107 protein-coding genes and 1 pseudogene (1 of these 108 running past the window's edge) are annotated in these 115,343 nt (G+C 54.7%); 34 read left to right on the top strand and 74 right to left on the bottom strand.

The genetic code is table 11. The features are described 5' to 3' along the window. The 10 genes from ACQY5R_RS10380 to ACQY5R_RS10335 all read right to left on the bottom strand — a co-directional run. Positions 1-499 carry the 5' portion of a DUF3581 family protein gene (locus ACQY5R_RS10380; protein ID WP_428607869.1) on the bottom strand. Its footprint begins 209 nt before the window's first position, so the window shows 499 of its 708 coding nt (coding positions 1-499); its start codon is at positions 497-499; its stop codon lies beyond the left edge, outside the window. A gap of 200 nt (positions 500-699) precedes the next feature. Then, positions 700-1,278, bottom strand: coding sequence for a chalcone isomerase family protein (locus tag ACQY5R_RS10375; RefSeq protein ID WP_428607866.1), 579 nt, complete (start codon positions 1,276-1,278; stop codon positions 700-702). Positions 1,279-1,357: 79 nt separating this feature from the next. Continuing rightward, a complete protein-coding gene (locus tag ACQY5R_RS10370; RefSeq protein ID WP_428607864.1) occupies positions 1,358-2,284 on the bottom strand; it encodes an electron transfer flavoprotein subunit alpha/FixB family protein in 927 nt (308 codons plus the stop codon). After that, positions 2,281-3,033, bottom strand: coding sequence for an electron transfer flavoprotein subunit beta/FixA family protein (locus ACQY5R_RS10365; protein WP_428607861.1), 753 nt, complete (start codon positions 3,031-3,033; stop codon positions 2,281-2,283). Before ACQY5R_RS10365 ends, ACQY5R_RS10370 begins: the two co-directional genes overlap by 4 nt. Positions 3,034-3,111: 78 nt before the next feature. After that, positions 3,112-3,909 (bottom strand): enoyl-CoA hydratase-related protein, encoded by a 798-nt coding sequence (locus tag ACQY5R_RS10360; protein ID WP_428607858.1) that lies wholly within the window; start codon positions 3,907-3,909, stop codon positions 3,112-3,114. A gap of 120 nt (positions 3,910-4,029) precedes the next feature. After that, positions 4,030-4,560, bottom strand: coding sequence for a thioesterase family protein (locus tag ACQY5R_RS10355; RefSeq protein ID WP_428607855.1), 531 nt, complete (start codon positions 4,558-4,560; stop codon positions 4,030-4,032). Between the two features lie 36 nt (positions 4,561-4,596). Then, positions 4,597-6,378 (bottom strand): acyl-CoA dehydrogenase C-terminal domain-containing protein, encoded by a 1,782-nt coding sequence (locus ACQY5R_RS10350; protein WP_428607852.1) that lies wholly within the window; start codon positions 6,376-6,378, stop codon positions 4,597-4,599. A gap of 4 nt (positions 6,379-6,382) precedes the next feature. Further along, a complete protein-coding gene (locus ACQY5R_RS10345; protein WP_428607850.1) occupies positions 6,383-8,707 on the bottom strand; it encodes a 3-hydroxyacyl-CoA dehydrogenase NAD-binding domain-containing protein in 2,325 nt (774 codons plus the stop codon). Then, entirely contained in the window at positions 8,707-9,831 is a 1,125-nt protein-coding gene (locus tag ACQY5R_RS10340) for a thiolase family protein (RefSeq protein WP_428607847.1), read from the bottom strand. Before ACQY5R_RS10340 ends, ACQY5R_RS10345 begins: the two co-directional genes overlap by 1 nt. Before the next feature lie 79 nt (positions 9,832-9,910). Then, a complete protein-coding gene (locus ACQY5R_RS10335) occupies positions 9,911-10,306 on the bottom strand; it encodes a MerR family transcriptional regulator (protein ID WP_428607844.1) in 396 nt (131 codons plus the stop codon). A gap of 201 nt (positions 10,307-10,507) precedes the next feature. Here ACQY5R_RS10335 and thrH point away from each other — a divergent pair, with 201 nt between their 5' ends. The 5 genes from thrH (at position 10,508) to ACQY5R_RS10310 (ending at position 15,946) form a co-directional block, all read left to right on the top strand. Continuing rightward, positions 10,508-11,113, top strand: a complete 606-nt coding sequence (gene thrH, locus ACQY5R_RS10330; RefSeq protein WP_428607907.1) for a bifunctional phosphoserine phosphatase/homoserine phosphotransferase ThrH — start codon at positions 10,508-10,510, stop codon at positions 11,111-11,113. Between the two features lie 154 nt (positions 11,114-11,267). Further along, the gene (locus ACQY5R_RS10325; RefSeq protein ID WP_428607841.1) at positions 11,268-12,065 is read left to right on the top strand and encodes a response regulator; all 798 of its coding nucleotides are present in this window, start codon (positions 11,268-11,270) and stop codon (positions 12,063-12,065) included. 158 nt (positions 12,066-12,223) lie between these two features. After that, positions 12,224-13,282: an HD domain-containing phosphohydrolase gene (locus ACQY5R_RS10320; RefSeq protein ID WP_428607838.1), complete on the top strand. Its 1,059-nt coding sequence runs from the start codon at positions 12,224-12,226 to the stop codon at positions 13,280-13,282. A gap of 9 nt (positions 13,283-13,291) precedes the next feature. Continuing rightward, on the top strand, positions 13,292-14,869 hold the full coding sequence (locus ACQY5R_RS10315) for a response regulator (RefSeq protein ID WP_428607836.1): 1,578 nt from the start codon (positions 13,292-13,294) through the stop codon (positions 14,867-14,869). Positions 14,870-14,887: 18 nt separating this feature from the next. Beyond that, on the top strand, positions 14,888-15,946 hold the full coding sequence (locus ACQY5R_RS10310; protein WP_428607833.1) for an SAM-dependent methyltransferase: 1,059 nt from the start codon (positions 14,888-14,890) through the stop codon (positions 15,944-15,946). Between the two features lie 19 nt (positions 15,947-15,965). Here the strand turns inward: ACQY5R_RS10310 and ACQY5R_RS10305 are convergent, their stop codons facing one another. Both ACQY5R_RS10305 and ACQY5R_RS10300 read right to left on the bottom strand, forming a co-directional pair. Continuing rightward, entirely contained in the window at positions 15,966-17,171 is a 1,206-nt protein-coding gene (locus ACQY5R_RS10305) for a beta-ketoacyl-[acyl-carrier-protein] synthase family protein (protein WP_428607830.1), read from the bottom strand. After that, positions 17,168-17,419, bottom strand: a complete 252-nt coding sequence (locus ACQY5R_RS10300; RefSeq protein ID WP_428607827.1) for an acyl carrier protein — start codon at positions 17,417-17,419, stop codon at positions 17,168-17,170. Before ACQY5R_RS10300 ends, ACQY5R_RS10305 begins: the two co-directional genes overlap by 4 nt. Before the next feature lie 81 nt (positions 17,420-17,500). Here ACQY5R_RS10300 and ACQY5R_RS10295 point away from each other — a divergent pair, with 81 nt between their 5' ends. Then, positions 17,501-20,068 (top strand): ATP-binding protein, encoded by a 2,568-nt coding sequence (locus tag ACQY5R_RS10295; RefSeq protein ID WP_428607824.1) that lies wholly within the window; start codon positions 17,501-17,503, stop codon positions 20,066-20,068. A 49-nt stretch (positions 20,069-20,117) separates the two neighbouring features. Here ACQY5R_RS10295 and ACQY5R_RS10290 read toward each other — a convergent pair whose 3' ends face one another. Together ACQY5R_RS10290 and hrpB are read right to left on the bottom strand one after the other, a co-directional pair. After that, positions 20,118-21,026 carry a crotonase/enoyl-CoA hydratase family protein gene (locus tag ACQY5R_RS10290; RefSeq protein WP_428607821.1) on the bottom strand — a complete coding sequence of 303 codons (909 nt, stop codon included), beginning with the start codon at positions 21,024-21,026 and terminating at the stop codon, positions 20,118-20,120. Positions 21,027-21,669: 643 nt separating this feature from the next. Continuing rightward, a complete protein-coding gene (hrpB, locus tag ACQY5R_RS10285) occupies positions 21,670-24,186 on the bottom strand; it encodes an ATP-dependent helicase HrpB (RefSeq protein ID WP_428607819.1) in 2,517 nt (838 codons plus the stop codon). A 104-nt stretch (positions 24,187-24,290) separates the two neighbouring features. Between hrpB and ybaK the strand changes: the two genes are divergently transcribed. Further along, positions 24,291-24,773, top strand: a complete 483-nt coding sequence (gene ybaK, locus ACQY5R_RS10280) for a Cys-tRNA(Pro) deacylase (protein WP_428607817.1) — start codon at positions 24,291-24,293, stop codon at positions 24,771-24,773. Between the two features lie 18 nt (positions 24,774-24,791). On the opposite strand, the gene ACQY5R_RS10275 is transcribed toward ybaK, so the two are convergent. The 4 genes from ACQY5R_RS10275 to ACQY5R_RS10260 form a co-directional block, all read right to left on the bottom strand. Further along, positions 24,792-24,986, bottom strand: a complete 195-nt coding sequence (locus ACQY5R_RS10275; protein WP_428607815.1) for a hypothetical protein — start codon at positions 24,984-24,986, stop codon at positions 24,792-24,794. Between the two features lie 2 nt (positions 24,987-24,988). Beyond that, positions 24,989-26,803: an AAA family ATPase gene (locus ACQY5R_RS10270; RefSeq protein WP_428607813.1), complete on the bottom strand. Its 1,815-nt coding sequence runs from the start codon at positions 26,801-26,803 to the stop codon at positions 24,989-24,991. Then, positions 26,800-26,997 (bottom strand): nodulation protein E, encoded by a 198-nt coding sequence (locus ACQY5R_RS10265; RefSeq protein ID WP_428607810.1) that lies wholly within the window; start codon positions 26,995-26,997, stop codon positions 26,800-26,802. The genes ACQY5R_RS10270 and ACQY5R_RS10265 overlap by 4 nt, the downstream gene beginning before the upstream one ends. Positions 26,998-27,130: 133 nt before the next feature. Beyond that, positions 27,131-28,951, bottom strand: coding sequence for an RNB domain-containing ribonuclease (locus tag ACQY5R_RS10260; RefSeq protein ID WP_428607809.1), 1,821 nt, complete (start codon positions 28,949-28,951; stop codon positions 27,131-27,133). 243 nt (positions 28,952-29,194) lie between these two features. Between ACQY5R_RS10260 and ACQY5R_RS10255 the strand changes: the two genes are divergently transcribed. Together ACQY5R_RS10255 and ACQY5R_RS10250 are read left to right on the top strand one after the other, a co-directional pair. Next, a complete protein-coding gene (locus tag ACQY5R_RS10255) occupies positions 29,195-30,226 on the top strand; it encodes a YgfZ/GcvT domain-containing protein (protein WP_428607807.1) in 1,032 nt (343 codons plus the stop codon). Between the two features lie 131 nt (positions 30,227-30,357). Continuing rightward, positions 30,358-31,200, top strand: coding sequence for an HDOD domain-containing protein (locus ACQY5R_RS10250; protein WP_428607805.1), 843 nt, complete (start codon positions 30,358-30,360; stop codon positions 31,198-31,200). A 408-nt stretch (positions 31,201-31,608) separates the two neighbouring features. Here ACQY5R_RS10250 and ACQY5R_RS10245 read toward each other — a convergent pair whose 3' ends face one another. The 3 genes from ACQY5R_RS10245 to prfB form a co-directional block, all read right to left on the bottom strand. Further along, complete coding sequence (locus tag ACQY5R_RS10245) at positions 31,609-31,893, bottom strand: GxxExxY protein (protein ID WP_428607802.1); 285 nt, start codon at positions 31,891-31,893, stop codon at positions 31,609-31,611. 165 nt (positions 31,894-32,058) lie between these two features. After that, on the bottom strand, positions 32,059-33,555 hold the full coding sequence (lysS, locus tag ACQY5R_RS10240; RefSeq protein WP_428607799.1) for a lysine--tRNA ligase: 1,497 nt from the start codon (positions 33,553-33,555) through the stop codon (positions 32,059-32,061). A gap of 74 nt (positions 33,556-33,629) precedes the next feature. Beyond that, positions 33,630-34,728, bottom strand: a protein-coding gene (prfB, locus tag ACQY5R_RS10235) for a peptide chain release factor 2 (RefSeq protein WP_428607797.1) whose coding sequence is annotated in 2 segments (ribosomal slippage) — positions 33,630-34,652 and positions 34,654-34,728 — 1,098 coding nt in all. Because the reading frame shifts where the segments join, the coding sequence is not laid out codon by codon here. Positions 34,729-34,882: 154 nt separating this feature from the next. Between prfB and ACQY5R_RS10230 the strand changes: the two genes are divergently transcribed. Beyond that, the gene (locus ACQY5R_RS10230; RefSeq protein ID WP_428607795.1) at positions 34,883-35,929 is read left to right on the top strand and encodes a cyclic nucleotide-binding domain-containing protein; all 1,047 of its coding nucleotides are present in this window, start codon (positions 34,883-34,885) and stop codon (positions 35,927-35,929) included. Positions 35,930-35,957: 28 nt separating this feature from the next. On the opposite strand, the gene ACQY5R_RS10225 is transcribed toward ACQY5R_RS10230, so the two are convergent. The 24 genes from ACQY5R_RS10225 to rpsB form a co-directional block, all read right to left on the bottom strand. Next, the gene (locus ACQY5R_RS10225) at positions 35,958-40,238 is read right to left on the bottom strand and encodes a DUF6701 domain-containing protein (protein WP_428607793.1); all 4,281 of its coding nucleotides are present in this window, start codon (positions 40,236-40,238) and stop codon (positions 35,958-35,960) included. Between the two features lie 3 nt (positions 40,239-40,241). Continuing rightward, positions 40,242-40,661, bottom strand: a complete 420-nt coding sequence (locus tag ACQY5R_RS10220) for a hypothetical protein (protein WP_428607791.1) — start codon at positions 40,659-40,661, stop codon at positions 40,242-40,244. Beyond that, positions 40,658-41,560 (bottom strand): prepilin-type N-terminal cleavage/methylation domain-containing protein, encoded by a 903-nt coding sequence (locus ACQY5R_RS10215; RefSeq protein ID WP_428607790.1) that lies wholly within the window; start codon positions 41,558-41,560, stop codon positions 40,658-40,660. Before ACQY5R_RS10215 ends, ACQY5R_RS10220 begins: the two co-directional genes overlap by 4 nt. Before the next feature lies 1 nt (position 41,561). Continuing rightward, positions 41,562-42,044, bottom strand: coding sequence for a type IV pilus modification PilV family protein (locus tag ACQY5R_RS10210; RefSeq protein WP_428607788.1), 483 nt, complete (start codon positions 42,042-42,044; stop codon positions 41,562-41,564). Continuing rightward, the gene (locus ACQY5R_RS10205) at positions 42,041-42,523 is read right to left on the bottom strand and encodes a prepilin-type N-terminal cleavage/methylation domain-containing protein (RefSeq protein ID WP_428607786.1); all 483 of its coding nucleotides are present in this window, start codon (positions 42,521-42,523) and stop codon (positions 42,041-42,043) included. Before ACQY5R_RS10205 ends, ACQY5R_RS10210 begins: the two co-directional genes overlap by 4 nt. Positions 42,524-42,655: 132 nt before the next feature. Continuing rightward, entirely contained in the window at positions 42,656-43,147 is a 492-nt protein-coding gene (locus tag ACQY5R_RS10200) for a type II secretion system protein (RefSeq protein WP_428607784.1), read from the bottom strand. A 133-nt stretch (positions 43,148-43,280) separates the two neighbouring features. Then, positions 43,281-44,639: a tRNA lysidine(34) synthetase TilS gene (tilS, locus tag ACQY5R_RS10195; protein ID WP_428607783.1), complete on the bottom strand. Its 1,359-nt coding sequence runs from the start codon at positions 44,637-44,639 to the stop codon at positions 43,281-43,283. A gap of 193 nt (positions 44,640-44,832) precedes the next feature. Further along, positions 44,833-45,789 (bottom strand): acetyl-CoA carboxylase carboxyl transferase subunit alpha, encoded by a 957-nt coding sequence (gene accA / locus ACQY5R_RS10190; RefSeq protein ID WP_428607781.1) that lies wholly within the window; start codon positions 45,787-45,789, stop codon positions 44,833-44,835. A 112-nt stretch (positions 45,790-45,901) separates the two neighbouring features. Continuing rightward, complete coding sequence (gene dnaE, locus ACQY5R_RS10185) at positions 45,902-49,471, bottom strand: DNA polymerase III subunit alpha (protein WP_428607779.1); 3,570 nt, start codon at positions 49,469-49,471, stop codon at positions 45,902-45,904. 313 nt (positions 49,472-49,784) lie between these two features. After that, positions 49,785-50,393: a ribonuclease HII gene (gene rnhB, locus ACQY5R_RS10180; RefSeq protein WP_428607777.1), complete on the bottom strand. Its 609-nt coding sequence runs from the start codon at positions 50,391-50,393 to the stop codon at positions 49,785-49,787. A gap of 5 nt (positions 50,394-50,398) precedes the next feature. Next, the gene (lpxB, locus tag ACQY5R_RS10175; protein WP_428607775.1) at positions 50,399-51,550 is read right to left on the bottom strand and encodes a lipid-A-disaccharide synthase; all 1,152 of its coding nucleotides are present in this window, start codon (positions 51,548-51,550) and stop codon (positions 50,399-50,401) included. Between the two features lie 157 nt (positions 51,551-51,707). Continuing rightward, a complete protein-coding gene (gene lpxA, locus ACQY5R_RS10170; protein WP_428607773.1) occupies positions 51,708-52,478 on the bottom strand; it encodes an acyl-ACP--UDP-N-acetylglucosamine O-acyltransferase in 771 nt (256 codons plus the stop codon). Beyond that, the gene (gene fabZ, locus ACQY5R_RS10165) at positions 52,475-52,951 is read right to left on the bottom strand and encodes a 3-hydroxyacyl-ACP dehydratase FabZ (protein WP_428607771.1); all 477 of its coding nucleotides are present in this window, start codon (positions 52,949-52,951) and stop codon (positions 52,475-52,477) included. Before fabZ ends, lpxA begins: the two co-directional genes overlap by 4 nt. A 41-nt stretch (positions 52,952-52,992) precedes the next feature. Continuing rightward, positions 52,993-54,051 carry a UDP-3-O-(3-hydroxymyristoyl)glucosamine N-acyltransferase gene (gene lpxD, locus ACQY5R_RS10160; RefSeq protein WP_428607768.1) on the bottom strand — a complete coding sequence of 353 codons (1,059 nt, stop codon included), beginning with the start codon at positions 54,049-54,051 and terminating at the stop codon, positions 52,993-52,995. Positions 54,052-54,060: 9 nt separating this feature from the next. Continuing rightward, a complete protein-coding gene (locus tag ACQY5R_RS10155; protein WP_428607766.1) occupies positions 54,061-54,579 on the bottom strand; it encodes an OmpH family outer membrane protein in 519 nt (172 codons plus the stop codon). 16 nt (positions 54,580-54,595) lie between these two features. Further along, positions 54,596-56,890 (bottom strand): outer membrane protein assembly factor BamA, encoded by a 2,295-nt coding sequence (gene bamA, locus ACQY5R_RS10150; RefSeq protein WP_428607763.1) that lies wholly within the window; start codon positions 56,888-56,890, stop codon positions 54,596-54,598. Between the two features lie 277 nt (positions 56,891-57,167). Further along, a complete protein-coding gene (rseP, locus tag ACQY5R_RS10145; RefSeq protein WP_428607760.1) occupies positions 57,168-58,580 on the bottom strand; it encodes an RIP metalloprotease RseP in 1,413 nt (470 codons plus the stop codon). A gap of 10 nt (positions 58,581-58,590) precedes the next feature. Then, complete coding sequence (ispC, locus tag ACQY5R_RS10140; RefSeq protein WP_428607757.1) at positions 58,591-59,769, bottom strand: 1-deoxy-D-xylulose-5-phosphate reductoisomerase; 1,179 nt, start codon at positions 59,767-59,769, stop codon at positions 58,591-58,593. Beyond that, positions 59,770-60,588, bottom strand: a complete 819-nt coding sequence (locus ACQY5R_RS10135; RefSeq protein WP_428607754.1) for a phosphatidate cytidylyltransferase — start codon at positions 60,586-60,588, stop codon at positions 59,770-59,772. A gap of 2 nt (positions 60,589-60,590) precedes the next feature. Further along, on the bottom strand, positions 60,591-61,349 hold the full coding sequence (locus tag ACQY5R_RS10130) for an isoprenyl transferase (protein WP_428607751.1): 759 nt from the start codon (positions 61,347-61,349) through the stop codon (positions 60,591-60,593). Positions 61,350-61,429: 80 nt separating this feature from the next. Continuing rightward, positions 61,430-61,987: a ribosome recycling factor gene (gene frr, locus ACQY5R_RS10125; RefSeq protein ID WP_029133035.1), complete on the bottom strand. Its 558-nt coding sequence runs from the start codon at positions 61,985-61,987 to the stop codon at positions 61,430-61,432. Then, a complete protein-coding gene (gene pyrH, locus ACQY5R_RS10120) occupies positions 61,977-62,705 on the bottom strand; it encodes a UMP kinase (protein WP_428607749.1) in 729 nt (242 codons plus the stop codon). Before pyrH ends, frr begins: the two co-directional genes overlap by 11 nt. Before the next feature lie 192 nt (positions 62,706-62,897). After that, positions 62,898-63,785, bottom strand: a complete 888-nt coding sequence (gene tsf / locus ACQY5R_RS10115; protein ID WP_428607746.1) for a translation elongation factor Ts — start codon at positions 63,783-63,785, stop codon at positions 62,898-62,900. 215 nt (positions 63,786-64,000) lie between these two features. Next, complete coding sequence (rpsB, locus tag ACQY5R_RS10110; RefSeq protein ID WP_428607904.1) at positions 64,001-64,747, bottom strand: 30S ribosomal protein S2; 747 nt, start codon at positions 64,745-64,747, stop codon at positions 64,001-64,003. Positions 64,748-65,137: 390 nt separating this feature from the next. Here rpsB and map point away from each other — a divergent pair. Beyond that, positions 65,138-65,938, top strand: a pseudogene (gene map, locus ACQY5R_RS10105) (type I methionyl aminopeptidase); the annotation flags it as partial. Between the two features lie 27 nt (positions 65,939-65,965). After that, a complete protein-coding gene (glnD, locus tag ACQY5R_RS10100; RefSeq protein WP_428607743.1) occupies positions 65,966-68,593 on the top strand; it encodes a [protein-PII] uridylyltransferase in 2,628 nt (875 codons plus the stop codon). Between the two features lie 194 nt (positions 68,594-68,787). Here glnD and ACQY5R_RS10095 read toward each other — a convergent pair whose 3' ends face one another. After that, the gene (locus tag ACQY5R_RS10095) at positions 68,788-70,197 is read right to left on the bottom strand and encodes a mannose-1-phosphate guanylyltransferase/mannose-6-phosphate isomerase (protein ID WP_428607742.1); all 1,410 of its coding nucleotides are present in this window, start codon (positions 70,195-70,197) and stop codon (positions 68,788-68,790) included. Between the two features lie 321 nt (positions 70,198-70,518). Here ACQY5R_RS10095 and ACQY5R_RS10090 point away from each other — a divergent pair, with 321 nt between their 5' ends. After that, positions 70,519-71,319 carry an undecaprenyl-diphosphate phosphatase gene (locus ACQY5R_RS10090; RefSeq protein WP_428607739.1) on the top strand — a complete coding sequence of 267 codons (801 nt, stop codon included), beginning with the start codon at positions 70,519-70,521 and terminating at the stop codon, positions 71,317-71,319. A 59-nt stretch (positions 71,320-71,378) separates the two neighbouring features. Here ACQY5R_RS10090 and lysA read toward each other — a convergent pair whose 3' ends face one another. The 3 genes from lysA to ACQY5R_RS10075 form a co-directional block, all read right to left on the bottom strand. Next, positions 71,379-72,641, bottom strand: coding sequence for a diaminopimelate decarboxylase (lysA, locus tag ACQY5R_RS10085; protein WP_428607736.1), 1,263 nt, complete (start codon positions 72,639-72,641; stop codon positions 71,379-71,381). Positions 72,642-72,763: 122 nt separating this feature from the next. After that, positions 72,764-73,990 carry an LL-diaminopimelate aminotransferase gene (locus tag ACQY5R_RS10080; RefSeq protein WP_428607733.1) on the bottom strand — a complete coding sequence of 409 codons (1,227 nt, stop codon included), beginning with the start codon at positions 73,988-73,990 and terminating at the stop codon, positions 72,764-72,766. 337 nt (positions 73,991-74,327) lie between these two features. Beyond that, complete coding sequence (locus tag ACQY5R_RS10075; protein ID WP_428607730.1) at positions 74,328-75,131, bottom strand: DUF2189 domain-containing protein; 804 nt, start codon at positions 75,129-75,131, stop codon at positions 74,328-74,330. A 604-nt stretch (positions 75,132-75,735) separates the two neighbouring features. Here ACQY5R_RS10075 and coxB point away from each other — a divergent pair. Genes coxB through ACQY5R_RS10050 form a run of 5 tightly spaced genes read left to right on the top strand, consistent with a single transcriptional unit; the run spans position 75,736 to position 80,133 of the window. Then, positions 75,736-76,887: a cytochrome c oxidase subunit II gene (coxB, locus tag ACQY5R_RS10070; RefSeq protein WP_428607727.1), complete on the top strand. Its 1,152-nt coding sequence runs from the start codon at positions 75,736-75,738 to the stop codon at positions 76,885-76,887. A 14-nt stretch (positions 76,888-76,901) separates the two neighbouring features. After that, positions 76,902-78,509: a cytochrome c oxidase subunit I gene (gene ctaD, locus ACQY5R_RS10065; protein WP_428607724.1), complete on the top strand. Its 1,608-nt coding sequence runs from the start codon at positions 76,902-76,904 to the stop codon at positions 78,507-78,509. After that, entirely contained in the window at positions 78,506-78,646 is a 141-nt protein-coding gene (locus ACQY5R_RS10060; protein WP_428607721.1) for a hypothetical protein, read from the top strand. The genes ctaD and ACQY5R_RS10060 overlap by 4 nt, the downstream gene beginning before the upstream one ends. After that, positions 78,643-79,230, top strand: coding sequence for a cytochrome c oxidase assembly protein (locus ACQY5R_RS10055; RefSeq protein ID WP_428607718.1), 588 nt, complete (start codon positions 78,643-78,645; stop codon positions 79,228-79,230). Before ACQY5R_RS10060 ends, ACQY5R_RS10055 begins: the two co-directional genes overlap by 4 nt. Before the next feature lie 30 nt (positions 79,231-79,260). Next, on the top strand, positions 79,261-80,133 hold the full coding sequence (locus ACQY5R_RS10050; protein ID WP_428607715.1) for a cytochrome c oxidase subunit 3: 873 nt from the start codon (positions 79,261-79,263) through the stop codon (positions 80,131-80,133). 9 nt (positions 80,134-80,142) lie between these two features. Here ACQY5R_RS10050 and ACQY5R_RS10045 read toward each other — a convergent pair whose 3' ends face one another. After that, complete coding sequence (locus ACQY5R_RS10045; RefSeq protein WP_428607712.1) at positions 80,143-80,358, bottom strand: twin transmembrane helix small protein; 216 nt, start codon at positions 80,356-80,358, stop codon at positions 80,143-80,145. Between the two features lie 142 nt (positions 80,359-80,500). Here ACQY5R_RS10045 and ACQY5R_RS10040 point away from each other — a divergent pair, with 142 nt between their 5' ends. The 3 genes from ACQY5R_RS10040 to cyoE are packed head-to-tail and all read left to right on the top strand — an operon-like array spanning position 80,501 to position 82,705. Further along, the gene (locus ACQY5R_RS10040; RefSeq protein WP_428607709.1) at positions 80,501-81,169 is read left to right on the top strand and encodes an SURF1 family protein; all 669 of its coding nucleotides are present in this window, start codon (positions 80,501-80,503) and stop codon (positions 81,167-81,169) included. Then, positions 81,169-81,798 carry an SCO family protein gene (locus ACQY5R_RS10035; protein ID WP_428607706.1) on the top strand — a complete coding sequence of 210 codons (630 nt, stop codon included), beginning with the start codon at positions 81,169-81,171 and terminating at the stop codon, positions 81,796-81,798. The genes ACQY5R_RS10040 and ACQY5R_RS10035 overlap by 1 nt, the downstream gene beginning before the upstream one ends. Then, on the top strand, positions 81,785-82,705 hold the full coding sequence (cyoE, locus tag ACQY5R_RS10030; protein WP_428607703.1) for a heme o synthase: 921 nt from the start codon (positions 81,785-81,787) through the stop codon (positions 82,703-82,705). The genes ACQY5R_RS10035 and cyoE overlap by 14 nt, the downstream gene beginning before the upstream one ends. On the opposite strand, the gene ACQY5R_RS10025 is transcribed toward cyoE, so the two are convergent. Further along, entirely contained in the window at positions 82,706-84,046 is a 1,341-nt protein-coding gene (locus ACQY5R_RS10025; protein ID WP_428607700.1) for a cbb3-type cytochrome c oxidase subunit I, read from the bottom strand. It abuts the gene before it with no gap. 241 nt (positions 84,047-84,287) lie between these two features. On the opposite strand from ACQY5R_RS10025, the gene ACQY5R_RS10020 reads away from it, so the two are divergent. The 3 genes from ACQY5R_RS10020 to ACQY5R_RS10010 all read left to right on the top strand — a co-directional run bounded on the left by ACQY5R_RS10020 (position 84,288) and on the right by ACQY5R_RS10010 (position 86,694). After that, entirely contained in the window at positions 84,288-85,310 is a 1,023-nt protein-coding gene (locus ACQY5R_RS10020) for a COX15/CtaA family protein (protein WP_428607697.1), read from the top strand. A 62-nt stretch (positions 85,311-85,372) separates the two neighbouring features. Then, positions 85,373-85,978, top strand: a complete 606-nt coding sequence (locus ACQY5R_RS10015) for an SCO family protein (protein WP_428607694.1) — start codon at positions 85,373-85,375, stop codon at positions 85,976-85,978. 32 nt (positions 85,979-86,010) lie between these two features. Continuing rightward, positions 86,011-86,694, top strand: a complete 684-nt coding sequence (locus tag ACQY5R_RS10010) for a sulfite exporter TauE/SafE family protein (protein WP_428607691.1) — start codon at positions 86,011-86,013, stop codon at positions 86,692-86,694. 51 nt (positions 86,695-86,745) lie between these two features. Here the strand turns inward: ACQY5R_RS10010 and ACQY5R_RS10005 are convergent, their stop codons facing one another. Both ACQY5R_RS10005 and ACQY5R_RS10000 read right to left on the bottom strand, forming a co-directional pair. Further along, positions 86,746-87,258 carry a hypothetical protein gene (locus tag ACQY5R_RS10005; protein ID WP_428607688.1) on the bottom strand — a complete coding sequence of 171 codons (513 nt, stop codon included), beginning with the start codon at positions 87,256-87,258 and terminating at the stop codon, positions 86,746-86,748. 117 nt (positions 87,259-87,375) lie between these two features. Next, positions 87,376-87,537 carry a hypothetical protein gene (locus tag ACQY5R_RS10000; protein WP_428607686.1) on the bottom strand — a complete coding sequence of 54 codons (162 nt, stop codon included), beginning with the start codon at positions 87,535-87,537 and terminating at the stop codon, positions 87,376-87,378. A 128-nt stretch (positions 87,538-87,665) separates the two neighbouring features. Between ACQY5R_RS10000 and ACQY5R_RS09995 the strand changes: the two genes are divergently transcribed. Further along, the gene (locus ACQY5R_RS09995; protein WP_428607684.1) at positions 87,666-88,325 is read left to right on the top strand and encodes a hypothetical protein; all 660 of its coding nucleotides are present in this window, start codon (positions 87,666-87,668) and stop codon (positions 88,323-88,325) included. A 23-nt stretch (positions 88,326-88,348) separates the two neighbouring features. Here ACQY5R_RS09995 and ACQY5R_RS09990 read toward each other — a convergent pair whose 3' ends face one another. The 12 genes from ACQY5R_RS09990 to ACQY5R_RS09935 all read right to left on the bottom strand — a co-directional run bounded on the left by ACQY5R_RS09990 (position 88,349) and on the right by ACQY5R_RS09935 (position 99,524). Continuing rightward, the gene (locus ACQY5R_RS09990; protein ID WP_428607682.1) at positions 88,349-88,666 is read right to left on the bottom strand and encodes a hypothetical protein; all 318 of its coding nucleotides are present in this window, start codon (positions 88,664-88,666) and stop codon (positions 88,349-88,351) included. 45 nt (positions 88,667-88,711) lie between these two features. Beyond that, positions 88,712-88,936, bottom strand: a complete 225-nt coding sequence (ccoS, locus tag ACQY5R_RS09985; RefSeq protein WP_428607680.1) for a cbb3-type cytochrome oxidase assembly protein CcoS — start codon at positions 88,934-88,936, stop codon at positions 88,712-88,714. Between the two features lie 31 nt (positions 88,937-88,967). Beyond that, entirely contained in the window at positions 88,968-91,451 is a 2,484-nt protein-coding gene (locus ACQY5R_RS09980) for a heavy metal translocating P-type ATPase (RefSeq protein WP_428607677.1), read from the bottom strand. A gap of 181 nt (positions 91,452-91,632) precedes the next feature. Beyond that, positions 91,633-92,127 carry a FixH family protein gene (locus ACQY5R_RS09975; RefSeq protein ID WP_428607675.1) on the bottom strand — a complete coding sequence of 165 codons (495 nt, stop codon included), beginning with the start codon at positions 92,125-92,127 and terminating at the stop codon, positions 91,633-91,635. Positions 92,128-92,227: 100 nt separating this feature from the next. Next, positions 92,228-93,658, bottom strand: coding sequence for a cytochrome c oxidase accessory protein CcoG (ccoG, locus tag ACQY5R_RS09970; protein ID WP_428607672.1), 1,431 nt, complete (start codon positions 93,656-93,658; stop codon positions 92,228-92,230). Positions 93,659-94,073: 415 nt separating this feature from the next. Further along, the gene (ccoP, locus tag ACQY5R_RS09965; protein WP_428607669.1) at positions 94,074-94,916 is read right to left on the bottom strand and encodes a cytochrome-c oxidase, cbb3-type subunit III; all 843 of its coding nucleotides are present in this window, start codon (positions 94,914-94,916) and stop codon (positions 94,074-94,076) included. Further along, on the bottom strand, positions 94,906-95,118 hold the full coding sequence (locus tag ACQY5R_RS09960; protein ID WP_428607667.1) for a cbb3-type cytochrome c oxidase subunit 3: 213 nt from the start codon (positions 95,116-95,118) through the stop codon (positions 94,906-94,908). The genes ccoP and ACQY5R_RS09960 overlap by 11 nt, the downstream gene beginning before the upstream one ends. Beyond that, on the bottom strand, positions 95,111-95,803 hold the full coding sequence (ccoO, locus tag ACQY5R_RS09955) for a cytochrome-c oxidase, cbb3-type subunit II (RefSeq protein WP_428607664.1): 693 nt from the start codon (positions 95,801-95,803) through the stop codon (positions 95,111-95,113). The genes ACQY5R_RS09960 and ccoO overlap by 8 nt, the downstream gene beginning before the upstream one ends. Before the next feature lie 15 nt (positions 95,804-95,818). Then, a complete protein-coding gene (ccoN, locus tag ACQY5R_RS09950) occupies positions 95,819-97,258 on the bottom strand; it encodes a cytochrome-c oxidase, cbb3-type subunit I (protein ID WP_428607661.1) in 1,440 nt (479 codons plus the stop codon). Positions 97,259-97,519: 261 nt separating this feature from the next. Further along, entirely contained in the window at positions 97,520-98,236 is a 717-nt protein-coding gene (sfsA, locus tag ACQY5R_RS09945; RefSeq protein ID WP_428607659.1) for a DNA/RNA nuclease SfsA, read from the bottom strand. Between the two features lie 220 nt (positions 98,237-98,456). Further along, positions 98,457-99,053 (bottom strand): peroxiredoxin, encoded by a 597-nt coding sequence (locus tag ACQY5R_RS09940; RefSeq protein ID WP_428607656.1) that lies wholly within the window; start codon positions 99,051-99,053, stop codon positions 98,457-98,459. 81 nt (positions 99,054-99,134) lie between these two features. Further along, positions 99,135-99,524 (bottom strand): class II SORL domain-containing protein, encoded by a 390-nt coding sequence (locus ACQY5R_RS09935; RefSeq protein WP_428607654.1) that lies wholly within the window; start codon positions 99,522-99,524, stop codon positions 99,135-99,137. Between the two features lie 174 nt (positions 99,525-99,698). Here ACQY5R_RS09935 and ACQY5R_RS09930 point away from each other — a divergent pair, with 174 nt between their 5' ends. Then, a complete protein-coding gene (locus ACQY5R_RS09930; protein ID WP_428607651.1) occupies positions 99,699-100,259 on the top strand; it encodes a helix-turn-helix domain-containing protein in 561 nt (186 codons plus the stop codon). A gap of 81 nt (positions 100,260-100,340) precedes the next feature. Here the strand turns inward: ACQY5R_RS09930 and ACQY5R_RS09925 are convergent, their stop codons facing one another. After that, the gene (locus ACQY5R_RS09925) at positions 100,341-100,931 is read right to left on the bottom strand and encodes a TMEM165/GDT1 family protein (RefSeq protein ID WP_428607648.1); all 591 of its coding nucleotides are present in this window, start codon (positions 100,929-100,931) and stop codon (positions 100,341-100,343) included. A gap of 344 nt (positions 100,932-101,275) precedes the next feature. On the opposite strand from ACQY5R_RS09925, the gene pdhA reads away from it, so the two are divergent. From pdhA to ACQY5R_RS09910, 3 genes are all read left to right on the top strand, one after another. Beyond that, positions 101,276-102,352 (top strand): pyruvate dehydrogenase (acetyl-transferring) E1 component subunit alpha, encoded by a 1,077-nt coding sequence (pdhA, locus tag ACQY5R_RS09920; protein ID WP_428607646.1) that lies wholly within the window; start codon positions 101,276-101,278, stop codon positions 102,350-102,352. After that, the gene (locus tag ACQY5R_RS09915) at positions 102,345-103,325 is read left to right on the top strand and encodes an alpha-ketoacid dehydrogenase subunit beta (protein ID WP_428607644.1); all 981 of its coding nucleotides are present in this window, start codon (positions 102,345-102,347) and stop codon (positions 103,323-103,325) included. Before pdhA ends, ACQY5R_RS09915 begins: the two co-directional genes overlap by 8 nt. Before the next feature lie 70 nt (positions 103,326-103,395). Next, complete coding sequence (locus ACQY5R_RS09910) at positions 103,396-104,523, top strand: dihydrolipoamide acetyltransferase family protein (protein ID WP_428607641.1); 1,128 nt, start codon at positions 103,396-103,398, stop codon at positions 104,521-104,523. Positions 104,524-104,823: 300 nt separating this feature from the next. On the opposite strand, the gene ACQY5R_RS09905 is transcribed toward ACQY5R_RS09910, so the two are convergent. Together ACQY5R_RS09905 and boxA are read right to left on the bottom strand one after the other, a co-directional pair. Beyond that, complete coding sequence (locus ACQY5R_RS09905) at positions 104,824-105,360, bottom strand: PEP-CTERM sorting domain-containing protein (protein WP_428607639.1); 537 nt, start codon at positions 105,358-105,360, stop codon at positions 104,824-104,826. Between the two features lie 380 nt (positions 105,361-105,740). Next, positions 105,741-106,958, bottom strand: a complete 1,218-nt coding sequence (gene boxA / locus ACQY5R_RS09900) for a benzoyl-CoA 2,3-epoxidase subunit BoxA (RefSeq protein WP_428607637.1) — start codon at positions 106,956-106,958, stop codon at positions 105,741-105,743. A 309-nt stretch (positions 106,959-107,267) separates the two neighbouring features. Here boxA and ACQY5R_RS09895 point away from each other — a divergent pair, with 309 nt between their 5' ends. The 3 genes from ACQY5R_RS09895 (at position 107,268) to ACQY5R_RS09885 (ending at position 108,900) form a co-directional block, all read left to right on the top strand. Further along, entirely contained in the window at positions 107,268-107,645 is a 378-nt protein-coding gene (locus ACQY5R_RS09895) for a hypothetical protein (protein WP_428607635.1), read from the top strand. A gap of 154 nt (positions 107,646-107,799) precedes the next feature. Continuing rightward, the gene (locus ACQY5R_RS09890) at positions 107,800-108,402 is read left to right on the top strand and encodes a hypothetical protein (RefSeq protein ID WP_428607632.1); all 603 of its coding nucleotides are present in this window, start codon (positions 107,800-107,802) and stop codon (positions 108,400-108,402) included. A 60-nt stretch (positions 108,403-108,462) separates the two neighbouring features. After that, positions 108,463-108,900 (top strand): hypothetical protein, encoded by a 438-nt coding sequence (locus tag ACQY5R_RS09885; protein WP_428607630.1) that lies wholly within the window; start codon positions 108,463-108,465, stop codon positions 108,898-108,900. Between the two features lie 38 nt (positions 108,901-108,938). Here ACQY5R_RS09885 and ypfJ read toward each other — a convergent pair whose 3' ends face one another. Continuing rightward, on the bottom strand, positions 108,939-109,856 hold the full coding sequence (gene ypfJ / locus ACQY5R_RS09880) for a KPN_02809 family neutral zinc metallopeptidase (RefSeq protein ID WP_428607628.1): 918 nt from the start codon (positions 109,854-109,856) through the stop codon (positions 108,939-108,941). A gap of 396 nt (positions 109,857-110,252) precedes the next feature. Here ypfJ and ACQY5R_RS09875 point away from each other — a divergent pair, with 396 nt between their 5' ends. Together ACQY5R_RS09875 and ACQY5R_RS09870 are read left to right on the top strand one after the other, a co-directional pair. Continuing rightward, positions 110,253-110,975 carry an AzlC family ABC transporter permease gene (locus tag ACQY5R_RS09875; protein WP_428607626.1) on the top strand — a complete coding sequence of 241 codons (723 nt, stop codon included), beginning with the start codon at positions 110,253-110,255 and terminating at the stop codon, positions 110,973-110,975. Further along, positions 110,972-111,301: an AzlD domain-containing protein gene (locus tag ACQY5R_RS09870; RefSeq protein WP_428607623.1), complete on the top strand. Its 330-nt coding sequence runs from the start codon at positions 110,972-110,974 to the stop codon at positions 111,299-111,301. Before ACQY5R_RS09875 ends, ACQY5R_RS09870 begins: the two co-directional genes overlap by 4 nt. Before the next feature lie 56 nt (positions 111,302-111,357). Here the strand turns inward: ACQY5R_RS09870 and ACQY5R_RS09865 are convergent, their stop codons facing one another. The 5 genes from ACQY5R_RS09865 to ACQY5R_RS09845 form a co-directional block, all read right to left on the bottom strand. Continuing rightward, positions 111,358-112,080 carry a hypothetical protein gene (locus tag ACQY5R_RS09865; RefSeq protein WP_428607620.1) on the bottom strand — a complete coding sequence of 241 codons (723 nt, stop codon included), beginning with the start codon at positions 112,078-112,080 and terminating at the stop codon, positions 111,358-111,360. 180 nt (positions 112,081-112,260) lie between these two features. After that, on the bottom strand, positions 112,261-112,914 hold the full coding sequence (locus ACQY5R_RS09860; RefSeq protein ID WP_428607617.1) for a HEAT repeat domain-containing protein: 654 nt from the start codon (positions 112,912-112,914) through the stop codon (positions 112,261-112,263). 278 nt (positions 112,915-113,192) lie between these two features. After that, a complete protein-coding gene (locus tag ACQY5R_RS09855) occupies positions 113,193-113,651 on the bottom strand; it encodes an SRPBCC family protein (RefSeq protein WP_428607614.1) in 459 nt (152 codons plus the stop codon). Positions 113,652-113,793: 142 nt separating this feature from the next. After that, positions 113,794-114,336: a DUF1697 domain-containing protein gene (locus ACQY5R_RS09850; RefSeq protein ID WP_428607611.1), complete on the bottom strand. Its 543-nt coding sequence runs from the start codon at positions 114,334-114,336 to the stop codon at positions 113,794-113,796. A 427-nt stretch (positions 114,337-114,763) separates the two neighbouring features. Next, complete coding sequence (locus ACQY5R_RS09845; protein WP_428607609.1) at positions 114,764-115,015, bottom strand: DUF1289 domain-containing protein; 252 nt, start codon at positions 115,013-115,015, stop codon at positions 114,764-114,766. Positions 115,016-115,343 lie beyond the last annotated feature (328 nt).

The raw sequence follows: 115,343 nt of genomic DNA, 5'->3' as shown, positions 1-115,343 counted from the left end.
GTTCAATATCCAGACGCTGTAGGTCGATGGACATCTGCTGATAGATAACCAGCGGTCTGTCCGGGTTGATCATGACTCCCTCCTGGGACATCAGCGGCACCAATACTTGCAGGAAGTTCTTACCTGAGAACTCGACATAGCGGCGAGTGAAATCCTTAATCAACGTGGAATCATGGGAAATCTGACCGTGTCGCTCTATCTGCAGGCAGTTTTTCTCCTGCCCGTCTACCAAACGCAGCTCATGCTCGGTTTGTTCTTGATATTGCAGAGGCGTCCCGTCACCAACCATCCCTGAGAAGGTAAAGCACATCTTCTGACTTAAACCGTATTTGGCCAGGGTCACTGCAAACAGCAGATCCCCGGGTACGCAAAACAGCTTGGCATCCTGATTGTGCAGGGGGTTAAAGTCGCCTGCGATCTCTTTGGCAAATAGGCTGGCCTGCTGTCGGGTAAACCGGAGACCGGCTTCGTCTTCCGTATAATAATCCGTTAAAACCATATTTCTTGCCTGGTATTCTATTGGCTTCGTGCCGCATCATATCAGGTGTTGGAAAGAAAGCAGTAATTTCATCCGTACTGACTACAGCCGCAACCCACAACCACCCTGAAAAATGGGGACCGGATCAAATAATGCAGAGAAAAATCCCCCTGGGTGGGGGGATTGGTTGACATCTTATCCAGCGTTAACGTACCCGCCTTTTACTGTTCCTGCCCCAGCATGGAGCGCTTCAGGGCGGTGGTTACCGGTTCGCTACCTATCCAGATACGTAGCAGGGCCGGATAGAAATCATCGCCTGGAATAGTGCCCCGGAGTTCACCGTTTACAGATACCCGGGTACCCATCCCGGGAATATTGTCCAACCAGACTTCATCGCCCTCTACGAGATCAGAGAACAGCGCCGAGAAGCGCTGAATCCGATCTTCCAGTTGGCGCATGATCTGCTCATCATGGTTGGCGGCAAAACCCTCACGCCAAGCCTTGTCCAGATCCTGCTTGGTCACCCTATCATATAGAAAATGCATCAGGATGCGTTTGGGTTGGCTGGAAGCCACGATCTCCTCGGCCGAATTCTGTTTCTCCGGCAGATAAAGTGCCCCGATATAGATCTTGAAAATAAACTTGTAGCGAATGCCGGCCCCGTTAAGCTGCAGGACCTGATCGATCCCATCCGGCTTCACCTGATCAGGTAGATTTACCTTGGCAATCTCGGTGGCCCCCAAATGCGTTGCCAATAGCAAACAGCCGAGTGCAAACAGGTTTCGCACGCTTGTTATCATTCTCCCCTCCATCCAGTCACTCGTGGTATTGTCAGTTCGGGCCGATCAACACCCCGCTTCCCGTGCCGCCTTACCGCCGTTACAACTGTTCGGCCAACTCCGGCAGGGCCTGGAACAGATCCGCCACCAAGCCGTAATCGGCCACCTGGAAGATCGGCGCCTCTTCGTCTTTGTTGATCGCCACAATCACCTTGCTCTCTTTCATCCCCGCCAGGTGTTGGATCGCCCCAGAGATGCCCACCGCGATGTACAAATCCGGCGCCACGATCTTGCCGGTCTGTCCCACCTGGTAGTCATTCGGTACATAGCCCGCATCCACCGCCGCCCGCGATGCACCGATCGCCGCGTTCAGCTTGTCCGCCACCGCCTCGATCAGTTTGAAGTTCTCACCACTGCCCATACCCCGGCCGCCCGAGACCACAATCTTGGCGCTGGTCAGCTCCGGCCGTTCCGAGACCGTCAGCTCCGCCCCCAGGTAGCGCGATTTGGTATAGCCTTCTCCGGCCGCTATTGGCTCGATCGTGGCACTGCCGCCACTTTCCGCCGCATCAAACGCCGTACCCCGCACGGTGATCAGTTTGATCCGGTCACTGCTCTGGACCGTCGCCAGGGCATTGCCCGCATAGATCGGCCGTACAAAGGTGTCTTCGCTCTCGATACCGGTGATGTCCGACAGCATCGCCACATCCAGCCGTGCCGCGACCCGCGGCATGAAGTTCTTGCCAAAGGTGGTCGCCGGCGCCAGCACGTGGCTGTAGCCTTCCGCCAGTTGGGTGACCAGCCGTGACAGCCCTTCCGCCAGCGGGTGTTCGTACACCCCGTCATCCGCTACCAGGACTTTACTCACGCCCTGGATCCCGGCCGCCGCTTCGGCCACCGCGCCGCAACCGGATCCGGCTACCAGCAGGTGGATCTCGGCGCCCAGTTGGCGCGCCGCCGTTACTGTGTGCAACGTCGCCCCTTTCAGTTCGGCGTTGTCGTGTTCCGCTATGACCAGAATACTCATGCTATCACCTTCGCTTCGTTACGCAGCTTTTCCACCAACTCCGCTACCGTCTCTACTTTGATTCCCGCCTGGCGCTGGCCCGGCTCGCTCACTTTCAGCACCGTGAGCCGTGGCGCCACATCCACACCCAGGTCTCCTACCGGAATCACTTCCAGCGGTTTCTTTTTTGCCTTCATGATGTTCGGCAATTTGGCATAGCGCGGTTCATTCAGCCGCAGGTCGGTGCTCACCACCGCCGGCAGTTGTAGTTGTACCGTCTCCAGTCCGCCGTCGATCTCCCGGGTCACCGCCAGCTCACCCCCTTCCAGCACGACCTTGGAGGCAAAGGTGCCTTGCGGCCAATCCAGCAGCGCCGCCAGCATCTGCCCCACTTGGTTGCTGTCGTCGTCGATCGCCTGTTTGCCCAGGATCACCAGCTCCGGCTGTTCCCGCTCCACCACCGCTTTGAGCAGTTTCGCCACCGCCAGCGGCTGTAGCTCTTCCTCACTCTCCACCAGTATCCCCCGGTCGGCACCCAGCGCCAGCGCATTGCGGATCGTCTCCTGGCTCTGCTTCGCACCCAACGAGACCACCACGATCTCTTCCGCCTTGCCCGCCTCTTTCAGTCGCACCGACTCTTCCACCGCAATCTCGTCAAACGGGTTCATCGACATCTTGACGTTGGCCAACTCCACCCCCGTCTCGTCCGCCTTCACCCGCACCTTTACGTTGTAATCCACAACCCGCTTTACTGCCACCAGTACTTTCATACATCACCTTCGGTTGATTTGGCTGCCGCCAGTGATTGATTAAAGAGATAAAAATTACCTATCTGAATACGCCGACAACTATTTTCCGGCAAACTCAGGACGCCGTTTTTCCATGAAAGCCGTAACACCTTCGGCAAAATCATCCGATAAGGCACAGCGGGTAAAGCTCTCCTGCTCTGCTAGCAGTTGCTGCGCCAAACTATTGCCCATACTGCTGTTGATCAACTGCTTGGTCTGGGCAAAGGCCTGGGAGGGACCCCTGGCCAAACGCTGTGCAAGTTTCAGCGTAGCCTCCTCCAGCAAGCTATCCTCCACAACTCGGTTCACCAGACCTATGGCCAATGCCTCGTGGGCATCGATCGGTTCATTTAACAGCGTCAAACCCATCGCCCGCTTACTGCCGATGGCGCGTGGAATGAAGTAGGTATTGCCGCCATCCGGAGTGGTTCCGATCTGGGTGTAGGCTTGGGTAAATCTAGCGCAGTCCGATGCAACAGCCAGATCGGCGGCGGCCACCAGACTCATGCCAAAACCGGCCACACTGCCGCGTACACTGGCAATCACCGGCTGCGGCATCTCCCTGAGGATGGTGACGAATTGATGAACAACCTCGATCAATCCGGCTACCTTCGCTTCCCGTTCCTCGGGCAATAGCGCCAAACTTTTTTTGAAAAAGGCGATATCGCCGCCGGCCATGAAATGATCGCCCGCACCACGCAGGATAACGACACGGACAGCTTGATCGGCGGCGAGTTGTTTAAAACCATCCCGCAGTTGGTATGACATGTCGCTATCAAGCGCATTCAGCGATGCCGGTCGGTCCAGTGTAACCACCGCCACCGCGTCGGCTCGTTCGATCCGAACTACCTCATCCATCTCATACCTCTTCGCGATACCCGTTTTTGAATAAAAAGTGGGAGCGGCAGCTTTTGATACCACGATACGGTTGCCCCCTGCACGCAGCGGCCAGTCCGCTCCCACGTAAACTTTTAATACTTACTCCAGCGGACTGAATTCTCTCAAGTGCCGCTCAAAATGATCCAATCCGGCTAAGAACGCCGGCTGTTCCATGACGCCGTCATGATCGGCCAACGCAACCAACTGTTGGGTCGGTATGTTGCCTGAAGGCCCTCTAAACAGACCTTTAACGATACCGACCGCGGCCACTCCCCGTTTCGTTTCGAACCGCTGTTCCATATAGAACCACTTCTCATCCCAACCCAGCAGACGGGTATGCAGGGTAAAACGTTGAAACGGATTGATCTCCCGGCGAAATCGCACATTGGAAAACGCTACAACCGGCAACCAACGTCGTTTCAACGCCTTTCGCATCAAACCGGTGCGCAACATCAACTCTATGCGTCCCAGGTCCATCAATGCCAGATAACGGGAGTTGGTCAGGTGCAGATTAATATCTAGATCGGTCGGCAATACCCGCATCCGCAAACTGGCCACCGCCATCAGCGACTGCTGTGGCCGGAATCGGGAGGTGATCAACTGAACGATCAGACGAAAGATCAGGTTCATCGATTAGCGCCCAATTCACGACACACCGATACCGCTTTAGAACGCCTCATCATTAAACTGCATCATGCCCTTGGAGCCCGCCATGATATTGGCAAACAGGGCACCACTCTGCGGAAGGATACGTTCAAAGTAGAAACGTGCTGTATCCAGTTTGGCCTGATAAAAGAGTGGATCCTGATCCAACTGCTGCTTAGCCACATCCGCCATACGCATCCAGAGATAACCGAGGGTTACCACGGCAAAAAGCCGCAGGTAATCGGCCGCTGCCGCCCCCGCCTCATCGGGATTACCCATACCTTTTTGCGCTATAAAGGCCGTCGCCTTCTGCAGCCGGCCAAACGCTTTGGCCAGTGGCATCAAAAAGCGGTGTTGGGAAAAATCGTGTTCCTTGGATTCCAAATAATCTCTGACCGGATGGAAGAAACGACGCAGGTAGCGGCCCATGTGCGCCGGCAGTTTACGTCCCACCAGATCCATCGCCTGGATACCGTTGGTGCCTTCATAGATCTGGGCAATCCGCGCATCCCGCACATACTGCTCCATACCGTGCTCACGGATATAGCCGTGCCCGCCTAATACCTGCATGCCCAGGTTGGCCACTTCAGAGCCGGTATCGGTCATGAACGCCTTAACGATCGGGGTCATCAGCGCGACAAAGTCCTCCGCCTGCTGACGCCGTTTCCTGTCCGGATTGCGTTTGGCATGATCCAGTTCACTGGCCACCCAAACGGCCAATGCCCGGTTGCCCTCCACATAGGCGCGCTGTGTCAACAACATGCGCCGCACATCCGGATGCACCAGCAGCGAGTCCGCCATCTTGTCGGGGGATTTGACACCGGTCAGCGCACGCCCCTGGAGACGCTCACGGGCATAGGCAACTGCCCCCTGGTAAGAGGCTTCACCGATACCGAGCCCCTGGATACCCACCGCCAGACGCTCGGTGTTCATCATAATGAACATCGCCTCCATGCCCTTGTTCAAGCGACCAACCAGGAAGCCCTCCGCCTCATCGAAATTCATCACACAGGTGGCCGAGGCGTTGATACCCATTTTGTGTTCGATAGAGCCACAACTGACGCCGTTCCGCTCGCCCAACGAGCCATCACTGTTGACACGGACTTTTGGCACCAGGAACAGACTGATACCCTTGATACCTTTTGGCGCGTCCGGCGTACGAGCCAGCACCAGATGGATGATGTTCTCCGTCAGATCGTGTTCACCGGCGGTAATAAACATCTTGGTACCGGTGATACGATAACTGCCGTCTTCCTGCGCTTCGGCCTTGGTGCGCACCAATCCCAGATCGGTGCCGCACTGGGGTTCGGTCAGGCACATCGAGCCGCTCCAGCGACCGGTAACCATATTGGGCAGGAACTTCTCCTTCAACTCATCACTGGCACGTGCCGCCAGGGCGTTATAGGCACCATGGGTTAACCCAGGGTAGAGACCGAAAGCAAAGTTGGTACTGCACATGATCTCTTCAACCAGCATACTGATGGCATTGGGCAGACCCTGTCCGCCGTATTCCGGATCGGCCGCCAGCGCCCCCCAACCCATCTCATTGAAATCGTGATACGCCTCTTTCAAACCGGCAGGCGTCGTCACCTCACCGTTATCAAAGTGGCAACCCTCTTCATCGCCGGAACGATTGAGCGGGAACAGCCGCTCTTCACAAAAACGCCCCGCCTCTTCCAAGATGGCGTCCACCAGATCAGGTGTGACCTCTTCACAGCCCGGTAGTGCCTGTATCGCCTCGGCATCAAACAGTTCGTTATACACAAAGTGCATATCGCGCAGCGGTGTCTTATAGCTAGCCATTCTCTTAGTTCCTCAGCGGTTTACCGGTTTCGAGCATATGTTCCATACGATCGAGGGTATCGGGATGTCGAATCAGTGACATAAACACTTCACGTTCCAGTGCCAGCAGATCATCCTCAGTCATCGGTTCGGTGATATCGGTATCACCACCGCTGAGCATTTCAGCCAGTTTCATTGAGACCACCACATCATGCGCCGTTGCCTTGCCCGCCAGACGAACCCCGTTGACGGCCATCTCCATCGCCGCCTTGGCGGTGGGTCCCGGCAGTCTGATCTCTATCGGCTTTGGTGGCTGATAGCCGTCCACCATTGAAAGGGCGCGCGCCTTGGCATCGGCCAGCAGGCGATCACGATTCATGGTGATGCCGTCGTCAGGACGGAAGAAGAGGAAATCCTTCGCCTCGGCGGCCGACTTGGCCACGGTGGCAGTACTGATGGTTTCAAAACATTTGATGACGGCCGGCATCGGCCCGCCCGGACGCCGCTTGTTGCTGATCCAGCGCTGCAACATCTCCTTGCAGCCACCCCAACCGGGGATCAGACCGACCCCCACCTCGACCAGGCCGATATAGGTCTCGGCATGGGCCTGTACGGCATCACAGTGCAACAGCGATTCACAGCCACCACCCAACGCCATGCCGGAGGGCGCCCCGACTACCGGGAAGGGGGCGTACTTGAGCGCCCGGTAGGTCTCCTGTCCACCTTCGACCATCTCTTCGATCTGATCCCAGGTACCGAGATTGGCGGCAAATAGCAGCAGACCAAGATTGGCGCCTACCGAGTAGTTGTCGCCTTCGTTATGCAATACGAGCGCTTTATAGCCCTTGGAAACGATCGCAATCGATTCACGCATCAGGGCCAGAATATCCGGATCCATGGCGTTCATCTTGCTGGTGTATTCAAGACAGACCACGCCGTCACCGATATCCCAGAGTGCGGCCGAGCCATTCTTGGCCAACGGTTCACTACGCCGTTTGATATCCGACAGCAGCAACACCCCGGCGGGACGCTGCAGATCCTGGTAGATACCGGAAGTATCCAGGTACTGCAGTTGCCCATCCTGAACCCGATAGAAGCTTTGTTCAGCGGCAAGCTGAATCAGCGGCGGCAGAGCCACCCCTTCACGCTCCAGCAACTCACCGAAAGCCTTGGTACCGAGACGGTCGATCAATTCAAACGGACCGTATTTCCAGGCATAGCCCAGCTTCATTGCTTCATCCACGGCCAGGATATCGTCGGCAATCTCGGGTACCAGACTGGCGGCATAACCGAGCACCTGGGCCAGTACTCTTCTTGCGTATCGGCCACCTCTGTCCGGGTGCGAGACCAACGTCTTGAGCCCACCCGTTCGCGCCTGGGCAAGCGACTCCAGATGAGCCTTTTGTGAGGGACGGTATTCACCACTGGCCAGATCAATGCTCTCCTTGACCTTATTGCCGGACGATTTGTTAATGCGATAGAACCCGCCTTTGCCTTTGCGTCCGGTATAACCGTCCGCAATCATTCGGCTCACCAGCTCGGGAATCGTGCTCTTTTCCAGAAACGGGTCACCCTTTGGCAGGGTACGCTCCATGCTTTCCATAAGGTGCGGCATCAGGTCGATCCCTACCAGATCGGAGAGTCCGAACACGCCGGTCTTGGGAATCCCCAGCGGACGCCCCATCACGGCGTCGGCCTCCTCCACCGTCAGACCCAGCGCCATCGCTTCCAGAATCGCCACCTGTATCCAGAAGATACCGATACGGTTGGCGATAAATCCCGGTTTATCCTTGCAGTCGACGACACCCTTACCCAAGGCGCGATCAGAAAAATCCCGGATCGCAGCTACCGCCTCTGCACGGGTTTTATCGCCCGAGGTAATCTCCAGCAGACGCATATAGCGCGGAGGATTGAAAAAGTGGGTAATAAGGAAATCTGCCGCAAAGACATCGCTCTGTCCCGCTACCAAATCATGCAGCGGGATGGTGGAGGTGTTGGACGAGACAATCGACCCCGGCCTGCGGACAGCATCGATCTTGCTATAGAGATCCTGTTTGATATCCAGGCGTTCGATCACCGCCTCGATGATCCAGTCACACTCTGCCAACAGTTCCAGGTGGTCTTCGATATTACCGGTGGTAATCAGGCGTGCATTGCGCTTGTGCATAAAGGGCGCCGGTTGCACCTTGAGCATTTTCTGCACCGCCCCTTCAGCGATGGCATTTCGGTTATCGACCCCCTTAGGGACGATATCCAACAGCACTACGGGAATGCCGGCATTACTGATGTGTGCGGCGATACCGGCCCCCATCACACCGGCACCGATAACAGCAACCTTTTTAATCTCCATTAGATCGCCTCCAGAATGGTGGCAATACCCTGGCCGCCTCCGATACATTGGGTGGCCAGCGCAAACTGTTTACCCTCGCGCTTGAGCAGCGACGCCGCCTTGCCGGTAATACGCGCACCGGTCGCACCGAGCGGATGGCCCAAGGCGATGGCCCCGCCATCCAGATTGGTCTTGGCCAGATCCACATCCAGGTCTCTTACGCAGGCCAGCGACTGGGAGGCGAAGGCCTCATTCAGTTCGATGACATCGATATCGGCCATCGTCAGGCCGGCCCGTTCCAGCGCTTTGCGGGTGGAGATAACCGGCCCGATGCCCATAATCTCTGGGGCACAACCGGAGACCGCAAAACTGCGGATTTTGGCCAGGATATTCAGACCGTGGGCACGCGCATAATCTTCACTGCAGACCAGTACGGCGGAGGCGCCGTCCGTCAACGGGGATGAAGTGCCGGCGGTGACACTGCCGTTCTCGTCAAAAGCCAGCCTGAGCCCGGCGAGACTCTCCAGGGTGGTTTCGGGTCGAATGCAGCCATCCTGCTCCACACCATTGATCGCCACAATTTCGTCGCTTAAGCGGCCATCGGCCTGGGCGGCGGCCGCCTTCTCATGACTGTGCACGGCGAATGCTTCCTGGTCTGCTCGCGAAATGGCGTACTGCTTGGCCAGATTCTCGGCCGTCTCCCCCATGCTCATGTAAGCCCCCGGCATCGCTGCAGCCAACTGCGGATTGGGCATGGGATTGAATCCGGCCATGGGTACCCGGGTCATCGACTCGACGCCGGCGCAGATATAGACCTCACCCGCACCCAGGGTGATTGCTCCCGCTGCCTGATGAATCGCCTGCATGGAGGAACCACAGAAACGATTCACTGTCGCCCCACCGATAGAGACCGGCAGACCGCTGAGGAATACGACCAATCGGGCCATATTGAAGCCCTGCTCCCCCTCCGGGAAGGCGCAACCAAGCATCAGATCCTCAATATCCTCAACAGCCACTCCGGTCCGCTCCACTAACCCCCGCACGGCCGCCGCCGCTAGATCATCGGGCCGTGTCTTGGCCAATGCGCCTTTATTCGAGAGGGTAAATGGGGTGCGGGCATAGCCTGCGATTACGATGTTTTTCATTGCATTCTCCGCCAGTATGGATACCAATTTTCAGTGCAATTCATGCTTTACAGCCGGCTGGCAAACCCAGTTCAACCTGTTATTTCGATGACTCTGCGGCAGCCCGCCTTTTTATATTCGACAATGCCTGTTGTTCTATGTCTCTCAACTCGTCGAGGGTCGCTATCAGATCTTCCTGCTGTTGTTCCAGCTCCTCGATACGACGGCTGATTTTTGTGAGGAGGAGTTGCTGCTGTTCAATCTGCTCAGGATCCACGTTGTACAGGTTCAGATATTCACGAATATCCGTGAGCGAGAAGCCAAGACGCTTGGCGCGCAGAATCAATTTCAGACGGGCACGGTCACGATAAGTGTAGACCCTCGTCGATCCCACACGTTGGGGGCTGATCAACCCCTTGGTCTCATAAAACCGAACTGTTCTGGGAGTAACATTGAACTCCTCGGCCAATTCGGTAACTGTCAGTAACTTATCCATCCTCTACTCCTCGGGAACGCAATATAGACAAGGGTAACGTATACGTCAACCTTTTTACGTAAACGATATTTATATAACCATTAGAATAGTAGGAAGATCCGCACTGCCCATCCACCGGGGCATGGTGTATCCTAGCGGCGTTTTTTATGGGGGAATAACGTCCCCCAATGCTTCCGACAACAGGAGAAATGACGCGTGGAAATGGCCTGTCTCGACCTCGAAGGGGTGCTGATACCTGAAATCTGGATCAATTTTGCCGAAAGAACTGGCATCGACGAGCTTAAGGCGACCACCCGCGACATCCCCGATTACGATGTACTGATGCGGCAGCGCCTGCAGATTCTAAAACAGCATAACCTGGGATTGGCCGACATCCAGGAAGTGATAGCGGGCATGTCACCACTGGAGGGGGCACGCGAGTTTCTGGACTGGCTGAGGGAGCGCTTTCAAGTCGTCATTCTGTCCGATACGTTCTATGAATTTGCCGCCCCTATGATGCGCCAACTGGGCTACCCCACACTGCTCTGTCATAAACTCGGCGTAGATTCAGACGGCATGGTTGAGGCCTATCACCTGCGACAAAAAGACCCCAAACGTCAAGCCGTTAAGGCGTTCCACGGACTCAATTTCCGGGTAATTGCGGCAGGCGACTCCTACAATGACACCACCATGCTAGCCGAAGCCGATAAGGGAATTTTATTCCGCCCCCCTCAGAATGTGATTGATGAGTTCCCTCAATTTCCGGTGGTGACCGACTACTCCGCCTTCCGGGATGCCTTTATGCAAGCCAGTAATCGCGCCCTGTAAGATTACATCCAGAGGGGCCGTCGTCACACTAGGGTGGCGACAATGTCCAGCCAATGAAAAAAACCATCTAATACAACCCTGTAGCATTAGATAGGTTATAAAGAAATGACCCAGATGGCCGCTATCGGTTTACCAACTCTAACCGAGCGGAAAGATGTCCCTAACACTTGCTGACCTCATGGTCATACTGGTTGAGCCTTCTGTCACTCAACAGAAGATAGTCACCAAGTACCTGAATAACTTGAATATTCATCGAATCACCGCGGTCTCTTCCGGAGGTGAAGCCCTGGCTATGATGAATGAATTTGTACCTGACCTGGTGATCAGCACGCTCTATCTCCCGGACATGACAGGTACCGATCTTGTCCACAGTATGCGGGAGTCGGAGCAAAGCAAGGATACCGCTTTCATGTTGATCTCCAGTGAAACCCGCTTTCGCTACCTGGATCCCATCCGTCAAGCGGGCGCCATCGCCATTTTGCCAAAACCCTTTTCGCAAGACTCTCTGCGTATCGCCCTGGGAACAACGCTGGAATACCTGGATCCACAATCACTCAATTTAGGCGATTACGACCCTGAAAGCCTGCATGTCTTGCTCGTGGATGACAGTGGATTTGCCCGCAAGCATTTGCGAAAAACCCTGACAGACATGGGTCTGGAGCTCTTCACCGAGGCGTGTAATGGAAAGGAAGCCATCGAACTGATCGATAATAATTTTTTCGACCTTATCGTCACCGATTACAACATGCCGGAAATGGATGGCGAAGCGTTGGTCAACCACGTTCGGGCCAATAGCAGCCAATCGTCGATTCCGATTGTCATGGTCACCAGCGAAGAAAATGAGAACCGCTTGGCGGCCATACAACAAGCTGGCGTATCCGCCATCTGCGACAAACCTTTCGAAGCGGGCAATATCAGGACCCTGCTGCAGCAACTTTTCACCGAGAATTAGCTGGATGCCAACGACATGTCCACTGCTATCTTTTTGTTTTTAATTAACATAGTATGTTTTTACTTCATACTGACCATAAGCGATAGGCATCCGCATTCATCCCGGATTGAGCATGCTATTCAGATTGCTCTGCCTATCGGATGCCCGAGGACTGGGTTATGCCAACCGTACTGATTCTTGATGACCAGACTATCAGTCTGATGATCCTTGAAGAGTTGATCCACTCCATAGATGAGCACATACAGGTGGAGTGTTTCTCTGACCCGGTCAAGGCACTGGAATGGGCGAAACACAATAACCATGACTTGGTTATTACCGACTATAAAATGCCTAACATGGATGGCGTCGAATTCACCCATTGGTTTCGCAAGATCCCATCCTGTACTGATATCCCACTGGTGATCATCACCTGCATAGATGACAAATCAATTCGCTATCAAGCCCTGGAAGCCGGCGCAACGGACTTCTTATCAAAACCGATCGATCACTACGAGTGTCGAGCCAGGTGTCGCAACCTGCTTCAGTTACGAAAACAGCAAGTCATCATTAAAGATCGGGCACGCTGGCTCGAACAGGAGATATCCAGAAAGACCGAAGAGCTACAGCTTCGTGAAAAAGAGACGCTTTTGAGGCTCGCAAAGGCCGGTGAGTTTCGTGATGAAGAGACAGGTGATCACGTCGTGCGTATGTCCGATTTTGCCTGCCTCATCGCCCGCTCACTCAATCTGGATGACAGGCTTTGCGAAATTATTCGCCTGGCCGCTCCCATGCATGACATTGGTAAGATTGGCATACCGGATCACATTTTGTTAAAGCCAGGCAAGCTAACCAGCGAAGAGTGGAGCATCATGCAGACTCATACACGGATTGGGTATGATATTCTGCGTGACAGTACCTCATGCTACATACAGGCGGGGGCGATCATCGCGTATGGCCATCACGAACGGTTTGACGGCAAGGGCTATCCGCAAGGATTGGCCGGCAACGATATCCCTATTGAGGCCAGAGTGGTTGCCGTTGCCGATGTATTTGACGCCTTACGATCAGAGCGCCCCTATAAAAACGCTTGGTCGTTGGACCGGACCCTTGCCTATCTGGAAGAGCAAAGAGGTCGACATTTTGATCCGGATTGCGTGGATGTCTTCCTGGCCAACCTGGACAAGGTCCTGGAAATTCACGAAAACCTACCCACTCACAGCGAAACGCTCAGTCAATAAGTCACTGCCATGGATAGCAAATATACAGAACGACAAACATTCAACATAAAACCGGGTATACCGGCTTACCGCATCACTGCCGGTATCGTTAGCCTGAACCTATTGATGTTTTTTGGCGGACTCCCGCTGGGGCTGATCTCGATCGCCATACTGATCAGCGCAGTCGTTCTCTATAGCCTCTTCTCCGGACAAGCAGGCCGCTCCAAGCCGGTACTGGAGATACAAAACACTCCCAGACCATCAGAAGAACCCGATGAGTCTCTTGGACAGGAAGGCCAACCCCTCCCCGATACAGCAGAAAAAAGCACGCCTTTGAAAGCATCCGATTCTCTGCAAAACATGCGAGTCCTCTTGCTATCGGATGACAAAAATGAGCATCACGATATTACCAACCACTTGAAAAGCTGGGGTGTGGATTTTACTGTCGTTACAGGCAGTGCCCGAGCTTTCGCCAAATTAATCGAATCGGCAGATTCCGATAATTCTTTTCAAACTGTGCTGGTGGACCAATCCAGCCTGGACATGGAAGAGTGTCAATTTGCCGTTGCCCTGAGAGCAGAACCTTTACTGCAGACACTCTACTTGATCCATTTTGGTAGCAGTGCCCTGCCATCGCGGATGGAGCAGCTTTATCAAGCCGGTTATTCGGGCATCCTTACCGCCCCGCTGGACAAAACCCTGTTATTCAAAGCACTCCACAGCGCACGTGAAACCGCCTTGTACCACCACAACGTGGTGCACCTGCTTGACCACTACGAAACAGATAACAAGCACCCTCCACTGGATATTCTGCTCTCATGCAGCAACAACAATGAAAGCAGAAAAATACGAAAAATCCTTACCAATGCCGGTCATCAGACCTTCCTGATTGATGATAGTACACAGGTACTCGACGCTCTCGACAATCACCATTTTGACTTGGCTATCTTGGATGCAGAGATGTCGGATCTAACCGGCATCGATGCCGTCAAACTTTACCGGTTTGCCCATATTAATCAGCCCTGGACGCCCTTCATATTATTACTGAACTCACCAAAACCTCAGACGATACAGGCATGTGAAGAGGCGGATATCAATCACCTGGTGGTCAAACCGGTATCCAGTCAACGACTGCTGGAGACAGTTTCCCGGGCCACTGATCTGACAGGACATAGACATAACGACGAGATTTTTGACTACCCTACGGCTTCCGGATTGGTTCACTATCATGACAACAGCCTGACATTGGATACACACCAACTAGACGAGTTGAAGCGGCTGGGAAAAGACAAAGGCTTTCTACTGGAGCTCATCAACCAGTTTGATAAAGAGAGCGACAAATTAATTCAGGGACTACAGCAGGCCGTTTTTGAGCGAAACCTGAAATCTATTCAGGACTTCGGTCATAAACTAAAGGATACCGCCGGTAATCTGGGCGCCATGAACCTCTATCGCATGGCGGTGCGAATCACGCGCATCAAGGAGCTGGAGTCAGACTTTGAACTGGGCAATTTGATGACAGAAATGAGAAATTGCCGGATAGCCACCTTAGGAGCCTTGCTTGATCACCTCTCTCAAGGTAATAATTCAGCCTACAGAAAGGAATAAATTTCTCAGGGCTGAATCATGCTTCCAGTTAGTCAAAAACTCCAGAAATGCGGTATCCATCCATACGGTTCGCCTGAACTGCAACGCTATGAAGAAAGATTAACCCGCTACTTTGAACGAGAGTATCGCCGCGAAGAGGAAAAAAAACACACACTTGAAGCTTTTGGCATCACCACCGACCAAGGACCGACCTGGGAAGAGACCGATGAACTCATGTCAGTCCACTACGATCAACCACTGACATTTTTCCAATCCTTTCTCGACCACGATTATATGGCCTACTCCATGGCCTTTTATGGAGACACACCTGAGCAGGTTATGCAAAGCCCTTTCAGCCTGGAACAGGCGCAGAGAGAGAAGTTCAGATTGATCTGCGAGCGGGCACAGATATGCGGAAACGAACGCATACTCAACATCGGTTGTGGCTTCGGTTCCTTCGAAGCTTACCTGTTCCAACACTACCCCGATGTTGAGGTAGTCTCCATTACCGCCAGTAAAACACAAGCCGACTACATTCGCCGTCAGCAACAGGATAGCGAACACCTGTTCAGTCGGGCCAACTTGACCCTGATCCAAAATGATATCAGTAACATTCCCGCCGAGGATCTGGGACTTGCATCCTATGACCTGGTCATTTCAATCGCTGTATTTGAGCAGGTCAATAACCTGGATGCCATATTCAAACTCATGGCTTCACTGCTGAAACCGGAGGGCCGTGTTTTTCTGCATCTGATCGTTTCACAACCGGTTTTTCCCCAATACTTCAATGCCCGGGAGACACCGGTCGGCGCTTATTTTCCCGGTGGCCGGGTCTGGCCACACCAAGAGATGTTGAATCAGGATCGGCATCTCAGCCCGGAATTGGGTGTCTATATCAATGGGATGAACTACTGGCGAACGATCGACGAGTGGCACCGCCGCTTCTGGGACAAAATCGAGTATCTACACGAAACCATTTTGTCGGAAGAGGATATCCGCTATTGGAACAACTATTTCAGCGTCTGCAAAGTGGTACTCTTTGCCCCCCAATCCGGTGAATTTTTCGGGAATGGGCATTATCTCTACCGCAAAGCGTAAACGCCACATAGTGGACCGCCTATACCGCTTGAATCACCTGTACCGCATTAAGTCCGCCAAACGCAAAAGAGTTTGAAATCGCCACGCGGATTACTTTCTCGCGCGCCACATTTGGCACATAGTCCAGATCACAACCTTCGCCCGGCCCGGTGAAATTAATGGTAGGCGGGATGATGCCCTCTTGAAGCGCCTTCACGGTTGCAATAAATTCCAATCCGCCAGACGCACCCAATGCATGACCATGCATCGATTTGGTCGACGAAACCATCAGACTCTTTGCATGAGACCCAAACACGCTATGCAGCGCCTCTGTCTCCGTTCGGTCATTGGCCAGGGTGCCGGTACCATGGGCATTCACATAGTCCACATCCTGACAACCTATTTTGGCATCCCGCAACGCCGCCTGGATGGCACGTGCCGCCCCGTCCGCGGACGGATCGGTAATGTGACCGGCATCGGCAGACATACCGGAACCAGCAAGTCTGGCGAGGATAGCGGCGCCACGGTCTCTCGCATGCCGATCAGATTCAAGCACGACCATCCCGGCGCCCTCACCCAATATCAGACCGCTCCGATCTACTGAAAAGGGTCGGCAATTATCCACTGAAACCACACGCAGCGCTTCCCACGCCTTCAGTAAACCATAGGTAAAAGGTGCATCTGTACCGCCGGCAATGGCAACATCTACCACTCCCGCGCGTATCAGCAGTGCCGCCTGTGCAATGGCATGATTGGCTGATGAACAGGCGCTGGAGACGGTAAACACCGGTCCCGCAATGGACAATTGCATGCTAACCTGGCTTGCCGCCGCACTGGGCATGCCCTTGGGAATGGTAAATGGATGGGCGCGGGATTTTTGCTGTTTATAGAGATGGGCGTATGTAATCTCATCCGTCTCTTTGCCGCCGCATCCGGTACCTATTACTGCTGCAGCCTGCCACAAACTGTCACGCTCCAGGCCGGACTGTACCACCGCCTCGCGACACGCCATCAGTGCGAATTGGCTATATCGATCAAGTAACGGGAGATCTTTGTTAGAGAAGTAATCAGCCGGGTTAAAATCCTTTACCTGCGCTGCCAGGTTGATCTTCAGCCCGGCTTCATCAAATCCCTGTATCGCGGAAATACCGCTTTCTCCCTCTTTCACCGCAGACCAGAAATCATCGGTATTGAGGCCCAGCGCAGATACCGACCCAAGGCCGGTAATCACCACCTCGCCATTCATGCCTGTGCTTTCTTATCCAATAGTGACTGAACGCCAGCCACAATATCCTTAACGGTACGAAGGCTTTCCAATTCGTCGTTCGGCACCTCTATATCGCAGACCTCTTCAACTTCGTAGACGATCGTTATGGCATCCAGCGACGTAACCCCTAAATCCTGGAGCGAGGTCTCCAATGTGATCGAGTCCACATCAATCATTTTCTGATTGGCAATCGCCGTTTTAACGACGGTTTCAATGTCCATGGTCATAATATATGCTTCCGTTTATATTTCTAGATAGACTGGATTTGCTGGCGGTGGCACCTTGGGTCACTGTATCATCTCCCAATTATGAATAGCAATCCCACTTCCATCTATGGCGCCATTGAAGCAGGCATTCACAAACTCGCGCTTCGCCTGAACAACCGCCCGGATAGCGAACACGAGCAGGCAGCGGTGCGAATCGTTATCCAAGTCGTGCTGTTGGTCTACATTTTGGCTTCGGGGCCATTCACAAATGAAGCGCTGCAGGAGTGGTATTTTGTTCTGGCATTTATCTCTTGCTTCATTCTTCTCGCCTCAACTCTATTCATCTCCATTCTGGTCTGGCCGGAAAAATCACCCCTACGACGTGTTATCGGAATTTTTGCAGATATATCGGCCTTCAGCATCGGCATGGCGCTCACCGGTGAATTGGGGGCACCCTGGTATGCCGTCTATCTCTGGGTGACTTTCGGTAACGGCTTTCGTTATGGCGAAAAATACCTCTATCTGTCCGGAACACTTTCAGTTATCGGCTTTAGCATCGTCATCGCATCCACCCCCTACTGGCAAGAAAATCTGCCACTGGGTATAGGCTTACTTGTTTCGCTGATCGTACTGCCTGGCTACGCCGCAAAATTGACCAAACGGATTCACCAGGAACGGCGGCGGGCGGAGGCGGCAAATCAGGCAAAGAGTGAGTTCCTAGCCCGCATGAGTCATGAGATCAGGACACCTCTGAATGGCATTATCGGCACCGGTGAACTGCTCAAAAGCTGCAACTTGAATCAGATAGAACGGGAGTATGTGGATACCGTATATACCTCTGGCCATACGCTGTTGCGACTGATAGAGGACATCCTGGATATCTCCAAGATCGAAGCGGGTAAACTGGAGATAGAACGCACCCCATTTGATCTCTACGCCCTGATCAACAGCACGGTAAAAATGCTTGCACCGCAGGTTAACAAAAGAAAGGTGCAGCTATTCTCCCATATCGATCCCGCCATTCCGTTTCGCCTGATTGGCGATCCGCTGCACCTGCGACAAGTACTGATAAACCTAATCGGTAATGCCATCAAATTCACCGAAGAGGGGCAGGTGGAGCTGCGTTGTATCCTGACCCATGAAGCCGGCGAATCAAGACGTGTGCGATTTGAAGTTATCGATAGCGGCATTGGCATTCCCGAAGCGATACAGGACAAGATATTTGAAAAGTTTACCCAAGCCGATGGCAGCACCACGCGCCGCTTTGGCGGTACCGGCCTGGGAACCACCATTGCCAAGCAACTGGTTGAGCTGATGGATGGCGAAATCGGACTGACAAGCACTCCCGGCAGCGGTAGCACATTCTGGTTTGATATCGGCTTTCAGACTCAGGAAAAGATCGTCTCCGATAACGAGATGGCACTCATCCAGACATGCCGGGTACTACGTATATCGACACTGGACGATACCGTAGAAACCGCAGCCACACACTGCCTGCGTGGCTGGGGCGTGCAAATTACCAATTGCCATAATGCGACCGATGCAACCACCGAGTTAAAACGCGCAAACCATGAATCCCATCCGTACCACCTGCTCCTATTTGAAGCAATCGCATTCGATCAGCACACCGTTGACTACATCGAACATATGTTGCGTGGCCGGGATTTTCATGAATCATCGATACTGCTGCTGCACGATATCGAAAAAGAGCCCCTGAACCTGATACGCGACACGCTTAAAAAACGGCTGTATATTCTGCAGGAACCATTGGAGAAAGTGCACCTTTTCAACATACTGCACGCCTCACAGGTTTCGGATTTTGACGGCAGCCATATCGACACTTTCGAACCGGCCCATGTAGACACAGCATCTTTACAACATCCTTTGGAGATCCTCATCGCCGAGGATAACGCCATCAATAGGCTGGTGATCGGCCGTATGCTCAAACAGGTAGGCCACCACTTTCAGCAAGTAGAGGATGGACAAGAGTTACTGGATGCGTTGGAGACCCGCCGCTATGATTTGGTTATTGTCGATATGCAGATGCCGAATCTGGGTGGACTCGATGCCTTCAAGATTTTTCGCTTTGCCCATCCGGACAACACCACCCCATTCATTATTCTCACTGCCAACGCCACTATTGAGAGCCGCAAACAGTGCGAAGAAGCCGGGATAAAATGGTTCCTGACCAAGCCGGTTTCCGCACAACGCCTCTACCAAACCATCCAATCGGCAGTCGCCGATAGAGAGGCAAGCCAGTCAGAACTACTTTCAGAGGATTCACTCGAAACTACGGACGACGACGCCATCCTGGATCTTCGCACCGTCAAGGAACTCTATATGCTGGCACCGGATCAAGCCTTTCTGGAACGTTTGCTGAACAAGTTAAAGCAGGACGGTGAACAGTTGATCGATAACATGTCCGACGCGGTTATCGCCAATAATTCAGTTCAATTCAGCAGCTACGCACACGCCCTCAAGGGGTCTGCCGCCAATCTTGGATTAAGCCAACTGCAAGCCCAGGCACTCTTTGCGGAGCGTATCCCACAAGATGAACTCTCCGAGCACGGACCGAATCAGATCACCCACCTGCGCTCAGCGCTCAAACAGGGGGTCAGTGAACTTTCAAAACTGATTGAAAGTCCGCGACCCCCGTTCAGCTCATCCTGAGCAGCGATCGTTTAGCAAACATGGCAACACCCACTTCAGCTTAGTTGCTTCAAATTGATCCGGTCCGTTTCAAACTGGCCGCGGCCTTTTCATCCGTCATCCAGCGTTTATTCTGGGCATTGACCAAATACTCCATGAGCCGGATATTTTTCTCGGACAATTTCATCGCCGTATCCACCCAGATGTTCACTACGTCCATCAGCTCTTTGTAAGAGAGTGGATTGAACTGCTCCACCACCCGTTCAAGCCCCTCAAAACCGGTGCTGCGCACCTGCTGATGACGAATGAACTCATGGACGGCATCCACGCCTTTCCCATCGTTGACCACCTGATCCACAACACCCAATTCAAACAACTCATCCGCCGTATAGACTTTGCCGCTGGAAATGATGCGTTTGGCAATGGCCGGGGCGATACGTCGAGCCAGGAAACTGAAGGCCCCCATCCCCGGGAACATGCCAAATACGGTCTCTGGAAAACCGAATTTTGCACTCCTTTCAGCGATCAGCACATTCGCAGCCAGCGCCGCCTCAAAACCGCCACCCAGCGTCTCCCCCTGCACTAGCGCGATGGAGGTAAAGGGTAAGTCGTAGCCGATATTGGACGCATAGAGAATATCGATGCAATCCTTGGCGTAATCCGACAGCCTGGACCGATCCTTTTCCCGAATCAAACGGATAAACAGCTCCAGATCGCCACCCAGGCAAAACACACCGGGAACGCTCGAACAGAGTATTTGATAGCGTAGTCGATGGGGGTCTCCTGACTCGTGTCCTTTTTTTGCAATAGAGGAGATGAGCGTCTGCGCCTGCTGCAGATCACTGATCAGTCCGTTACTGATACAAGGACGGCCGGGATACCGCAATCTCGCCCAAACCGCATGGAAAGCCGGATCAAAATCCAGTTCCACATGTGTCAGTCCACGGGTATTCGCCATTTTGATATTTTGCTGCTTCATTGCTCCCTCTCCTAATCGATGGAAAGTTAAATTGAGGATTCATCAAGCACAATCCCGCTCTCCTCCGGCTTTGCTCTGCTCGGCACATTAACCCTCCGAGCGGGATTGGCTTTTAAACATAATCCAACGCTTACCTGCAATTCCTATGCCTTAGCATAGAATTCAGTCACCATACCGACACGACAAGTGATCCTGTATTATTTGAAAACCGGCTCAATAACAATGCTCGCCTCCATCAAATTCCTGTTATTGCACCTCGTTCACTAAAATATGGGGTATTGATCACTAAAACCGTTGTCACACCGGCAATCAGGCCAAGGACAAGGATATAGAAACAGCTAGGCGTCCTTGCTGCAGCACAGCCACCTGGCCCGGTGTGCACGTAATGGGTTACAGTGGAACAATCGACCCATTAGTCCTTTATACAAAACCTTCCTGTCGTGCACGGCACCGCCTCACAGGTCAACACTGCTATCATCCACGCCGTCTGTCCAGCGTAACAATTCTGACCCATTCACTCAGTATTCAACCGCTTGACGAACAAAAGGACGCTGACCTACGGCAAACAATTGCCGCCTTACACCGGCAATTAGACGTAGTAAAGGGAAGGAACACCCAGAAATAATCGAATAAGAATAATAAGTTAGCTCTTCTTCACCGGCCTGACCCGGGATGTGGCAACTGCGGTAAAAGGATCTTCCGGCCAGTAGTGCTTCGGATAACGGCCTTTAAGTTCCCTACGCACTTCGTCATAGGTTCGCGCCCAGAAGCCAGCGAGATCCTGGGTCACCTGGATCGGACGTTGCGCCGGCGACAACAGGTGCAATATGACGCTGACCTTACCGTTGCAGACCGTCGGTGTCTGCTGCAGTCCGAACAGCTCCTGCAGTTTAACCGCCAGCACCGGGGGAGCATCTGTCTGATAAAGCAGTGGGCGACGACTGCCGCTGGGCATCGTCAAGAAAGCCGGTGCCAATTGATCAAGCTGCTGATGTTGCTCCCAAGAGAGAAGAGCGCTCAGGATTACGCCCAACTCCAGTTTTTTCAGATGATCTTTACGAGTAATGCCTGCCAACCAAGGTGCCAGCCAGGTTTCCAGCGTATCCAGCAGCGTCTGATCCGAGAGGTCGGGCCAGGCTGACTGCCCGAGCCATCCACCTAGTGAAGCCACCCGCTGACGCCACTGATTCAGATCCTCACTCCATGGCAGAGCGGACAATCCCATTTGGCGTATACCGACTATCATTGCGCGGCGGGCCTCCTCCATGTCGAAACGGCTGAGTGGCTGGGTAAAGAGGCTGACGCGTCCCAGAGTGGTCGCTGCTTGCGCCACCACCGCCTGTACCGCCGGATCCCACGACACGCTATCGTGCCTTTCTATATGCCGCGCCTGCGTGGAGCGGATTTCATCCAGGCTAATAGGCGCCGCCAGATAAGCACGCCCCTCACGCCGGCCGGCATCCAATGCGGCAATAACCAGATACTCATGACGAGACAGAGGGTCTCCCTCCGGCAGTCGCACCGCCCGCCCCGAAACCAACCGATAATAGCCATCCGTTCCGGGACGACCCTGGGCAATACGATCCGGAAAAGCCAGAGACAGCAAACCGCCGACCGTCAGGTTGCATCCCCCCTCCTCCAACGCGACCGGTTTCAACAACCGTCGCCACTGTTTGACGGAGCGCTCGATCTGTTGGCAGACTGACCGCTCCAGCACGCCCTCTCCACCGCTATCCCGGCCACTTTCCCGCCATGCCCGCAAGCGCTGTATACGCTCTTCAATATCAATGGAAAGCGGCTCTCCCTGGCGTCGCTTAAGCAGATCCCGCTCATTCAACAGCGCCGCAAGATCCAGCGCCAACGTCTCTTGTCCCGGCGCATTCAACAGGAGGTGAGCCAACCTTGGGTGCAGCCCAAGACCGGCCATACGACGTCCCACAGTCGTGATATGCCACTGATCATCCAGAGCATCAAGCCGCTGCAACAAATCCCGCGCCTGGGCATAGGCCCCGGCAGGAGGGCTATCCAGCCAGGACAATGCCGCCGGGTCAGAAACACCCCACAAAGCCAGTTCCAATACCAGGGGAGCGAGATCCGCCTCCAGCAGTTCCGGGGCTTGAAAGGGCATCAACCGAGCCTGTTCGGCAGGTGTCCAGAGACGGAAACAGATACCCGGCCCCAACCGCCCTGCCCGCCCGGCACGCTGATCGGCGGAGGCGGCCGAGACCCGCAGGGTTTGAAGACGTGACAAGCCGCTGTTGGGATCAAATTGGGGACGCCTCGCCCATCCGCTGTCCACCACAACCTGAATCCCCTCTATGGTCAGACTGGTTTCGGCAATAGCCGTCGCCAGCACTACCCGGCGCCCTTTCAGGGATGGGGACAAAGCGGCATCCTGATCGGCCCGACTCAATTCACCATAAAGCGGAAACAGGGCCACATCGGGCGGTAACTGCTGCTTGAGAATGGCTTCGGCACGACGAATTTCTCCACTACCGGGTAGAAACGCGAGCACATCACCGCTGGTCTCCGCCAGGGCACGCAAAACCCCTTTGGCCAACGAGTGGCTGATATCAGCCTCATCCGCCCGTTCCAGATAACGTAGCGTCACCGGAAAACTGCGCCCGTCGCCCACCAGTACCGGGGCACCGCCCAGCAAATCCGCCACTGCCTCGGTATCCAGGGTGGCGGACATGACCAGTAGACGCAGATCCTCCCGCAGGCTATCCATTACATCCAGGGAGAGTGCCAGTGCCAGATCGGCATGCAGACTGCGTTCATGGAACTCGTCAAAAATAATCAATCCGACATCCTTGAGTTCCGGATCCTGCTGCAGACGGCGGGTGAGGATACCTTCGGTAACCACCTCTATCCGGGTACGGGAAGAGACCTCCCGTTCAAACCTGACCTGATAACCCACCCGCTCACCGACGCGCTCCGACAGCAGTTGCGCCATACGGCGGGCGGCGGCACGGGTGGCCAGCCGGCGCGGCTCCAGCATCAAGATCTTTTTTCCGGCCAGCCAGGGCTGCTGGAGCAGATGCAGGGGGATAAGGGTGGTTTTGCCTGATCCTGGAGGCGCTGCCACAACGGCACGTCGGGATTCGGCCAGCGCCTCACAAAGCTCGGGTAACAGTTGGGTAACCGGTAGTTGCAACATGGAGCCAGGAATTCAAATCAGATCGGGGCGATAGCGGCGTTCCAGGACCGCCAATGATCCACTATCATAGCCCCATTCGACAGGCCAACAACAGCACACCTTTCATGGCAAAAAACAAAACCAGCGTGACAGCCGCTATCCGGCTGCTGCGACAGCACCAGGTCGACTTTTCCGATCACCCCTATCGCTATGAGGCAAACGGCGGCACACGGGTCTCCGCCCGGGAGTTGGGAGTGGACGAGCACCAAGTGATAAAAACCCTGATCATGGAAGATGAAAAAGGCCGGCCACTGGTGGTCCTGATGCACGGAGATCGTGAAGTTTCCACCAAATCCCTGGCCCGCGTTATCGGTGTGAAAACCGTTACTCCTTGTAAACCGGTAGTGGCAGACCGTCACTCCGGTTATCAAGTGGGGGGCACCTCACCCTTCGGCACCCGTCATCCGATGCCGGTTTACTGCGAGGCGAGTATTCTTAAGTTGGATAGGATTTACATCAATGGGGGGAAGCGGGGCTACCTGATCGCCCTGTCACCCAAGGATTTGCAACGGGTGCTTGAACCAACGCTGGTGTCGGTCTCGCAGTAACCGCTACCACAAGCGTATTCAACGGCCATTATTGGATTTCCGGCTGGTCAACACCACCAATCCCAAAGCCCCGAAAAAGGCCGCAATAATGGCATTGCTTTGGCTCAACCCAAGACCCAGCGCCGTATAACCGGCCACCCCTCCGCCAATGGCACTGAAGGCGAGACTGCGCATAAAGCGGCAGACGGCACAGGATGGACCGTTAGAGGCCATCGTCAAGCCACCAGCTCCGCCCGCAGGCGATCACAAGCCAGGGAGCGATCAAAGGCTTCGCCAACCGGAAAATCCTGGGCCACAATCCAAATCTGGCTGATTTGCTCATCCAGCCGGGGCAATGCACGCAGGGTATTTCGGGTCCGTTCCTGATCAAAAAAGGCAAAGGGCTCATCCAGAAATACAAATTGGCGCCCCCCTTCTGTTCTCTGATTGAGGGCCTGGGCGAGGGCCAACCTGAGCGCCAGCATAATTTGGCGCTGGGTGCCGCTGGAGATCTCCACCAGATCCATAAAATCCCGCTTTTGGCTGGAGAACACCCTGACGCTAAGGTCATCCTCGATCTGCAGATGCTGATAACGGTTGTCGGTGAAGATCGGCAACGTGCGGCCGACCGATGCACCCAGGTCGCGATTGAAACGCAACGAAAGATTTTGGGTAGCACCGGATAACAGCTCGAGCGCCTTGTGCCCAATGCTGATACGCCGCTCGTGCTCAGCACGCTGTTCCATCAACCCTTGGCGCGCAATTTTGATCTGTTCGCCCTGTTCGACACGCTCCTGCTCCTTTTGCAAAGCCATGCCTAGCCGAATACCCTGCTGCTGCAGTGTGTCCCGTTTCTCGCCCATCGCCTCGATGAGCTGTTCCACCGCCGGTTCAAGCTCGCTGATGGAGAGGGTCTCGTCCAGAATACGCTGTGACAAGCTCTGTTGATCCGATGCCGCTTCATCTTCCGTCCGGGGCATCGCCCAATCCGTCGCCGGGCTCAGCTGGGCGCTCTCCAACGCCGCTGCCAGATCCTCAGCCGCGGCCGTGAGTCGGTTCACTTTCATCTGCTTGGTCACCACCCGGATCCACAGCAGCACAAACAACAAGGTCAGCCCTACCGCAGCATAGAGCAGTCCGGTCAGATACTGGGCCTCCCATTGCGGTATATAGGTTTTAAATAGAGACGCCAAACGTACGCTGTAGGGGTGATCCGGCAGTCGCGCCAACAAGCCCCAACCCACGGCGGCGGCAAGCGCCCCCAACAGGCACAACAAACGATAAAAGCGTGCCCGACGTCCCGCACGACGTGCGGCAAAACGTTTCGGCAACATTTGGCAATAGCGCCCGAAAGCCTCTTCAAGGGTCTGACGCTTCTCCTGCAGCAGGGTTTGATTGGCCTGCAGCGCATGCTGTTCCGATTCGAGCGAACTGATCGCCGTCGGATCCAGCTCCAGTGCCGTCAACTCCTCATCCAACTGTTCGATCTGCTTCTGCAGCCGGTCGATGGACGCCTTTTCCCTATCGATCTCTTGCTCATGCTCATAGGCCACGTATTCGAGAGGCGAGAGACCCGCCATGCTCTTTACTGCCTGGCTTTGCGGCTGGGGCGCGATAATCTCGCGTTGCGCCAGATAGTAGGACTCGATAAATTCATCATAACCGTAACCTAGCAGGTCATAGACCGCCGCATCCACCTCGTCATGACCACGTGCAATCGGATTATCCGCATCATCCACTCTGGAGAGCAGGACCCCATGATTGCCAGAGCGGTCCAGCATGCGGGTAATTTGGTAATGGGTCTGGTCGTTGGCCAGGAAACGCAGTGTGATACTGCAGGCCGGTTCGCCCCAACGGATCAGCTTCTGCAGATTTCCGTCATCCAGGGAAAAAGTTCGGCCGAACAGGGCAAAGCAGATCACTTCCCCGATGGAACTCTTGCCTGACTCGTTGGCGCCATCAATGGCGATGACCCCCTGGGCAGGCAGATCGGTCAACTCGAGTCGGGCATACTTGAGAAAGTTCTGCGCGATGATATCGGTCAGGATCATGCGTAACCCTCCTCTTCCAGTTGCCGGATCTTTTGCAGGGTGAGCTGCATCGCCTCACGGTAAGCGGCTTCATCAAACGCTTCGCCGCTATTGCGTCTGCGATCAAACTCGGCATTGCAGTAGGCGCTAAACGCCTCAGAGGGTCGCGGTACCCGGACGGGGCCCGACTGGTCGCGCTGTTCTTCTCCCGACATGCTGGCTCTCCGACTTCAGCCTGATATTGTTATTTTATGTTACGGGTCGTAACCAATCGGACAGGAATCCCCCCGACGCTGGACAGACCGGCATCCAGTATAGGGATTAGCGGTTAAAAATGCGACAGGCGGACTACCCCAGCGCCCGAAACCAGACGGTCTGGTCCGCCACGTCCACCTCTCGTACGGCAATGCGGATGTGCGAATCCAGCGCCACCTCCTGGCGTAGCCGCAGTTTGGTCTCCATCGCCAACTCGGGTATCAGCAGCGTCACCTTGTTTTCCGCCACCTCTACCACCACCCCCTCACCTTGCCAGTTCGGGGTCCGTTTCAGGTGGATCAGTTTCCAATGTTGATTGGATAGCCGCTCGGCACGCCGTATCGCCCCATTTACCGGTTCCACGACGGCAATGCGCTCACTAATCTGCTGTGGCGACAGCGTCTCCCGACCCTCCAGATGAGCCCGAAGCTGCTGGTGAACCACCAGGTCCAGGTAGCGTCGCAGCGGACTGGTGGTACGGGTATAGCGGACGAGTCCCAATCCGGCGTGCGCCCCCTCCTGCGCCCGGGACTGGGAGGGCTTCATTTTGCGACGATAGGCATACATCGCGGCCATACCGACCGGTGATTCCAGCGTATCGGGAGCAGGCTGGGTGGCGAAGGGTACGGGTATACCCTGTTCCAAGGCGTAGCCGGCAATCGCCTCACCGGCCATCACCATCGCCTCGGTCACCATGTCACGACTGTCCAGGCGATTGAGCGGCCGGATGTGAATGATGCCGTCACGCACCCGCACACTGGCCTCCGGCAAGTCGATGCTTGCCGCCCCATCTGCCAGACGGCGCGCCTGAAAACGGTCCGTCAGTGCCTTGATCGCGGCAAAGGGGGCACGATCCATCTGTTTATCGACAGCATCATAAGTAAGACGGTTAACTTGAACCAGGCTCTTGCAGATCTCGATATCGGTAATCCTGGCCGCTTCATCCAACCGCATACCGATCGACAGCGCCGGTGAGACCGGCTGCAGACCGAGGGCCAACTGATGCGTGAGGTCAGGCGGCAGCATATGCACAATCCTTTCCGGCAGATAGAGATTGGCGGCACGACTGCGCGCTTCCCGATCCAGTGCCGAATCCGCGCTTACCAGCGCCGCCACATCCGCTACATGGACCCAGAGACGATCCCCATCCAGAGAGATCGCATCATCCGGATCTTCACTCCCCTCATCGTCGATCGCATAAGCGGGCAACCCCGTCATGTCCACCCGGGTCTCTTGCGGCAGATCGGGCAGATCCAACTGCGGATCTTCGCAAGGTAACTGCTGTCGACGCGGAAACGGATTGTGGTCGTCCGGCCAATACCCGACACTCACCAACATGCGATGGGCATTTACCGGTGACTCCTGATGGCCCAGTAGCTGCAGAATACGGCTGTTTTCGGTCATCCCAAGCGCCAGCTTCTCCACCTCCACCAGTTGCTCCCGGTCTTGCGGCTCGATGCTCCCCCGCTCCAGCCGTGCCATAAACGCCGCCCACGCCTCTTCTGCTGCGGCCTTGGCCGCCCTGGCTTCTCGGTCGGCCGACACCTGTTCCGAGCTACGCACGACGATCTGCTCCGGAGTCCCTTCAAAATAGAGGCCTTCCGCCACCAGCCGCCAGGTCGCCCAGGCGCTGGCCGGGTTGAAATCGCCATAAATCAGGGAAGCAAGCTCTTCCAGATGGGTCTCTTCACCAGCCAACAGTTCCCAGGCCTCGGTCAGTTCGCCACTCAGATCCACCAGATCCTCAAGCCGATTCAACGGACCGGGATGCAGCACCAAAATATCCTTGGGGCGGACCCGCTTGCCCTTGCCGGCCCCCAGATCGATATCGATTTTGTCGCTAACCTGGGTAACCCGTGCCGGACGGGCTTTGTAAAGTGCCAAACTGCCTGCTACGGCTCTGAAAACTGACATGGGAGTCCTATCTGAGTCTCTCGGCCGCTGAGTATAAATCCATATAGCCAGAGTGGCGACCCGGTGCGGACGGTATGTTACCCTTTGACGCCGTAGATCCTGCCAGGCAGGATAGATATTCGGCCGCTGAACCAGCCTGTCAACAGGCGAATAAGGCCGGTTCGGCAACGGTCCGTTCAGCTATAGAATGGCCGTTTTCGGATAAGCAACCCCATCACCAGGTGTACCCGAGGATCCAGCAACATGAATAGCCAGTGGAAAAGCTTTCTTGAATCCCAATCGGCACAGGTCTCGTCGGACAATGAAGTCCGCTTCATCAGCGAAGCCCCCTTCCCTCCCTGCGCCCTATTCGATCTCTCACATCTGGGACTGATACGGGTATCGGGCGAAGATGCGCAAAGCTTTCTGCAGGGACAGTTCACCAACGATACGCGTGAAGTAACGGACCGCTGGAGCCAGTTAAGCGCCTACTGTTCTCCCAAGGGACGCATGCTGGCCAACTTCAGAATCTTCCAACACCAGGGCGATTATTTTCTGCAGATGCCAAAAGAGACCCATGCAGCGGTGCTGAAACGGCTACCGATGTTTGTGCTGATGTCGAAAGCAACGGTAACCGATGCCAGTGAGGAAATTGTCGCCATCGGCCTGGCCGGCGACTGCGCTGAAGCACTGCTGCAAAAACATTTCTCCTCACTCCCCGGGAAGCCAGGTGCCGTCGTTCAGCATGATGCCATCACCCTGATCCGCCTACCCGGCGTACCTGCCCGTTACCAGCTCATTGGCGCAGTGGAAACGGTCTCTACGCTCTGGAGCGAGCTGTCAACAACCGCCCAACCGGCGAATAGGGATTACTGGTCGCTGCTGGATATCCGGGCCGGTATACCGACCATCTATCAAGCGACCAGCGACGCCTTCGTACCACAGATGACCAATATGCAGCAGGTCGATGGCGTCAGCTTCACCAAGGGTTGCTACACCGGACAAGAGGTAGTCGCGCGCATGAAATATCTCGGCAAATTGAAGCGGCGCATGTACCTCGCCTCGGTGGACACCGATACACAACCCATGCCGGGAGATGAACTCTTTGCGCCCGGCAGTGAGTCCGGCCAGGGAGCGGGGCGAGTGGTGGAAGCCAGCCCCTCGCCTAAGGGCGGGTATGAGCTGCTGATCGTCACAGAGATTAAGAACTTTGAAGCGGATAATCTGCACCTGCAGGGAGACAATGGGCCAAAGCTGAAGCCGGGCTCTCTACCCTACGGTTTTGATGAGCGCTGATAACAATATCCGGTTCAAGTATCCTGGCTATGTTCCGATACAGTGATAACATCAGCACTTTGGATTCCGCAGGTCTGTCCGGATAGGCACACTTCGGCAGGCCATTTAAAGCACCCGTAAAATGGGATTGAATGACCGATATGATTGGCAAAGCTGAATTTCTCGAATCACTCCAGACCGCCATCAAAGAGAACAAGATCACTCTGCCCACCCTTCCGGAAGTAGCCTTGAAGGTGCGGGATGCCGTGGAACAGGAGAATGTCACCGCGCATCAGATTGCAGATATGGTCGCCACCGATGCGGCCCTGTCGGCGCGCCTGCTGCAGGTTGCCAACAGCCCTCTGTATCGCGGTCGAGTCGCCATCGAAAGCATCCAGATGGCGGTAACCCGGCTGGGCTACAAACTGGTGCGCAGTCTGGTGGTCAGCCTGGCCATGAAACAGATATTCCAGGCCACTTCCGACACCCTGGATGTACGCCTGCGCAGCATGTGGGAACAGAGCGTGGAGATCGCCGCCATCAGCCGCGTGCTGTGCCAGAACCTGCCCCATCTGGACAAGGAGCAGGCGATGCTTGCCGGCCTGATCCACAATATCGGATCGCTCCCCATCCTTACCTGGGCCGACTCTTATCCCGAGTTGATGGATAACGAAGCGGAACTGGATAAACTGGTTGAAGAGTTGACCCCCACCATCGGCACGCAGATTCTGGAGTTATGGGGCTTTCCGGATACCCTCATCAAAGTGGCCGCCGAGTCACAGAATCTTAGTTATGACAGCGGACCACAAGCCGATTATGTGGATGTGGTAATCGTCGCCAGACTCCAGGCGCTGCCGGCGGACAAAGTGGGTGACATGGCCAACTGGATCAATGTACCCGCATTCCTGAAGGTGGGGCTCGATCCGGAGGTTGAGTTGATCGAGATCGAAGGGGTGGCCGAGGATATCGAATCGGTGCAGGGGGTTTTTCTTTAACCATCCGCCAGCTTTCGAAATACAGAAAGCCATTAACCGCGAAAAGCACGAAAATCGCGAAAATGGGTGTTTGCCAGACGAATAATTTCAACTTTGGGATAGCCACCAAAATTGACCAGCAACCCAAGTTTAAATCCAGATCACTGCTGTCCCATTAAAAATTGTCATGCATGAATGCAAGCAGTTGTAATCATATAGCTTTTTTAACTTCGTGATTATTGACGACATGTCCATGTCCGCTTAAGGCGTCCCTTCTCCCCCAGGGAGAAGGACAGGATGAGGGGTAATAAAACCAAGCGGTTATCTATATTCAATCCCTCACCCCAACCCTCTCCCTGAGGGAGAGGGAGTTTATGGGACAGCAGTGAATCCAGATGATTTAAGATAATTCAGTAGTTGGGCTTTATGTTACGGCGCCACGGCTTTCGTCGCCTTCAATTCAACGACGATTTTTCCGTAACATATAAAATCCGGCTTATAGGTTTGCGTAAGCCGTTTACCCTTGTAGTAGAGTAAAAGTTCTTTTTGTGCTTCAAACGGAACATCACTGATTCCAAACTCATTTTCCAGGCACTCCTGATAGATTGCTTCCAGAAACCCACAACCCATTTCCCGATACACATCAAATATAGCTCCCTGTATCTCGTAGCACTCATCTGGATACAGTACCCTTCCCTGGGTTTTGTCGGTCATCTATCCAAAAGTCCTCTAGAACCACAAAACATGGATATTACAAGGATCACAATGGTATTCCGAAATATCAATTACCTTGGTAGCTTATCCAGGAACACCAACCGTCTTTTCGTGTGGTTCGCGTTTTTCGCGGTTAATAAAATACTCTAAACTCCAGATCCTGATTTACTCCGCCCGCATGTGCGGGAACAGCAGTACATCCCTGATCGACGGCGAATCGGTGAACAGCATCACCAGCCGGTCGATGCCGATCCCCTCGCCGGCGGTAGGTGGCAGTCCGTGCTCCAGGGCACGCACATAGTCGGCATCAAAGTGCATCGCTTCGTCATCGCCCGCCTCTTTCTCTTCCACTTGCATACGGAAACGTTCGGCCTGGTCCTCGGCATCATTCAACTCGGAGAAACCGTTGGCGATCTCGCGCCCGCCGACAAAAAACTCGAAACGATCGGTGACGAAGGGGTCATCGTCATTACGACGCGCCAGCGGCGACACCTCGGTTGGATAGGCGGTAATGAAAGTCGGATTCATCAACCGATGCTCCACCGTCTTCTCGAATATCTCAATCTGTACCTTGCCCAGACCGTAGCTGGCCTTAAGCGGTATACCGAGTGACTCGGCCAGGCTGCGCGCCTGTTCCAAGTCATCCAGCTGTGCGGTGCTGATCTGCGGATTGAAGTGGAGGATCGACTCCTTGACCGACAGTCGGGCGAAGGGTTGACCGAAGTCGTACGACTCGCCCTGATAGTTGATCACCGTATCACCCAATATCGATTGGGCAAGACCACGCAGCATATCTTCTGTCAGATCCATCAGATCGTTGAAATCCGCATACGCCTGATAGAACTCGAGCATGGTGAATTCCGGGTTATGCCGGGTTGAGAGTCCCTCGTTGCGGAAATTGCGATTGATCTCGTAAACCCGTTCAAAGCCGCCCACCACCAGGCGCTTCAGGTAGAGCTCCGGTGCAATGCGCAGGAACAGTTGCATATCCAGGGCATTGTGGTGAGTGACGAAGGGGCGTGCCGTGGCACCGCCTGGAATAGCCTGCATCATGGGGGTTTCCACCTCCATGAAATCCTTCCGGTTCAGGTAGTCGCGGATGTACTGGATCATGCGGGTGCGTAACCGGAAGGTGTCCCGGGAGGATTCGCTCATGATCAGGTCCAGGTAACGCTGGCGATAACGCTGCTCCTGGTCGGTCAAACCGTGAAACTTTTCCGGCAGCGGACGCAAAGATTTGGTCAACAGTGACAGTTCATCGCAGCGGACGGAGAGCTCCCCCGTTTTGGTCTTGAACAGCTGGCCCTCGGCCCCGATGATGTCACCAACGTCCCACTCTTTCTTGTAGATATCGTTGTAGAAACCCTCCGGCAGGGAGTCACGTTGAATAAACAGCTGAATTCGACCCGACATATCCTGTAGATGGGAAAAGCTGGCCTTGCCCATCACCCGGCGGCTCATCATGCGGCCAGCCACCCGCACCCGTACAGCCAGGGTTTCCAGCTCTTCCGCGCTTTTCTCACCGTATTCAGCATGCAGTTCACCGGCCACCACATTGCGGCGGAAATCGTTGGGAAAGGCAATGCCCCGCTCGCGGATCTGCGTCAGCTTTTCACGGCGCTGCGCGATCAGCTTGTTTTCGTCCTGGGTCTGTTCACTCATGGTTAAAACTCGTTGGTTGTTGCGTCAGAGAAGGCTGCGGGAGCATCAGACCAAACGCGTAAAAAGATAATCGATCAGAGGCCGCTTTTGAGACTGGCCTCAAGGAAGAGATCCAGCCCACCATCCAGCACCGCCTGGGTGTTGCCGGTTTCAATCCCGGTGCGCAAATCCTTGATACGGGACTGGTCCAGCACGTAGGAACGGATCTGGCTACCCCAGCCGATATCGGATTTGCTCTCCTCCAGCACCTGCTGGTCGGCATTGCGCTTTTGAATCTCCAGCTCATACAACTTGGCCTTGAGCTGCTTCATGGCCTGATCCTTGTTCTTATGCTGCGAACGGTCATTCTGGCACTGCACCACGATACCGGTCGGATTATGGGTGATACGCACCGCCGACTCGGTTCGGTTCACGTGCTGCCCACCCGCACCGCTCGCCCGATAAACATCGATGCGCAAATCGGCGGGGTTGATGTCGATCTCGATCGAATCATCTATCTCCGGCGCGACAAATACCGCGGCAAAGGAGGTGTGACGGCGATTTCCGGAGTCAAATGGCGATTTGCGCACCAATCGATGTACCCCGATCTCGGTCCGTAACCAGCCAAAGGCAAACTCGCCTTCAAATCGTATCGTCGCCGATTTGATGCCGGCCACCTCACCGGGAGAAACCTCCATCAGCTCGGTCTTGAATCCCCGGTGCTCTCCCCAGCGCAGATACATGCGCAGCAGCATCTCCGCCCAATCCTGCGCTTCGGTGCCACCGGAACCGGCCTGTATATCCATAAAGGCGTTGGCGGCATCCATCTCTCCGGAGAACATGCGCCGGAACTCCAGCTCGGATACCTGTTGCTCATACCTTTCGAGGTCGCTGACCACCGAGTCCACGGTCTCGTCATCGCCCTCTTCCACCGCCATCTCCAGCAGGTCAGCGGCATCATTCAATCCACCAAACAAACTATCCAGGGTTATGACGATCGCTTCGAGTGTGGCGCGCTCCTTGCCGAGTGACTGGGCATACTCCGGATCGTTCCAGATGGCGGGATCTTCCAGCTCGCGCAAGACCTCGGTCAGGCGCTCTTGCTTGGTATCATAGTCAAAGATACCCCCTAAGGGACTCGGAGCGCCCTCGTAATTCACTGATTTTATTAGTGATGGGATTGAGATCCTGCATGGTTTACCTCGAACGAAACGGAGGGCGAATATTACACCAGAATGGGTATCTACGGAAACCGTCCACACGATTCAGTTGCGATCATTCTTCTTGCCCCGAGGGAACTATTCTCGTAGTGTAAACCCCATCTTTGTTGCTGTTCTCTGGATAGAATATGGATCTGGATCTTAATAAATTTCGCACCCTGATTCCGGTAAACGCCCTCTACGAAGACAACCTGCTCTACCTGGCAGAACAGGCACAGGTCGAACGCTACCTGACCGGCGAGCAGATATTCAACATTGGCGACAATGATCCGGACACCATTTTCTTGATGTCAGGAGAGATCTGCCTCACCTCCCCGGAAGGCGAAGAGATTCTGGTATCAGCCGGATCCGATCGGGGACTGCATGCACTGGCCAGTCGCAAACCGCGGCATTATCGCGGTGTCGTAGTGTCACCCTCCGCCACCGTGGTCCGTTTCGATGCCGCACTGCTGGAACGGCTGCTGGCCTGGGGACACTTCTCGCCGGAATTCGCTATCAACAACGGCCCAAAGGTTGATCAGGGTCCCAATGCCGAGCAGAGTGAATGGATGATGTCGATGATGCAGACAACCGCCTTCACTCGCCTGCCGGCCACCAACATCCAGGACCTGTTCTCACGCATGGAAGAGGTGGAAGCCCGCGCCGGTGATTTGATCGTCAAGGCCGGTGATCCCGGCGACTATTACTATGTGATCAAACAGGGCCGTTGTCGGGTTACCCTGCCATCCGACACCGGCGAAGTGGTGCTTGCCGAACTGGGACCGTGCAGCAGTTTTGGCGAAGAGGCGTTGATCACCGATTCAGTGCGCAATGCCAATGTTTCGATGTTGAGTCACGGCAAACTGATGCGTCTCGCCAAGATCGACTTCCTGCAGCTACTGGAAGCGCCTCTGCTGCAGTGGATCGACTACCCGACCCTGGTGAAGATGACCACCGACGGAGCGATACGCATTGACGTCCGGTTCCGTCGGGAATTCGAACATAACGGCCTCCGCGGAAGCCTGAACATCCCGCAAAACCAACTGCGGGCCGCCATCCCCGACCTGGATAAGAGCAAGCAATATATCGTTTATTGCGACTCGGGACAGCGTAGCGCCACCTGCGCTTTTCTACTCAGCCAGCAAGGCTTCGATGTCTACGTCCTGGAGGGCGGTCTTTCGGCCATTCGCGGATGAGACGTCGGATCGGCAGGCAAGTGGGAAGCTAATAGGTTTCCCGCTGGTAGATCAGTCCACCAGGCCGACTGAACACGCCGAAGGTGGCCTTGGCAGAGGGATCCTCCATCGCTGTGCCACTCCATGTATATTCCAGCCATGAAGGCGCATCCACTTCAACCCGGGCGCTACCGGTATTTCCCTGCCCCGGCGCTTGCAGGTTCAGATTGAAGTCACCCGCCAGCGGCGGCTGCACCAATAACAGGGACAGATCACTCAGATCACTGGCGGAGTAGGCGCCCGCATCCGTAGCCGACGCATAAATAGCGGTATTTCGACTGCCCCCGGCGATCACCACCTGTCCCACCGGTTCTGACAGTGTCAATGTCACCCCGGCGGTGCAGGTATCGGCGCCATTGACCACAAAGCCGCTGGCGGCTCCGGCATAGTATTCCACCTGAAGCGGCACCCGCAGCGGCAACAGCTCCGATCCCTGGGCATTTTGCATTGCCATACGTCCGTAACGTAGCTCCACCCCAGTCGGCGTGAAACGCTGGGGTAGTCCGGTAGCGTTGACGCCGTCATCGTCCGTTATGCCCTGCACCATCAGCTGTACATCGCTGGTGAAGGGTGCCACCCGGTCGTTGCTGGTACGACCATAGGTGAAGCTGTCACCGGACAGCCTGAACCCCAAGGTACCGTCTCCGTTATCGATCAGCGCCGGTAAACCCACGCTCCAGGTGAGACCGACCCGCGTGATACCATCCGCACCCAGTTGGGTACCGTCGCTTGTGATATTCGGTATATTGATGCCTGATAACGGCAGCTTATTGAATACCCCGGTATAATTTTGCGTGGTGATACCGCTGCTGTTTCGTGCCGTGATGGTAGCGGCCGGCGATTGTGCTGCAGCATAACCGATCGGCGTTCCCGCATAGCTGAAACCGCCTCCGACACAACTGTTGAGCAGCGCCCCTTGGTCGGTGATGGTAAAAGTGAAGTCGGCCGGTATAAAGCGTCCAACCCAATCGGATGTGGCGAGATTGCCGAACTTGCACCCCACCTTGCCGCCAACCGAGGTGTTGGAAAAATCGTCGGTACAATCACCGGGTTGATCAACCGCGGTAAAGCTGTTGTCGTAAACACCTTGTGCCAACAGATGGAAATTTCCCACTTCGCTGTAGCTGAAGGTGTCGCCACTGGCCGTGCCCGTCACAGGTGAAGCGGCGCTGAAACTACCCACCAAAATTCCGGTCGCGACCGCCCCGGCGTGAGGTTCAAGTTTTCCGCTATCGATCAAAGGCGTACCGTCATAACCGCTGTCGCTACCCACCTCCAGGGTAAAGTTGCTACCGGCCACCGCCTTGGGATCACCGCTGCTGCCGCCATTGTTCAGAAGCGGCGCCGTCAGCACCAGGGTCTGAGGGCGGACAGCGAACTGATCGGTCGAACACCCTACCCGTGGAGTCGCACCGGTACTGTCGGTAACCCGGCAACCCAGTGAACGATAGGCGTGGTTAACGGTGAAGGCGGCAGCGGCTTTCCTGCCCGCATCGGCGGAAGAGAACAGCAGGCTTTGCTCAACCGCAGGAGACAGTGCCGGATAGGCGCTACAGACGGCAGACCCCGAAGTATCGATCAACTCAACCGTAACCGTACGATCGGCGTCCTTGGCAAAATCGGCCTCCACCGCATCTGCGGTTCCATCATTGTCGCCATCCTTCAGTGCAGCCACTTCGATCGTGAACGGCTGCCCCACCAATTTGGTATTGAGCCGTCCACTCAACGCATCCGCTCCGCCCTCAACGCAGTTGAAGCCGAAAGCGTCGGTCGAAGGGCACGAGCGCTCACTACCGTCCCAGTTTTTACCCGCCGACTGATTAGCATGCCCGACCAATACCTCCGCATCACTCAACACGCCATCGAATACCATCACTTCATCAAGCTGACCGTTAAAGTAGGTGGAAGAGCCAGCGGTATTTTCGATACGTCCGATACTGGTGTAACCGTTACCGATGATACCGGTAGCGATTGCTCCCGATTGGTTAAGTACACCGTCGATATAGATTTTATAGGCACCGAGACTGGCATCCCGGGTCAAGACCACGTGGCGCCACGCGCCGTTATTGATGGCAGTCGTTGATTTGGTGCTGCTATCGTTTCCGACAGAGATACCGATGTGTCCTGAGGCATCGAGCCAACCCCAGAAGATATCATCCGTCCCACCATTCTGTTCCACCCCGCTAATACCTGGCGCCTGCCACGCCGTATTGTGGCCGGTTTGGGTGGTCTTGATCCAGAAAGCGAGACTGGCGCTATCATTGAGATAATTGGATAGGTTGTTGATCCGGATATGGTCGCCCGCCCCATCAAAGGCGCCGGCGCGACAGAGTTTACCGGGGTCCTGGATACCGGCATCGGCCACAGCCGTACCATGATTCCCCTGGCCACTGCTGTCCAACACTTCCCCCGGTGTCCCATCCCAGCGAGGTTCATCCAGGCGCCACTCGCCGACCAATAGTGCCGAGCTCGCGGCACAGGGACGGGTTTCATCTTTGATCACCTGAATCTGGCTCTGACTGAGCGCCGCCGTGTAGACCCGCACCTCGTCGAGACTGCCGTTGAAACGCCAGTTGGCTACCGCTTCCCCACCCGCCGCACTATTTTCACCCGCCAGGCTGGCGGCACCCGGGTCGCTGCCCCAGGTGCCGGTATAGACTGAACTGGTGCTACCGGTATTGAGCATGACGGCGACCCCATCGACATAAATGGTCCGGGTCTTGGCCTTCACGTCGTGCACAGCCGCCACATGGTGCCAAGTCCCTGCCGAAATGACCGCGCTTTGCGTATCGACACTGATCGGATTCACCTGTCGCGAAAAGAAACGCAACTTTCCGTCCCCTCCGTCTCCCAGACTGAGGGCGAAACCACCGCTGTTGCTCTGATCATCGGCAAAAATCCGCTGATCCTTACCCACCTCATCTGCCTTGATCCAGGCGGTGATGGTGAAACTCTCCGTCAGATTGGGCAGACCGGCCAAGTCAATATAGTCATTGTTGCCATCGAAGGTGCCGTAACGACAGGTGCCGGGACTGCCAGGAATGGCCGGATCACTGCCGGCGGTGACGGCACCGTTGAGCGCCGTGCCGTCATAACCGTTACCCGTCGCATCCTGCACCGTCCCCCAACTGGTCTCATCCATGCGCCATTCAGCCAACTTGGGTGCCGGGAACTCCACAACAAACCAACCCAGGGTCGCTTCATGAAGATCGCTGTTGCGTTGTAATGTCAGCGTGCTGGCGGTCAGTCCCAAGGTAAAGGCGGTTACACCGGGAATATCATCATTCTTGTACTTGGTATTGCCCATATTCTGTCCGCCCGCCGGCTGTGCAGAACCCAGGGCAATCGTTCTGTCGGGATTAACCGGCGACAGCGTTTCCGCCTTGGTCAAACTGTTTTTACTAACCTTGGTGACCCCCGACTGCACCAGTGTCCCGTCCAGGAACTCAACCACCTGCCAACCGATCTCCGGTATGGCCACATTGCCCCCCTCACGATGACGGGAAAACAGCAGTGTGGCGCTGTCACTGAATTCGGCACTCAGGGTGTGGCGATTGATCTGGTTGGCGTCACCGGCGATCCGGTTCCCGGCCAGCAGAATGCTTTTTGTTAGATCGACCGGACTGATGGCAACGCTCTGATCATCTCTGTTTGAGGCGATAGAGGTGGTGCCACGCTGCACCTGAATATCGGCGGCGTTGGTATATTCGATCACCTGCCACCAAATACGGTGGTTGCTGGTGGAGGCGCTGCTGCGTAACTGCAGATTATTGGTTGCCGTCAACTGCATGAAAACCGGATCATCGGTCCCCCAGGTGCTGTGAGAACCGTTAATAGCCTTGGACCAGGTGACAAAGGCCTGGTCCAGCGCGGCCAATTGGCTAATCGGTATATCAACTATCGCACTGTCCTGATACACCTCTCCCCGCTGTACCTTGACGCCCGATGAAAACTCCACCAGATACCACTGGATATCGATCGGATCGCTGCGGGTGGTGAGAAACTCCAGCGTGGTGGCGGAAGCGACCCGACCGGCGGCGGCGGAGCCACCGGGGCGATTGGAGTTATGGCGGGTCTGAAATATCAGAAACGATTTACTCGTATCAACCGCAGTGATATTGACGACGTGTGTCGTGGCACTGCTGCTGGATAAAGTACCGCTTTGCACCAGCTTCAGGGTGGCTGCCTGAACGGGGGCAACCGCCAGTATGAGCAACAGGCACCCCAACGCCCCGGTCACGAACCACACTTGTCTTAACGTCCGCGCCATCCGTCAGCTCCCGGTAACCGTGGCACGCAGCCGGCGCGACACATAATCGGGTGAGCCGAAACTGCCGCGGCTGGCATTGACCTGGACATCGTATAAGGAGTAACTCGCTGCTCCTTCAGTCACCGGGTAAGCGGTGCAAGCGGACAGCGTGATGGTAAACCCCTCGGCGGTGAAGCTGCTGGGTACAGCGGGACAGCTGTGGCTGCTATTAATCTGATACACCGCCCACTCCAGTCCGCTGGAAGCGGCATACCAAACACGAACCGATTGCAGCGATAAAGTGGTAGTGGTCTGTTGCGATACGTTCAACCGCACCATATAACCGCCCAACGCCGCCAGCACCACCAGCATAAACAGGGTGCTGATCAAGGAGAATCCCCGTTGGCCCGACAGGTTGTCACCTGTTCTCTCCGGTCGGTTCATGGCATGTTCACCAAATGGGCCTGTTGCAGCAAGTGAATGGATTCACCGCGCTCCTGCATGGTCATCTCCAGGGTCACCAAGGCATTGCGGCTGGGGGTTCCCGCATTGTAAGTGAAGTCGCAGGCGGTGACCTGATCCACCAATAGCGCATATTCCGCCGGATTGTTTTGGGCCAGCAATTCAGCATGGCTGTCCACGGCATCCTGTGAGGACTGGAGGCTGTAGCCCTGGTAACGACGAATCGTGCCGCCGGCAGGATCGCACAGGTAAGTGACGGGCGTATCCACTATATAGAATCGTTGATCCGGCGATGCGGCAGGAAAAGCGGTTTGTCCGCCGCCAAAACCGTTGTTGATAAAATCCAGCGTAATCGGTGCACCGCTATTGAGCGCGCTGATGGCGGCGGCATTGTCCAGATTATAGGCGTCACTCCCCAACAGCCCGGTGTTGTAGATCACCAGACAAGAGGCGGTCATGTTGCGACACGCATCAACACTGCCACCAAGCTGAATCGACCCACTGTCAAGCAACAGTCCGAGCACTTCAAACCGGCTATCGGCATCAGCCGGATTAAAACTCAGTGCTAACGGGTCCCCCACCGGCGCCGCCCGGTAGAGCCCTCCCGTCACCACATGCAAAAACTCCAAACAGCGACCGGAGCAGCCGATTCGAACACTGTTGGGCAAGGCGTCCCGTAGCTCCCGGGTCATCCGTACCAGGGCGGTATCGGCCCGATCCACCAACCGGGCACGACTGGCCTGGGATTGGTACATTTCCACCGGACGTTGTATGAGCTGGGAGGCAACCACGGCAATCACACCACTGATCACGATCACCACCACTAACTCGATCAGGGTGAAGCCTCGTTGTGACGGCCCAATTGTCAATACGACGCCCATATCAATTCAACCTGTACGCCACGACCGGAACGTTGATTCCGGCCAGGCCATCGTGCGTCACGGTAACGGCTATGCGCAGGGCAGGACTACCCGCACCCGGTCCCAGCGTGGTGGATGAGACGGAGACAATAACGTTGTAACCTTCCAGTCCGGCCACGGTCGCACCGTTCTGGTCCAGGGCACCGCTACTGTTATTGAGTCCGTTGTAATCCCATACGTCATCATAGTTGGCCCGGGTCTCCCCGCTCTCCGGTCCGTTTACCTCACCCCCGCTGGGATCGGTCAGTGGCTGGGTAAGAATCTCTTCCATATAGGACTGGGCAACAGCGGTCGCCTGTTCCCGAATCATCGGATCGGCACTGGAGAGAATGGTCTGGGTCATCACCATCAATATCCCGGCAGCCGCCACGGAGAGGATCACGATCGAGACCACCAGTTCGATCAGGGTGACGCCGCGCTGTCGATATGCTGTCTGCCTGTTCAATGCACATACCCGGTCTGCGGTTCGACGGTGAGACTTCGGCTGCCGACAGTGACACTGGTTGATGCCGTCAGCAAATTTCCGCTGCTGCTGTCGCGTGGTCGTCCCAGGGTATCGAAATAGAGCGTCGTGGCAGCGAGGGTGACCCCACCCGGCGCCGCACCCTGGTAGCCGGTGCCATCACTCCCGGGCAGTTGAACCGGCAAGGTAAATGCGCCGCTGCGGCAATTGACCCGCTGGTTGAGCTGGTAGCCACCAGCGGTAATGGTAACCTGGGTATCGCAACCGGTCGCCACCGCCAACTTTTGTCCGAAGCGCAGTGCCTCACCCAGTTCATCGCTGAACCCCCACTCCAGGAAGGTGAGTTGATTGAAAAAGCGTGGCATCCCCACCGCCATCAATACACCCACCAACAGCAATACCACTACCAATTCGATGAGGGTGAAGCCCCTTTGGGCGGTTTGGATTGGTAGTGCTGTCATGCCATCCGCAACGTAAAACGGGCACTCACTTGGCGCCCGTTTGCCTGGTTTTGCAGTAGTAGGTGGCATCGTATCCAATTCTCGATACAAGGTGCCGGAGTCAAGTCTGACCCCGGCACACATTTACTGCTACTAGAATACCGAGTCAACCGTGACAGCACCGTTGCTGGTATTATAGGTAATGCTCATATTGCCGGCAGGAAGGTAAGTGTAGACACAGGAACTCCCCGACACGCTGACCTGATAATCCACATTGGCTGTACCCGTCCCTACCGGAGGTGGATTTTGCATAATCGCGTTCCATATCTGGATGCATCGCGCATTGTTCGGAGTGTTACCAGTATAACCCCCTGTAGCCACAGGCCAGCCGTTGGCATTGAAATCAACTGTATCATCTCCGAAACCGACCAAATTGGCGACCGCACCAGTATTTCCCTTTGCCACCCACTGAGCGTGCGCCAGGGAGATGGCCGAGCCCAATCCGCCACCTGTGCCTTTGACCGCCGCCACATGGGCATCCTGCTGCACATCCATAAACCGCGGCAGTGCGGTAGCCGCCAGCACACTGAGGATCAGTATCACCACCACCAACTCAATGAGTGTAAAACCCGCCTGTCTTTTCATCATCCGCTCCAAATTATCGTATTCAAATATTTTTGTTATTACTCATCAGCCGTCCAAATTAGAACGAACTGTTAACACTGCTGCAGAGAAATGTCGCCCAAGCTGTCAAAAACTTTAGCTTTTTTAATGAAATTTAATCCAAATTATTAAGTTGGGGCGGTTGGCGCCAGGGCATCGTAGCTTCCCAGGTGATTTTCAGCTGCTTGAGGAGTGGATCCTGTAAGACCGGTTCGCAGCGGCAGATTCCGGCAATCTCGGCCACCTCACCGTCAATCATGAATATTGGAACCCGCTCGCGCATCCAGGGTAAAACTGCTGCCTCCTGCATCAACTGTTTGACCTGTTTGCGTATACCTCGCCCCAACGGCCGACACCCTTCGCCGCCACGACGGAATACAACTCGATAACGTCCGGATTCCGGACTAGCTGGTGTCGCCCCTTCGGGTTGTTGGAAGCAGAGCCTTCCCGATCCCGGTAGCGGCAGTTCGGATTCGCCGTTCCAACTAATCGTTTGCGAAGCATCGAAAGGCGGCAAAGGCGGCATCAGATAGAGTCGATCCCGATAGCGCCTCACCTCCGCCCCGGGCCAACTTACCAACGACGTGGCGTCCAGTCTTGCATCCAAGACTTCGGTGGAAAGACGCGCCAACACGGTCGAGCCCGGACTGGCGAAGCCGTGTCGCCTGATCCAGAGCCGCAACAGCGCGGACCTCTGCTCGCTAGGCAAACCGTTCAGTACCGATGCGGAGACGGTACCCGTCGCCGGATCGTAAGCGCTATCGAATATTGGCGACAACAGGGTTTCGATCAACCGGTCCGCCTCGGCACAGTGACGTGCGCTGCGGGACAAGGTGCGCGCCATAGCCGGCCAACGTACCTTAAGTAACGGCACCACCTGATGCCTCAGGTAATTCCGATCAAAAGAAAGGTCTTGATTGCTATCATCTTCAATCCACTGCAACCCAGCTGCTGTCGCATAGCGCTTCAGCGCGTCACGGGTGGTATCTAGCAAGGGTCTGGCATGTTGGCCTTGGGCGAAGCGAGTCAACGCCGGCATAGACGCTAAACCACTCAATCCGGCCCCCCGCAACAGTTGCAGCAGCAGGGTTTCAGCCTGGTCATCCTGATGATGGGCCGTGAGCAACATTTCATCCGGCTTGAGTTCACGGGACAATAACTTGTAGCGCGCCTCGCGTGCTACGGCTTCCAGGCTCTCTCCTTTGACGGGTTTGAGCTGCAGTGCAAATACCTCAACCGGAATAGCCAACTGCTCGCAGACTGATTCACAATGCCTGGACCAGGTAGCCGATTGCGCCTGCAGGCCATGATCAACATGAATCGCTCTTATCGGAGCCGGCAGGCGCCCGGCCAACTGTGCCAGGGCGTGCAGCAGCACGTGAGAATCCATGCCACCACTAAAGCCAAGCAGGATGCCAGTCGGCCTAGGCCATCTTGATAGCGTACTCAGCAGAGATTCGGGGGTGAATGGCATGACGTATTCTGTACAGAGGGGTCGGAGTCAAATGGCTTCAATAAGCCGGCTTCGATTCAACAGCCTTGACCCCATTTGACGCCACCCCCTACATGTCATTTCATTTAACAACGCAGAGATCGCGTGGGCACAAAAACGTGCCCACCCTACCTACTTTTAATGGATCGTAGGGAGCGACATAACCGGCGAGAGATCAACTCTGGAAATCGCCATAACTCATCAGTCGCTGATAACGCTCTTCGAGTAGTTGATCCATCGGCTTTTGATCCAACTGATGGAGTGAATCCAGCAGGGCTTGTTTGAGATTGCCCGCGGCCGCTTCCGGATCGCGATGGGCGCCGCCGGGCGGTTCCGGAATAATGGTATCGATCAGATTCAGCTCTTTCAGCCGATCCGAGGTGATCGCCATCGCCTCTGCCGCCAGCGGTGCCTTGTCGGCACTCTTCCAGAGAATCGAGGCACACCCCTCCGGTGAAATGACCGAATAGGTACTGTATTCCAACATCATCACCCGATCACCGACACCGATCGCCAACGCTCCACCGGAGCCCCCTTCCCCCATCACAGTACAGACGATAGGTGTCTTGAGCCCTGCCATCACCAGCAGGTTCTTGGCGATCGCCTCGCTCTGGCCCCGCTCTTCCGCACCGATACCGGGATAAGCACCGGGGGTATCGATAAAAGTCAGGATGGGCAACTTGAAACGTTCGGCGGTCTCCATCAGGCGCAACGCCTTACGATAACCTTCCGGCCGCGGCATACCGAAATTACGGAATAATTTCTCTTTGGTGTCCCGTCCCTTCTGCTGGCCGATCAACATAACCGAACGTCCATCCAGACGGGCTACGCCACCGACAATGGCGTGATCATCGGCAAAGGCCCGGTCACCGTGCATCTCATGAAAGTCGTCAAAAATATACTCAATATAATTGAGCATATAGGGGCGCAACGGATGCCGCGCCACCTGGGCGACCTGCCACGGCTTCAGATTCTGATAGAGCGACTCGGTCAGGGAGCGGCTCTTGGTCTCCAGACGGGTAATTTCGTCCTGGATGTTGATCTCATTGTCATTACCGACCAGGCGCAACTCTTCAATCTTCGCCTCAAGCTCGGCAATGGGTTGTTCAAATTCAAGAAAGTTCATGTCCATGGGCGAAATATACCGGATTAGGTTTGGATATAACAGATCATCGGGCCGTAGCCTGCTATGTTCGGCAACCGTTTGTAGTGCCGCATAAGTCCGTAGGATGGGTGATTATGGATCACGCCGGCAAGCCAACGTCCTGCTGTTCAGCCACCCGCCCCCTTGAGTAAATCACCTGCACCGATTCCATGCCTAACAGTCTGGAAAGCTGCCGCAACAATTCGTCGGCCGGGTGTACCCGCCAAGCTTCACTGCAACGCAATGAGCCCGCCACGCCACTACCTCGATAACAGAGCTGCAGATCACAAGCTCCCCCTTGATAAGGCGCCAGCACCGTCTGCAACTCTTTGGCAAAATCGCCCGGCGTGGTCTGCCTCTGAGACAACAGGCGATGATCCCAACTCAATCTCAAGGCGCTGGCGTTCAACTCCCTGGCCTGCTGGAACTCCATCACCTGATCGACCCGAATACTCAACCCGCCTCGGTACTCGTCATAGTTGAGATTACCCGCCACCAACAGTATCCGATCACTGACCAGCAAGTCCTTGAACGCTTCATACGCATCGGAGAACAGGGTAATCTCGATCCTGCCACTCCGGTCATCCAACACCAGGGTACCCATGCGTCCGCGTTGGGTCTGACGATGGCTCACCGATAGCGCCAACCCGGCCACCATGACCCGCTGTCTGGAACGTTTCTGGTAAGCGCCGCCTCCATCACCTCCCCCGTCCAAAGAGAGATTGCCGATACGGGTGACACCCAGTCCACTCATCTCCGGCACGTAGCGATCGATAGGATGACCGGTCAGGTAAAGTCCCAGGGTCTCCTTCTCTCCCTGCAGGCGGATCTCGTCCTCCCACTCCTCGCAATCATCGGGAATCATCTGCCAATCTTCGGCCGTCTGCGGCTGGGGATCAGCCATACCGAACAGATCCTCCTGCCCCGCCGCCAAGCTGGCGTGGTGCTGCTCAGCCATCTTCAGCGCCAGTGGCAACTGGTTCATCAGGCTGGCCCGATTGGCCCCCAACTCATCCAGGGCGCCGGCCCGCAGCAGTGACTCCAGCACCCGCCGATTGACTTTGCGCTGATCGATGCGGCGACAAAATTCAAAGATATCCTTGAACCGTCCCCCTGATTGCCGTGCCTCGATAATACTTTCGATGGCCGACTCGCCCACCCCCTTGATCGCCCCCAGTCCGTAGATCACTTCACTGTCGCCGCCGACGGTGAACATGTACTCAGAGTGATTGACATGAGGTGGATTGACCACCAGGTTCATGCTGCGGCACTCTTCGATCAGGGTTACCACCTTGTCGGTCGTATCCATATCCGCCGACAGCACCGCCGCCATGAATGCCGAGGGATAGTGAGCCTTGAGCCACATGGTCTGGTAAGAAACCAGGGCATAGGCGGCGGAGTGGGACTTGTTGAAACCGTAACCGGCAAACTTCTCCATCAGATCGAAGATGTAGGTCGCGACCTCTTCGTCCACGCCCCGGGCCACAGCACCGGTACGGAAGATCTCGCCCTGCTTCTTCATCTCCTCCGGCTTCTTCTTGCCCATGGCGCGGCGCAGCAGGTCGGCGCCGCCCAGGGAGTAGCCGGCCAGCACCTGGGCGATCTGCATCACCTGCTCCTGGTACAGGATCACCCCGTAGGTGGAGCGCAGAATCGGTTCCAGGTCCGGATGCGGGTAGACTACCTCCTGACGCCCGTGCTTGCGGGCGATGAAGTCATCCACCATGCCCGACTGCAGCGGACCGGGGCGAAACAGGGCCACCAGCGCCGTGATATCGTCGAAACAATCCGGCTGCAGCTTTTTGATCAGCTCCTTCATGCCGCGGGATTCGAGCTGGAACACGGCCGTGGTTTCACACTTCTTCAACAGCGAGAAGGCGGCTTCGTCATCCATGGGGATCAAGCTGATATCCACCGCTTCCTGACCCTGTTCCCGGCGCTTGCGGTTGACCGTCTTCAGTGCCCAATCGACGATAGTGAGGGTACGCAGGCCGAGGAAGTCGAACTTTACCAGACCGACCTGCTCCACATCGTCCTTGTCGAACTGGGTTACCAGGTTGGCACCCCCCGGTTCACAGTAGAGTGGTGTAAAATCGGTCAACAGGCCCGGCGCAATCACCACGCCACCAGCATGCTTACCGGCGTTGCGCGCCACACCCTCCAGCTTCCTGGCCATTTCGATCAGCTGGGTCACCTCCTCCTCATCCCTGAAGGCAGCCGCCAGATCCTCGCTCTCCTCCAACGCTTTCTTGAGCGTCATGCCGATCTCGAACGGAATCATCTTGGCGATGCGGTCGGTAAAGCCGTAGGGATGACCGAGGACACGCCCCACATCCCGAACCACCGCCTTGGCTGCCATGGAACCGTAGGTAATGATCTGGGAGACCGAATCGCGGCCATACTTGCGCGCCACGTAATCGATCACCTTGTCCCGGTTGTCCATGCAGAAGTCCACATCGAAGTCGGGCATGGAGACACGCTCTGGATTGAGGAAACGTTCGAACAGCAGCTCGTGCTCAATGGGATCGAGGTCTGTGATCTTCAGGGCATAGGCGACGATGGAGCCGGCACCGGAACCACGTCCCGGCCCCACCGGGATGCCGTTATCCTTGGCCCACTGGATGAAGTCGGCCACGATCAGGAAGTAACCAGGGAAACCCATCTGGTTAATGACGTCCAGCTCGACCTGGAGACGATCATCGTAGACCTTGCGCTTGCTCGCGTACTCGGGGTCGTCGCGCTCCAGGATGATCTCCAGGCGCTGCTCCAGACCGCGGATCGATTCTTTGGAAAAGTACTCCTCGATGGTCATCCCCTCAGGGATGGGAAAATCGGGCAGGAAATTTTCCCCCAGGGTCAGCTCGATATTGCATCGGCGCGCAATCTCCACGCTGTTCTCGAGCGCTTCCGGGATATCGGCGAACAGCGCCCCCATCTCTTCCGGCGTGCGCAGATACTGTTCCTGGCTGTAATGTTTTGGCCTACGCGAATCGTCCAGGGTGCGCCCTTCATGGATGCAGACCCGGACCTCATGGGCTTCGAAATCGTCCGGAGTAAGAAAGCGCACATCGTTGGTGGCTACCACCGGCACATCCATCCGGCTAGCCAGCTCAACGCTGGCGTGGAGACAGCGCTCCTCACCCTCCCGGCCGGTACGGTGCAGTTCCAGATAAAAACGGTCCGCGAACAACTCTAGCCAGCGGCGCAGACGCCGATCCGCCTCGCCGGGGTTCCCGGCCAACAGGGCTCGACCAATATCGCCGGCACGTCCACCAGACAGCGCAATCAATCCCTCACAGCTCTCTCGGGTAAACCAACTGCCCTCCAGCATCGCCTTCCCCAGATGCTGGCCCTCCCGGTAGCTACGTGAAACCAGGCAGGTGAGATTGCGGTAGCCCTGGGGATTCTGTACCAGCAACAACAGACGGAACGGGTTATTGGGGTCTTCCGGATCACGAATCCAGACATCCACCCCGCTGATCGGCTTCACCCCGGCGGCGATGGCAGCTTTATAAAATTTAACCAGCGAGAACAGGTTGGACTGATCAGTCACCGCCACGGCCGGCATGCCGAGCTCGGCCACCCGTGCGACCAATGGCTTGATCCGTACCAGTCCATCGACCAGGGAGTATTCGGAGTGGACACGCAGATGGACGAAGGCCGGATTCATGCGGCACATCCCTCGGCAACCGCGGCTGGCGGCCGTGAAAATTGTATCTCCTGCCAATTTTTCATAGTGGCGATATTGTACCCCAGTCGCTGTCGGAATTTCAGATTGCGATCATACCCGGTCCGAAATGTCCTGTCCGTGGAACAGCTCAGATCTCATACACAAAACGGGAACCGACAAGAGAGCAAAGGCGCCGCCGGGCAGGGTATGCGTTCCCACGCGGAGAGTGGGAACGAGGAACCTTTATCACCTAGATGACGCAACACGAGATGACTGCCACCCGATTCAGAGAGCAACAGATTTACCTAAACCTTTATTCGCGTTCACTCGCTGTATTAGAAACTTCAGCCCCCGCCAGAAGCTTTTTCACTGGGCCGAACGAGCGACGGTGGATGGGGCTGACACCGATCTCCGATAACGCCTCGACATGGAGTTTGGTCGGGTAACCCTTATGTTTAGCCAGCCCGTAGCCCGGATACCGCTCATCCAACTGCATCATCTCCCAATCCCTCGCCACCTTTGCCAGAATGGATGCCGCACTGATCGCCGGCTCACTGGCATCTCCACCGACGATCGCCTCGGCGCTGCAAGGAAGATCCGGACAACGGTTGCCATCGATTAAGGCATGTACCGGCTGCGTGGACAGGGACGCCACCGCTCTTTTCATTGCCAGCAGGCTGGCATGCAGGATATTAAGCTGGTCGATCTCTTCCACTTCCGCTCGTCCCAACGCCCAGCACAAGGCTTTCTCCTTAATCTCCTGCGCCAAATGCTCACGCCGTTTTTCGGTCAGTTTTTTCGAATCTGCCAACCCGGAAATCGGGCGATCCGGATGCAGGATGACGGCCGCCGCGACAACCGGCCCGGCCAAAGGCCCTCGACCAACCTCATCCACCCCGGCTACCAAAATCACCTCAGACATTGTTCCTACACCTCAGTTTTTTCAATCAGGGAAAGTACCGCATCCGCGGCTTGACGGCTGGAATCTTGCTGTAAAGCTTCATGCAACTCCCGGTAGCGCTGCTGGATATGACCAACCCGCTCCGGTGATTCCAGTAGTTCGCTCAATGCCTGTGCCAAGGCTTCTGGGGTCGCCGCATCCTGGATAAATTCAGGAGCCAACGCTTCACCCGCCAGCAGGTTGGCCATGGACACATAAGGAATCTTGACCAATTTAAAGCGGTTGACGATCCAATAGGTCAACGCATTGAGGCGATAAGCCACCACCATTGCCCGCTTCAGCAACATCGCTTCCAGCGTCGCCGTGCCCGATGCAGTCAATACCGCATCCGCCGCGATCATCGCCCTCCGCGACTGCCCATCAATCAAGGAGACGGACAGGTCTGGTGCCTCTCGATTCAGTATGGCTTCGAATGCCGTTCGGGTACGGCGGTTGATCAGTGGAACCAGGAAATGCACATCCGGATACCGCGCGGTCAGCCGTACAGCAGCCTGAATGAAGATCGCTGCCAATGACTCAATTTCGCCCATTCGGCTACCGGGTAGCAGGGCCACCACATGAGGCTTGTCGGTCACATTCAGTGCTGCACGTGCTGCCGACCGGTCATTTTCCAGGGGGATCTCATCCGCCAGCGGATGACCGACATAGCGCACCGGGATCCGGTGTTTTTCCAGGAATTCCGCCTCAAAGGGAAAAATACTGAGCATCAGATCAACCGCAGCCCGGATCTTCTTCACCCGACCGGGACGCCAGGCCCAAACCGTGGGACTGACATAATGCACAGTAGGGATGCCCGCCTTTTTCAATGCCGTCTCCAACCCTAGGTTGAAGTCGGGCGCATCGATACCGATAAACACATCCGGCGGCGACTGCAGAAAATGGTTCCGCAACTGTTTGCGGATCGATAACAGCTCGGGGAGGTGTTTGAGCACTTCGACCAATCCCATAACGGACAACCGTTCCATCGCAAAAAGGCTGTTGCACCCCTGCTCCGTCATCAACGGTCCACCGACACCCTCGAAGCAGGCATCCGGATAGCGTTTCTTGATCGCCTGAATCACCCCGGCGCCCAAGATATCGCCCGATGGTTCATTGGCAACAATTCCAATTTTCAGCATGTCGGTTATTTTTTATAGGTTCTGTACAGCGAGGCGCGATCGCCCGACAACAAATATCGGGCCAACCAAAGCAACCACCGGATTGGGCATTGGCCGGGAAAAAAACATCTATTATAGAAGGTTAGGTCGCGGTACATGAGGCATCCGGGCACACAGATCACCGGACAATGCCGCGCTCGCTCTGCTCCAGAAAGTCGATATATAGCCCGATTTCCGGGCAATCCTGCTGCAGCAACCGTAACGCTTGCAGCGCTTCATCAATAGTGTGCTGTTGCTTGTAAATAGCCTTGAAGCCACGCTTGATATTCTGAATCGCACTATTTGAGAAATCCCGTCGACGCAAACCCTCTGAGTTGATTCCGTAGGGCCTGGCGGGATGTCCACTCACGGTGACATACGGCGGGATATCCTTGTTGATCACCGATCCCATCGCACAAAAACTGTGGGCGCCAATATGGGAAAACTGATGCGCCATCGTAAATCCGCCCAGGATCGCCCAGTCGCCGATCACCACATGCCCTCCCAGCGAGGCGGCATTGGCCATGATGATATGGTTTCCGAGCTGACAATCGTGCGCAACATGGGTATAAGCCATGAACAGATTATCGTTGCCGATCCGTGTCGCCACCGCATCCTGGGCGGTGCCCCGGTTAATGGTGGTGAACTCACGAATCACATTCCGGTCACCGATTTCCAGACGGGTCTCTTCGCCGGCATATTTCTTGTCCTGTGGGTCCTCTCCTACAGAGGCAAATTGAAAGATGCGGTTATTTTCTCCTATGGTCGTGGGCCCCTTGATCACGGCATGTGGACCGATATGGGTACCCTTACCGATCCGGACTCCAGGGCCGATGACGGTGAAAGGCCCCACAGAGACCCCTTCATCCAGCTCTGCATTAGGATCAATGGCGGCTTTGAGATCAATCAAGGAGCAAAATCTCTGGCTGTACACATTATTTCCGCCGTAGCGGCTACCTGCCCATCAACCTTGGCGATGCAGGAGAATACACCGATACCCCGCTTAATTGAATTCTGTTTCACCTCGATCATCAACTGATCGCCGGGTTCAACAGGACGTCTGAAGCGCGCCTTATCGATACCCACAAACAGGTAGACAGTGGTATCGTTCACCGTTTCCGGATTGGACTCCATGGCCAACAACCCGGTCGCCTGGGCCATCGCCTCGACAATCAGCACGCCCGGCATCACCGGCCTAATGGGAAAGTGCCCATTAAAAAAGGGCTCATTGTAGGTCACATTCTTCAGCGCCAGCAATCGTGTATCCTTCTCGAAATCGAGCACCCGGTCAATCAAGAGAAAAGGGTAACGGTGCGGCAACAGCGTCAGCACCTTGTTGATATCCATTGTACTCAAATGACTCCCCCTGTCGCGGCAACTCATCTACCAGCGATCACATGTAAACCGTTATCGGGCTGACCAGGCTAAACCGGGCCATCCGTTTTTTTGTCAACCTTTTCCCTGAACACCTCTTTTTCCAACGTATTCAAACGTTGAATGACATTTTCCAAACGACGAATACGGGCGATCGTTTTACGCCATTCGCCGTTCGTTACCGCCGGAAGATTGCCGCTATAGTACCCGGGATCCTTAAATGAACGGGTAACCAGCGTCTGGCCGGAGAAGTGGACGTTGTCCCCAATCTCCAAATGTCCGGACAGGCCCACTCCACCGCCCAAGGTGCAATATTTCCCAATAGTGGTGGAGCCGGCAACACCGGCACATCCCGCAATAGCGGTATGCTCGCCGATACGCACGTTATGTGCAATTTGGATCTGATTATCCAATCGAACACCGTCCGCTATCACGGTATCTCGTAGGGCACCCCGATCAATCGTGGTATTAGCGCCAATCTCCACGTCGTCACCAATAATGACAGCACCGATCTGCGGCACCTTAACCCAGGTACCTTGGTCATTGGCATTCCCGAACCCATCACTACCGATTACGGCACCGGGGTGTATCAACACCCGTTTCCCAATTACCGAGCCTGAACAGACGGTCACTTTGGCCACCAAACGAGTCTGTTCGCCAATGACGCTATTGTCATCAATCACGCATCCGGGACCGATCGACACGTCGGCATGAATCTCAACATTGGCGCCTATCACACAACAGGGACCTATCCAGGCTCCCGGATCAACGACCGCGCTCTCGGATACAACCGCAGATATGTGTACACCACCAACCACCTGTGCCACCGGATAGAGCAGAGAAGCCACTCTGGCATAAGTGAGGTAGGGGTTATCCGATATCAAACCGGGAATAGGAGAGTGGGCGGCATCCTCGCGCCCCAGTATAACCGCCGAAGCACCCGTATCAGGCAAATAGTGGCGATATTTGCTGTTAGCCAGAAAACAGATCGCCCCCTTCTTGGCATCCTGAATGGTATCGGCGTGGGTAACTCGCGTATCGCCATCGCCCAGCAGCTCCACCCCTATACGTGTCGCCAAATCGGCAAGACGATACGTCGTTGCTTTCACCGGCACGCCCTACTTTGAGGCTTTATAGAGCTCTTCAAGACGCTGTAACACTTTTGCAGTCAGATCAACCCGCTTATTAAAATAGGCGACCCCGTCGGTGAGGATCACATCAACCTGCTCCTCTTCACCAATCTGGGAAACCACTTCGCCCACCTTGCGTAGCAAACGATTGACCGCCTCATTCCGACGCAGGTTGGCATCCTCACGGAATTCAGCACGGGAGGTGGTGAGTTTACGGCGTCGGGCACGGATATCGTTCTCAAGCCGTTTAGCCTCTTCCGGACTCATCACGGCAGCATCCCGAGCCAGCTTATCCTCCAGCTGTTTCAACTGTTTGGCCTTGGCGATCAAATCCTGATCCCGCGCTTGGAACTCCTTTTTCAACGAACTGCTGATAGCCTCGGCCTGCGGTGATTTTTCCATCACTTTATTCAGGTCAACCACGCCCACTTTAAATTCGCCGGCCATCGCAATAGCGTTCAGACTAAACAGAAAAATCGCGAGAATGCTTAAGGCTGTCTTCTTCAATTTCATCTCCTAAAACTTAGAATGCATTACCGAAGGTGAATTGGAATACCTCCGTCTCATCACCCGGCTTGTCGTTAAGCGGAACACCCAGGCTCATACCCAATGCTCCCATGGGGGAAAGCCACATGGCCGATGCCCCGACCGAGTAACGCATCTCACCCAGATCGATATCGGCTCCGCCGTTGGTAGAAAAAACATTACCTGCATCAAGGAATAGGCCGAGGCGAATCGATTTCTCCATCAGCTTAAAAGGTGCGGGAAAGAACAGTTCGGCATTACCGACTATCTTGATATTGGCACCTACCGGATCATTGCTGGAGTCTCGTGGCCCTAGGCTATGATCCTTGAACCCCCTGACCGTCTTGATGCCGCCTGCGAAGAAATTTTCCCACAGCGGTAGACGTGAGGTATCACCGTAGACGTCACCATAGGCCAGATCGCCATTGAGCGCTAGGGTGAAGGCGTTATTGAGCGGGAAATAACGTTTGTTTTTGTAAGCGATCTTGTAATACTCCAGATCGCTACCCGGTATCGTCGCCGAGGCGGTCAAACTCTGCACACCGCCTTTGGTGGGCAGGAGCGCAGAGTCGCGGGAATCCCGGGTCCAACTGGTGCCAATCTTCAAGTCCAGGAAGGAATCACCGTTTTCTGTTTTAAAAGCGCTTACCACGTCTGAAGGAGATGCCGCCGGCTTAAACGAAGTGTGTAACAGATCGGCGGTAAAATTGACCCGATCCGTCTCGGTGATCGGCACCCCGAAGACTACCCCGACGGTACCGGTATCGGTCAGGTACTTGGCCGTATCCACCTCATCAAAGTCGGTTTTCTGGTAACTCAGATTGAAACCACGGCTGATACCGTCAACCGTATAGTAGGGATTGACATAACCCACCCGATAATGGGTGCTTGACGAGCTGTTATCAAAGGCCAATGACACCTGTTTACCGGTTCCCAGGAAGTTTTTCTGGGTCAAGCTGGTACTGAAAATCACACCATCGGACTGTGAGAAACCGAGACCGGCTGCCAAGTTACCCATCGGTTTCTCCACTACCGAGATATTCACATCCACTTGATCGGTTGAACCCGGTACAGCAGGCGTCTCCACATTCACTTCATCAAAGAAGCCCAACCGCTGCAACCGCTCCCGTGAACGAGTCACTTGCTCTGCCGAGTACCAGGCCGACTCCATCTGACGCATTTCACGACGCAGCACTTCGTCACGGGTGTCGCTGTTACCCTTCATATTGACCCGTCGCACGTAGACCCTTTTTCCCGGATCCACAAAATAGGTGATCGCTACCTGTTTCTTCTCTTCGTCGATGTCCGGAATACTGTTTACATTGGCAAAGGCATATCCATTGTTGCCAAGCAGTTTATTGACGCGCTCGGCACTACCGATCACTTCTTTCCTGGAGAAGACCTCTCCCCGAACCAAGTGAATCATTGGAAAGAACGCTTCCTTGGGCAAGACCAGATCACCGGTCAGCAAAATATCCTTAATGGTATATACATCGCCTTCTTCGATATTCACCGTGACATAGATATCCTTCTTGTCCGGCGTAATGGAGACCTGGGTTGAGGTGATTTTAAAGTTAATATAGCCACGATCCAGATAGTACGAGCGCAGTTTTTCCAGATCCCCGGAAAGTTTTTGACGCGAGTACTGGTCATCCTTGGTGAAGGATGAGAGAAAACCGGTGGTATTCAGAGAGAACTCATCCAACAGGTCCTCTTCTTCGAAGGCGCGGTTACCAATGATGTTTATATTCTTAATTCGTGCCGTGCCGCCCTCAGAAATATCAATACTGATTGCCACCCGGTTGCGTTCAAGCGGTGTTACCGTAGAGGATAGCTTGACCGCATATTTACCGAGATTGAAATACTGCCGTTGCAGCTCTTGCTCTATCTTGTCCAACACCGACCGATTGAACACCCGCCCTTCCGCAAGCCCGATATCTTTCAGAGCAAGCAGTAACGGGTCGGTCTCAAGCGCATTATTCCCCTGAATTTCGATCTTGGCGATTGCCGGACGCTCGGTCACAAAGACAATCAGCACATCCCCTTTCCGTTCCAGTTTTACATCCTTGAAGAAACCGGTCTTGTAGAGTGCTCGGATAATCTCACCGGTTGAGTCAGATTCGATCTCTTGCCCAATCTTAACCGGCAAATAGTTAAACACGGTTCCGGGAGAGATACGTTGCAGACCGTCTACACGGATATCCTTGACAACAAAGGTATCGCCCAACGCCAGCTGAGGGAGAACCAGGATGAAGAGGAGCAGTAACTGACGCAATTTATTAACCAGGTTCATATTATCTTTATAAGTTTTTGTTTAGTAAGTCTATCCATGACAAAGGAGACCCCATCGTGACGGAATCCGGATAAACCTTTACTGATCCCATAAGCCCCTGTGGCATCGATGGTGGCCGCGCACGCCGATCTCTCCAAGTCAAATAGAAATCACCGTATCGCTATGATATTTATGCTGTTTCCGCTATCCCACCCATCCCCAATTCGCGCCAGTAAAGTGGAAAAGTGTCCTAGTATAAATAATCTTTCCACCACGCCCAAGGGGCAGGCAGAATTAATTATGAATTGAACAATCGGGTGATATCCACATAGAACGCCAAGGTCATCAGACCCAGTAAAATAGCCAATCCAATACGCTGACCAAAAGCTTGGGCCGCTTCGGATACCGGACTCCCCTTTATCGCCTCAACCAGGAAATAGAACAGATGGCCACCATCCAGTATCGGGACCGGCAGTAAATTGAGGACCCCCAGGCTAATGCTGACCAGGGCTAAAAACTTCAGGAACTGAATCACACCGAAACTGGCTGTTTTGCCCGCTGTCTGGGCAATAGAAATAGGACCACTGAGATTTCGGAAGGAGATTTCTCCAGTCACCATCCTGCCCAACATTTTAAGCATAAACAGTGACATATGGGTGGTTTTTGAAACCGCCATGATCGCCGCATCGAAGGGGCCGTAGCGCACCTCGACACGGTAATTGTCGAACAATCCGTCAGGTACATGAGGTCCGGCACCAATACGTCCAACCGTCTGCTCACCACGCACCACTTGACCGACAATGAGCTCAACAGGTTGTCTACGGCCTTCGCGGGATACCTCCATTTTGACCAGAGAGGCGGGGTGTTGCTGAACATAATCAACCAGCTCGGACCATGACTTCAGATCATGACCATCGATCGTCAGTACCCGATCTCCGACTTGCAGACCGGCAGAGGCCGCCGCCTCCCCCTCAACAACCTGTCCGATAACCGGCTCTATCAGAGGGCGTTTGGGTTTAAGTCCGATATGTTCCAGCAGGCGGCCATCCTCTGCCAGATGTAGCAAACGCTCCCCGGGGAGAATGCGTATTCGCTCAAGACCCTCAGCATCCTTTACCCTGACGACGACATCTTCGCCCGCTGTGGCATCCGTCAACAATGCATAAACAGCCGACTCCCAGGTAGGCGTCAGCGTATCACCCACCGCAATTATCTCATCATCGGAAACAAAACCTGCTTCTGCGGCGATGGTCGACTCGGATACCTGGCCGATCCATGGTCTCGATCCGGTATCGCCGTAAATACCGATAAACCAGAACGCCAACAGCGCGAAAGCAAAATTAAACAGTGGCCCCGCCACTACAATGGCTGATCGTACAGCGACTGACTGACGATTGAAGGCTTGATGCTGACAGCGCGCGGGAACATCCCCCTCCCGCTCATCCAACATTTTTACGTAGCCGCCCAGGGGAATGGCGGCAACGACATATTCCGTGCCCTGATCCACCTCAGAAAGTCGCGTACCCGCTTCTGCAGGCACCGATGAGGGTTTCCCTCTAAACACCAACAGCGGTTTACCGAAACCAATGGAAAACCGCAGCACTTTGACACCCAGTTTCCTCGCCACCCAGAAGTGTCCAAATTCATGAACGGCAATCAGGATCGCAAGGGCAAGGATAAAAGAGGCAATTGTAAACAAAAATGATGTCATAGCGACTATGTCAGACCCGATCGCGGATCAATTGTTCCGTCCGTATACGCGCCTCGTGATCCACCGCTAGCAAGGTATTCAGGTCGCTGTTTCCATCACCCGGCATTAGATCCAGCACAGATTCAATGACCTCAGGAATGCCGGTAAATCCAAGTTTTCCGTCGAGAAAGGCGGCAACGGCAATTTCATTAGCCGCATTCAGAATCGCCGGACAGGTACCGCCCGCTTCGATCGCCTGGTAAGCCAGGCGCAGACAGGCAAATCGCTCCATATTGGGCGGCTCAAAATCCAGTCTGGCAGTCGCGAACAGATCCAGCGGCGCCACCCCTGAAGCGATCCGTTCGGGCCACGCCAAGGCGTGTGCAATGGGAGTCCGCATATCGGGATTGCCCAACTGGGCCAGGACTGAGCCATCTGTATAGGCGACCATGGAGTGGATTACACTCTGCGGATGCAACACCACCTGGACCTTGTCCGGAGTGGTATGAAACAACCAACAAGCTTCGATCACCTCCAGGCCCTTGTTCATCATAGTGGCTGAATCCACGGAGATCTTACGCCCCATATCCCAATTGGGATGGGCGCAAGCCTGGTCGGGCGTCACATCCTGCAGTTGGTCCAGCGACAACGTACGGAACGGGCCGCCGGACGCCGTCAACAGGATCTGGGACACCCCCACCTGATCCAACCCCCGGCGATAGTCACCCGGCATGCATTGAAACACGGCATTGTGCTCACTATCGATCGGCAGGATTTCTGCGCCACCCTGGTCAACCGCGCGCATGAACAATTCGCCCGCTACCACTAGCGCCTCTTTGTTGGCCAACAGGACTCTTTTTCCAGCCTTGGCTGCCGCCAACGTCGGCAACAGACCGGCAGCGCCGACAATGGCCGCCATCACATAGTCGGCTTCGCTCATGGCCGCCACGTGTTCCAACCCTTCCACACCGGTCAACACATTTATTGTCAATCCCGTCGCCTGGAGGCGTTGCTCCAAACTCTGTGCGGCATCGGCATTCGCCATCACCGCGTAGTCGGGCTCAAAGCGGCGACATTGTTCAAACAATCCATCCACATCCTGATTGGCCGTCAACGCAACAACCCGATACCTATCCGGGTGCCGCGCCACCACATCCAAGGTACTAATACCGATGGAGCCGGTTGAACCCAGCACTGTCAAGCCAATCACTTATAATCCCCCAAGCAGAAGCAAACCTAGCGTAAAGACCGGCGCTACAGCTGTCAGACTGTCAATTCTGTCCAGTATACCGCCATGTCCAGGCAACAGGTTTCCGCTATCTTTGATGCCAGCCTGTCTTTTCAGCAGACTTTCAAACAGATCACCCACAACCGATACCAGACAGACCAGCAAACAAAGCAAGACGATTTGCGGCATGGAGCCCGTTTCAGGGCGCAACCAGATGAGCCACCCACTCCATATGCCCACTGCCGCCAGCGCGCCATACACACCTTCGCGGGTCTTTTTTGGACTAATATGGGGCGATAGTTTCACCTTACCCCACTGTCTGCCAGCGAAATAGGCGCCGGTATCGGCAACCCAGGAGAGCGACAGGGTATACAGCACCAATACCGGTCCGGTCTCGCCGCTGCCATGCACATACACCAGCGCCGCCCAGGTGGGCAACAAAACAAAGTAGCCGATCAGCAGCTTACCCGCCTGGCCGGGCTCTGCCGATTGATCCGGCCTGTAGCGGACAATCTGCCAAGAGACCACCAGCCAGCCGACGCTAGCCATAATGAACAATCCCAGACTCAACGTTGGATCTTGCAGCAGAAGATGCAGCAGAACCATGACACCGGCTATCGATATCAGATAGAAAAATCGCCGTAGCGGCGACGTCAATGCCGCCAGGCGGGTCCATTCGTGGCCCCCCAGTAAGATGACGCTGCCCAATAGCAGTGCAAAGCCGTCCGTTGGCAGATACAACACACCGCCAATTACCAAAGGCAGCAGGACCAGAGCAGTCAGGATTCTGTGCAGCAACATATTTAGTCTATCGATTCAGGATGGTTATTGACCTGCACCTGTTCTCCTGTCATGCCGAAGCGACGCTGGCGGCTGGAAAAATAGGCCAGTGCGGTATCGTAGGCGGCGGCATCAAAATCCGGCCAGTAGGCATCGGTAAAATAGAGTTCGGTGTAGGCAGACTGCCAAAGCATAAAATTACTGATGCGCTGTTCTCCGCCGGTGCGGATAAACAGGTCCGGGTCGGGCAGATCTGAAAAGGAGAGCTCATCTGAGATCATTGCTTCACTGATCTGATCAGCCGAGAGCGTGCCGGACTCAACCTTTCCTGCGAGATGACGAACCGCCTGGACAATATCCCAGCGACCACCGTAATTGGCGGCTATCTGCAGCACTAGACCGTCGTTGTCAGCCGTATCGGCTTCGGCCGTTGCCATACGCTGCTGGAGTTTTTCGGAAAAGGCGGTGCGATCGCCAATGATGCGCAGCTGGACATTATTGCGCTTCAGACGCTTCACCTCACGCTGTAGCGCAACCATAAACAGATCCATCAGCAGCGAAACCTCTTTTTGCGGGCGCTTCCAATTTTCACTGCTGAAGGCAAACAGCGTCAGCACTTCAATCCCATGCTTGACGGATTGTTCGACACTGGTGCGGACCGACTTGACGCCAGCCTTATGCCCGGCATGACGTGGTAGATTGCGCTGTTTTGCCCATCGCCCATTGCCATCCATCACAATAGCAACATGCCGCGGCAACCGGGTCACTCCATCAACCTCCATTAAAACATTCTCCGGTCTGGTATACCCGCTCGCCGGCGATGCTCAGGCCATCCCTGTCCAAGAGGACCTGAAGCATCGGGTCAGATCGACATCAGATCTTTTTCTTTAACCGCCAGATGCTCATCGATCTCCTTGATGTGCTGATCTGTCAACTTTTGAATGATCTCCTGGCCACGGCGCTCGTCATCTTCCGAGATCAGTTTCTCCTTCACCAGATTCTTCAGTTCACTATTGGCGTCACGGCGAATATTTCGCACTGCAACGCGGGCCTGCTCCGCCTCACCACGCACAACCCGGATCAAATCCTTTCTGCGCTCTTCAGTGAGCGGCGGCAGTGGCACACGAATCACCGTACCGGCCGAATTGGGGTTGAGGCCCAAATCGGAATTCATGATCGCCTTTTCAATGGTTTGCACCATATTCTTTTCCCAGGGAGTGATAGCCAAGGTCCTGGCATCATCCACCGTCACATTGGCAACCTGGCTAAGGGGAACATCTGAGCCATAGTAGGATACAGTCAGGTGATCCAACAGACTGGGATGAGCCCGACCTGTCCTTACCTTCGCCAGCTCATGATCCAGAGCGTCTACACTTTTTCCCATGCGCGTTGTCGCGTCTTTTTTTATGTCATCGATCATTTCCACTCTCCACAAGGGAACCGATTTCCTCACCCTTCACCAGACGCAACAGGGCGCCCGGGGTGTTGATATTCATTATCCGCAGCGGCATACCGTTATCACGGCACAAGACAATCGCCGTCGCATCCATTACCTTCAAATCATCCGCTAACGCTTTATCATAACTGATGCGAGGATAAAATTTGGCCTTGGGGTCTTTCATCGGATCGGCCGAATAAACACCATCGACCTTGGTTGCCTTAATCAACAGATCGGCACCGATTTCAATCGCGCGCAGGCTAGCCGCCGAATCGGTAGTAAAAAAAGGATTTCCCGTACCGGCGGCAAACAGGACGACTTCTCCCTTTTCCAGGTGTTCCACCGCCTTCCGGCGCACATAGGTTTCACACACCTGTTCCATACCGATAGCGGACATGGTACGGGCAGGCACACCCAGCTTCAACAGTGAATTCTGCATGGCCAGGGCATTCATGACCGTTGCCAGCATCCCCATATGGTCGCCGGAAACCCGATCTATTCCGGCCTTAGCGAGACCTTCGCCGCGAAAAATATTGCCGCCTCCGATAACCAGACCCACCTGAATACCGTCTTCGACAAGCTGTTTGATATCCTCGGCCACCCGGGCGATCACCTCAGGATCAATACCGAAGTTTCCAGTACCCATCAACGCTTCACCGCTCAGTTTGAGCAAGATGCGCCGGTAGATCAGTTCAGACATACAGATTCTCTAATTCTAAGTAAATGTAAAACCCGGCAAACCGTCGTTCAACAGTGCGATCAAGCTTCCCTGCACATCGCGGTTTAACTCTATGCTCTTTCCAAAGCCACTCTCGGTCATCCATGGTCTCCGCGGCAAAGTCTATCCCTGGACAAAAAAACAGTCCCGGAAAACCGGGACTGTTTGTTTTACTTATTCTCCGCGAACCTGGGCCATCACCTCATCCGCAAAGTTTTCCTGTTTCTTCTCAATCCCTTCACCAACTTCGAAGCGCTTGAAACTGTTCACCTTGGCACCGGCGCCAGCTAACAGCTTCTCAACCGTGATATCCGGATCCTTCACAAAGGCCTGACCCAGAAGCGTGATTTCGGAAAGATACTTGCGTACACGACCCTCGACGATCTTGTCCACAATATTCTCAGGCTTGCCACTCTCCAAAGCCTGAACCTTGAAGATTTCACGCTCTTTTTCCACCAATTCGGCCGATACCTGTTCCTCGGACACGCAGGTCGGATTGCTGGCAGCCACATGCATGGCGATATCCTTTGCCAAATCGTCATCACCACCTTCGATATCGACGATTACACCGATTCGAGCACCGTGACTATAGCTGGACAAGCGACCACTGGTGGACTCAAAACGCTCAAACCGGCGGACATTCATATTTTCGCCAATCTTTACAATAAGTGCCTCACGCGCGGTATTCACGGTGGTCTCTTCTCCATCATGCAGCGGCGCATTCAACAGCTCGTCAACGCTAGCCACATCGGACGCCAAAGCACGCTGGGCTACAGCGTTGGCGAATGAGGTGAAGTTCTCATCCTTGGCAACAAAATCGGTTTCACAGTTCACTTCAACCATGACACCTTTTTTGCTGTCATCGGTCATCTGGATGACTATAAGGCCGTCAGCAGCGGTACGACCCGCCTTTTTTGCGGCCTTTGCCTGTCCTGATTTGCGCATATTTTCGATAGCTGCATCGATATCGCCATCGGCCTCGACCAGCGCCTTTTTGCATTCCATCATGCCGGAACCGGTCCGTTCACGCAGTTCCTTTACCAGAGAGGCTGTAATCGCCATGATTCGTAGTTCCTCGCTCAATTAAAGCTAGTTGGTAGATAGCGATGTGAATTCCGGATAGTCAAAAGCGGGGCTAGCCAACTTGTATGACAAACAGATCCGGACGGTAACCTGGATGGTTAATCTAACTAGGGTGTCGCTATCAATTTTAAAAGTGGGCGGGCACCTGCAAAGAGGAGCCCGCCGCATTTTCGACTGGAGTCTGCAGACAGGCGTTACTCTTCAGCCTGCGCCTTCTCTTCCGGCACTTCAACAAACTCGTCGACACTACCTTCTTTGCCGCCCAGGTGAGCAGCGCTGGCGCGGCCCTCCAGTACGGCTGCCGCCGCACCCTGCACATAAAGCTGGATTGCACGGATAGCATCGTCATTACCAGGAATGACGTAATCGATATTGTCCGGGTTGTTATTGGTATCCACCACACCCACAACCGGGATCCCCAGCTTACGGGCTTCCGCAACGGCAATATCTTCGTGGCCGGTATCGATGACAAACAGCACGTCAGGCAGGCTGGTCATATCCTTGATACCGCCCAAACTGCGATCCAGCTTCTCCATCTCGCGGCGCAGGCCAAGTGCCTCTTTCTTGTTGAAGCGCTCAATGGTGCCATCTTCAAACATCGCCTCAAGATCCTTCAGGCGCTTGATACGCTGTTTGATGGTCTTGAAGTTGGTCAACATGCCGCCCAGCCATCTGTGATTGACATAGGGCATGCCGCAACGGGTTGCCTCTTCCTTGACGGTTTCACTGGCAGCACGTTTGGTGCCGACAAACAGGATTTTGCCACCGTTTGCAGCCAGCGAACCCATGTAATTCATGGCTTCTTTGTACAGAGGAAGGGTCTTATCCAGATTCAGAATATGAATCTTATTGCGGTGACCGAAGATGTAGGCCCCCATCTTGGGGTTCCAGTAACGGGTCTGGTGACCGAAGTGCACGCCAGCCTCAAGCATCTGACGCATCGAGATGTTGCTCATGTATAGCTCCGAATTGTACGGGTTAGTCCTCCACGTACCCCAACTGGCGACCCGGTTCCCCAGGCACCCCGACAGCTGTGTCGGTACGTGTGTGAAGTAGTTTGACGGTAAAAACACCGCCTCTCCCAGCCGTAATTCAAGTATCGTTCACGGATCAGGGGCGCGTTTTATACCACAGAAGCTGGAGGGCGACAATCCGCTTCGCATTATGTAACACGCATAATGCCATCTGACAGGCGGGATACGAGACGATTCAACCCCATAGCGAGCGGAGGTGAATATGACTAAATTAACCTTTACAATAGCTATCCTTAGCCTAGGAGTGGGAAATAAACGACCTAACGTCCGACGGCACCCTATCAGACGTCTAAAGGATATTCAGTAAATATGAGTGTTATCATCAAAACCCCCGAAGAGATCGAGAAGATGCGGGTGTCCGGTCGCTTGGCTGCGGAAGTACTGGAGATGATTGCGCCCTATGTGCAACCGGGTGTCACCACCGATGAATTGGATCAGCGCTGTCATGACTATATTGTCGACGTACAGAACGCCATTCCCGCCCCCTTGAATTACCGCGGCTTTCCCAAGTCTATCTGCACCTCGGTCAACCACCAGGTGTGCCATGGCATCCCGGGGAATAAAAAGCTGAAAAGCGGCGACATTATCAACATCGATATCACCACCATCAAAGATGGCTTTCATGGCGATACCAGCAAGATGTTCTTTGTCGGCGAACCGTCGATTCTTGCCAGACGCCTGACAAAGATCACCTATGAGGCGCTTTGGCTAGGTATCAACCAAGTGAAACCCGGTGCTCATCTGGGCGATATCGGTCATACCATTCAGCAATACGCCGAATCGCACAACTACTCGGTGGTGCATGAGTATTGCGGTCACGGAATCGGCCGGGGTTTCCACGAAGACCCCCAGGTACTCCACTACGGGTCCCCCGGAACCGGTATCAAACTGCTCCCGGGAATGTGCTTCACCATCGAACCGATGATCAATGCCGGAAAACGCCAGGTCAAAATGCTGCCGGACGGTTGGACCGTGGTGACCAAGGATCGCAGTCTCTCTGCCCAATGGGAGCACACCATACTGGTCACTGAGAACGGCTACGAAGTGCTCACCCTGAGGGATGAGGAGCGGGAACAACCTGCCCAATCCATCGCCTGATCCCGGCTTTTACTCATGACAACAGATATGAGGTTCGACCCCGAGCAGTTTGCCCGTCAGCTTGAAGGGGATGCCAACCCGCTGCCGATATTCCGGGACGCCATCAAGCAAATCTACCAAGTACTCAAGACCCGTTTTGAGCAGGGTGATCCGATTACCGCATTGGTAGCGCTGCGCGCCCAGATGGTTGATAACCTGTTGATTCAGGCCTGGAAACTGAAAATGCCGGCCGAGGCGGAAGCGGCCATGATAGCGGTCGGCGGTTACGGTCGAATGGAACTTCATCCCGGCTCCGATATCGACCTGATGATTCTGCTGGACGACAGGGATCCCGAACGCTATTCGGAAACTCTGGCCGAACTACTTACCTTCTTTTGGGACATCGGGCTCGAGGTAGGTCATAGCGTACGCACGGTTGCGGAGTGCGTTACCGAAGCGAAACAGGACATTACCGTCGCCACCAACATTATGGAGGCACGCGTACTGGCCGGAGAGGAATCGCTGTTCCATCAGATGCAGGATGCTACCGGGCCAGACTGCATCTGGCCCAGCGAACGATTTTTCACCGCCAAGTGGGAAGAGCAGGAACAGCGCTACCTGCGTTACGAGGAGACGATCAGCAATCTGGAGCCCAATATCAAGGAGAGTCCGGGCGGTCTTCGTGACATCCAGATGGTGGGCTGGGTGGTCAAACGCCACTATGGCGCCAAGACCATGCATGACTTGGTCGTACACGGTTTTCTGACCGAAGAAGAGTACCTGGACCTGATGGATTGCCAGGACTATCTCTGGCGCATCCGTTTTGCCCTTCATCTCCTAACCGGTCGTCGCGAAGACCGTATCCTGTTTGACTATCAGCGCACCCTAGCCACTCAATTCGGTTATGAAGACGATAAACACGAGCTGGCTGTCGAGAAGTTCATGCAGCAGTATTATCGCACCGCACTACGTTTGCGGCGGATGAACGAAATGCTACTGCAACTGTTCCAGGAAGTGATCCTGCTGAAATGCCACCTGGATGAACCCAAGCCGATCAATCGCCGCTTCCAATCCCGCAGTGGATTTCTGGAGGTGGTACACCAGGATATCTTCGTCCAGTACCCGCTGGCACTGCTGGAGCTATTCCTGGTCATGGAGCAACATCCGGAACTCAACGGCGTTAGGGCCAGCACCATCCGGCTGATCCGCAAACACCGCCATTTGATCAACGACGACTTTCGTGCCGATATACGGGCACGTAGCCTGTTTATGGAGATTCTGCGCCAACCCGTCGGCATCACCCACGAGTTGCGCCGCATGAACCGTTACGGGATCCTGGCGCGCTATATCCCGGCGTTTCTGAATATTGTAGGCCGGATGCAGTACGATCTATTCCATGTATTCACCGTCGACAAACACACCCTGTTCGTGGTGCGCAACCTGCGCCGTCTAACCGTCCCCCAATACCGCCACGAATTCCCCCTCTGCAGTGACATCATGGAGAAGTTGCCGAAGCCGGAGCTGATTTATATCGCCGCCATCTTCCACGACATCGCCAAAGGCCGCGGCGGCGATCATTCGGAGCTGGGCGCCAAGGATGCCTGGGACTTCTGCAAACTGCACGGTCTAAGCGACTACGATAGCCGCCTGGTCTCCTGGCTGGTGGAAAAACACCTGCTGATGTCGATTACCGCCCAGCGTAAGGACACCAGTGACCCGGATGTGATCCGTGATTTTGCCCAGACGGTAAAAAACCCGGTGCACCTCGATTACCTCTACCTGCTGACACTGGCAGATATCCGCGCCACCGACCCAAAAAAATGGAACAGTTGGAAAAACTCGCTGCTCAGGGAGCTCTATATCACCACCAAACAGGCGTTGTTAAGGGGCCTGCAGAATCCCCAGGAACGGGATGAAATCGTACAGAACAAACAGGCCGGCGCGCTCCACCTTTTGAAATCGGAGGGTGTCGATCCAGATAGCGCTGTGGCTCACTGGAGCACACTCAGTCTCGACTATTTTCTCTACCACACCTGGGAAGAGATTGCCTGGCAAACTCGCATGATTCTGGCCAGCACAGACGAACAGCTACCACTGGTGCTACTGCGAAAATCCAGCACCCGTGGCGGTACTGAAATCTTCCTCTACGCCACGGATCGCGATGACCTATTCGCCATTACCACCAGCCTGCTGGATCAACTGGGACTGAACATTGTCAGCGCCCGTATCGAAACGGCCCATACCGGCCTCACCTTAAACAGTTTCCTGGTACTGGAACAGGATGGCAGCCCGGTCGAGGAAGTCGGCAGGAAAGAGGAGATCTGCGAACTGCTTAGAGAGTCGCTGATTAACCCCGAATCAGCCAATCTGGTGGTATCACGCCGCATCCCCAGACGTCTCAAGCACTTCTCCACCCCGACCCGCATCGATTTCGTGCAGGACTACGGTAACCAACGAACCATCATGAAGTTGCTGACCGACGACCGGCCGGGACTCCTCTCCCAGGTCGGCTATGCCTTCGCCAAATGTAAAATAAAGCTGATCAACGCCAAGATCGCCACCATCGGGGCCGAAGCCGAGGATACCTTCTTCATCACCGACCGCGACAACAAACCGCTCACCAGTCGGGAACGATTCGAAGCGCTGGAGAAGGAGATCCAGGAACGGTTGAGCTGACGCCGGCCCGGTGGGTTGGCGACACCTCTCAATCATTTGTAAACCGCGAAAGAAGCGAAAATCACGAAATTACCAGCCAGGTGCTTAGGAGGCGTTCTCTGTTTCCACTGGTGGCAAACCAACATCCACCAACGGCCATTTTCGTGTGGTTCGCGTTTTTCGCGGCTATGTAAAACAGCGGGCGCCGTATTGGCTCAGCTCTCGGTGCGCCCGTACAGATCTTCAAAGCGGACGATATCATCCTCTCCCAGATAACTGCCGGTCTGCACCTCCACCATCTCCAGCGGTATGACCCCCCGGTTCTCCAAACTATGGGTGGTGCCAATGGGGATATAGGTGGATTGATTTTCGGTCAGCATCAACACCTCTTCGCCGCGGGTGACGCTGGCCGTTCCCTTCACCACAATCCAGTGCTCGGCCCGGTGATGATGCATTTGAAGGGAGAGTTTGGCGCCGGGATTGACGACGATGCGCTTCGCCTGATGTCGCTCGCCCATATCGATAGAATCGTAATACCCCCAGGGACGGTAGACTTTGCGATGCAGTTCGCTTTCACTACGCCCCGCCACCCGCAACAGCTCGACAATCTGCTTCACTTCCTGCACACGCGATTTGGGTGAGACCATGACTGCGTCATCGGTTTCCACCACCACCATGTCGTCCAGACCTACCACGGCCACCAACTTGTTCTCGGACTGAATATAGGAGTTATGGGTGTCGACACTCAACACGTCCCCTTTCACTGAATTCCCCTGACTGTCCTTGGACATCACTTCCCAGAGTGCGGACCAGGAACCCACATCATTCCAACCCGCATCCAGGGGAACCACTACCGCTCGATCAGTCTTCTCCATTACCGCGTAATCGATCGAATCCGCCGGACAGGCGGTAAAGGCATCCTTGTCCAGTCGCACAAAATCCGGCGACCGTTTGCTGCCTGCATGGGCCTTCCTGCAAGCGGCCAGCATCTCTGGCTGGTAGCGCTCCAGTGCTTGTAAATACTGCGACGCCTTGAACACAAACATACCGCTGTTCCAGTAATAATCAGCGCTGGCGATGTAACCACGTGCCGTTGCCAGATCCGGCTTTTCGACAAAGGATTCGACGGCATAGGTGGCACCGTCTTGTCCCTGAGCGCCCCGCCGGATATAACCGTAGCCGGTTTCCGGGGCCGTCGGCACCACACCAAAAGTCACCAGTTGTCCCGCCTCGGCCGCCGCCGCGGCCGCCACGATCGCCGCCTGAAAAGCCGGCACATCACCAATCACATGATCGGCCGCCAGCACCAGCAGTAACTCATCGTCGGACGGAGCCGACAACGCCGCCATAGCCACTGCAGGGGCGGTATTGCGCCCAACGGGTTCTAGAATAATTGCTTCCGCTGTCGCGCCCATTTCGCGCAACTGTTCAGCCACCATGAAACGGTGGTCTTCATTGCACACTACGATAGGCGCAGAGATCTGCTCCAGGCCATCCAATCGAAGCAGTGTCTCCTGCAGCATGGTTTTCTCGGTAACTAAAGGTAAAAACTGCTTGGGATGCTGACTGCGTGAAAGCGGCCACAACCTGGTGCCTGAACCACCCGAAAGAATCACCGGTATCATTCCATCTCCTCTGGATCACTGTTTTTCTGTAAGTCTATAGCATATTGCCAGGATTTGACGAATGCGTTGAATGTCGACGGTCTACTGGAACATGGAACGGCAAAGCCGCCGAACAATTGCGTATGAAATTGTCATAATGAGGCGGTATGATGGCTTACCCAAATTTGAGTCGACAAAAAGATCCAACCCGATGAGTGAGCTAAACCCTATAACCGGTGGAATTGCCCCTAACCCGATACATAGCAAAGGCGACTCCACCGCGCAACTTAGTGCGCCCCAACACATCAACAAACCATCTTTAACCCCACCCCTTTAACCGGTATGGATAGTCTGCAGATTTTCATACTCGCCATCGTGCAGGGAGTGACTGAATTCTTGCCCATCTCCAGCTCGGCACATCTTATCCTGACGCCGATGCTGTTCGGCTATCAGGATCAGGGGCTGGCGTTTGACGTAGCGGTTCACCTGGGATCACTGCTGGCGGTGACCACCTATTTCAGACATGAATTATGGGATATGGCGTACGACTTCTTCCGCTCGCTGAGTCGAAATGGCGTTCAGACAGCCAATTCGCGCATGGTCTGGCTGCTGATTCTGGCTACGCTGCCGATCATGGTAACCGGCCTGTTGTTCATTTCCGTGGTAGAACATGACCTGCGCTCAATCTGGGTCATCGCCACCACGACCATTCTGTTCGGCCTGCTGCTGTTCTGGTATGACGCAAAAGGCCGTCAGTCACGGGATGAATACTCCACCCGTTGGCGTGACGCCCTGACCATCGGCCTGTTTCAAGTGCTGGCGTTGGTCCCCGGTACCTCCCGATCAGGCATCACGATAACCGCCGGCATGATGCTGGGCTTGACCCGGGAGGCGGCCTCGCGCTTCTCCTTTTTGCTGTCAATCCCGACGATCCTGATGTCCGGCAGTCTGGTGACACTGCATCTGATTACCGATCCGGCACCCGTTGACTGGCTGGCCATGACAAGCGGTGCCCTCCTCTCCTATTTTTCGGCTTATCTCTGCATCCACCTGTTTCTGCGCCTCATCGGCCAAATCGGTATGCTGCCGTTTGCCCTCTATCGACTGTTGTTGGGCGGGGCACTGATCTGGATTGCGCAATAACCGGTATTGAGGTTATCCGGCCGGATGCCTTTTTTAGGCTTCCGGCCACCATTCAATCGTCAAGAGGCAGACGGGTTATAGCTATCCGGATCGAATTGGAGGGTGGCAAATAGATCGTCCAGGGTCTCTTCCCTTCTGATCAGTTCAACCGTTCCGTCACGGCGCAGCAGCAACTCTTTCGGCCGCGCCTTGCCGTTGTAATTGAACCCCATGGCGTGCCCGTGAGCGCCGGTATCATGTATGCAAATCAGATCGCCATCGGTGATCTTTGGCAAACTGCGCTGAATGGCGAATTTGTCGTTGTTCTCGCACAGAGAACCTGCCACATCCACCACCTCGTTGTCACCCGTTTTTCCGGGAACGGTAATATGGTGGTAAGCCCCATACATTCCGGGCCGCATCAATGCCGACATGCAGGCATCCACACCAACATAAGTGCGGTAGATCTCTTTACGGTTGATCGCCCGAGTCACTAACACCCCATGCGGACCGGTGATATAGCGGCCACTCTCCACATACATACGTGGCACATAGCCATGACGCTGTTTAAAATCATTAAATAGCGCGGTGATTTCGCCCGCCATGGCCGCGATATCCAACGGCGGCTCCCCAGGTTGGTAGGGGATGCCCAATCCGCCGCCGATATTGACGAATTCAAACTGTATGCCCAACTCTGCGGAGATCCACTCTATGGTATCCAGCAGCATCCGCGCCGTCTCCACCATGTAGCTGTAATTCAACTCATTGGAGGCCAACATGGTGTGCAAGCCGAAACGGGTCGCACCACGCGCCTGGGCTTTTCGATAAGCATCCAGCAATTGTTCGTGAGACACCCCATACTTGGCTTCCACCGGTGTGCCGATAATGCTGTTTCCGGTCCGCCGTTCGCCCGGGTTATAGCGGAAACAGATCAGCTCCGGCATCTCCGGGACCTTGTCCACCAAGCTGATGTCATCCAGATTCAACACGCAACCGCCATCCGCTGCCGCCGCGGCAAAATCAGTCTGGCTGGTATTGTTGGAGGTAAACATAATCTCTTCGCCACGGGCACCGGTTGCCCGACTGAGCTGCAGCTCTGCCGTCGAGCTGCAATCAAAGCCAAATCCGAGAGAACGCATAATCTGCAAAATTCTCGGATTGGGTAACGCCTTGACCGCGTAATACTCCTTGAACCCCTGGATACCGGAGAAGAGACGATTCAGCGTTTCACCGGTCTGGCGTATCCCCTGTTCGTCATAAATATGGAACGGCGTGCCAAAATGTTCGGCTATATCGTCAAGATGGGGATAGAGACGTTGTTCAAAATCGCTGGAGATGGGCATGATCTGTTCCGGTTACTCACTGCAGTTGTTAAGTCGCCGACACTTGGGCGGCTAGAAGCCCTGCCCCAGCTTAGCCGGTGCGGGGTTCATCCTAAAAAAATTCGCTTCCGATACGACGGCTCTCAGAGAATCTTACTGATCCGCTCCATCGCCTCGGTTACATTCTCGAAGCTATTGAAGGCACTGATCCGGACATACCCTTCACCACATTTCCCGAAACCCGCCCCCGGGGTGCAAACCACGGCGGCTTCATTCAGCAGGCGGTCGAAGAACTCCCAAGAGTCGCATTGGCTGTCGATCCAGATGTAGGGGGAATTGACGCCACCGATACATTCATAACCCAGCGCTTCCATCTGCTCGCGGATATACTTGGCGTTATTCAGATAGTACGCCACCAGCTCCTTGATCTGGGTCTGTCCTTCCGCGCTATAAACCGCTTCAGCGGCCCGCTGCACCGGATAGGAGACGCTATTGAATTTGGTGGTGTGACGGCGATTCCACAGAGCATGTACAGAGACCGCCTCACCCGCTTCGGTGTAAGCCATGCACGCCTTGGGTACAACGGTATACGCACAGCGTGTGCCGGTGAACCCGGCTGTCTTGGAGAAACTGCGGAACTCAATCGCCACTTCCCGGGCTCCCTCTACCTCATAGATGGATCGGGGCAGGTCTTCATCCTGCACAAACGCCTCATAGGCTGCATCAAACAGGATCAGCGACTTATTGGCCTTGGCATAATCGACCCACTGTTTCAGTTGCGCCTTGGTCGCCGTCGAACCGGCCGGATTATTGGGGAAACAGAGGTAGATCAGATCCACCGGCTGGGATGGCAGACCGGGAATAAAACCGTTGTCTCGGTTACCGTCAAGATAGACCAATCCCTCATAGCGCCCCTGTTCGGCGTTCCACGCCCCGGTGCGTCCTGCCATGACATTGGTATCCACGTACACCGGATAGACCGGATCCGGTATGGCCACGGTGATATCGGTGGAGAAGATTTCCTGGAAATTGCCGCTGTCACATTTGGCACCGTCGCTGACGAATACCTCGTCGGCCTCAATCTGCGCGCCGCGCGCCTGGAAATCATGCCTGGCAATCGCTTCTCGCAGGAAATCGTAACCCTGCTCCGGACCGTACCCCCGGAAAGTTGTATCGTTCGCCATCTCATCCACGGCCAGATGAAACGCCCTCACGCAGGCCTCCGGCAGCGCCCGGGTAACGTCGCCAATCCCCAGCTTGATAAGCTTCTTATCTGTGTTGGCTTGTTGAAAGGCATTAACGCGCTTGGCGATATTAGAAAAAAGATAGGAAGCCTGAAGCTTCTGGTAGTTTTCATTAATCTTGATCATTTGGGTACCTTGGTTGTCGCGTTAATCGCCAGGGGAATCGGGTTCACGATATTAAATCCAAACTCGCTGCGGAGAGACCTAATCGAGCCCCCACGCGGGCATTTGAAATTCATTTGCCGCAAACGGCGTAGTATAGAATATCCGCTCTCTTCAGACCATATCAGGCAACCGGCAAACCGCGACTGAACGAGTACGCAACTACAGCGATACGACAATCAGGCGTATGGCACCGTCATCGGACAAACAGCGTCGAGAGGATACAGAGATACTTCAGGGAAGAAGAATCAGATAGAGGGGTAAAACGGGACCGGGACAATCCCGCAAATAGTGCCATCGCTCAAACCGATGGCGACGACTGCACCAAATCGCGATACGCGTGCCAACTGGCATGTCCCACCAGCGGCATGAAAAGCACCAGACCGATAAACAGGGTGACGAGGCCCAGCCCCACAAACATCACGATTAACGCCGCCCATAACAGGAGTGGCTTAGGATTATTGAGAACACAACGCACACTGGTAATCACCGCACTCATGACATCCGCATTTCTATCCATGATCATCGGCACCGATATAACGCTGATACAAAACACACTCAGCGCGATAACGCTACCGCTCAGGATTCCCGCCGCCATGAACAGCGGGCTGTCCCCTGAGAGAAACAAGACATCCAGTGCGTTATTAAAATCTGGCGTCAACCCCACATAGAAAATGGCAAATACCATATTGGCCAGCAGCATCCAGATCAGAAAAGCCAGAGTCAGGATCACCCCCATTGCCAACAGGTTATAGGGTGTTCTCTGCCAGGCTGTCAGACTGCCGAAAACCGAGGGTTTATCACCCAACTCCAGAGCGCGACTCACGTCATACAGCCCCATGGCAAGGAGTGGTGAAATCAGAAAAAAACCGGCTGCCAGAGCCGGTATAAAAAAAGTCATGTCGATCGAAACGACGAGCAGCGAGAGCAGGAAGCTGGCTAGCAGAAAAATGATACCGTAAGCGAGGCTGATCCCGGGTGCGGCCTTGAAATCCTGCCACCCTGCAGCAATCCAACGCCATGGGTGATCGAGTGTGACGGTGCTCACCGGCGGCAAACTAACCGGAAGATTCATACCAACGGCCGTGTTCTGATTAAGCGTCATGTAAACATCCTGCTGATTCTTCTGACCGCATCGGATAATGCGCCTTACCTCTTATAAATCAGGCTATCATGACTGTTCAAGCCCAAGAAATGAGGGGTAATTAAACCCTCGTCACCCTCGACCCCGGGAAGCCACCCTCCTCTCACAGACAAAGCCACCGCCTGTTCATCGCTACACCCGACACCCAATAATCACTGTCCACACACCCCCGGTCCAAAGGGGCACATTGCGTTTTGAAAAGAATAAGCCATACTAAATCTAAGTGTTTACAGCCCGGAGCAGACGTCCTATCACCGTAACTCGCCACGGCATATGGCGACTTAATGCAATAGCCGCTCCAGTTTCCCTAATTCTCGTGGGGTTGCTAATAACCCACTCAGACCGGATACTGAGCGACGTATAAACAATAAGTTCAGGCAATACGATGACCTGACAATCCGCCTGTTGGATACACCTGTAACTAAACAGAGCGGAACCTGAAGCCGGGAGACAGCCTGGTTTCAAGGTGCAAGCAAATTCATGACTAAGTCAATTTGAGAAAACCCGTAACGCGTAACAAGTCATAAACAGGATATGCAGCTTAATATCTGACCCGTAATCGTATATGTGTGAAAAGAGGGGAAGAGTAGTTATGTGCAGGAGATTCACCATTGTTAGCAGACTGCTTCTGCTAATCACTGGGTTAACCGGTGTTCAATCGACCCAGGCAGAGTACGGCATAAACTTCCCTACCCCAGCTGCGGATGTCGCCCAGGAGATTTACGACATCCATATGCTGACTATGCAGATAGCCACCTTTCTGCTGCTCGTGGTCTTTTCCATCGTCATCTACTCACTCTATTTCCACAGGAAGAGCCGCGGTTATCAAGCCGATCAGAACTTCCACAACACTTGGTTTGGCAATTGGTCCTGGGTCATCGTCCCGGCCCTGGTACTGGGTGTTGACCTGACCATTGCCAGCAATGCCGACACAGTGTTGAAAAAAGTCTGGGATGTACCGAAAGATGAAAAACTGATGGACGTAAAGGTCACCGGTCATCAGTGGTGGTGGGAATTTGACTACCTGGATCATGGCATCAAAGTGGAGAGCCGCTTTGTACCCAAAGGCAAGTCCGGCGATCTCTATCTCCGGGAAGTGGATAACCGCCTGGTTTTACCGACCAACACAAAGATCCGCTTTCTACATACCTCTGCCGATGTAAATCACGCCTTCTGGGTCCCCGAACTGGCCTTCAAGAAAGACGCCATTCCGGGCTATGTCACTGAAACCTGGTCGGAACTCAATCGCGAAGGGGTGTTCCGCGGTCAGTGCGCGGAACTGTGTGGCACCTGGCACTCCCGCATGCCTATCGTTGTCGAAGCCGTCTCTCCGGAAAAATTCCAGGAGTGGATCAACAACCAACAGGCGCTAAAGGTCGCCGCAGCGGAAGAAGCCGCCTCATCGAAGACCTGGAGTCAAAACGAGCTATTCACCAAAGGCAAAGAGCTGTTTGAAACCAAATGTGCCGCCTGTCACCAGGTAAATGGCATGGGCTTGCCGCCGGCATTCCCGCCACTTAATGGGTCTCCCGTTGTCATTGGTCCGATCGAAGGCCACTTGAAAATTGTTCTGAATGGGAAACCGGGCACCGCGATGCAGTCCTGGGCCGCGCTGAATGACCTGGAAATCGCCGCCATTATTACCTACGAGCGTAACGCCTGGGATAACAAAACCGGGGATACAGTTCAACCCTCAGACGTTAAACAGGCCCGCTGAAGGAGTATTGGAACATGAGCTATACCACCACCTTGCATGATGATACTCACCATCACGCCAACCCAACCGGATGGCGGCGCTGGTTGTTCAGCACCAACCACAAGGATATCGGCACCCTTTATCTACTGTTTGCACTCGCCATGTTGTTTATGGGTGGAGCCAGTGCCATGCTGATACGGGCAGAACTGTTCCAGCCGGGCATTCAGTTACTGGACCCCGATCTCTATAACAATCTGGTGACCAACCACGCCCTGCTGATGATCTTTGGCGCAGTCATGCCGGCCGCAGCCGGACTGGCCAACTGGATGATTCCGCTAATGATCGGCGCACCCGACATGGCGCTCCCCAGAATGAACAATCTCAGCTTCTGGATATTGCCGGCCGCCGGCACCATGCTGATTCTCTCTTTCGTTGTACCCTTCTTCCCCGGTGGCGGCAGCCAGATCAACACCGGTTGGACCCTGTATCCTCCGCTTTCGGTACAGGTGGGCATGTCCATGGACTTCTTGATATTTGCCATCCATCTGCTGGGCATCTCCTCCATACTGGCCTCCATCAACATCATTGTTACCCTGCTTAACATGCGCGCACCGGGCATGACCATGATGAAGATGCCGATCTTCTGCTGGACTTGGCTGGTCACCGCATTCCTGCTGATCCTGGTGGTCCCAGTATTGGCGGGTGGCGTCACCATGCTGCTGTTCGACCGCCATTTCGGTACAAGCTTCTTTGACGCGGCCGGAGGTGGCGATCCGGTACTGTTCCAGCACCTGTTCTGGTTCTTCGGCCACCCTGAAGTTTACGTACTGCTGCTCCCCTCCATCGGCGTACTCTCCCACGTCATCCCCACTTTCGCGCGCAAACCGCTGTTCGGGTATAAATCGATGGTCGGTGCCATGATTGCCGTGGGTACCATTGGGATGGTGGTGTGGGCGCATCACCAATACACCATTGGCATGTCGTTGGGTGCGGTCAGCTATTTCATGATCGGCACCATCATCATCTCCATTCCGGTTGGTCTGATGATCTTTAACTTCATTGCCACCATGTGGCGCGGCGCCATGACTTTTGAGACTCCAATGCTGTTTGCCGTCGCCATCATTCTGATGTTCACCTTCGGCGGTCTCAGTGGTGTGATGTTGGCCGTGGTACCGGCGGACATGCAATACCATGACAGCATGTTCGTGGTCGCCCATTTCCACTATGTGCTGATGCCCGGCGCGGTGTTCGGATTGTTTGCCGGCGTGTTCTACTGGTTGCCCAAGTGGACCGGAAACATGTACGACGAACGGCTCGGCAAGATCTTTTTCTGGATCAATGTCACCGGCTTTAATCTCACCTTTTTCCCCCAACATTTCCTGGGTTTGGCCGGCATGCCGCGGCGGATCATCGACTACAACGTGATGTTCACCGAGTTCAACGTCATCTCCAGTATCGGCGCAATGATTTTTGGCTTCAGCCACCTGCTGTTGCTCTACATTATTATTAAGACCATACGCGGTGGCGAAAAAGCCACCGGTCAGGTTTGGGAAGGTGCCAAGGGATTGGAGTGGGAAGTGCCCTCACCCCCGCCGTTCCACACCTGGGAGACACCACCACAAATCACGCAGGAACAGGCATGAATCCGCAAAGCGATGAATTGAGGAGAAAGAACGTCCGGCTGGCGCTGATTCTGGGCGCCTTTGCCCTGCTGGTGCTGTTTACCTCCTTCCCCTTTTGGCAAACCCTATTCAAGGTGTTGGGGGAAGCAACAAAATGACACCCGAGGCCCAGGCACGTAATAAGCGACGCACCGTATGGCTGCTGTCGTTGCTCGTGCTGGGTATGTTTGGGTTTGGATTTGCCCTGGTGCCGCTGTATAGCGTGCTGTGTCAGGTTACCGGCATTCAATCTGTCAGTATACGTAGCGCCGGAGATGGCAACATCAACCAGCCGACTGGGGGATCAGCGGTGCGGGAAGATCCGCGCCTGGTCACCATCAAATTCGACACCTCGGTCCATCCTAATCTTCCATGGGATTTCAGCCCGCGTAAGCGAAATCTCAAGGTGCATCCGGGGAAACTCTACCAGGTTGATTTTGCCGCCCACAACCACAGTAGCGAAGTGGTCACCGGACAGGCCATTCCCAGCGTAGCGCCCTGGCAGGCCACCGCTTACCTGAACAAACTGGAGTGCTTTTGCTTTAGCCAGCAGACGCTAACGGGCGGCGAGTCTGTGGATATGCCGCTACGATTCATGATCTCTCCCGATCTGCCGGAAGAGATCCGATCGGTAACGCTCTCCTACAGCCTTATGAAATTGGAAAACACGCAGTCTGAATCGAAAAAACATGAGAAGGGCTAACGCCCTATCCCCACATCAGGATTGAGATTTATGGCATCGACAGAACCACATACTGGCTACTTCATACCGGAACCCAGCCCCTGGCCGATTATCGGTATGGTCTCATTATTGACCACCCTGGTCGGTGCCGCCCTGGCAATAAACGGCGTCGTTGTCGGTAAATTTATTGTCGTTGGCGGACTTCTGCTTTTTGCCTATCTGCTTTTTGGCTGGTTCAGGGACGTCATCTCGGAAAATCTCTCCGACAGTTACAACCAGCAGGTTGATCGCTCATTCCGTATGGGTATGTTCTGGTTTATAGCCTCTGAGGTGTTTTTCTTCCTCGCGTTCTTTGGTGCTCTGTATTACATACGTAATATTGCCCTGCCTTGGCTGGGTGGAGAGGGTTACCTAAGCGCCACAAAGGAGCTACTCTACAACCAGTTTGATCCCGCTTGGCCCAGCCACGGCCCGGGCGCACTGGGCGGCACCTTTACGCCGATGGGGGCCTGGGGTATTCCCGCCATCAATACCCTGCTGCTACTCTCCAGTGGCGCCACCATCACCTGGGCACACTGGGGCCTGAAACAGGATAATCAGAAAACCCTGGTGCGCGGACTGATGGCCACCATCGGATTGGGCTTACTGTTTGTGATTTGTCAGGCGTACGAATATATCCATGCCTATGAGGAGCTGAATCTAACCCTGCATTCAGGCGTCTATGGCTCCACTTTTTATATGCTGACCGGCTTCCACGGCTTCCATGTCACCATGGGCGCCATCATGCTGATGGCGATTTTGGGACGCAGCCTGAAAGGCCACTTCAGTGTCCACAACCACTTCGCCTTTGAGGCGGTGGCCTGGTACTGGCATTTTGTGGACGTAGTCTGGCTCGGGCTGTTTATCTTCGTCTACTGGTTCTGAGCGGCAGAACTAAACGCCATGCGGCTGGAGAATACCGCTCAGATACCCCAGTATCAGCAGGGTGAAGAGAACAAATGAGAGGACAATACGAATGGTCAATGCCTTCACGACCCGAGTCCTATCATTTTTCCCATCATCCTTGGCCAGGTAATACATACCTTGAAAGAGTGAAACCACGATAAAGATGAGAACCAGAATCACCGGCAGCTTGATAAAGATATCCATGATGTCCTCTCTCCTCCCGGGGGAATTAAATGGGGGCGCGAATCAGCGGAGCGTGCCTATGCTACTACTATAGACCGCCATGCAGATCCCGACATTGCAATTTCGACCACGACCGATCCCGACCTTACTTATGCTGTTCATTATGATGCCGCTTTTTATCACTCTCGGATTCTGGCAAATGGATCGTGCCGAGCAGAAACGCCGCATCGCCAATACCATGGAAACACGTCGTAAACTGCCACCCATGACGCTCAACGGAGAGCTGCCAAACGCGGATGAGATCGTATTCCGTACACTCTCTGTTAGCGGCCATTTCGATCCGGCCGGCCAGTTGTTGATCACCAATCGAAAACATTTGGGAAAACCGGGATTTCATGTCATCACCCCGCTGCGCCTGCAAAACAGCGAGCGATACATATTGGTTAACCGAGGTTGGATAGCTTCGGCAGATAATCAGCCACCGGAAATCGCCACACCCAGCGGACCGGTCACGCTCAGTGGCGAAGCCTATATCCCGGCACCACCGGCTATACAGCTGGCGTTCGATCCCAACGCCTCAACGCTTTGGCCCTTCCTGACACTGGAAAACTACCGGGCCTGGTCAAGGCTGAACATCTTACCCTTTATCATTCTGCAGTCGCCTGACTCGCCACATGGCTTCGCTCGCGCCTGGTCCAGCGCGCGGCCCGGCCCGGGCATGCATCTCGGTTATGCCATTCAGTGGTTTACCTTTGGGTTTCTGTCACTGGCACTGTGGCTCAAGCTGTCACTGAAACGGGCAGCGGTTGTCACCACTGCGGAGAATAGCTAATGCAGGGCGTCGTGACCCAAAAATCCTATTGGCCCATGCTACTGCTTATCCTGCTGTTCGGTCTGCCGCCCACTGCCGGTTGGGTCTTCATCATGAATCCACAGTGGCTGCCGGATAAACATAAAAACCGCGGTGTACTGGTGTCACCCCCCAGACCGCTGCAGCCGCTGGCACTGACGGATGAGAACGACCAACCGTTTGACTGGAACAGCGTCACCGGTCACTGGATCCTGATTGCCCACAACCGCGGCGTCTGCGAGACAACCTGCCAGCAACAGCTGCATGCGCTACGCCAGATAAGGCGTGCGGCAGGTGCGGAGCGCGTCCGGATCGATCGACTGTTGATTCAGGATGGCGGCACAACTGATGCTGTTACAAACTCACCGTCTACCTATGCCGATGGGGCAAAAATAGTTTATCTCAGTGCCGATCAACAGGACCGATTCAATGCGCTTTTTTCGATCCCAGGTATCAATCAGGCTCATGCGACCTACCTGGCTGACCCGAACGGCATGCTGATGATGGGCTATGCTGAAACCAGCCCGACAAAAGACATACTGAAAGATCTCGAGACGCTGCTCAAAGCGTCACGCAACTGGACAACAGGAGTAAACCATGGCAACGGCTGAAATCTCGATCCAGAATCAGGCATCAATCACCTGGCGCCGTTATTATGAAATGACCAAACCAAAGGTCGTCCTGCTGATCGCCTTTACGGCACTGGTGGGGATGCTATTGTCGACACCCGGCGCCATACCCCTGAAATCGCTCCTGTTCGGACTGAGCGGCATTTCCCTGGCTGCTGCGTGTGGCGCCGTGATCAACCATATTCTCGACCAGCGTATCGACGCCTTGATGGAACGGACCAGTCAGCGCCCCATTCCCAGTGGCCACATGGACACGCCACACGCCGTCAGTTTCGCGCTGCTACTGGGTGTAGTCTCGATGTTGCTGCTGGCAACCCAGATCAACCTGTTGACGGCCGGACTGACCTTTCTGGCGTTGATCGGTTACGCCTTTATCTACACCCTCTACCTGAAGCGAAACACCCCGCAGAATATCGTCTGGGGCGGTCTTGCCGGGGCGGCACCGCCGCTACTGGGCTGGTGCGCCATCACCAACAACGTTCCGATGGAAGCGTTTCTGTTGCTGCTCATCGTTTTTGTCTGGACACCCCCTCATTTCTGGCCGTTGGCGATCCACCGCAGAAAAGAGTATGCCCGCGCCAGCATTCCCATGCTGCCGGTAACACATGGTGTCGCCTTTACCAAACAGCAGATTCTGATCTATAGCCTGATGCTGCTGGCTGTTTCACTGATGCCGTTCATGATCCACATGAGTGGTTATCTCTATCTGGCAGGTGCCTTCGCTCTGGGACTGGGTTTCGTTTATCACGCCTTCAAACTGTGGAAAAGCACCGACAACCGTCACGCCATGAAGACCTTTGGTTACTCCATTGTCTACCTGAGTCTGCTGTTTGCACTACTGCTGGCGGATCATTACCTGGTCTTGATAATTCCCGAATTGGGTAGTTGATCAATCGGCCGATAGTTGCTGCGGGCCTTGCCAGAAGGCCCGCAACATAATCCAGACAAAGAGGATGCCGCCGATTACTGCCAATAGACCGCCGATACCCATGACGCCCATGGCCAGCTTGGCATTGACGCTCTCCAACCCCTGCGCAGCCCCCGCGGTTTTTCGTTGAATACCCATAAAACCGGAAAACGCCAATCCACTGATATGCAGTATCTGCCCGACACCGTAGACAATTGGCTGCGCCGTAGCCAGGCGCCCCTCGACTTTGGCATATCCCAGAGCCGGCAACAGCAGATAGGCCAACCCCATCAGGGCCAGGGTCACGCCGACAATGGAGCCATGGTAATGGGCCGGGATCACCGTATTCACACCGCGAATCAGCATGGCGATCAGCCCGCCGGAAGCGAACAACAACAGCGAGAAATAGAGCGCCATACGCAGGGGACGCTCTGCCCCGGTCGCCCGCTGCCGGTTCTTAAACAGGCCATACAGCACCAGCAGACCCACCGGGATGGCCGGTATACCGCCGCCATACTGCATCAGCCGGGTAAAGGCGATACGCATGCCGGCAGAGACCGGCTCATGATTCAGGTAAATGACCAGACTCCAGAGGATCGGCAACAACCCCAGCAGCAACAACCCGTTGATCAGGCGCGACGATACACTCAGCCGCACGCCGCTAGCCGTCATCAACAGCAACCAGGCCAACAGCAGCATCTGGGTGTAGGCAAACTGCAGTACATGTCCCGCGCCCCAAAACAGATATTCGAAGTAGGCGACACCGTCCAGCTCCACAGGCATATAGTAAGCGGTATATATGAGGATTCCCACGGCGGCGGCACAGGCCACCGCCACGGTCAATGCCACAATCGATACCCGGCCGGACACGTCATCGAACAAGTCAGCCAAACGAATTCGGCCCAGCAGCAGTACCAAACGCAGGACAACGCCGACTCCCACCAGCCCCAGGCTGACAAAAAACAGCGGCCGCTGCAGCACCGGCACGTAATTGTTCATCAACGGCGCCCCCTCACCGACAAATGCGGAGAGGGCGATACCCAGGGTACCCAGCAGGGTCACCACCAACGCCAGGTAACCGATCCCACCCGATCCTTTGGCGAGGGACCAGATAACACCCGCCATGGCCAACGACCAAATCAACACCGACTGATCCACATGCACCACCAGGGCGGTGTGAAAGAAATCGATCCAGGGAAAAAACCGTTCCATACCGGGCGAACGGGAGAGTACCAGGAGGAACGCGAACAATCCGGCAATGGCCAACGCCAGTACACCCAACTGCAACCAACGCCTCACTTCAGCCTGTTGTCTCCGACTCAATGATCCAAGCACTTGTATCCCACCCTGTTGATCTATATAAACAACCTACACCGAAGGTACCCCTGACTCATTCAGCGGTTTCAGCAGTGCAAGGATGTACGGCCATCTTCGATGACGGTAAACCATTGAACATAAAGAAAACACAAAACTATATTTTATGTTTTCGTGCGCTGATAAAGCCAGGGATGACTTTAATCAGAACGTCCCCACGTGGCACAGGCACTGAACTTTGGACATGGCAATGCAGAACTTATCACTGACACAAGCCCGGATCGCACTGACCGTGACCCTGTTGGCACTGGTGGTGATCGTACTGGGCGCTTATGTCCGTCTGTCCGATGCCGGCCTTGGTTGTCCGGACTGGCCAGGTTGCTATGGTAACCTGATCGCCCCCACTACCGAACCACAGATTGCCTCTGCCAACAGTCACTACCCCACCCGGCCGGTGGAAACGCACAAAGCCTGGAAAGAGATGGCACATCGCTATCTGGCCGGCATCCTGGGACTGTCTATTCTGTTGCTGGCTATTCTATCACTGCGTCACCGCGCCATGGCGGCACAACCCAGACTGTTGCCATGGCTGCTGGTACTGATCGTGGCATTACAGGGAGCGTTGGGAATGTGGACCGTCACGCTACTGGTTAAGCCGGCCGTCGTCACCTCCCACCTACTGGGCGGCTTCATTACCGCCGCGTTGCTGTGGATTCTCACCCTGCGATTGTATAGCCCGGTATTGAGCCGCTATGTCGTTGCCCACCCCGACCGCCTGCTGCTCTTTTGCAGAATCGGCTTGGTCATTCTACTGCTGCAGATCACCTTGGGTGGCTGGACCAGCACCAACTACGCCGCTATCGGTTGTACCGAATTCCCCACCTGTCACTCCGGATCCTGGTGGCCAAATATGGATTTCACCCAGGCATTTACCCTCTGGCACGGTATCGGCATCAATTATGAGTACGGCATTCTCAGTGCCGAGGCACGCACGGCGATCCACCTGGTTCACCGTATCGGGGCATTGATCACCGTCATCTATCTACTGCTGCTTTCCGTGCTGCTCTATCGTGCCGGACGTGCGGAAATCACCCAAAGAATGGCCTGGATACTGGCTTCTCTGTTGCTCGTACAAGTGGGATTAGGCATTACCAATGTATTGGGTCACCTGCCGTTACCGATTGCGGTCGCCCACAATGGGGTTGCCGCCCTGCTACTGTTGACACTGTTGACGATCAGCTGGCAGTTAAAGCGCGCTTATCGGCTCGATTAGGAAGGACGCGTATTATGCAACCGCACACCGCAACATGGCCGCGTTGGATACTGTCCCTGATAATGCTTGCCGTGATCGGATTCGGCACCCTCCAGCTTTTCGACCGGGGAAAAGGGTCGACCCATGAAACTGCTGATCCGATCCGCCTATCCAGCGGCACACTGATCCCCAACCCCCACCCCATGCAACCCTTTCATTTGATTGACCACAACGGCAAGCCGTTCAGCAATGAATCAATCAAGGGAGCGTGGCACTTGCTCTCATTCGGCTACACTCACTGCCCCGATGTCTGCCCGACGACACTGGCTATGCTGGCCAGGTTGGCCGACCAGTTGAGAAAAACCTCAACCCGTGGCGCGATCAAAACGGCCTTTGTCACTATCGATCCCGCACGGGATACACAGCCGGTACTGGCCAAGTATGTGCCCTACTTCGATAGCGCTTTCCTGGGCGTCACCGGAGAGCCGCAGGAACTGGACAAACTGACCCGGCAGCTCGGCGTGCTGTACGCGCGGGTGGAAAATGAAAAAAGCGACATGGGCTATCTGATGGATCACTCTACAAGTATTATCCTGACCAACCCGCAAGGGCAGTTCCAGGCACTATTCAGCGCACCGCACGACGTGGTGGCCATGGCTCAGGATCTGGAGAAAATCCGCAACCCATAAAGCGCCCGGTCTGTTATCCTTGCTACTGAATCATGGAATCCCTGCTCCCCTACTTCAGCGCGTTTATTGTTGGCTTACTCGGCGGTGTCCACTGCATCGGCATGTGTGGCGGCATCGTCGGCGCACTCACCTTTGGCCTGCCCGAAGCACGCCGTAAATCCATCGCGTCGCAACTCCCGTTTCAGGTCGCCTACAACCTGGGACGCCTGATCAGCTATGTTACCGCGGGTGCCATCATGGGCGGGCTGGGCTTGCTGCTGGCGGAGTTGATGCCGATCCAGATGGCACAGCGGACACTGTTGCTGCTGGCGGGGTTGTTCATGGTCCTGTTGGGTCTCTATCTGGCCGACTGGTGGAAGATACTGAATCGACTGGAACGAGTAGGCGGGGTACTCTGGCGGCGGATTGAACCGATCGGTCGCAAGCTGATGCCGGTGCATACCCCGACCCAGGCGCTGGGCATCGGTATGATCTGGGGCTGGGTTCCCTGTGGGTTGGTGTACACCATGCTGATCAACGCAGTCTCGTCCGGCGGTGCACTGCAGGGAGCCGGATTGATGTTCGCCTTCGCGCTTGGTACGTTGCCCAATTTGCTGGCGATGGGCTTGCTGGCCGGCGCCGCCGCACGGCTGGCACGTTCACAAATGGCACGCCGGGTAGCCGGGGTGACCGTGATGCTGTTCGGCATCTACACGCTCTGGAGCGCATTGCAGTAGCGTCCCTTTAACCCGTGCAATCAACGCACCGCAGGCGGGGATTAACCCAAGCTACTCTTCCAATATCTGGATATCCGGATTCGGGTACCGTTCGATCATCCGGTCAGGCAGTTTCTGCAGTGCTGCCTGATGCAGCGCATCCGATTCCATGAGGATAAGTACCAGCACGGTCACCATGACCGGTAATACCCCCGCGCCACCGATCATTGCCATCACTGCCACCTGTTTCATGCCGAAGTAGGTATACCCGACCCAACCCAGAAATGAGATAAACGAGAGCAGTGACAGCATCATGATGAAGATTCGGCTACGCGCGGCACAGATCTGCCAATGGCACATGACATACCAGGGATCGATCTCCTTAGCCCGCCTTGCCCGCCACAAAGTGAATCCGAGCAGTAGTATCGAGACCAGCGGCACCAACGCCAGAGGCTGCCAATATGAGCGTACCAGTCCCAGTGAAGCGATAAACCAGAGGATATGATTACCCACCAGATTGGTAAGAAAAATCTCGTGGGGGATCTTGGCCCGCTTGCTCTCCTGCTCACCGATCTCAAACTTCATAACTGCTCCCGGAAGGGCCTGCAGAACCTTCCGCCGCAGATCAGCGTTAAGCACGGCAGACGCCTGAATATAAGCGCTATAAAGTATCACTTGCCTGAGCAGAATGCATCAGAACGATCATGTCCTGTCGGCTTTTTTCTCCCGGGAACGTGAATAGAGATAGACCACCAGATTCTTCGATCCGAACATAATCGTGACAAAAACCAGGCCGATCAAAAAACCGATCCAGGGTTGATCCTTCAGCAGATTGATAAACCAGAGCGTATTACCCATATCCATACCACCATATTATCCAGACCCAATGTCGGTTAGAATAACTGCTAAATGTGGCCGGCAGACATGACAATTCACAATGTCCGCGGATAATCTGCCCGCTCAACCGCTCTCATCCACATGCAGGTGAACCCGTGGAACGCAAAATCTTTTTCGGCATACTGGCGATTACCCTTCTCGCCCTGGCGGCGGCCATCCTGTTACCGGGCGGCCGAACCATTGACGAACACCCCAAACTACCGTGGAATCTTCAGGTGAACGATGAGGGTACGCTGACGGTGTTCGGCATTGAGCTGGGGAAAAGTGATCTCAACCAGGCGCGCAACCAATTTCAAGACCAGGGCAAGGCCAACCTCTTCCTGACCCCGGATAATCGCTACATGGTCGAAGCGTACTTCCAGCGAATTTACCTGAGTGGATTGAAGGCCGACCTGGTGCTCACCCTGGATCTGCCCGAGACCCGGGCCGCGCAAATGTTCGAACGGGGGGAACGTATCAGCAATATGGGCAGCGGCACCAAAAAAATAGAACTGTCCAGCCGTGACATGGAAGCCCTTGCCCGGGAGAAGATCAAAGTCGTCACCTATATACCCGCCGCCGACCTGGATGAAACGCTTATTGTCGGTCGTTTCGGTGAACCGGAGAAAAAACTGGCGGATTCGGACTCGGCCATCGTCCATTGGCTCTATCCGAGCAAAGGCCTCGATATTGCCGTCAATTCTAAGGGGAAAGAGGTCCTTCAATACGTCAATCCGGCCGACTTTGGCCGGGTTATGACCCCCCTGCAGCATTAACCATTCACCCCCGGGAAGGGGCGCTATAGGTCGGATAATTCGTCCCGAATGAAGCGCCTGACAAAGCTGTAACCGTTCAGGGTGGTCACCGCCAACCAGGACAGGATGACGAACGCGAAGGTCAACACGGCGGCACTCATATTCGGTAAGAATATCACCAATCCGATCGTAACCAGACCCACCAGCAGCGTAATCGCCAAGGCCCTCCACATCAGATTTTTTAACACTATCTCCGCCCCTTCACGGGTCGTCACCCCGGCGGCCAGCAGCGAATGCCTTAGCGATTCGTAGCTGCTCTGCTGCTTGCGCTGGGCACGACCAAAGGGATCATTCAATTTCACAGCATATTTCCGGCTTGTGATACAACACCGCTGTCGTACAACATGTCACTTCTCCAGCGTGGTTTCATCGGCTTTTTCCTGAACAGGTTTCTCTGCTTCGGCCTCTTCAGCGGCCGGTTTTTTCTGTGTCAGATCGTCATCCATCAAGATACGATTTGCTTCCCCTTCCAGATCTTCAAACTGACCGCTCTTGGCAGCCCAGAAAAAAACCACCACGCCCACCAAACCCAGGATCAACATACCCGGTATCAAACCGTAGATCACATCCATCCAACCACTCCCGTTCCCACCATTCGGTTCATCATAGCCTGTCTTTGAACAGGGTGCGGATTCGTGCCGCATTGCCGATTACCAACAGCGAGCTGATGGGCATCGAGATCGCCGCTACCAGCGGCGTTACCAAGGCCGACATCGCCAGCGGCACCATAATCAAATTATACGCAATCGAGATCGCAATATTCTGGCGGATGGTGCGTAATGTCCGCCTGGATAGCGCCGATGCCAATCGCACCTTCTCCAATTCACTGCTCATCAGTACGATATCGGCACTGGCGATCGAGACATCGGTACCGGAACCCAGGGCGATCCCCACATCGGCCCGTACCAAGGCCGGCGCATCGTTGACCCCATCCCCGACCATGGCCACCCGTTGGCTGTCCTGTTGCAAACGATCGATCACCTGATCCTTCTGCTCCGGCAACACATCGGCAATTACCGACATCCCCCCCAGGCGGGCCGCGATCGATTCTGCCGTTGCCTGGCGGTCACCGCTCAGCATCGTCACCCGCATCCCGGCCGACCTCAGGTCAGCCACCAATCCAGCCGCGTCTTTTCGCAGCGGATCTTCCACGCCGATCAACGCCTTCTCAACCCCGTTTACCGCACAGTGCAGCATACCGCTACCATTCCGCTCCAAACGCTCCGCCATCGCCTGAAAGACCGGCTGGGGAACAATAGCATGCTCGCGCAGCCAAGCCGCATTGCCGATAATAACCGTCTCACCCTCCACTTGGGCGGAAACGCCAAACCCGGGGCGATAAACAAAATCCTTAGCCGGCAACTGTTGTCGCCGCCAACCCATCGACTCGGCGCAGGTTACCAGGGCATCGGCCACCGGATGTTCTGAGAACTGCTCCACCGCCAATAGTTGTCCCAGTAATTGACGCACTTCGTCATTGACCGCCTCACCGGGTACCCAATGCCAATCACCCACCTGAACCTCAGTGACCTGCATCGCCCCTTCGGTCAGGGTACCGGTTTTATCAAAGACAAAATGATCAATAGAGGAGAAGCGTTCGAGCACATCACCGTTCCGGATCAAAATCCCGTGGCGTGCCCCCAATCCGGTGGCGACAGCGATAGACATGGGTGTTGCTAATCCAAAGGCACAGGGACAAGTGATGATCAGCACCGCTGTCGCGGCCATTAACGCCACCTCGAAATCGGTGTGCAGCCACCAGAAGAAAGTGGCCGTTGCCAGACCGATGGTAACGGCGACAAACCAGGGGACGATGCGATCCGCCACACACTGAATCGGCGCCTTGCTCGCCTGTGCCTCTTCCACCAACCGGATAATCCGCCCGAGCGCGCTGTCCCTCAGCAGCCCGGTCACCTCAATCTGCAATACCCCGTGCCCATTGATCGTGCCGGTAGAAACCGACATCTTCGGCAGTTTGGGAACCGGCAGCGACTCGCCGGTCAACATCGCCTCATCCACCGCACTACTTCCTTCCAGCACAACCCCATCCACCGGCACACGTTCGCCGGGCTTGACCAACACCCGATCACCGACTTTTACCGAACGGATGGGGACCACTTTCTCGCCCTCCGCACCAAGCACCGTCGCCACCCGCGGCTGCAGATCCAACAATCGCTGGGTCGATGCCACCGCCTGGCGTTTGGAAATCGCTTCCAGATAACGGCCGACCAAGATTACAAAAATAAAATTGACGACCGTATCGTAATAGACCTCGGCGCTGGTCGAACCGCTCAACATGACATAGATCGAATAGCAGTAGGTGATGCTCGCTCCCACCGCTATCGGCACATCCATACCTAAATGGAGGTGGCGGATTCCGGACCAGGCCCCTTTGAAAAATGGATAGCCGGAATAGATCAGCGTCGGCGTTGCCAGGGCAAACCCAACCCATTGAAACAGGCTACGGAATTCGCCTTTGTCAGCACCGCTATACAGGGCAATGGAGATCCACAATAGGTTCATCATGGTGAAACCGGCGAAACCCATGCGATACAGAAGGTGCCGGTTTTCGCGCCGTAGTCGATCTTCCGCCGCATCGGGATCATAGGGCACGGCGGCATAGCCGATCTGACCCAAGCGCCGGATGATACTGGAGAGCTTCAGACGGCTGTTGTCCCACTCCACATGCAGCCGCCTACCCGACAGGTTAACCCGTGCCTGCATAACACCAGCGAGATTCAGCAGCGAGTGTTCGATCAACCAGACACAGGCAGCACAGTGGATCCCTTCCACCAGCAGATGGATATCGCGGGTTTCGCCCAGACTGTCGACAAACTCTTCCTGCACTTCGTCCAGGTCATAGAGTGTCAGCTCCTTGGGCAGGTCGGGAGGAGGCGCCAGTGCCGTGCCGTCATACATGCGCTGGTAGAAACCTTCCAGGCCGGCGGCGTGGATTGCCTCACATACCGACTTACAGCCGATACAGCAGAAGCTCTGTGGCTTACCCTTGATTGGCGCCACCACTTCATTGTCCACTGACACCGGGAGCGTGCAGTGGAAACAGGGTTTCTGGCTGTTGGAACTCACTTAAGGACTCTCCCCTCCGGTCTTATAACCCCCTCATCATCAGGCCTGAGGGTGCCGGACGTCGGGCAGTTGTTCTGATCACAAACGCAAAGTGCCGGACAGTAGTTGTCCGGCATGAGAGGGATTGGCGACACGACGGCCCAGACGAACAGTCGCGTCCGACCAGACTCGTCACCTGTATTTAATGGACGCCAGCGCTAATCCTGTAAGGTAGATTGTATTCGTCTTCCCCATCTTTTGCGCTGATCAGGATATCCCACACACCTAAGAGGGGGAAGTTGATATCCGCTTCATAGACACCTGAATCGGTCGCTTGCATGGGCACGGAGAAATCCAGCTTTGAGTTCGCAGGACGGTAAGCGTAGAAAGTGACCGAGTCGGGTGCGACAGGATAGCCATCCTTGCCGATGATCCGCACGCCAAATCGAGTCGGTTTGGCTACATCCACGCTTTCCGGTGCTATCACCTTCATCTGCCAGCCCGGGTTACGCGCCTGCCGTTTGAGCATGTTCTTTTCATACTCCTGTCCCCGCTCATAGTAGTCATCCACCACCAAACCCGGATTATGGCTGACCGCCAGGTAAACCATCACCATATTGGCGATAAGAAACACAACCAATAAGCCTATCCAGCCTTGTATCCAGGGATTCCGCCAGGGAGATTGTTTATCGATCATTGCAATCACTTGAACCTCATTCAGCATCGCCCGGGAACATTATCCGCCGGACTACTGTTTGCTATTTCCCAATTTCACCAAGGGCGCGTGCCATGACCGACTATTTCGGACCGATGAACACACTCTCCCGTTTACTGATTAAATGCTTACCGGTGCTATCGGTGGTCTCGGCATAAAAGACAAACGGTTGTGATTCGGCCGTCAGTTTGTCGCGAGGGATACGCACAAACACCGTGTGAGGCGTCACCATGCCCTTACGCGCATTCACCGGTTTATCCGCCCCTACTAACACCACGCCCTCGATATCCGGCGCAGTGATCGTCACCTGCAGATCTTCCGTCAATTTATTGAGAACCTTTATGGTGTATTTATTTTGAATAGAGCCGTCACTCTGCAGCACGTAGAGCGGCTGCCGCGAATGGATCACTTTAATCTCAATCGCGTCCAGTGTCGCCATGCCGTAGCCGATACCGGTCAGTGACAGCAACAATACCAGGCTGTACACCCAAACCCGGGGGCGTTTATAGAGTGGCCGCTCCTCTTTACCGTTGAGCACATCCAGGGACTCGTAGCGGATCAGCCCCTTGGGACGGTCCAGTTTCTCCATCACCGCATCACAAGCGTCAATGCAGAGTGCACAGGTGATACACCCCTCCTGCTGGCCGTGACGAATATCCACACCGGTGGGACAGACAGCTACACACTGATTACAGTCAACGCAATCACCGGTGGTACGCTCAGACTCACTGGCGCCTTTTTTAACCCGCCCTCGCGGCTCGCCGCGATGGAAATCATAAGTCGGGACCGCCGTGGTATTGTCCACCATGACGCCCTGAATTCGGGCATAGGGACAGAGCCAGAAACAGGTCTGTTCCCGTAGATAACCGGCCAGCACATAAGTACCGCCAATAAACAACAGGATAGTGACCAGTGCTGTGACGCCGATATTGAAGGTGAACAGGTTGGTCCAGAGCTGATAGACATCCATAAACCAAGCCACGAAGGAAATGCCGGTCAACGCAGAAATCACCAGCCACAGGCTGTGTTTAACCGCCTTGGCCCGGATCTTGGTAAAGGTGAGCGGCCCCTGATCCAGTTTCTTACGCTTCTGCGGCGGCCCTTCCAGCTTCTCCTCCAACCAGGTAAAGATATCGGTCCACACTGTCTGGAAGCAGAAGAAACCGCACCAGACACGGCCGGCTAGCGCCGTCACCACCGCTAGCAAAATAGCAAAGAAGAGGAGGAGGAGCGAGAGCATCCAAAAATCCTGGGGCAAAATCGTGACACCCAGGAGATGGAACTGGCGGTTAGGAATATCAAACAAAATCGCCTGGCGATCACCCCAACGCAGATAAGGCACAATAAAAAACGGTATCCAAACAAGACTGGCCAACCATTTCCAGATTCGCCATTTTCCGGGAATCCGCTTGGCATGGATCTTCTCTTCACCCGTATTGATTTTCCAGTGAATCGCCTCCGCATACAATTCATCGACTACAGCATCATGCTTTGATTGTGGATGGTCGTTCAACGAAAAACTCCTCTTAAACCATGGGGGGGATTACCATACATATCTGGATCAATATGTGGCATGCCAATCGCAACTTAACCGGGCAACAGTCTACTGAAAAGGCGGGGCGAAAAAAATGCGATTTATCAATATAAGGGTTGTATTATATCACCATTAAAAAAGGGGGTTCACCCCCCTTTTTTATATACCTATTAAACTGAGGGTTACTTCCTGTGGGTATCGGCGTCCTTATTGATGAGACCTTTAACCTTGAATCCGATAAAGCCCACGATTATCACGCAAAGAACAACAGTAATCGCTGATCCAACCACTACGGCATCAAAATTCATCATATACCTCCCAGATATAAAATCTTGGATATTCCCACCGCATGGAGACCCGGTCTCCACACAGTGGGACTACTGCTTCAAAATACTTACTGGCCGCCTCCCAATTTATAGACGTATACTGCCAGCTTCTTGATCTCATCCTTTGACAGACGATCGCCAAACTTGGGCATCACCGCCTCACGGCTCATGGAATCGGACGCGTCATTCACACCATGCATGATGGTGTATTTAACACTGGCCAACTGATCCGCTTCCTTGAATCGCCAGATAGCATCGGTCAGATTGGCCGATCCCAGCGCCTGCATACCCTTGCCGTCTGGACCATGACAGGCGAAGCACGCCTTCTCCATGAACAGCGGTTCCGCAGCCGGATTGCCGGCCACTACCGCGGCTGCCAGCTTGTCCGCTTCCGCATCACTGAGCAGTTTGGCATGTGCCGGCATAGCACCCATACGACCGTTGGTAATGGTCTGCTCGATGGTCTCGATTGCGCCACCATACAGCCAGTCATCATCGGCAATCACCGGGAACCCGGGACCGCCCTGGCCATTGGAGCCGTGGCAAGCTGCGCAGTTATCACCGAACAGCACTTTGGCCGAAGCGATGGTATAACTGGAGAGCCCCTCATTGGCCAGGATCTCCTTGGCCGACATGCCTTGCAGCTGGGTCTCGAACTCGGCCCGCACCATCTCGACTTCGTTCAGTCCCTCTTTGTATTCACCAATCTGGGTCCAGCCCATGATGCCCTTTGTATAGCCGGTCAGGCCGGGAAACATGGGATAGAGGACCGTGTAACCGACCACCCAGAGTATGGAGGCCCAGAAGGCGATCATCCACCAGCGTGGAGGCGGGTTATCCAACTCCCGCAGATTATCGTCCCAAATATGTCCGGTATTGTTTTCACCCGGAAATGGATTGTTATCCGCCATTTTTATCTCCGCTATTTATCTGTTCGTCATCCATCGGGATATGCTTCTGTTTCTCGAAGTGATCCCGTTTCTTTGGACGCAAGACATAAACATAAAGACCAAGCATCAGCAGGAAGATGACCACTGTCAGGATGGTGCCCACCCAGTCATTGGTGGTCATCGCCTGGAAATCTGTTGCAAAATAGTCTTTTAGGCTACTCACGATAGACCTTGCTTTCGTCCAGCTTGACCATGGTTCCAAGCACCTGGAGGAAGGCGACAACCGCATCCTCTTCGGTTTTATCCTTCAACTGCTCTGGAGCTGCCGCGATATCCGCATCGGAATACGGGACACCGATTAGCTGCATACCGCGCATGTGGGACTGCATGGTCTCACCATTCAGTACCGCGTGCTGCAGCCAGGGATAGTTGGGCATTACCGACTCAGGTACCACGGAACGCGGTGCACGCAGATGCTTGCGATGCCAATCGTCGGAGTACTTGCCACCCAGTCTGGCGACATCCGGCCCGGTACGCTTGGAGCCCCACTGGAAGGGGTGGTCGTACATCGACTCGGAAGCCAGCGAGTAGTGGCCATAGCGCTCCTTCTCGTCACGGAAGGGACGGATCATCTGAGAGTGACAGGTGTAGCAACCCTCGCGGATGTAGACAGCACGCCCAGCCAGCTCCAGCGCGCTGTAGGGACGCATGCCTTCTCCCGGTTTATGGTCAGCCAGGGTCTGTCCAGCCTGACGTTGCCACACGATCTCGGGGTTCTTGTTGTGCTCCATAGTGCTGTCCAGATAGAACAGCGGCACGATCTCAACAATACCACCGACACTGAGCGCCAGGGCGAGAACAATCAGCATGCCCCAGACGTTTCTTTCCATTTTTTCTTGCATTGCCATTTTTCTAAACTCCCCTTATGCAGACGCTGCAGCGGTTGCGGAGCGTGCCTGCTGCACACTGCCCTGAGCGTTGGCCTGAAGTACGGTCATGATGATGTTGAACACCATGAGCGCGGCACCTGCCAGGAAGACTATGCCGCCGACGGCACGCATCGCATAGTAGGGATGCATGGCTTCGACAGACTCTGCGAAGGTGTATGCCAAGGTGCCGTACTCGTCATAGGCACGCCACATCAGGCCCTGCATGATGCCCGATACCCACATGGCAACGATGTAGATCACCGTACCGATGGTAGCAGTCCAGAAGTGGGCATTGATCAATTTTGTCGACCACATCTGCACATGGAAGACATTGGTCATCAGATGGTAGATGGCACCGATACCGACCATGGCAACCCAACCCAGTGCACCTGAATGCACGTGGCCAACCGTCCAGTCCGTATAGTGCGACAGTGCGTTGACGGTCTTGATCGACATGACCGGACCTTCAAAGGTGGACATGGCGTAGAAGGCCAGTGACATGATCAGGAAGCGCAGGACATAGTCGGTACGCAGTTTGTCCCAGGCGCCCGAGAGGGTCATCATGCCGTTCACCGCGCCACCCCAGGAGGGGATGATCATGGCCAGCGAGATGGCCGCACCCAGTGAACCGGTCCAGTCCGGCAGAGCGGTGTACTGCAGGTGATGCGCACCCAGCCACACATAACCGAACATCAGCGCCCAGAAGTGAATCACCGATAGACGGTAAGAGTAAACGGGACGGCCCGCCTGTTTGGGAACGAAGTAGTACATAATGCCGAGGAAGCCTGCCGTCAGGTAGAAACCAACCGCGTTATGTCCCCACCACCACTGGATCATGGCATCCTGCACACCCGAGAAGATCGAGTAGGATTTAAACATGCCCACTGGGATAGCCAGGCTGTTTACCACATGCAGGTAGGTAATCATCACCATCATGCCAAGGAAGAACCAGTTCGACACATAGATATGAGAACTCTTGCGATTGGCAATCGTCATGATGAAATTGATGGCAAAAGAGAGCCAGACTACCGCGATGGCTATATCGATCGGCCACTCCAGCTCGGCATACTCCTTACCCTGAGTAATGCCCAGCGGCAAAGTGATTACCGCTGAAACGATAATCAGGTTCCATCCTATAAAGGTGAACCAGGCCAACTTGTCGCTCCAGAGTCGGACAGCGCAGGTGCGTTGTACCGAATAGAAGGCTGTTGCCATCAGAACGCAGCCGCCAAACGCAAAAATGACGGCGTTGGTATGTAACGGACGCAGACGTCCGAAGGTGATATACGGCAGATCGAAATTAAGCACCGGCCAAGCCAACTCCGAGGCAATATATACCCCGACGAGAGCGCCTACCAACAAGTAGACTGCAGCCATGACGGTGAACCAGCGTACAACACCCAGGTCGTACTTCTGTTCAGCTACGGCGTCCATGAACCCCCCTTATTTACCAAGTTAAAAAAAAATTACCAGATACTGAAATTTAAACCTGACAATAAGTCAGGTTATTCGTAAAAATTGGGGCTATAAGACACTTAGTTGTGATATTTGTCAAGCTCCAATCTGCGGTTTATCAGCATTTCATCAAGGCTAAGTTACTGTTTAAAAAGATATTTATAGACCATATGCGGGAAATGACCTACATCAATGAAAAATCATATTAGTGATGGCTGATATATTTACGTATTGAATTCATTAAAACGGTTTTCCAAAATGGAAAGGCAGCCTAGTCCCCACACGCATTTGTTTGATTGAGAGATCCACCGCATACGCCATCACTTCGACGCCCGCTTCTACCGCCTCCACCAGAGTGTTCGCGTAATCCGGATCTATATCCCAGGCCGGTTCAACACGTTGGATTCCTGTATGAGCAACATTAAACAGCAGCACACCTCTATGACCGTCCCGCACCACCCCCATCAGTTCCCGCAGATGCTTTCTTCCCCTGTCGGTTACCGCATCGGGAAAGGTGCCGAGTCCTTTTTTCCCCAGTAAGGTGACATTTTTCACCTCAATATAGCAGTCAGGCAGACTGGGTTCCGTTAATAGTAGATCAATTCGGCTCCCTTCAATGCCATAAGGCCGCTCGCTCTGAATTATTCCGTATCCGCTCAGGGCTTCAATCCGGCCTTCGGCAATACCCTCCTTCACCAGGGCATTGGCCCGGCCGGTATTGATACAGGCCAGGTAACGCCCTTCGACCTCAACCAGCTCCCAACGATAGGGCAATTTACGTTTTGGAGAATTGACTTCCAGCAACCAGACGCGACTACCGGGGGTGGCACAGTTTTTCATCGAACCGGTATTGGGGCAGTGGGCAGTTACCACTTGGCCATCCGCTAGCTGCACATCGGCCAAAAAACGCTTGTATCGTTTGATCAGGCGCCCTTCCAACAGATCCGGAAAGTTCATAGGCTTGTGCCCCGGGGAGTGATGAGGAGGTTAGGCAGACGCTGGAGGACAAGGGGATGAAGCATCCACTTCCTTTTATCTATAACGCAACTTCAGAGGTTGAAGTCGCTCATGGGCCCGATGCATGGAGATACAATAACACCGGATGACCGGACACTCCGTGTCGGCCAACCGTTTTGGGCCTCTCCGTAGAGAGGCCCGAGTATAAACACCATTAGATTTACAGGGTTTCGGCGTGCTCGGCCAAGTATTCGGCCACACCTTCGGTAGAGCCCTTCATACCCGCTTCACCCTGCTTCCAGCCTGCCGGGCAAACTTCACCATGCTCTTCGGTAAACTGCAGTGCATCCACCATGCGCAACATTTCATCGATATTACGCCCTAGCGGCAGGTTATTCACCACCTGATGCTGCACCACGCCGTCACGGTCGATCAGGAAAGAGCCGCGCAAGGCGATACCGGGGCCGGTATTCAGGTCGTAAGCGTTGGTGATCTCCTTGGAGATATCCGCCACCAGCGGATACTGGACGTTGCCGATACCTCCGTTGTTGATGGCGGTATTTTTCCAGGCCAGATGGGAGAAATGGGAGTCGATGGAAACACCTATCACCTCCACATTGCGTTTTTTGAACTCTTCCAGGCGATGATCGAAGGCGATCAGCTCGGAAGGACAGACAAAGGTAAAGTCCAGCGGGTAGAAGAACAGTACCACATATTTTCCCTGGTAGCTGGACAGGGTCAGGTCGGCAAAAGAGTTATCCGGCATCACCGCCTGGGCGGTAAAATCGGGGGCGGGTTTGGCAACAAGTACACTCATCTTATTTTCTCCAAATTTCGATTAGCATTGAACAGACTACAAGCCCCCGGCCTGCCGGAGACCCAAATATGACAGACCGGGTTAGGCGACAGCCACTTCTACCGGATTGCTCTCCCACAATCCATGTTTGGTGCAATACGCCATGGCACTCAGCTTCAGCTTGCTGCCGTTAGGCACTACATTAAAGGTGACCTCCGCGTGGCCCTTTGCACCCTCACCGCCCAGGGTGCCGGGGGGAAAACTGGCCTCTGCCAGCAAAGTCTGGCCGTTATAGAGCTGTACCGAGCGGATGTAGTGATCGTGATCATCCGGGTGGGCATACTCATTGCCCATCCTGACGGTGACGCTGAACAACTCTCCCTTAGCGGCACTGTCGGCAAAGTGAATAAAGGGTGAGTGGCGATCGATAAAGTCCTTCTTGGCCTCTTTTTCGATCTGGTCGATATCGATATAACGATTGACGACTGGCATATCTACTTCCTCTTTAACTTCAACTGCCTGGCAAGGTTTACCAATGATTGATATCTGATACAACAACATTTGTGTTGTTATTCTGTCAATCGACTTGCCTTCTGTCAATAAAAAAAACAAAATAACAACATTATTGTTTTCACCCTGTCACCCAGGAGCAAAGAGGTAGATGCTATGATCACCAACCTGGTCGGCAACCGAATCCGTGAGATACGCGCCCGGCGTAAAATCACCCAGCAGCAGTTGGCTGACAGCGCCAATATTCCCCGCGCCACCCTGGCCACTATCGAAAAGGATGAATCCAATCCGAGCCTGGCCGCTGTCTACAAAATCGCCGTGGCGCTCAACTGCACCATTGATGATCTGCTGGAGAAAGAACACGACCGGGTGGAGGTGATCCGCTACACAAATATGGGACGGGTCGAATCGGGTGACGGTCACTACCGGGCAACCACGGTATCGCCCCTGGGCAATCCCGCTTACAGCCAGCAGACATTTTCCCTGGATGCCGATGCAACCTATCTCGGCAAGCCACACCCGCCTGGCAGCGAAGAGTATCTCTATATTTTGGAAGGGGCAGTGACTCTGGAAGTGGCCGGTGAGCAGATCTCACTGGAGAAAGGAGATAGCGCCCATTTCCGGGGCAATATCAACCACAGCTACCATAACCCCGGTAACACCACCGCACGAGGTATGGTAACCATTATCGAGTCCCCGGACCTGACTGATCACTGAACGGCAATCGATTCCGTAAAAGTCTGCGGATAACTTTACCTCTCCGCCGGAATCGTGCATTCGGACTAAAATATCTGGCGTTCACAAACTCAAGCTGACGGCGCGCCAAGCGGCCAACAATCCAAACAGGATAAAGACCACGCCACTGATGCGATGCAGCCAATGCAGCGGCAGGCGCTGCAACAACGTGCGACCCGCCCAGACCCCCAATGCGGAAACCAATACCAGGGCCGTCGTGGCACCGATCCAGACAGGCAACGGTGCCATACTACCGGCCAGCCCCGCTACTGCAATCTGAGTTTTATCGCCAAATTCAGCCACCAAAATCAGCATCAGGGTGGTTAAAAAAATACCATGCCCCGATTTTTCATCCACGGTTTCGTCATCGTCCTGTTCTGAGGTGAGAAGAGAGTGCAAGCCAAAGCCACCAAACAGAAACGCCACCACACCGGCCATAACCCGCTCCGGCACCCAGGCCGCAATGCCGGCGCCGAACAAGACCGCCAGCAGGTTGAGGATCAGAAAGGCCAGTGAAGCGCCTAAAATAATCGGCCAATGGCGATGACGCGCAGCCAGCGTCATACAAACAAGCTGGCTCTTGTCGCCGATTTCCGCCAACGCGATCAGCGTGAAGGTGGAGAGGGAGACCGTCAGGGATTCGGGGGGCAGCATGGAAATGGAGACAACCGGGTCGATAGTTCAGGCTAAATGGATGAAGCGGGCTATTCTAGCGGTTATTGGCCACTGATACCTAGTTCGATTTACAAGCCCGCCATCCGATGAAGGATGTACTAAACTCTCTGATAACAAACTCAAAGGCGGTAGAGAGTCTGTAGGCATCTGAACCAACGAGCATCCTCATTAACAATCAGAAAGATCGGGGACGCTTTTTTAACATCGCCAGAGCCTGAAGGAGAGATAGCAAAGCGATCTGTTGCGATAACAGAACAATCCGCTGGATCACACAGATCTTCATTTGAGCACAGCTTGGGTGCTTGTAGCACAGGAGGTCAGCTTTGAATCAGGCAACGACATTCCATATTCCCTATCACCGGTTCCTGCGTCCCGACGGCGAACCGGAAGGTGAACTGCCCCCGTTGGCGGACGACGCCAAAACCCTCCACGCGCTATACAAGAACATGGTATTCACCCGGCTCTACGATGAACGCGCCATCGCCATGCAGCGTACCGGTCAGATCGGCACCTTCGCCTCCTCGCTGGGGCAGGAAGCGATAGGAGCCGGTGTCGGTCACGCCATGCGGCCTGAAGATGTCATCGTCCCCAGTTTCCGTGAGAACGGTGCCCTGCTATTCCGGAAATTCCGGGTACGCGACCTGCTGCTCTACTGGGGCGGCGATGAACGTGGCATGTCCAACCCTGACCTGGGTGACGACTTCCCCATCTGTGTGCCCATCTCCACCCATACTACCCAGGCGGCCGGTATCGCCTTTGCCATCAAGTACCGCAAGCAGGCGAGAGTGGTGGTCTGCCTGCTGGGTGACGGCGGCACCTCCAAGGGGGATTTTTACGAAGCGATCAATCTGGCCGGCGTATGGAATCTTCCCCTGGTGTTCGTCGTCAACAACAACCAGTGGGCCATCTCGGTGCCACGCAGCCTGCAATCCAAATCGGAAACCCTGGCCCAGAAGGCGATCGCAGCGGGCATCCCCGGCATCCAGATCGACGGCAACGATCCCATCGCGGTTCGGCACTATGTAGCCGAAGCCATCGAAACAGCCCGCCGTGGTGGTGGTCCGACCCTGATCGAAGCGATCAGCTATCGCCTCTGCCACCACACCACGGCTGATGACGCCACCCGCTACCGCAGTAATGAAGAGCTGGAAGCGCACCGCAAACAGGACCCGGTACCGCGCTTGAAGCGGTTTATGGCGTCGCGCCAGATCTGGTCGGATGAACAGGAGGCCGAGCTGATTCAACAGTGCAAGGCGGAGATCGAACAGGAGGTCAGGCACTATCTCGACAGTGAGCCGCCGAAACCCCAAAGTATCTTCGATTCACTCTATGCCGAACTGCCCGGTGAATTGCACAGCCAGCGCCAGGCGCTACTGGGCGAGGAGTCTGATGATGAGTGAGATTACCTTGGTTGAGGCGGTCAATCTGGCCCTGATGCATGAGATGGAACGGGATCCGGATATGGTGGTGCTAGGTGAAGATATCGGTATCAACGGCGGCGTGTTCCGCGCCACCGTCGGGCTGCTGGAGAAATACGGCAGCGAACGGGTACTGGATACTCCGTTGGCGGAAAACATGATCGCCGGCGTGGCGGTGGGGATGGCCGCTCAGGGGTTGCACCCGGTGGCGGAGATCCAGTTCATGGGATTCATCTACCCGGCCATCGACCAAATGATCAGCCACGCCTCACGCCTGCGCAACCGCACGCGCGGCCGGCTTACCTGCCCGATGGTGCTGCGTGCGCCCTACGGCGGCGGCATCCACGCCCCGGAGCACCACTCCGAAAGTACCGAAGCGATGTTCGCCCATATCCCCGGTATCCGCGTTGTCATCCCCTCCTCTCCCACCCGCGCCTACGGTCTGCTGCTGGCAGCCATTCGCGATCCCGATCCGGTGGTATTCCTGGAACCGAAACGGGTCTATCGATTGATGAAACAGGCGGTGGACGATAACGGCGAAGCCCTGCCGCTGGATACCTGTTTTATCCTGCGCCCGGGCAGCGACATCACCCTGGTCAGTTGGGGCGCCATGCTTCATGAAACCCAGCAGGCGGCTGAACAATTGGCAACAGGCGGGATCGATGCCGAAGTGATTGATCTGGCCACCATTAAACCGATAGACATGGAGACCATCCTGGAATCTGTGGGCCGCACTGGCCGTTGCGTGATTGTGCAGGAGGCCGCCCAAACCTGTAGCGTGGGCGCCGAGATTGCCGCCCGACTGGCTGAGGAGGGGTTGATGTCCCTGTTCGCACCAATACGCCGGGTATCCGGCTACGACACGGTGATGCCCATGTTCCGCCTGGAAGGACACTACATGCCCAGCACCGCACGCATCGTTGCGGCCGTCAAACAGACCATGGAGTTTGCATGAAAAATTGGCAGGAGAGACAATTTTCACGGCCAAAGGCCGCCCGTCAGGGTGCGGCACAAGGAGGTGCCGCATGAAACTATTCAATCTACCCGACCTCGGTGAAGGACTACAGGAGGCGGAGATCGTCTCCTGGCAGGTGAAACCGGGTGACACCGTGGAACAGGGACAACAGCTGCTCTCGGTAGAGACCGCTAAGGCGATTGTGGAGATACCCTCTCCCGAGTCCGGTGTAATCGCTAAATGTTACGGCGAAGAGGGCGACATCGTACAGGTGGGCGATCCGCTGGTGGAGTACCGCGTCGAAGGGGAAACAGTAGCAGCGCCGGACAAACCCGAGCGGGAAGACAGTGGCACGGTCGTCGGTGAAGTGAAGACCGGTTCGGAAGTCATTCGAGAGCGGGCCAGCGAAATATCCAGTCGTAGTGGAGGCGGTATCAAGGCCACCCCTGCGGTGCGTGCACTAGCCAAACAGCTGGATGTAGACCTCTCCATCGTCACGCCTACCGGCCCCAAGGAGACCATCACCGCCGGCGACGTACAACGGGTGGCCAAGATCCTGGCCGAAGTGGGTCCGATGGAGCTGCTACGGGGTGTTCGCCGCACCATGGCCCGTAGCATGGCACAGGCCCATGCCGAAGTGGTTCCAGTGACACTGTTTGACGTGGTGGATATCCAGCATTGGAAAGAGAAAGAAGACATCACCGTGCGCCTGATCCAGGCGATCCTGGCCGCCTGCGCGGCGGAGCCCTCACTCAACGCCTGGTATGACGCCCACGCCATTGGTCGACGCCTGTTGAAGAAGGTGCACCTGGGCATCGCCGCCGATACCTCGGATGGCCTGTTTGTCCCGGTGATCTCCGATGTGGGGCAGTACAGCACCGGACAGTTGAGAGAGGAGCTAAACCGCATCAAACAAGCCGTCAGGGATCGCAGCATCGCGCCGGACAAGCTCCGCGGCAATACCTTCACGCTATCCAACTTCGGCACCATTGCCGGCCGGCATGCCAATCCCGTCGTCGTGCCGCCCACCGTGGCTATCCTCGGCGCAGGACACCGCTACGATGCCGTTGTCCCGGTCAACGGAGAGCCGGCCGTGCATAAACTGCTGCCGCTGTCGCTCACCTTCGACCACCGGGCGGTCACCGGCGGTGAAGCGGGCCGCTTTCTGGGTGTATTGATAAGGTCGCTGAGCGGGTGACTTGACGGCGGTAATGCGGATATCGGAAGAGATCTGCAGCGGGGACAGCATAAAGTAACCGGGCTAACCACCAGGTTCAACGATGTGCAAATAGCGTTCGTAACACCGTTAAAAAGCAAGTAGCGCGATTGATCCCGCTAAGGAAATAGCGGCAGGCATGGCCCATCCTATGCCAAGCAAGCTTTAGCTCTCCCGATACGACATCTATCAGGATGTCGTATCGGGAGCCTGCAAACACCAACGGGGCTCTTGAAGACAAAAAAATCCCCGCTAAACAGCGGGGATTTTTAAGATGGACGTTTAAACTATTAAGCGCTTTTTTTTCCGCGCAAATCCAAACCCAGCAAGGCCCAAACCAAACAGTGCCAAGGTTGCAGGCTCTGGGACATCAGCCGCACCCACTACCCACTGCACAGCGAAGAACTGCGCGTCGGCAAGACTGCCGGACGCCCCAATCGATAGAGAAGCATCACCATCGGCTGCCGTACCACTGTAGCCATCCGGAAAGAACGCGATAGCTTGGGTCCCATTGTCCGCCAAGTTCCCAGCTCCGTTCACGATAACCGGTATAGCGCCGGATGAATCCATTATGGTGTCAGCACTCGTTACCACATCAGCCAGGGTATAGACCTCACCAAATACGGTTAACATCAAATCGGTGACGGCGGTATTGGATAAAAACTGGAATGATGAGCCATCAAAGGATGTGTCATCAAACTGCACGTAACCGGATACACCGGCAACCCCCGTGGCGTTAAAATTGATCAGGGTGGCTTGCGCCTGACCGATGGAAAGCAAAAGCCCACAAGCGGCAAAAAAGAGAGTGCGGATATACATAATTTTAAATCCCCTATTGATAAAACTTCCATGTAACTCAAGCATTCGCTCAGGACGACCTATCTAGAACCACTCTTCCTGACATTACCCGGGTTTACATTCAGTGCCTATTTACATGATTGTCCCTGAGTTAAGGCAAGATCCGGGCCGAAAAATAATATTGCTTAAATTCAATTACTTAATATCAGCACATAAGATTCAATCAATGCTTCTGTAAAATTCTTCGACACCAATCGAATCTTTGATCCCCCTATACCACGACAAAACGGCTATACATGCTAACGGCCGGCTCTGATCACCCAAACGCCCGACAATACTTGGAAATAAATGAATACCCGCCCGACTCCTCTCCGTTAATCGAACGGAGACGTGGCCATTAATTAATAGGTTTCCACGTGATAACGGCCGCTCTGTTTCATTGCCAATTTTGTCTCTGGCCAGCTGAGGTTGTGATCAAGACAGATGGCTTCAAACGCCTCCTCGACACCTTTCTCCATCTCTTTTAAACCGCAGATATAGATGTAGGTGTCTGGCGAATTGATTAACGCAGCGAGCTTTTCAGATTGGCTAACCATGCGATCCTGCACATACTCTTTGGGTACATCAGGTAGCCGGGAAAAAACCAATTGCTTATCGATAAACTGATCACTGAGTTTATTAAGCGGACCGAAATAAGGCAGCTCACCTGGCGTTCTGGCACCGAAATAGAGCAGCAACTTACCTTCTGCGGACGGCATATGGCGTCGGCGATACTCCGTCATGGCACGGAATGGCGCAGAACCAGTGCCGGTACAAATCATAACAAGATTTGCCTTGGGGGAATTGGGCATCAGGAAAGTGGCGCCAAATGGCCCGGTGACAAGCACTTCGTCACCTTTCTTTAAGTCGCAAACGTAGTTGGAACCTACACCTTTAACCGTTTTGCCATCTTTCTCAAAAACAACCCGTTTAACAGTCAGAGAAAGGTTGTTAGCCCCAGGCCGCTCACCATCGCGCGGGCTGGCCACAGAATACAGCCGAACCAAATTTGGTCGATCTTTCTCATCCATGCCGGGAGGGATGATGCCGATGCTTTGTCCCTCCAATACGGGGAATGTGCGATCCCCAAAATCCAGGATTATATGGCGGATATCGGATTCGCTATCGGCATCTGTCAGACGAAAATTTCCCGCCACACGTGCCACCATCGGCTTATCGCGATTGTATATATTGATATAAGGCCGTTCAGCCGAGGCGGGCGGGAGTACCTTTCCACTCTCTCCAGAGTGCGCGACTTTTAAAATTTCGCTGGCATCTTGTTCATTGGCTTCTTCTTGCAATGATTCCGTTGAAGCCGTCTCCCCGTGATCGATCTCTGCGGGCAGTTCAGTCCAGGAGAGTTGTGCTTCAAGAGAATAGCCAACTGTCACCATTCGCCAATTATCGATAGAGCCGGTAGGACAAGGTGAAATACAGTCCATGCAATAATCGCATTTCGACACATCGACTACATAGTTGTTGTCATCATGCGTGATGGCATCGACCGGACAGGTCTCTTCACAAGTATTACAGCGAATACAGATTTCGGGATCAATAAGATGTTGTCGCAATAGGCTCATAGCAAGTTAACCGGATTTAAAAAAAGGCAACAGACTGAAATCTAATCCTTTTTTGACGATTCAGATTCGCTATCGGTCCGCATAGAAGGGAATCAGATAAGCGCTGATTACAGCAGATATGATTTGGACTATCATCCCCAAAATTATTGGTCAAATTGTTATGGATCCCAAGGCGGTCGTACTGACCCACGCATTTCGATCCTGGGTTCTATGTACCCATCTTTCTCGCCGTGGATTGTTGTAAGACAACCCACCCCCATCAGAATTAGCTAGAATGGCTCAAACCACTCAATAGGATTCAGTTCACCGATGATTACTGTGCTAAGACTATTCGGCATTGTTCTCTTGATCCTTGTCGGCTACCACCACATAAACGAACCTTTGGGGTTTAGTGTGGCAGGCAGTATAGCCACGGCCATTTTTGGCCTCTGTTTGACCGCACTGTACCAACCCTACCATCCCGATACCGGTAACTGGATTGGTTGGGTACTGATAAGTATTGGCTGTCTATTCATTGCCGGTTCTACAAAGCTATCTTGGCTGTTAACTATACCGGCCATAATGATAATTGTTGGCTATCGCTTTGCCTCATTGCCGTTCGATATGGGTTCGGGCTATGGGGGCGATGGTGGCGGCAGTGACAGAGGATTTGATGCTTGTGGCGGTGATGGCGGCGGCGGGGATTAATCGACCGGAGTCATTCGGTATGTTGCGTTATCGCCGGTTCATCCGCTTACGCCCGCTTTAATCTGAAACCGCGGCATACCTCATGCCCTAGATTTTTCCTGGTTCCATGCATATTCTTGTCTATTACAACAATGACTAATTCAAGGACTCGAATATGGCTACCAAAAGAGAGACCGTTGATTTTGGCGATACCGGCACCACTACTCTCACCAACGAATTAAGCGATGCGGAAAAACAAAGTATCGCTAGCAAGTTTCCAGTCAATGTAACCATGGACCTGCCGTTTTTCGGCGAACAGACATTCGTCGTCCGGGAACATGTCAAAACACTGCTGGACAATCTACCCGCACCCAGTTTTGAAGTTGATTTTGAAGTCGATGGCGACTGTAAATCCATCGAAGACACGGTGATCGAAGCCGTTTCTGAACAGATGATCGGCACGCACAGTGGGTCGTTTCAAGTCACCAATGTAGGTGTCAACTTCACGATGTTTGCCCGTGTCGTGGCACGAAAACTCCGGATAAGCAATTGTCGATGTGAAGATGGTTCTAGCGGTAAAAAAGCGGTACGTCATTTCCAGGTGAAATGGTACATCGATATCGATATCAATCCAGGGGTGGGTGGCACTTACCCTACGGAAACGCAAGATGTCTATGTCAGCACGCCGTGCTGTTGTGAAAAACGACCGGCGAAAAAGAAAGTCGTCAAAAAGAAGGTTGCCAATAAGAAAATACCCGTCAAGAAAAAACGCAGTTAATGCCGAACAGTCAATACCACTACCAGCCAGGGGAATAGTACTGTGCGCAACTGCAATTGTGTGAATAAAACTGCGGCAAGAAGAAACCTGCGTATTGAACGCCACGTCAAAGAACGGCCGTTTGCCGGTTATGAACTGGCCACACTGTTTTCCCTCGAAGGGGTAAACCCATTGCTCATGATGAGTATGGCATCGGTAGCCAGCTCGCCAGGGGCAGGGATGCAACCCCCTGGACGCTGCTCGAAAGCCCGTTACGGGAAATTACGCCGGGAAGTGATACGTCACTGCAAAGGGAAAAAGTCCAAGTGCACTAAACAGCAGGATTGTGATGAACTGAACGAGAATCAAACACGGAACACCAATTGTGCCAACGCCAGACGACAACTAAACAGGGCATGCTTTAGAGGCGGTGACGCCGGACATCGTACGGCGGCGGCTAAAGCTCGGGTTGCTGCCAATAAATGCAAGCGAATTGCCAAGGAGAAGGATTGCCCCTGATCGAGCGTTTTGAAAAGATGGGATAGTACACCCCTGCCTTATAGATTTTTTGACGAAAAGGTGTCGCACGCCTTCAGGGTGCCCACTTTTAATCCAATACCAAACCACTTGACCCGCTGCCTTGAACTGCCATGTGTAAAGGAATCCGGCGTGACGTAGCCCCGTGACTGTTTTTGCAGCCTGTCATCGCCTATCGCGCTGGCGGCTGTGAGCCCTTCTTCCACATCTCCCGCTTCCAGAATTTGCCGGGACCGATCTGCATGGTGTGCCCAGATACCCGCAAAACAGTCAGCCTGTAACTCTTGTCGCACAGAGAGTTGATTGGCCTGGGTGCTATCCATACCCTGCTTGGCTTCCTGGACTTTCCTGGATATGCCGGTCAGGGTCTGGACGTGGTGGCCAATTTCATGCGCGACCACATAAGCTTGCGCAAAATCGCCGGGGGCCTGGTAACGATTTCTCAGATCTTCATAGAAGCTGAGATCCAGGTATACCTTTTGATCGGCCGGACAATAGAAGGGGCCCATCTCGGCCGAGCCAAACCCGCAACCCGAGTTGATGGATTGACGATACAAAACAAGACGGGGCTCTTTATACTCTCTACCCATTTCCTGGAACAGGGCATGCCAGGTGTCTTCCGTATCAGCCAGAACCACCGAGATAAACTGAACCAACTCTTTCTCTTGCGCGCTCTGTGAGACGTTGCCCCCTGTTTGCCTTGCCGATTGCTCTTGAAATCCGCCTCCGCCCAGCATCTGTGAGAGCGTGCCGCTAAACAGTCCATAACCAATAAAAAGCGCGACAGCAATCAGGGTTCCCTTCACCCCAAGAAACTTGATCACCACAGGCAGCAGCCGAAGCGCCCCGCCTCCTCCGCCGAAGTTACCGCTTCTGGTAGCGCGCATACCGCGCCTGTCTTCAATATTGTCGCTTTGTCTATTTCCGCGCCATCTCATCCTGCACCACCCGAACAATTTGGATTGTTTATTTGAATCCTACAGTATAGGCGCCGAGCAAAATCAGCCAGGTCTCTCTATGACCAATCTGAAAATACCAGGCTAGGCTACTTAGTCTACAACCCCACCTACCCTCTCGTCACCGGCCGGATTCCTTTCCGATAAAAATCTGTTACATTGGCAACCATATTGACTTATTCAACCTGGTTCAAATACGGGCCGCACCGATAAAAACCTAACAATAGATAAGGTTATCAATCTTGTTCATTGTCTCGACGGCCCGCTATGCAGCGCGTAAAATGGCTTGCCACACCTAGACAACTCGTCAGGGAAGGTGCCGAGGGACAACCTGCAATAGCTCATCTGGCGCGACCAAACTTGCCCCTTGAATCAATAATGGAATTATCTACAGCCATGTCCAACACCCATCGCACCTTCTGGAGAGGTTTCCTCGATTGCAGCCCCTTCATCCTGGTGGTCGCACCGTTCGGCCTGCTGTTTGGCGTGGCGGCCGGAGAAACCGGTCTCGATCTGCTCCAGACCATGTCGATGACCATTCTGGTGATTGCCGGGGCCTCGCAATTTACCGCTCTGGCATTGCTCAATGATCAAACACCCACCTTCATTGTGATCCTGGTATCCCTGGCAGTGAATTTGCGCATGGCGATGTACTCGGCCGCCTTGGTACCCCACCTCGGCCAAGCCTCGCTCAGAACCCGCATGTTGGCCTCCTACTTCATGGTCGACCAGACATTCGCCGTGTCGATCAGACATTACGAACACGAGCCCGCGCGGCCGCTCAGTGAGAAGCTGGCTTACTATTTCGGCGGCGCCGCCAGTATCTGCCCGTTTTGGTACGGCTTCTCCCTGCTGGGGGCGCTGATCGGTAAGGCGATCCCGGAATCCTATACCCTCGATTTCGCCATACCAATCTGTTTCATCTCGCTGGTCGCGCCGATGTTGCGCAGCCTGCCCCATTTGGCGGCGGCACTGGTATCGGTTAGTTTGGCGCTGCTGTTGGCCTGGATGCCCTACAACCTGTGGCTGCTGGTGGCTGCCGTGGCCGCCATGATGGTTGGCGCACAGACCGAACTCTGGCTGAAGGGGCGCCAGGCATGATGCCCGACAACAGCACCATCTGGATCGTCATTGTCGGTCTTGGCATTGGCACCTACCTGATCCGCTTCTCCTTTCTCGGCTTGATCGGCGGCCGCCCCCTACCGGAATGGCTGCTACGGCATCTGCGTTACGTGGCGGTCGGCGTACTCCCCGCGCTGATCACCCCGCTGGTGATCTGGCCACAGGCCACCGGCGGCGAACCCGAACCCTCCCGTCTGTTGGCGGCCTTGGTCGTGCTGGTGGTGGGTGTCTGGTGGAACAACGTCATTGCCGCCATTGCCGCCGGCATGCTGACCCTGTATGGCGTGCAGTTCATCCTCGGATAAACCTGACCTGTTGGCTGGCCACCGGCTCATGGTGGCTACGGCAACCATAGCTTCGTTCAAAACGGCATAAAGTCTCGCATACCGCCCATGACCGGGCTGATGGTGTGAGACATACTCCCCACGTCATTCGTCATGACACCCACGTTTCGGTTGAGATGTCCCATGTTGCCGTTCATCCCGGTCACCTGGGTGTTGATTTTCCCCATGCTGCCGTTCATGTCAGCCATCTGTTGATTGATATCGGTCATGCTGCCATTCATCTGGACCATCTGATGGTTTATCTGTCCGACGCCCTCGGCCAGGTTGTGGGTGTCCCCACTCATTCCGGCAATGTAGTCCCGCATATGATGCATATCCTGCGACATGCTGGTCATGGATGTTTCCATGACATGCACCACATAAAACAGATAGACCATCGCCGCGGCGGCTATCAGGGTGCCGGGTACCGAAAAGAGCTTGATGCGCTGTATCTTAAAGCTGTGCTCCTTCTCGATGGCGGCCAGCTTGTCAGCCAGCAGCTTTTCCCGTTCTTGCGCTTCGGCGTGCACCTTCGCAAAGGCGTCGTTCAAATGTGAACTGAACTCCTCGATAATCTTTTCCTGGGCCTGATCCCGGTCCTTGTTGTCCCGATGTATCTTGTCGAAGACCGACTGCAACCCCTGCATCAGGCCGGGCAGCAGACTGCTGTCACGACTTTCCGGAGTCTTTTTGGATACCCGCTTTTTGGCAACCTTCTTTTTTGTCACAGGGGTTGCCGCTGCTTTTCTCTCGTTTGTCATGGCTCTGTCCGTTGATGATGACTGGATGGGTAGGAGTGGTTTATTGGTTGACCCGACACAGGGTCACGGTAAATAAAGACATCTTAGTATATTATCTATTTCTAATCCATTACGGGACAGATTTCACGGAATCGAGCATCACTCGAGTGAACTCACCTCCTGTTGATTGCGATGGCGCGATCAATCACCCAGCGATTGCAAGCTCTCTTCGGCTACTTCACGCACATCGGGGTTGGCATCCTGCAGTAGGGGGCGGATGAATGGCTCCGCGCGGCGGCTATGGCTCAGTGCTAGGTAGTGACAGGCATCACCGCGCACCCGTGGATCGGCGTGTCGGGTCAGCTCTCCGAGTTGGGGAATAGCGTCTTGCAACAGCGGCTGGCCTTCGTACTCTTCCATGATCACACCGATACCCAGGCGCACATTGATCTTGGCATCGGCATCCTCAAGCAACTCGATCACCCGTGTCATGATACGGCTGTCTTTGGCAATCATCGCCAGCACCCGGTCCATCTCCCCCTCTGCCAGCATGGCCTCGATATACCCTCGGATACCATCCGCCGAGGCAGACGTCTGCGCCCACTGGCGCAGTTCCGCCGAACTGCGGTTTCCGGTGAGTTCGAAGGGACCGATACGCACCCAAGGCACCGAGCGTACGCCCAGTTGTTGCGCCACCTCAGGGCGCTGTTCCAGGTTGATCACTTCCAGCTTCGACAACACGCCCTGCTTCACCAGTTCCGTAAGACTGTTCAGCACCGACGGGCAGTGTGCGCAATGGGTACCGAGCAGCATCAGGGCTTCAGGGGCTTGGTTATTATTTTTCTCTTCGGTCATCCAGTTGCTCGGCCTCTTGTCTACGGCTTGATCCGCGTGGGCACGAAAGAATTGCGCACCTTACCAGGCTATTGACGCAATTCGTAGGTTGGGATGAGCTTGCGAACCCCAACGTGCGGCACTAAATAAAATCACCGATCGTTGGGGTTCACTCCGTTTGTCCTCGTTCCCACGCTCCGCGTGGGAACGCATACCACACCAAAACCGCGTGGGCACAAACCGCGTGCCCACCCTACCTGACTGCGTACAGCTAGACGATACCTGTTTTTGTGTTTCGTTCAACCATTGTCGGGGATCTCCGGCTCAACAAGCCGGGCAAGCTGTTCAAGAGACTCTTGCCAACCCAGATAGCACATTTCCACAGGAATTACCGAGGGAATGCCTTCCTGAACAATGTTGATATCCGTTCCGCAAGTAACGGGTTTGAAGTCGATGGAAACGACCATTTCACCGGGCAGGTTTGCGTCATCAAAGCGATCCGTGTGTCGAATCCGTTCATTGGGTATGAGCTCGATATATTCGACCGTAAACGAATGACTGCCTCCGGTAGAGAAATTCGTGAAAGACATCCGATAGCCGCCACCTACGCTGACATCAATGTCGTGGATCGTGCCGATAAATCCGAAGGGAGGGAGCCAATACTCCAAAGCCCCCTTATCCGTAAACGCCTTATAGACTCGCTCGGTTGGTGCACGCAGTACCCGATGCAGCCGAACCGTACCTGTTTCATTGGACATCATAACTTCCTTTTTTCGATCATTTCACACCGACATCCAGCCAGGCGGACGGCGCCCCCAACGCCGGGGTTGAAGATCACCGCGGGGTTGAAGTCTGTGGCGCGTAACGAAAAAACCTGTCTCTCCAACAACCTGTTGGGCATCATTGATCTAATGCCTCGGCCATGTCCCGGATTTTACAGACCGTCCGCCAATTACGATCGGTCATCGTCACACCGAGTAAACGCTCGCTGCTCGCCGCAAGCTTGGACCGGCCTACCCCGTCTGGTGCGTACAGATAGAACACCTTGTCGATCAATTGAAACCGCTCGCTTTTGGCTTTCAAGGCGTCCAGTTTCCTCAAATCCGGATTTGGAGGCACTGACGCCAGAAAGCCGAAATGCAGGTCCTTGGGATCCGATTCCGCTTCACGGAATGGGTTCGCTGCAATGGCCCCTTCAAACTCTTGAAAATGAAGCAGTAGAGTATGAGGTTCAAAGCCACAACGCTTTTTGACGTCAGCACTGATTTGTTTGGCAAGACTGGGAGCACCTTTGCCGGACTGAAACACCACATTCCCACTCTGAATGTATGTTTTTACATTTCGGCATTCGAGCGCTTCGAGGAGATCAACCAGCTCCCTCATTGGCAGGGAATTTCGCCCACCGACATTGATCCCTCTCAGCAGCAGAATATATGTGTTCATTGGCCGGCCCGTGCAGATTGACACCCGAATTAACCATTGGAAGGTAATGGATAGGCCGAAACCGAGAGATGTCGCTCAGCCGGTCACGCCACGCTTCGATTATAGCCCGGATCGCGTCTCTTTCCGCTTCAGTCCGCACAACACTGAGTGTAGCGTCCGGTCAGCGGGGGTGGATGAGATTCAACACTCACATCATCACGAAACAAAAACAGAGAATAGGCGTTTCGCTGGAGCCTGTTTGATCAATCAGCGTTATTGAATTTGTCTGTCCCAAATCACGGCTGTCCCATAAACTCCCTCTCCATCAGGGAGACGACTACAGGGATGTAGTCGGTTAGCCACGTCGGGAACATGTGGTCCAGGGTTGGGGTGAGGGGATGAATAGAGATGACTGCCCGACTTGGAAAACATGATATAGAGCTGACAATCAGGAGCTGGGCCTGCGGCTCGGTCGGCGCGCCCCACGTTCCGAGCGTCGACGATCAATCAGACTTTTGACTCGCTCAGGGAGTCGTTCCTCCAAGCTGGTTTTGGTTGCATCGTCAAAGGCTTGCCACTGATCAATTTCATGCTCAGTGCGTCCGCATCCGAAACACCAACCGCTCTGCGGGTCCATTTTGCAGACACCGACACAGGGCGTCATCTCCGCTTCCGCAATCAACTGCTGTGTATCCTTCATAACTCTTCACTCCAGATTGATCGAATACTCATTCTGGATGATAGACGCGCACAGGGCCGCTCGGCTTTCGTTCCCGCGACCTCCAGATGCCGCAGATAGACACTTACCTTAATCACCTCAAACCCTTGTGGAAATGTGAGTGTAAGAAACTCGTTTCATTCAACCCGACTTGGAAAACGTGATCTGTCCCGAATGGCACTTACCCTCTAATGATACGGCTTCGAATGGTAGATTTCGCTCACACCGGCTGCCTATACTGTGTGAACAGTATGCAGGGTTTCTGATTCTTCGATAGCACTCGACCTGGCGAAACGGGAAGAAGCGACAG

The sequence above is a fragment of the Sedimenticola sp. genome (assembly GCF_050289425.1).
In the GTDB taxonomy this organism is placed as follows: domain Bacteria; phylum Pseudomonadota; class Gammaproteobacteria; order Chromatiales; family Chromatiaceae; genus Sedimenticola.
This window is presented reverse-complemented; position numbering and strand designations above follow the sequence as displayed.

Bases quoted from the DNA above. Each gene is read 5' to 3' on its own strand.
- ACQY5R_RS10375 (WP_428607866.1), bottom strand. From the start codon at position 1,278: ATGATAACAAGCGTGCGAAACCTGTTTGCACTCGGCTGTTTGCTATTG.
- ACQY5R_RS10090 (WP_428607739.1), top strand. From the start codon at position 70,519: ATGGATAGTCTGCAGATTTTCATACTCGCCATCGTGCAGGGAGTGACT.
- ACQY5R_RS10075 (WP_428607730.1), bottom strand. From the start codon at position 75,131: ATGACGCTTAATCAGAACACGGCCGTTGGTATGAATCTTCCGGTTAGT.
- ACQY5R_RS10250 (WP_428607805.1), top strand. From the start codon at position 30,358: ATGACCGATATGATTGGCAAAGCTGAATTTCTCGAATCACTCCAGACC.
- ACQY5R_RS10055 (WP_428607718.1), top strand. From the start codon at position 78,643: ATGACACCCGAGGCCCAGGCACGTAATAAGCGACGCACCGTATGGCTG.
- ACQY5R_RS10020 (WP_428607697.1), top strand. From the start codon at position 84,288: ATGCAGAACTTATCACTGACACAAGCCCGGATCGCACTGACCGTGACC.
- ACQY5R_RS10200 (WP_428607784.1), bottom strand. From the start codon at position 43,147: ATGAAAAGACAGGCGGGTTTTACACTCATTGAGTTGGTGGTGGTGATA.
- tsf (WP_428607746.1), bottom strand. From the start codon at position 63,785: ATGGCGATTACAGCCTCTCTGGTAAAGGAACTGCGTGAACGGACCGGT.
- ccoS (WP_428607680.1), bottom strand. From the start codon at position 88,936: ATGGATGTGATCTACGGTTTGATACCGGGTATGTTGATCCTGGGTTTG.
- ACQY5R_RS10225 (WP_428607793.1), bottom strand. From the start codon at position 40,238: ATGGCGCGGACGTTAAGACAAGTGTGGTTCGTGACCGGGGCGTTGGGG.
- ACQY5R_RS10260 (WP_428607809.1), bottom strand. From the start codon at position 28,951: ATGTCAGTTTTCAGAGCCGTAGCAGGCAGTTTGGCACTTTACAAAGCC.
- rseP (WP_428607760.1), bottom strand. From the start codon at position 58,580: ATGACATCATTTTTGTTTACAATTGCCTCTTTTATCCTTGCCCTTGCG.
- ACQY5R_RS09870 (WP_428607623.1), top strand. From the start codon at position 110,972: ATGATGCCCGACAACAGCACCATCTGGATCGTCATTGTCGGTCTTGGC.
- ACQY5R_RS09925 (WP_428607648.1), bottom strand. From the start codon at position 100,931: ATGCTGCCCCCCGAATCCCTGACGGTCTCCCTCTCCACCTTCACGCTG.
- ACQY5R_RS10000 (WP_428607686.1), bottom strand. From the start codon at position 87,537: ATGGATATGGGTAATACGCTCTGGTTTATCAATCTGCTGAAGGATCAA.
- ACQY5R_RS10265 (WP_428607810.1), bottom strand. From the start codon at position 26,997: ATGTCGGGAGAAGAACAGCGCGACCAGTCGGGCCCCGTCCGGGTACCG.
- ACQY5R_RS10045 (WP_428607712.1), bottom strand. From the start codon at position 80,358: ATGGATATCTTTATCAAGCTGCCGGTGATTCTGGTTCTCATCTTTATC.
- sfsA (WP_428607659.1), bottom strand. From the start codon at position 98,236: ATGAACTTTCCGGATCTGTTGGAAGGGCGCCTGATCAAACGATACAAG.
- ACQY5R_RS09935 (WP_428607654.1), bottom strand. From the start codon at position 99,524: ATGCCAGTCGTCAATCGTTATATCGATATCGACCAGATCGAAAAAGAG.
- ACQY5R_RS10275 (WP_428607815.1), bottom strand. From the start codon at position 24,986: ATGGCCTCTAACGGTCCATCCTGTGCCGTCTGCCGCTTTATGCGCAGT.
- ACQY5R_RS10320 (WP_428607838.1), top strand. From the start codon at position 12,224: ATGCCAACCGTACTGATTCTTGATGACCAGACTATCAGTCTGATGATC.
- frr (WP_029133035.1), bottom strand. From the start codon at position 61,987: ATGATCGATGACATAAAAAAAGACGCGACAACGCGCATGGGAAAAAGT.
- ACQY5R_RS10130 (WP_428607751.1), bottom strand. From the start codon at position 61,349: ATGGAGGTTGATGGAGTGACCCGGTTGCCGCGGCATGTTGCTATTGTG.
- tilS (WP_428607783.1), bottom strand. From the start codon at position 44,639: ATGCCATTCACCCCCGAATCTCTGCTGAGTACGCTATCAAGATGGCCT.
- ACQY5R_RS09895 (WP_428607635.1), top strand. From the start codon at position 107,268: ATGATTACTGTGCTAAGACTATTCGGCATTGTTCTCTTGATCCTTGTC.
- ACQY5R_RS09915 (WP_428607644.1), top strand. From the start codon at position 102,345: ATGAGTGAGATTACCTTGGTTGAGGCGGTCAATCTGGCCCTGATGCAT.
- glnD (WP_428607743.1), top strand. From the start codon at position 65,966: ATGAGGTTCGACCCCGAGCAGTTTGCCCGTCAGCTTGAAGGGGATGCC.
- thrH (WP_428607907.1), top strand. From the start codon at position 10,508: ATGGCCTGTCTCGACCTCGAAGGGGTGCTGATACCTGAAATCTGGATC.
- ACQY5R_RS09865 (WP_428607620.1), bottom strand. From the start codon at position 112,080: ATGACAAACGAGAGAAAAGCAGCGGCAACCCCTGTGACAAAAAAGAAG.
- boxA (WP_428607637.1), bottom strand. From the start codon at position 106,958: ATGAGCCTATTGCGACAACATCTTATTGATCCCGAAATCTGTATTCGC.
- ACQY5R_RS10060 (WP_428607721.1), top strand. From the start codon at position 78,506: ATGAATCCGCAAAGCGATGAATTGAGGAGAAAGAACGTCCGGCTGGCG.
- lysS (WP_428607799.1), bottom strand. From the start codon at position 33,555: ATGAGTGAACAGACCCAGGACGAAAACAAGCTGATCGCGCAGCGCCGT.
- ACQY5R_RS09975 (WP_428607675.1), bottom strand. From the start codon at position 92,127: ATGATCGATAAACAATCTCCCTGGCGGAATCCCTGGATACAAGGCTGG.
- ACQY5R_RS10050 (WP_428607715.1), top strand. From the start codon at position 79,261: ATGGCATCGACAGAACCACATACTGGCTACTTCATACCGGAACCCAGC.
- ACQY5R_RS09940 (WP_428607656.1), bottom strand. From the start codon at position 99,053: ATGAGTGTACTTGTTGCCAAACCCGCCCCCGATTTTACCGCCCAGGCG.
- ACQY5R_RS10335 (WP_428607844.1), bottom strand. From the start codon at position 10,306: ATGGATAAGTTACTGACAGTTACCGAATTGGCCGAGGAGTTCAATGTT.
- ACQY5R_RS10255 (WP_428607807.1), top strand. From the start codon at position 29,195: ATGAATAGCCAGTGGAAAAGCTTTCTTGAATCCCAATCGGCACAGGTC.
- ACQY5R_RS09930 (WP_428607651.1), top strand. From the start codon at position 99,699: ATGATCACCAACCTGGTCGGCAACCGAATCCGTGAGATACGCGCCCGG.
- lysA (WP_428607736.1), bottom strand. From the start codon at position 72,641: ATGCCCATCTCCAGCGATTTTGAACAACGTCTCTATCCCCATCTTGAC.
- cyoE (WP_428607703.1), top strand. From the start codon at position 81,785: ATGGCAACGGCTGAAATCTCGATCCAGAATCAGGCATCAATCACCTGG.
- ACQY5R_RS10360 (WP_428607858.1), bottom strand. From the start codon at position 3,909: ATGGATGAGGTAGTTCGGATCGAACGAGCCGACGCGGTGGCGGTGGTT.
- ACQY5R_RS10005 (WP_428607688.1), bottom strand. From the start codon at position 87,258: ATGAAGTTTGAGATCGGTGAGCAGGAGAGCAAGCGGGCCAAGATCCCC.
- ACQY5R_RS10355 (WP_428607855.1), bottom strand. From the start codon at position 4,560: ATGAACCTGATCTTTCGTCTGATCGTTCAGTTGATCACCTCCCGATTC.
- pyrH (WP_428607749.1), bottom strand. From the start codon at position 62,705: ATGTCTGAACTGATCTACCGGCGCATCTTGCTCAAACTGAGCGGTGAA.
- fabZ (WP_428607771.1), bottom strand. From the start codon at position 52,951: ATGAGTTGCCGCGACAGGGGGAGTCATTTGAGTACAATGGATATCAAC.
- rpsB (WP_428607904.1), bottom strand. From the start codon at position 64,747: ATGCGTCAGATGCTTGAGGCTGGCGTGCACTTCGGTCACCAGACCCGT.
- ACQY5R_RS10135 (WP_428607754.1), bottom strand. From the start codon at position 60,588: ATGTTGCTGCACAGAATCCTGACTGCTCTGGTCCTGCTGCCTTTGGTA.
- hrpB (WP_428607819.1), bottom strand. From the start codon at position 24,186: ATGTTGCAACTACCGGTTACCCAACTGTTACCCGAGCTTTGTGAGGCG.
- ACQY5R_RS10300 (WP_428607827.1), bottom strand. From the start codon at position 17,419: ATGACCATGGACATTGAAACCGTCGTTAAAACGGCGATTGCCAATCAG.
- ACQY5R_RS10215 (WP_428607790.1), bottom strand. From the start codon at position 41,560: ATGGGCGTCGTATTGACAATTGGGCCGTCACAACGAGGCTTCACCCTG.
- ACQY5R_RS10245 (WP_428607802.1), bottom strand. From the start codon at position 31,893: ATGACCGACAAAACCCAGGGAAGGGTACTGTATCCAGATGAGTGCTAC.
- ACQY5R_RS09860 (WP_428607617.1), bottom strand. From the start codon at position 112,914: ATGACCGAAGAGAAAAATAATAACCAAGCCCCTGAAGCCCTGATGCTG.
- ACQY5R_RS10270 (WP_428607813.1), bottom strand. From the start codon at position 26,803: ATGATCCTGACCGATATCATCGCGCAGAACTTTCTCAAGTATGCCCGA.
- ACQY5R_RS10040 (WP_428607709.1), top strand. From the start codon at position 80,501: ATGATGCCGCTTTTTATCACTCTCGGATTCTGGCAAATGGATCGTGCC.
- ACQY5R_RS10095 (WP_428607742.1), bottom strand. From the start codon at position 70,197: ATGATACCGGTGATTCTTTCGGGTGGTTCAGGCACCAGGTTGTGGCCG.
- ccoN (WP_428607661.1), bottom strand. From the start codon at position 97,258: ATGGACGCCGTAGCTGAACAGAAGTACGACCTGGGTGTTGTACGCTGG.
- ACQY5R_RS10220 (WP_428607791.1), bottom strand. From the start codon at position 40,661: ATGAACCGACCGGAGAGAACAGGTGACAACCTGTCGGGCCAACGGGGA.
- lpxB (WP_428607775.1), bottom strand. From the start codon at position 51,550: ATGCTGAAAATTGGAATTGTTGCCAATGAACCATCGGGCGATATCTTG.
- ACQY5R_RS10310 (WP_428607833.1), top strand. From the start codon at position 14,888: ATGCTTCCAGTTAGTCAAAAACTCCAGAAATGCGGTATCCATCCATAC.
- ACQY5R_RS10295 (WP_428607824.1), top strand. From the start codon at position 17,501: ATGAATAGCAATCCCACTTCCATCTATGGCGCCATTGAAGCAGGCATT.
- ACQY5R_RS10325 (WP_428607841.1), top strand. From the start codon at position 11,268: ATGTCCCTAACACTTGCTGACCTCATGGTCATACTGGTTGAGCCTTCT.
- accA (WP_428607781.1), bottom strand. From the start codon at position 45,789: ATGGACATGAACTTTCTTGAATTTGAACAACCCATTGCCGAGCTTGAG.
- ACQY5R_RS10015 (WP_428607694.1), top strand. From the start codon at position 85,373: ATGCTTGCCGTGATCGGATTCGGCACCCTCCAGCTTTTCGACCGGGGA.
- ACQY5R_RS10035 (WP_428607706.1), top strand. From the start codon at position 81,169: ATGCAGGGCGTCGTGACCCAAAAATCCTATTGGCCCATGCTACTGCTT.
- ACQY5R_RS10365 (WP_428607861.1), bottom strand. From the start codon at position 3,033: ATGAAAGTACTGGTGGCAGTAAAGCGGGTTGTGGATTACAACGTAAAG.
- ACQY5R_RS10370 (WP_428607864.1), bottom strand. From the start codon at position 2,284: ATGAGTATTCTGGTCATAGCGGAACACGACAACGCCGAACTGAAAGGG.
- dnaE (WP_428607779.1), bottom strand. From the start codon at position 49,471: ATGAATCCGGCCTTCGTCCATCTGCGTGTCCACTCCGAATACTCCCTG.
- ybaK (WP_428607817.1), top strand. From the start codon at position 24,291: ATGGCAAAAAACAAAACCAGCGTGACAGCCGCTATCCGGCTGCTGCGA.
- ACQY5R_RS10350 (WP_428607852.1), bottom strand. From the start codon at position 6,378: ATGGCTAGCTATAAGACACCGCTGCGCGATATGCACTTTGTGTATAAC.
- ACQY5R_RS10290 (WP_428607821.1), bottom strand. From the start codon at position 21,026: ATGAAGCAGCAAAATATCAAAATGGCGAATACCCGTGGACTGACACAT.
- ACQY5R_RS10305 (WP_428607830.1), bottom strand. From the start codon at position 17,171: ATGAATGGCGAGGTGGTGATTACCGGCCTTGGGTCGGTATCTGCGCTG.
- ACQY5R_RS09855 (WP_428607614.1), bottom strand. From the start codon at position 113,651: ATGTCCAATGAAACAGGTACGGTTCGGCTGCATCGGGTACTGCGTGCA.
- ACQY5R_RS10345 (WP_428607850.1), bottom strand. From the start codon at position 8,707: ATGGAGATTAAAAAGGTTGCTGTTATCGGTGCCGGTGTGATGGGGGCC.
- ACQY5R_RS09910 (WP_428607641.1), top strand. From the start codon at position 103,396: ATGAAACTATTCAATCTACCCGACCTCGGTGAAGGACTACAGGAGGCG.
- rnhB (WP_428607777.1), bottom strand. From the start codon at position 50,393: ATGTCTGAGGTGATTTTGGTAGCCGGGGTGGATGAGGTTGGTCGAGGG.
- ACQY5R_RS10205 (WP_428607786.1), bottom strand. From the start codon at position 42,523: ATGACAGCACTACCAATCCAAACCGCCCAAAGGGGCTTCACCCTCATC.
- ypfJ (WP_428607628.1), bottom strand. From the start codon at position 109,856: ATGAGATGGCGCGGAAATAGACAAAGCGACAATATTGAAGACAGGCGC.
- coxB (WP_428607727.1), top strand. From the start codon at position 75,736: ATGTGTGAAAAGAGGGGAAGAGTAGTTATGTGCAGGAGATTCACCATT.
- ccoP (WP_428607669.1), bottom strand. From the start codon at position 94,916: ATGGCGGATAACAATCCATTTCCGGGTGAAAACAATACCGGACATATT.
- ACQY5R_RS09875 (WP_428607626.1), top strand. From the start codon at position 110,253: ATGGAATTATCTACAGCCATGTCCAACACCCATCGCACCTTCTGGAGA.
- ACQY5R_RS09890 (WP_428607632.1), top strand. From the start codon at position 107,800: ATGGCTACCAAAAGAGAGACCGTTGATTTTGGCGATACCGGCACCACT.
- ACQY5R_RS09850 (WP_428607611.1), bottom strand. From the start codon at position 114,336: ATGAACACATATATTCTGCTGCTGAGAGGGATCAATGTCGGTGGGCGA.
- ACQY5R_RS09905 (WP_428607639.1), bottom strand. From the start codon at position 105,360: ATGTATATCCGCACTCTCTTTTTTGCCGCTTGTGGGCTTTTGCTTTCC.
- bamA (WP_428607763.1), bottom strand. From the start codon at position 56,890: ATGAACCTGGTTAATAAATTGCGTCAGTTACTGCTCCTCTTCATCCTG.
- ACQY5R_RS10230 (WP_428607795.1), top strand. From the start codon at position 34,883: ATGGATCTGGATCTTAATAAATTTCGCACCCTGATTCCGGTAAACGCC.
- ctaD (WP_428607724.1), top strand. From the start codon at position 76,902: ATGAGCTATACCACCACCTTGCATGATGATACTCACCATCACGCCAAC.
- ccoO (WP_428607664.1), bottom strand. From the start codon at position 95,803: ATGGCAATGCAAGAAAAAATGGAAAGAAACGTCTGGGGCATGCTGATT.
- ACQY5R_RS10315 (WP_428607836.1), top strand. From the start codon at position 13,292: ATGGATAGCAAATATACAGAACGACAAACATTCAACATAAAACCGGGT.
- ACQY5R_RS10080 (WP_428607733.1), bottom strand. From the start codon at position 73,990: ATGATCAAGATTAATGAAAACTACCAGAAGCTTCAGGCTTCCTATCTT.
- ACQY5R_RS10340 (WP_428607847.1), bottom strand. From the start codon at position 9,831: ATGAAAAACATCGTAATCGCAGGCTATGCCCGCACCCCATTTACCCTC.
- ACQY5R_RS09845 (WP_428607609.1), bottom strand. From the start codon at position 115,015: ATGAAGGATACACAGCAGTTGATTGCGGAAGCGGAGATGACGCCCTGT.
- ACQY5R_RS10010 (WP_428607691.1), top strand. From the start codon at position 86,011: ATGGAATCCCTGCTCCCCTACTTCAGCGCGTTTATTGTTGGCTTACTC.